Source organism: Parageobacillus sp. KH3-4 (assembly GCF_022846435.1).
In the GTDB taxonomy this organism is placed as follows: Bacteria; Bacillota; Bacilli; order Bacillales; family Anoxybacillaceae; genus Parageobacillus; species Parageobacillus thermoglucosidasius_A.
The window spans coordinates 184,245-299,587 of record NZ_AP025627.1 but is presented as its reverse complement, the minus strand read 5'-3'; the positions used below and the strand labels follow the sequence as shown (position 1 = coordinate 299,587).

Here is a 115,343-nt window from a genome sequence, read left to right as displayed (position 1 = left end):
CTTGCAGGAAACGTGAATGTCTTTTTCGCCATGCAGTTTTGCCAATCTCCTAATTTTGGCAAGCTGCTCCTCCGTCGGCGCTTCCGACAGCACTTTATCAATGACGGAATTAATTTTATCAGCCAATTCCTGATGAAACAATGGATTTGTTTTTAAGCGGTCGTCAAGAGAATGGAACCAGCTGGAATGGCGCACAATATAATTGCGCCACCGTTGCATAAATACTTGCGGATCAAATCGTTGTTCATTCCATTCAATGTCCCGCATATATGCTTCAAATGTACGAGTAATGGAACGGGTTATTCCAATTTTTACGGAACGAGGAAGATTTTTCAACATTAACTAAAAAACCTCCGTTGTTTTCTTTTGGGATCAACCTTTTTATCATATAAATAAAAATCAGGAAGAAATTATTTCCTTTTTCATAACCGCTACTATTATGAGAAAACTCCTGCATGTTTCTTCATTTGCAAAGGACATGGAAGATTCCATCATCTAGATGGAAAATGGTTCAGGCGGATTTGTTGCCTTGCCAAAATAATAAAGAATCGCCTGCACAATGCGCTTGGAAGCCTGACCGTCTCCGTATGGGTTCGAGGCTTTCGCCATTTTTTCATATTCGCTGCGGTTATTCAATAGCTCACGGGCCATGCTGTATATCGTTTCCTCATTCGTTCCCGCTAATTTCAGCGTCCCCGCTTCGATTCCTTCCGGCCGTTCCGTCGTGTCGCGCAGCACCAACACCGGCACGCCCAATGAAGGCGCTTCTTCCTGCACGCCACCGGAATCGGTCAAAATAAGGAACGCCCTCGCAGCGAGATTATGAAAGTCAAACACGCCTAAAGGTTCGATTAAATGAATGCGCGGATCGTTGCCAAGAATTTCATCGGCTACTTCGCGTACCGCCGGATTTAAATGAACAGGATAAACAACTTGCACATCTTCGTGCTCTTGGACAATGCGCTTGATCGCGCGGAACATGTTGCGCATCGATTCGCCAAGATTTTCCCGACGATGGGCGGTTAATAAAATCATGCGATCGTCGCCGATTTTCTCTAAAATATCATGCTTATAGCTGTCTGTCACGGTTGTTTTTAACGCGTCGATCGCCGTGTTTCCCGTAATAAAAATCGAGTCGGGCTTTTTATTTTCATTGATTAAGTTTTCATACGCTTTTTTCGTCGGCGCGAAATGAAGGTCGGCAATCACGCCGGTAAGCTGGCGGTTCATTTCTTCTGGAAACGGTGAATATTTGTTCCACGTGCGCAATCCGGCTTCGACGTGCCCGACAGCAATCTGATTGTAAAACGCAGCCAGGCTGGCGACAAACGTTGTCGTTGTGTCCCCGTGCACCAGCACCAAATCCGGCTTTACCTTTTTCATCACGTCGTCGAGCCCTTCTAAAGCACGGACGGTAATTTCTGTCAACGTTTGGCGGTCTTTCATAATATTTAAGTCATAATCCGGCTTTATATCGAAAATTTCCAGCACTTGATCCAGCATTTGCCGATGCTGCGCCGTGACAGTGACAATCGGTTCGATCAGCTCCGAATGTTTTTTTAGCTCCAATACAAGCGGTGCCATTTTAATGGCTTCGGGTCTTGTGCCAAAAATCGTCATTACTTTGATTTTATCAGCCATACTTTCACCTACAATGACAAAATGTTAGTCCTTACACAAACTTCCTTCCTTACATTATCATAACCTTTCCATTTCCTCAACCGCCAACATGCGCGTTCTCAGCAAACGCAAAAACTTCCAGCTCTTTGTTTGCCAGATGGCAGGGATCCGTGCAAAAAAGAATCCGCGGGGCTGCGCCACAAAAACGATGCTGATTTGACATGCAGGGAAGTTGAAAGACCGCCCATCAATGGCGTCGATAGCGATGAATAGCTCCCTAAAGCAAAGGGACAGCTTCGGAAGTTCCCGAGCCATCCCCGCATTTTGTTCATCATCCATTTTTTTAAGCAAAGCGTCCGAATTTAATATCGTTTTGCTCCCAAATAGCGTGCTTTCCAATAAGAATTATTCAAACTGCTGATCGTTACGCCAGTGGAAGAGCCGCTATGAATAAATTGCTGATTACCGATATATATGCCGGCATGGGACGGGCCGGACCCACTCGTTGCAAAAAAGACGATATCGCCAACCGAAGGGGCGGAAACCGGTGTGCCGACGTTCCAAATCGTCGCTACCGTGCGCGGCAAAGAAATGCCCTGCTTTTTAAACAAATAAACAATAAATCCGCTGCAATCAAAACCTACTTGCGGCGTTTCCCCGCCCCAAACATACGGCTTGCCGAGAAGTTCTGCGGCATCCGCGACAAGCGCAATGGCGTTCAGCTTCCGCTGCGGTGCCTGTCCCATCAAGCGCTCATACGTCTCCGCGTCGACAACGCCGGTCGCTTTAATGCCGGCGCTCTTCTGGAATTGTTTCACCGCTTCCGCCGTAATGGACCCATAATATCCTGTAATTTCCGGATGCGTAAAATAGCCGAGCTGTTTTAGCTTCGTTTGCACTTTTTTCACTTCCGAACCCGTTGATCCGATCGTTAAACGGATAGCCGCTTTTGGCGCAGACGGCTCCGGCTTGGAATCGGAGATCGCCTCGTTGATTTTCGCCAGTGTCTCGCCGTCAGCCTTGCCAGTAACCGGGAGACGATACCGCTTTTGAAATTGACGGACGGCATCCGCTGTAACCGTGCCATAATATCCTGTTATTTTCGGATAAGTAAAATAGCCGAGCTGTTTTAAATTTTGCTGTAATTTGCTTACTTCCGTCCCTTTCGAACCGATTGTCAATACAGTCGCTTGAGCGATTCTGGCAGGGCGCCGATTCACCTCGTTTTGGATAGACTGCACAGTGCGGGCGTCGGCGATTCCCGTCGCGGGAAGGCCGTGATTTTGCTGGAACCGCTTGACCGCGTCCCGCGTAATGGTCCCATAATAGCCAGTAATCTCCGGATATTTGAAATAGCCGAGCTGTTTTAAGTTTTGCTGCAACACTTTCACATTGTTTCCGCGCGAACCGATTTTCATTTCCGCAGTACTATAAACGGCAGCTTCTTTTAACTTAGCGTATGTAACGTCATCCACGACGCCCGTGACAGGCAAGCGGACGGACGCTTGAAACGCTTTGACCGCCTGCTCGGTTATCGTTCCGAAATATCCTGTGGCAGTCGGATATGTAAAAAATCCTTTTTCTTTTAACAGCTGCTGCAGTTCTTTCACTTGCGGAGAACTCATCCCCACTTTCCACTCCGCCGCTTTTCCATCATCTGGCATAAGAAACAGCGCAGAAGCGAAAGCGGACGTTAACACGATATGTCTTGGCTTCAAATTCACAAGTATCTCCCTCTCCCTTCTCTACTTTCACCTTTTGCACAACCATTGTAAACGTTTGATGCATCACCATATTTGCCGTTAATGGATAAATGTCTCCAGCTAAGGGATGAGGCAAACGAAAAACCACAAAAAATGGCAAAGACCCAAGTTTTCTACTAAACTTTTTTGTTTTCCCCGCCTATCCGACTCCGCACCTTTTCGCTTCTCTCCCATCGGCCGGACCGGCACTCGCAACAATGTCGAAAAAAGAAATCCATGACAAAACTGTTCGGGTCCAACATGAGACAGATTCCGTTTTTTCGACATGCGGAAAGGTGCGTAACAGCGATATATACCTTTCTTTTAGTATACTGAAACTTGCTTTCCCGCAAAAAGAGTATTTTGTATTATTTTTTGTTATATATAGTCCTAAAAAAATCAGCAACGTTTTTTTGTTATATATAGTCCTAAAAAAATCAGCAACGTTCGCTGCGGATCACCTCTGCATTATGATGTGCAATACCTCAATCCAATCAACTTGGATCATGCCGTTTGCTTTTTACACAAAATCCGGGGCTTCATCCCGTTGTGATCAAATCCCGGGCGAATCAGTTCCGGCGCGCCGCATGACATATTGTGACGCATTCGGCAAGTCTTGCCTGCCGATACGTCATGGGCGGCGCGCCCCGCTCGATCGAAACACCCAAAAACAGAGAGAAAATCGCAATAGGAAAAGAAAAAAGGGGGAACACACTCGAGGAAATGACGCAGCGATTACAGCTTGTAATTTCTTCTTGCTGGACACATAAACAAGTACGAGATCCGCTTGTTTTCAAAAATATAAAACGACTGCAAAATATAGTAAATAAGCTGTTTTTCTATTGTCAGCAGCTCGTTTGTACGAAGGCGGAGATATTTTTGTTGAAGCTGGTTCCATTCATAGAGGGAAATTTCAAATTTTCGCTTTTGCAAGTCGAGCTTCACGATAAACATATATAATTGATTGATAGATTTAAATACAAAATATAGCTGAGCATCGCCGTCGCACGTAACCGTCCGGAACCATATCTCTTCTCCTAAGGAACGACTATGTTTCTCCTCGCTTTTTAAAAACCGCAATGAATCGGTGAAATTCGTCGGTGCAATCGTTTTCAATCTAATTGAAAACGGATTTCGCGTTTCTTTTACAAATATCCTATATGTCCCCTTATTTCGCTTTAACCCTTTCCGCTCACTCACAATTAAATCCGCGAGATAAATATTCACCAGCATCCCTCTTTTTTCCTAATTATAGTAAATATTTATCCATTTTTTGCTTATTGTAGCATGATATAAAAGGAGTCGAACATTGACAAAAGAGAAAGTTTTGATCCTTTTTCGAACAAAAGAAAAAATGTTCATAAATAGAACACAAGTCTTCTCCACGCTCTTCTATCTTTAAGTTATTGATCGATTTATTGGAGCTGTGGTGAAGAAAATGATGAAATTAGGAGAAAAACTAAAATATTTGCGCAAGCAGCATAACTGGACGCAAGAACAGCTAGCGCAGCATCTCAATATATCGCGCTCGCAAATCAGCAAATGGGAAAACGGAGAATTGCTCCCGGACGTACAATCGCTGGAAAAATTGAGCAACCTCTACGAAGTGAGCATCGATTTCTTAATCGGGAAGCATACGACGAAAAAAGAGCTTCTGCGGGAAATGAACCTTTTGTATCAAACGGATCACATTGATGAGAAAATGCTCGACATCATTGACTACTTCAAACAAAATCCGAATATGGAAAAAACGATTTATTCGCTGACACAACTGCCGGCGAAAAAGCGGAAACATTTGGAAGCGATCATTGTTACGCTGGTGAATGAATTTTCCGATGCAATGAAATAATGAAGCGTCCCGATTCACGACTTTTTCGTTTCGCGCAACTATGCCAATTCGCGCAAGAACATCGCCATGTTCGCAGAAAAAAAGCGCTAACGTTTCTTGCTAGCGCAATCGTTGGGGGATGTTGCGAGGGAACACGCTCTCTTTCTCTTGGGGAAAATGTTGGAAAGGAAAAATGGGGAAGCATAGAGGAAAACTATGAATGTTCGATCCATTCGTGCGTTTTGCCGCCCATAAATCGCACGGATTCGGCTACCACTTCCGTCACAAACACCCGCTGTCCGTCTTTCTTTTCATAGCTTCTCGTTTGAATTCGCCCCATGACGCCAATAATCGAACCTTTCCGGCAATAATTCGCCGTGTTCTCCGCCACTTTTCGCCAGAGTGTGCATTGAACGAAATCGGTGTCAATTCCCCCTTCCGCATTGCGAAAATTTCTTGTCACCGCTAATGTGACGTTAGCGACCGCGGCTCCATCGGCGGTATATCGAAGTTCTGGATCTTTTGTCAGCCGGCCGACGAGCACGACTTGGTTGATCATGTTTCGACACATCCCTCCCTTCCGTTTCAGTGCATCTTCATCATAATGGACTTCCATTTCCCTCGTAAAATCGCCATTTTTTAATTTTTGCATGCCGTTCTTTCCAAACAATATCGCCAACATACGGCATCAACGGCGTAAAATCGACAGCAAAATTCAATTTTTATATATTCCCATAAAAATAAGACGACAGTTTACAACATCAATACAGTATGCAATTTCCTTATTTCGATAACGGACACGTTATACATTTCCCCTCGGTTATTAGAATGTGATATAATTTTCGTAAGACAATGTTGACGAGGTGATGGAATGAAAACCTTCAAGCTTGTGGGGCTCTCCGTCGTTCACGACGATTTGCATCGGCAAGAAATTCCATTCATTGACGGACTTATTATTAATAAGGAAGACGGACAAAACCACTGGCTGATCGAGACGTATTTAGATAAACAATACGAACCGATCTTTTCCGAGCTGCAAAAAAGAAACGATGAATTCCGTCTTCAAGTAACGATTACCAACCGAAGCAACGATCCCGCCAACATGATCGCGACCGTTCGTTCCATCACAAGAATGAACGACCATATTAGCGTGCTGATGGATGGCTTGTTAATTCGAAGCAAAACGGACTTAGCAGAAGTGGTGCTCGCGAACCTTGTCGAAAAAGGGCTGCAAGGAGAAGCGTTATTGAAGGAATTTAAACAGCAATTGAACGAGCGCCGCGGCTTCAAAAATAATGAAGAAAAAAACGCGAATTCCACTATAAAGGGCTAGAACGACGCGTCTAGCCCGTTTTCTTTATGGTGGAAACAAGCTGTGCAACAAGAACATAGCGCTGCTTCGCTTTGCCAATAAAGCGAAACGGATAACATGTCGTCACCGTTAATGTCGGACGCGGTTTTTCCACGAGAACAGTGCGATCGTTTTCATCGACGATGCGCACTTTTTTCACGCGATAAACAAACTGCTTTATCGCTGTTTCCACGATCAATTTGTCGCCAACGCCGATTTCCCCCAATTGCCAAAATACGGTATCGCGATGACCGGACAGCACCATGTTGTTTGGTTCCCCGGGCAAAGCGCTTTTCGGGTAGTGGCCGATTCCTTTCCGCAATTGTCCCTTTTCCGTGCCATGATAAATTGGTATGGAAATGCCGAGTTTTGGAATCAATAACGTTCCGATTTGTTCGCCAATCTTTGGCTTCGCGACGATGTTCGCCGTTTGCAAATCAGCCGTTCGCGGAGCAATCGGCGTTTTTCTTTCTTCTTTCCACGGTTTTACGGCATCGTACCCAAGCCAATATGAATATCCGTTCCAAACCGCCGCCATCAACCCTGCCACCATGCAAAAAACGGCGCCCCACGTTTTGTATGTTTCCCAGCTCCCTCCCATGTTTCTCACTCCGCCGCTTTGCTTTTTATCCGCCAAAACGCGTAAGCACCGAACAAAGCAAGCAGAAGGCCAAGCAACATATTGGCAAGGTACGGAGAAGCGGTATCCGGCATTTTATCGCCGCGCATTGTTTCTTCCATTTCGCTTGCTAGCATGCTGGCGTCGATAAATTTTTCGCCAGCCCGAAACACATATCCCGAAGTCAGTATCTCCTCCGATAACTGCACATCAGCAAGCAATTCTCCTTTTTGATTGTACAGCTCAATCAATAAATCGCGTCCGCCGAGCGTATTTAGCGACAAAAGCCGGTGATAAGATACTTCCTGTTTTTTTCCGTTTTCCTGCAAATAAAATCTCGGTTTTATTTGCAGCGCAGACAGCGCATCTTCCCAAATGGAAAACAATTGCCGCCGTTGCTGTTTCGTTAGTAGCGCCGCGTCTGCCACTTGCAGAAACGGTTCCATGCGCGCGTCCAACGCTTTCAGCTGCTGCGGCAAATTTTGGCGATGAAGCGAGGCGACATGCTCAAATAAACGATTCGCTTCCTTTTCCGTAAAGCCAATCGCTCCAAGCATATCGTTAATTTGCTGCATCTGCTCGTTATGGCGCAAATAAAAGGCGACAGCCGCATTCAAGTCCTCAATGAACGTATAATCTTGCACCGTTTCGCCAAACTGGCCAAGCAGCGCTTCCAATTCTTCTTGTGTCAATTGATAGCGCTTGAGTAACTGCTGGAAATTTTCTTCTGCAATCGGTGTGCCGAGCCATTGCTTTAGTTCGTCCATCGTCTGAAAATCCGCGATCGTCATATGATAATCGTCCAAATAGTTTAGTAAATCATTCATGGTCCAGCCGATGCTGCTGATGTATTGCTCGAGCTCCCGCTTTTCGATTTGCGCAAATGCGGGCGCGACGCCGTGGACGATGGCAAAAAAGAAACATGCGATGATGGCGAAGCAAAATCGGTTCATGCCGTTTTCTCCCTCCTAAAATTATATACATTGGTAGTATTTTCCGAACGTTTATGTCTTATGTATGAAATAGATGAAGTCTTGGAAATTGTGTAAAAAACGGGAAAAACGATGTTGTTTCCCGCTGTCTCCGGTTCGCCGGACAGAGAGCAACATTTTATACAAACAATTGAACTTTTCCTGAAAAAACATATAAAAAGAGGCGGACACGAAAGCGATAAACCGCTGTTCGTTCCGCCTCTTTATGTATTGTATTGCTTAAACTTCGTTTCCTACGACTGCCTCTTGAAAATACGCTTGGTAGAGCGCGCGCACCGCATCGACTACGACTTCTTCTTTTACGCCGAACATCATGCTTACTTCCGATGAACCTTGGTTGATCATTTCGAGGTTAATGTTTGCCTTCGCAAGCGCCGTAGTCGCCTTTGCCGCCATCCCGACAGTGCGCTCCATCCCTTCGCCAACGACCATGATGAGCGCAAGCCCGCGCTCAATATGAACTTCGTCGACTTTCAGCTCCGTTTGAATGCGGTCTAAAATGCGCTGCTCTTTTCCTCCTTCTAGCTGATTTGCCCGTAAAATAACGGACATGTTGTCAATTCCGGACGGAGTATGTTCATACGAAATTCCTTCATCCTCTAAAATTTGCAGCAGTTTACGTCCAAATCCGATTTCCCTGTTCATTAAATATTTGCTGATGTTAATGCTGCAAAATCCCGTATCGCTGGCGATGCCGGCAATCGGCTCGTCGAGATGGTTGCGTTTTGCGACAATCCAAGTGCCCGGAGCGGCGGGGTTATTCGTGTTTTTCACACAAACGGGAATGCCCGATTTATAAACTGGTTCCAGCGCTTCGTCATGAAACACGGAAAACCCTGAATAAGAAAGCTCGCGCATTTCCCGATATGTAATTTCTTTTAACTGGCGCGGATTTTCGACAATGGAAGGATTGACGCAATAAATCGAATCAACGTCCGTAAAGTTTTCATATACGTCCGCTTTCACCCCAGCTGCCACAATCGATCCAGTAATATCCGAACCGCCGCGCGGGAATGTGACAATATTCCCTTCTGGCGAGTAGCCAAAAAATCCTGGAATCACTAACACGCCGCGCCGTTTTCGCAAATGAAACAGCTTTTCATACGATTCCGGCAAAATTTGCGCATTTCCCGGTTCATCCGTAACGACAATTCCCGCTTCCCGCGGGTTGACGTAGCTTGCTTCCAGCCCTATCTCCTGTAAATAGAGCGCCATCAATCTAGCATTATGATCTTCCCCGCTCGCTTTGATCGCGTCCATCAAACGGCTAGGATTGTCTCGATATTCGCTCATTTTCCAGCGCAAATCGTTTTCCAATTCTGCCAAGAACTCGTCTGCCGGCAATTCGAGTTCCTTGGCGATTTCCGCATATCTCTTTACTACCGCTTGAACGATTTCGTCGCACGCTTTCCCATCCATGACGGCTTGCGCCAATTGAATAAGAATATCGGTTATTTTTATGTCATCTTTAAATCGCTTCCCGGGCGCTGACACGACAATAATGCGGCGCTCCACGTCAGAGCCGACAATATCAGCCACTTTTCGAAACTGCGTGGCGCTTGCGACCGAGCTTCCGCCAAATTTTGCTACTTTCATGTTCCATAACCCTTTCTGTCTGAAAAATCTCTTATATTTGTTTATCATACCACACTTTTTCATAGATGGAGCCATTATTTTTGCTGAATTCTGACAATAATAATCACTATGGGATGAAATTATAGGAATTTATGTAAAAAGATATTTGATTTTCCTAAAACCTAAATTCGCTGGACCGAGCACAAACCTTTACACAATAATCAGAACTTGACCGCGCTACAGCGCCAATTGCGCAAACCTCCTTCCTGCCAACGCCGTCCATCATCCTTCACTTTTTTGCGCGACGTTGCCGTTTTGCACATTCGCAATCCCTTCCTTGCATACGCCGTACGGAAGCCACGAACAGTTGGCGCATAAGTAGTCCAAATCATCCGGGCGCACCCTTTGCGCTGTCCGCCGCACCAATTCCGACTTTAAATAAACTCCGCCTTCTTCAATTCCTAAATGACGGATCACTTTTTGATCCATCGAAAGAACATGTTCGTTCGAATCCGGGGCCGCTTGGCATGCCGTTTCCCCGTGATGCGGACACGCCATGCACGCATCGTCGAGCGCGGCAACGACTTGAATCGGAAAATCTTGCTCTTCATCGCGAATTTTCGCCACTACTTCCCACATTTTTTCGACAAACGACGGGCTGTATCCCATCCCGCGAAATCCATGAACACATAATAAATGATGGCCTCGCAACCGCAGCGGCTTCATCGTTTCTCTCCTTCCCCTTTCTATTAGTTCCATCTTACTGAAAGAAACGCGATTGTACAACTCGAAAACAGGAACGAGCATTGACGGATCATAAACAGACGTGGCATTCTTAAATTACAACAACGTCAAGAAAGGAACTGTCGATGATGCAAATGACAAAAGAAGAAGTTGCCCGCGCATTGTCCGTGCTTTTTCATGAATTAACCGCTCATTGGACGAAAGAAAAAATTCACTCGGACGTGCTTGAAACGATTATGAAATTACGAATCGAAGCAGCCGACGTGGATGAATATATGCACGGATTGATTGCGAACGTGGCGTTCGCGACAGAATCATCGTACGCCTTGCAACAAGTGTTTGGAACAATGCTGCAAGAACGGTCCTTTCTTTCTCCAGCAGCGGTCGAGGAAATGATGAACGAAGCGCAAGCGCGAATTCGCGAACATATACCCGAACTCGTTTCCCGTTATAAAGCGCATTTCGAACAAATTCACGATGAAACAGAACGCAAAAAGCAGCTTGAACGTTCTTATTGTGCGCTTTTGATCGTCAATCGCATGAAAACAGATTTTCTATTTCAATTCATTCATGAAGACAATCAAAACGCCGCGAAGCAATTTTTTGCCGCGAATCCAAGCGATGTGCTCGAAGCGTTCCATCATTTAAGCAGCGTATATGCGAGCCGGTGGCTAGAAGGGCTTGAGCTGCATTACTAGATTCATCATTATTTTTATTTTTATATATTTTATATTTTTAAATAATTAAAAATTTTCTTTGACAAAATTCCCATATAATGATAATTTAATAATCGGGAGGAATTTTTCGCTCTATTTATGCATATGTACTTTTTTGTAAGCGTGTACAAAAACACAAAGGGGGAATTTGGATGATTTACGCTCAACCTGGGCAGCCTGGTTCGCTCATCACTTTCAAAAAACGCTATGAAAACTTCATTGGCGGCAAATGGGTCCCGCCGGTCGATGGCGAGTATTTTGAAAACATTTCTCCGGTCACTGGGAAACCTTATTGTGAAGTACCGCGTTCCAAAGCAGCGGACATCGAGTTAGCATTAGACGCTGCCCATGCCGCGAAAGACGCGTGGGGGCGCACTTCTCCTGCCGAACGCGCGCGCATCCTCAACAAAATCGCCGACCGCATGGAAGAAAACTTGGAAATGCTTGCCGTCGCGGAAACTTGGGAAAACGGCAAGCCGATTCGCGAAACGTTGAATGCGGACATTCCGCTTGCCATCGATCATTTCCGCTATTTCGCCGGCTGCATCCGCGCGGAAGAAGGCACATTAGCGGAAATCGACCATGATACAGTCGCCTATCATTTTAAGGAACCGCTTGGGGTTGTCGGACAAATCATCCCATGGAACTTCCCGCTTTTAATGGCGGCTTGGAAGCTCGCGCCGGCATTGGCCGCGGGAAACTGCGTTGTCCTAAAACCTGCAGAACAAACACCAACTTCGATCCTCGTGCTTATGGAACTCATTGAAGATTTGCTTCCTCCAGGTGTCGTCAACATCGTCAACGGATTCGGCTTGGAAGCCGGAAAACCACTCGCTTCAAGCAACCGCATCGCTAAAATTGCTTTCACCGGCGAAACGACAACAGGACGCTTAATTATGCAATACGCATCGCAAAACATTATTCCAGTAACATTAGAGCTTGGCGGAAAATCGCCAAACATTTTCTTCGAAGACGTAGCGGCAAAAGACGATGAATTTTTCGATAAAGCGCTCGAAGGCTTTACGCTGTTCGCGTTAAACCAAGGCGAAGTGTGTACGTGCCCTTCCCGCGCCCTCATCCAAGAATCGATTTACGATAAATTTATGGAGCGCGCGTTAGAGCGTGTAAAACAAATTAAACAAGGTAATCCGCTCGATACGGAAACAATGATTGGCGCGCAAGCATCTTCGGAACAATTGGAAAAAATATTATCGTACATTGATATCGGCAAACAAGAAGGCGCCGAATTGCTTATCGGCGGAGAACGCAACTACTTAGAAGGCGACTTAAGAGATGGCTACTACGTGAAACCGACGGTGTTCAAAGGTCATAATAAAATGCGCATTTTCCAAGAAGAAATTTTCGGACCGGTCGTCTCCGTCACAACCTTTAAAGACTTCGACGAAGCGTTGGAAATCGCCAACGAAACATTGTACGGCTTAGGCGCCGGCGTCTGGACGCGCGACATTAATACCGCTTATCGCGTCGGGCGCGGCATCCAGGCAGGACGCGTCTGGACAAACTGCTACCACGTGTATCCTGCGCACGCGGCATTCGGAGGCTATAAATTATCCGGATTCGGCCGTGAAACGCATAAAATGATGCTTGAACATTATCAACAAACGAAAAACTTGCTCGTCAGCTATTCGCCGAAAAAACTCGGGCTCTTCTAATATTTTTCAGGCAGCGTGTGTTTCACGCTGCCTTTCCTGCTCATCCATTTTTAGGAGGGATTTACGATGAGTGACCAGCCAAAAGTGATCGCGACTGAAGCCGCTTTGGAGCTGATTGAAAAGCTAAAGGCAAAATACGGGCCGCTCATGTTTCATCAATCGGGCGGGTGCTGTGATGGCAGCTCACCGATGTGCTACCCGCAAGGCGATCTAATCATCGGCGATTCCGACGTGCTGCTTGGAGAAATCGGCGGCTGCCCGTTTTACATTTCCAAAGCGCAATACGAATATTGGAAACATACGCAGCTTATTATTGACGTCGTTCCCGGGCGCGGCGGCATGTTTTCCTTAGAAGGTCCAGAAGGCGTCCGCTTTCTCACCCGCTCTAAAGTGTTTGACTAGCTGATTGTTTCCGTTCCGTTTAAAACATGACAGTTTGTTCTGTTGAATAAATAAAAAAACGCTCCAACAAATCGCAAGCCGCATTTTGTCCTTCTTTTGAAACACAGCCTCCTCAGCCCCGCTGACAGCCTCATTTACGAAAAAAACTGCCGCGGAGGCTCAGTTCTGCGGCAGTTCTTCGTTTTTGCCCATTTCTTGTAATGTCCGTTGTTTGTCGGATAGCTTGATTTTTTTCAACCCAAATACAAGCGCCGTTCCGCCGATGACAAAAATAAGCCCAAACAAAAATACGGAATGAAGCGAATCGACGAGCGACTGTTTTAAAATCGGCACAAATGTTTCCCGCATTTGCGGCGGTATTTTCTCTAGCGCTTCCGGGCTAAACAAAATCGAATAAAGCCCTTGCGGATCATCATGAATCATATGGGCAAATCGATCCACCATGCCTTTTGCCTGCGCAGGAAGCGACTGAAGCATTGGCATGAGCCGATCGTCAAGCAGCTGGCTCGAGCGATGGTTCATAATCGCTCCCAACACCGTCATACCAAACGTTCCGCCGATCGAGCGGAAAAATTGGCTTGAGGAAGTGACGACGCCAAGCTCAGACTTTGGAAAACTCTCTTGCAAAGCAAGCGTTAAAATCGGCATCACTAACCCCATTCCAAGCCCTAAAATGATCATATACAACGTGGCCGTCCATTTCGATGTATCCACGTCCATCGTGCTTAATAAACTGAACCCCGCTGCCATAATGACCATGCCAATGAATATCTGTGATTTTACGCCAATTTTATAAACAGTTCGGCCGCCAATGATGCTTCCGATAATCATTGTAATCATCATCGGCGTCATAATCGTGCCGGACTGGGTTGCGCTCACTCCGACAACTCCTTGCATAAAAAACGGAACGAACATAATCGCTCCAAACATGCCGACACTCATTAAAAAGCCAATTCCATTTAGCACGATAAACGTGCGGTGTCGAAATAAATGCATCGGCAAAATCGGTTCTTCTGCTTTCATCTCTGCGAATACAAACAGCGTTAAAAAGACAAGGGCCGCCGCAAACAGCGTCAGGATTTGCCATGATGTCCATTCGTACTTATCTCCGCCAAACGTTAACGCTAAAAGCAGGCTAACAACGCCGACAACCATCGTAAACATCCCGGCAAGATCAAATTTCACTGGCCCTTCGGCTTTATATTTGCTCAATCCCATCGCAATAAAAATCGTTGCCAAAATCCCGACAGGAAGATTAATATAAAATACCCAGCGCCAATTCAAATGGTCGACGATAAAGCCGCCGATTTGCGGACCTATTACGGAGGCAAGGCCGTATAACGCACCGAACACCCCTTGCCATTTCGCACGTTCTTTTCCGGTAAACACATCCCCGATGACGATCATTGCCATCGGCATCATAATTCCCCCGCCGACTCCTTGCAACCCGCGGTAAATGATGAGTTCCGTCATATTATCAGCCATGCCGCAAAGCACGGAGCCAATCATAAAAATGACGAGTCCTGTCACATAAATGACCCGTCTACCTAATAAATCCGCAAGCTTGCCGGCAATCGGCACGACCGTCGTCGAAGTGAGCATATAAGCGGTCGTCAGCCACGTCATCAAGCTCAACCCGCCAAGCTCCCCGACAATGCGCGGCATCGCCGTCCCGACGATCGTTCCGTCCAATGCCCCAAAAAGCATGGCAATGATAAGACCTGTAATTAATATATTCCGATGTCGAATGGTGCTCGATTGCATTGCTAATTCATTTCCTTTTTCCATTTTCTTCTCTCCCATCTATTCGTTGTCATATATTGTTGAACGACTTCTGTCAACGACGCTAAATCATCGGCTAGCGACGGAATATGCTGTTTTTCGATATATAATAAAATCCCTTGTACGACATATTCCCTAGGTGCCGACTCTTCATTCATTAACTCTGCTTCTAACGCATCAAGCGCGGCATAAATCTCGTGCTGTATCTTTTTATCGAGCGAAAGTGATAAAATCTTTTTTTGCATATGGGCAATGTGGGCGCTAATCTTTTCTTGCAATACACGCCACTCTTTTTCTTCCATTTCGATCAACGGCTTTAATATTTCTTTGTTTAAAATCGGCGCTTCATCATGGGAAAAACTCGCAACGATCGCATCCAAACGCCGCACGAGAAAACGCGCCAATTCTTCGGCATGCAGCTTATTTGCCTGCAAAAAGAAACAAAACATATATTGGCGAATCATACCGTTTAACATCGTCGCCACATCAAACACGTACCGCTCTATCTCTGTTCCGTATACTTCGATGAGGCGAGCGCAATACCACGAAAAAATGTAAGTTTGCTGCTTCAATAAATAAAGATGAATATCGCGGCTAATTTTTGGCAGCTGTTCAGTGATCATCATCTGCAAAAAGTCTTTATGCTCATGCATATTCGCAAAATGCGCAGCAATTTGCTGAATAAACCGCTCTTTTTCCGAACCGCTATCCTGCGGAATGGCGGTGATGCTTGCCAGCATTTTTTCAAAATGGTGCTGAATGATGGCGAGCATTAAGTCTTCTTTTGACGAAAAGTGATGATAAAACGCTCCTTTCGAAATTCCCCATGCATCGACAATATCTTGAATCGATGTAGAGTAATACCCTTTTTCCGCAAATAATTTCATAGCTGTTTCAATAAACTGGACTTTGCGTTCATCGGCCATCCCTTTTTCATCTCCTAGATAGAGGAAATTTCATGAACAGAAGGGCACTCGTTTTGTGGCGTATGCTTATATACAGACAACTGCGCACGCGGCTTGACGAGTTCAACGTGTACCCCATGTTTTCGCATCGCTTCCACTACATGTTCAAAGCGAATTTGTTTGTTGCGTTTGTCCATTGAAAAGCACCTCGATTCATATGCCGCAAATTTGACCTGATGGTCATTTCCACCATGAACATCATTATAAGCATCTTTTTATTTTTTATCAACAATTTTGTTCACAAAAATGACTATATAGTCAAATTTTTATTGACTTAATAGTCATGAAATAATAAAAAATTGTCCATTTGCTTTTTTACCCCTCTTCTTCGCCACTTCCTTTCCTGCCGATCCTTTAGACGATGAGGCAGGCTTCACCGCGGATGATGGCTCCACAAACCAAAGCCGCTTATTTATGAAGCCGCGATTTCTAATGGCTTAATAGAAAGCGTTTTTTAGCTGCCTATAAAACTGCTATTTTTTGAATGTATCCACTTTCATTTCTTTTCCGCTGTGTTGCGTTCTTTCCTTACAAGGTGCTGGAGCTGGTTTTTCACGTTGCCATTACAAATACCTCCGTGATAACAAATCACAGATTCGATATCCAAGTCCAAAAATTTTTCCAAAGAACGAAGCGCTGTATTCATATCTAGCGTTGTTTTCTGAACCGGTCCGTGCAAAGAGCCGTCTAAACATATCATTGCATCCCCAGCAACGAGGATTTTACTTTGTTTTAAATACAGACTAATATGCCCCGGAGTATGCCCAGGCGTAAAAATAACACGAATCCCCCCGCAATAAGGAAGCTCTTGACCGTCATCCACAGTCTTGTCAACTTTCACTTTCGGAGGATTCTGATATAAAATCCGCACTTCCTCTGGAAGAGACGCCCATTCTTCTTTACTCATGCGGTTGGGGTCTGTTTTGATAAGAGGCAAAGCCCCTTCAATATATGGTTTGTCAAGCTCGTGTGCGTACACTTCAATGCGGTTAGTGGATACTTTTCGTATTTCAGGAAGACCCCCTATGTGATCCAAATCCTGATGCGTCAGAATGACTGCTTTCAATTTATCAAAGGAGACGCCGACCTCACTCATGGCGGCACGTATTTGTTCTAATTGCCCAGGCATACCGGCATCAATTAAAACAGCAGTTTCATCATCCCAAATCAGCGTAGGATTTAAAACAAAACCTTGAACTTTTAATTCAAGCATTGCTACTCCATTCGAAATCTTCATTGAATCCTCTCCCTCAATGAATAAAATTAGTTTTAATGCTAAACATTACATATATTATTTACCACATCTCTAACCAAAATTTAAATTAATAAAATTTATATAATATCATAAAAAATAATATTTGTCAATATATGATGGCGTGATTTTATGCTTTTATATGTTCTAGCGTTGGATAAAACAAACAATCTGCTACTAACACCTATCCTGTGTCAATTATCCTTAACTGCCATTAACAAGCTGTTCCGCAATGGATGCGGTGCCATCAGAAGAATGGTTTTTCGCCTGATTATAATAAAAAACGACCGTTTTCGTTGCATTCTTTTCCGCAACGAACGGTCGTATTTCGTTTCCGATTACTCGTTAAGCGCTTGTTTCGCTAATGCAAGCGCACCGCAAATTCCAGCGTTATCCCCTAATCCAGGCAGAACGATATACTCATCAATTTTCTGTAAAATCGCCTCTTGTTGTATATAACCGTTAAGAAATTCCTTAACATTATGGCGAATGATCGGCAACAACTGCTCTTGCTTCATGACGCCGCCGCCGATAATCACTTTCTCCGGCGATAAAATTAAAATGTAGTTGGCAATTGCCTGTGCTAAGTAAAACGCTTCTAATTCCCATACTTCTGTGCGATCGGCCAGCTCCGCACCTTTTTTCCCCCAACGCTTTTCAATCGCTGGTCCAGACGCCATTCCTTCCAAGCAATCTCCATGATATGGACAGACGCCGGCAAATTCATCTTCAGGATGGCGGCGGACGAGAATATGCCCCATCTCCGGATGCATCAGGCCATGGAGCAAGCTGCCTTCAACAATCGCCCCGACGCCGATTCCTGTTCCAACCGTAATATAAATGCAGCTTTGCAGCCCTTTCGCGGCACCCCAGCGCCGTTCCCCGAGCGCAGCTGCATTGACATCGGTATCAAAGCCAATCGGCACGGAAAAGTGCCGTTTCATTTCTCCGACAAAGTTGAAATTCATCCATTTTTGTTTTGGCGTGCTCGTAATATAGCCATACGTCGCGCTGTCAGGGCGCAAATCAACCGGGCCGAATGAACCGATGCCGATCGCCTCTAATTCATATCGGCGGAAAAACTCGACGACATGGCGCATCGTTTCTTCCGGTTCCGTCGTTGGAAACGTCACTCTCTCTTTTATCTTTCCATTGCGATCCCCGACAGCGCATACAAATTTCGTTCCGCCCGCTTCAATCGCTCCAAGATACACGCACTTCTCCCCGCTTTCTTCTCTATGATTTCCGCTTTCATTGTATCATAATGCCTTGCAAAGTTAGATGTAGATATTCTAAAAATTTATCCACATAACCGGGAACTCTTTTTTCAATAATGATGTCAATGGTCGGTTTTACCGGAAAAGAAGGCTCCCCTTGTTTTTTCTGATTTATTTTCCATGAAATTGCATTAAATAAATTTATGATCTTGGACAAAATTCTTCCGCTTTTTCCCCATGTCTACTTGGATTCATCTTAAATGCTCTATCCTTTAAGCCGCTAAATCCATCCATTAGACCTTTCATCAAGCCTGCTCCTGTCTTCTCGGCTGGCCATCTCCCTGCCTGTGGCAGTCCGGCTGGAGCCTCCGCGCCCGGTTCACTCAAAGAAGCCGCATTCTACAGCCATGCGAAGCCATCTTAAGGAGGCTTCACCTCATCGATGTGTGGCAGAGGCAGCAAAAAACATTCATTTCTACACCGATATTGACAGTAAATAGATATGGTGATATGATTACGAACATAAAACATACTAATCCAATATGATTTATTTGTTTTGATTTGTGAGATCAACTAGTAGAAAGGAGCAAATGATATGAGCAAAGTAGTCATTATCAACGGAAATCCTTCTTTGACATCCAGACTTAACGGAATGATTCAATACGTAGAACAACGGCTATTACAAGCGGGCATTGAAATCGAACACATCCAAGTCGCGGAATTGCCCTCGGAAGATTTAATTAAAGCAAAATTCGATAGTGAAGCCATTCTGCGCGCTAACAAAAAAGTGGAAGAAGCAGACGGCATCATCGTCGCGAGTCCAGTGTATAAAGCGGCGTATACAGGAGTATTGAAGACATACCTTGATTTGCTTCCACAAAAAGGTTTGTTGGGGAAAATCATTCTTCCGCTGTTTATCGGAGGCACAATTGCTCACCTTTTGTCAATTGACTATGCATTGAAACCTGTGCTGTCCGCATTAGGAGGCAGATACATTCTTGGAGGAGTGTATGCGGTTGATACTTGGATAACCCGAAATGAACAAGAAGGTTATAGCCTATCAGAAGATCTGCTCCATAGATTGGATGAAGCAGTTGCAGAATTCATTGATTTAATCAATCGAAAAAACTGATTACCGATCGACAGAATCACATCAAGTTTACGTTAATCCTTTATTTAACTAATAAGAGGCGAATTTTTCGGAATTTATTTATATATTTTAATTTTTTATAAATAATTACTGCAATTGTGGTGAAACAGCTTTTCTTCCGCCCTTTTCAACCAGGCAACATGCGAAAGAAATGCATTACTCAGGAATGTTGACTCTTTTGTCTCCCATCAAAAATACAAGAAAGGAGAAACAATTTTGGGCATTGCAAGGGAAAAAACCCACCGTTCTTATTTATCTGATGAGTTATCAAGAAAGTTTGTACAAAATGAACGCCAAGAATTTCTTTTGCATCTGGCATCAGAGCTTGCTGAACAATTTCATGAAACAGCCGACACTATAGACCAAGAAGGAAGGTTTCCATTCGAAAATTTCCAAAAATTAAAAGACTATAATTACCAATCACTTACTGTCCCTAAGCAATATGGTGGAGAAGAAATTTCACTTTATGAATTTCTTCTTATGCAAGAGCGGTTAAGCCAGGGAGATGCTTCCACCGCTTTGTGCATCGGTTGGCATCTTGGGGTCATTTATGATCTAAGGGAAAGACAAACATGGGATAGCGAAAAATTTAAGTGGCTTTGTCATGAAATTGTACAAAATAAAGTGCTCATTAATCGCCTGGCAACAGAGAATGGAACAGGAAGTCCTACAAGAGGCGGAAAGCCTGAAACGGTAGCGATCAAAAGAAACGGCAAATGGGTGATTACGGGAAGAAAATCCTTTGCGTCTATGGCAATAGCTCTTGATTATTCATTAGTTACAGCCACCATTCAAGAATCAGGGAAAGTTGGCTCTTTTTTAGTTGACCATCGCCTTCATGGGGTTAAAGTCGAAGAAAATTGGGATATGATTGGAATGCGAGGCACGCGGAGTGATGATCTGGTGCTGGATCAAGTGGAGTTGCCAGAAGATGCGCTGGTGGAATTGGATCAATTAGAATCGCCGAAAGGCAATATGGGGAGGGCATGGTTGCTTCATGTTCCGGCCTGCTTTCTTGGGATTGCGATTGCCGCAAGAAATTATGCCATTTCCTTTGCTTCTGAATATCAACCGAATAGCCTGCCTAGCCCAATCAAAGATGTTCCAGAGGTGCAAAGAAAAATTGGCGAGATGGATTTAGAGCTATTAAAAGCAAGACATACTCTTTATTTCGTCGCACATCGGTGGGATACGCACCCAGAAAAGCGCATGGAAATGAGCGGAGAATTGGCGGCAGCCAAGCATATTGCCGTAAACAGCGCCAATAAAGTCGTTGATTTAGCGATGAGAATCGTAGGGGCTAGAAGCCTGCAAAAATCTAATCCTCTGCAACGATATTATAGAGATGTCAGAGCTGGAATCCATAATCCGCCAATGGATGATGCCGTTATTTCGTTACTAGCAGCACAAGCATTACAAAGTTTTCATTAAACCCATGTGCTCCACAAAGTTTCTCTTCCATAAGTTCTTAAGAATGGCCAAAACTCTGCAAACCGGGAGGGAAGAAGTGATGATCGAAATAAAAAATGTAACAAAAATCTACTCCACGAAAAAAAAGCAAGTGGTCGGCGTCGACAACGTATCGTTAACCATTCAAGACGGGGAAATCTTCGGCATCATCGGCTATAGCGGTGCCGGCAAAAGCACATTGTTGCGCTGCCTAAATCTTCTGGAACGTCCGACATCCGGCCAAGTCGTCATTGATGGTGTCGATTTAACGGCGTTGGACGACAAACAGCTGCGGCAAGCCCGCTTAAAAATCGGCATGATTTTTCAGCATTTTTACCTCGTCAGCTCCAAAACGGTGTTTGAGAATGTCGCCTTTGCCTTAAAAGCGGCCAAAAAGCCAAAAGACGAAATCAAAAAGCGAGTCCATGAACTTCTGGAAATGGTCGGGCTTTCTGATAAACGGGACGTATACCCTTCCCAGCTCAGCGGCGGGCAAAAGCAGCGGGTTGGCATTGCCCGGGCGCTTGCTAACGATCCGACTGTCCTTTTATGCGACGAAGCAACATCGGCGCTTGACCCAAGTACAACAAAATCGATTTTGGCGCTATTGAAAAAAATCAACCGTGAACTTGGCATTACGATCGTGCTGATTACCCATGAAATGGAAGTGGTCAAAGATATATGCGACCGCGTCGCCGTCATGCAAAACGGGAAAATCATCGAATTGGGAACCGTATATGATATTTTCACCAATCCGCAAGAAGAATTAACGAAATCTTTCATCAACAGTGTTTTGCGCTTTGAAATCCCGGATCATCTGCTGCGGAAGCGGACGGGAACGATGGTGAAAATTCACTTCAAAGGAGAGATCGCCGAGGAAGCGGTCATTTCCGATATGTTGCAAGCCTTTAAAGTGAAAGGAAATATTTTGCATGGAAAAATTGAGTACATTCAAGAAATACCGCTTGGCATTTTTGTCATGGAACTGATCGGCGAACCGGAAGAAATTCAGCGGGCCATTGACTACATTTCGCAACGAACGAACGCGCTGGAAGTGATTGCCCATGCTGCTTGATGCGCTGATCCGCTTAATTCCGGAACTGAACAAAGCGTTTTTAGAGACGATTTATATGGTGGCGATCTCCCTTTTTGTCGCGATTGTTGCCGGCCTTCCATTAGGAATTCTTCTATTCGTCACCGACCGCGGCCTGTTTTTGGAGAACACAGCAGTCAAATCCATCCTTGGTTTTATTGTCAATATGATACGCTCGATACCATTTATCATCTTGCTCGTCGGGCTGTTGCCGCTCACGAAACTGATTACTGGAACAACGATTGGCCCCACCGCTGCTTCTGTATCTTTATCGGTCGCTGCCGTTCCGTTTTTTGCAAGAATTGTAGAAACATCGTTGCGGGAAATCGAAAAAGGAGTGATCGAAGCAGCGGTTGCCGTCGGAGCGACACCGTGGATGATTATCAAAGATGTGCTTCTCCCTGAAACGCGTCCCGGCATTGTGCACGGAATTACGATTACAACAATCAGTTTAGTGGGATATTCGGCTATGGCCGGAATTGTCGGCGGCGGCGGCATCGGCGATTTGGCGATTCGCTTCGGATATTACCGCTATGACAACACCGTTATGATGACAACGATCGTTATTTTAATTTGTCTTGTCCAAATCATTCAGTTTATCGGCGACCGCATCGCCCGCTTGGTCGATAAACGATGAAAGAGTCCGGAATATAAAAAAACGACTGAGGTGAAGGATTGGTCAATGAAAGCACATAAAATGATATTTTCGTTCATTGTGCTAGTATTTCTTGTATTGTCAGGATGCTCAAGCTTGACTCAAAACACAAACAGCTCCGCAACGAAGACCATTAAACTTGGAGCGACAGCTGGACCATATAGCGATCAAATAAAGGAAGCAATAAAGCCTTATCTCGAGAAAAAAGGATATAAAGTGGAAGTAGTTGAATTCAACGATTATGTCCAACCTAATATCTCCTTAGACCAAGGTTCCATAGACGCAAATATATTTCAAAATGAAGTTTATATGAAGAATTTTGCAAAAACCCGGCATATGGAGCTTTATGAAGTCATTAAAATTCCTACTGCTCCTATTGGAATATACTCCAAAAAACATCAATCATTAGACGAGATCAAAGATGGAACGACAATCGCTTTGCCTAATGAACCGGTAAATCAGGCGCGGGCTCTTGCGATGCTTGAACAACTTGGATTGATCCAACTCAAAAAAGGAACCGATCCGACAAAAGTATCAGAAAAGGATATTGAAAAATATCATAAAAAAATTGTTCTAAAACCTTTGGAACCAGCACAGCTGCCACGATCTCTTGGGGATGTCGATTACTCTTTGATCAATGGAAATTTTGCTATCTCATCCGGATTAAAATTGAAAGATGCAGTCGCATTAGAAAAAACACCTTCCTACTATTTAAATGGGGTGACAGTACGAAAGAAAGATAAAAATGCCAAGTTTGTAAAAGATATCGTGGAAGCTTATCAATCAAAGGAATTTAGAAAGTTAATTAAAGAAGAGGAAGAATATCAAGGTTATGTATGGCCTGATTGGTTTAAATAAAAAACGTACTTGTATCCGTTTTTGCACTTACATTGTATTGATCACGATGATGAAAGAATGGGAGGGAACGCTGACGGCTGTCTGCGTTTGCAAAATCATTCTAAGTACTAAACGGACATAAATTCCATTAGTGATGAAACAAAGCTTCTTTACAAAATTCAATAGTGGATCATCCGTCGCATTCCCTCCTTTTCTAAGTCTTGATTGCGCCCAATGATTACGATGGTTCAAGAAACAACGCCTGCATCACGGATTCAACGAGCGATTCACGAACGGTAAAAATAGTCCCTTTTCCGCATGATTTTTGAAAAATAAAAGGAGGACGAGAGTGTGGCAAAACAAATTATTTTAAATGCGTTTGAAATGGCGAGTGCTATGCATAATTCACATGGATTATGGAAACATCCTGAAAGCAAAAGACAAAGAGGATATAAAGATATTGATTATTGGATTAAGATGGCAAAACTTTTGGAACATGGCAAGTTTGATGCCGTTTTTTTCGCGGACGTACTGGGGGTATATGATACATATCGCCAAAGCAAAGCTCCTTCGATACGTGATGGTCTTCAGTTCCCGGTTAATGATGCAGCATTGATTATTCCTATTATGGCGAGTGTTACGAAACATTTATCTTTTGCTTTAACAGTTAGTACTACTTATGAACATCCCTTTAGTACTGCAAGACGTTTTTCCACCCTTGACCATTTGACAAAGGGGCGAATTGCCTGGAATGTCGTCACTTCTTATTTACCAAATGCCGCACGGAACTTCGGGCTTCAAGAAATGATCAAACATGATCAGCGTTACAATATAGCAGACGAATTTCTGGAAGTCGCATATAAACTTTGGGAAGGCAGCTGGGAAGATGATGCATTCATGGAAGATAAACAGAACGGTATATTAATTAATCCAGACAAAGTACATGAAATCAATCATGTCGGAAAATTTTTCTCCGTCGAAGGCCCGCATCTTTGCGAACCATCCCCGCAACGTACACCAGTAATCTATCAAGCAGGCACTTCAGAAAGAGGCAGGGAATTTGCAGCTAAGCATGCTGAGTGTGTTTTCGTTGGAGGGCCTACGCCAGAACGAATTAAATACTATACAAATGACATAAAAAGACGCGCTGAAAAGTACGGACGTAATCCGGATAATATAAAAGTATTTGCTTTTTTAACGGTTATTGTTGGAAAGACAACGGAAGAAGCAGAACAAAAATTTGCAAAATTAAATCATTTATGGAGCCCAGACGCTTCCAAAGCTCAATTTAGCGGAGCAAGCGGCTATGATCTGGCAGAATATGAAAACAAAGATTTAAATGCCCCGTTTGAATTTAAAAATACAGAGCACGGTCATTATAAAGCGGCTTCTCTTACGAAAGATGCCTCTAAAAGGCTTTCGATAGGCGAAGCGCTTAGAAAGCTTGAACAATTAGACCGAGAGTCTATCATTGTCGGAAATCCAGAAGAAGTGGCAGATGCCATTCAATATCGATTTGAAGCGTCAGGTGTGGATGGATTTAATCTTAATCATCTGGTTACCCCTTCTAGCCTAGAGGATTTTATTGAATTGGTCATTCCGATACTCCAAAAAAGAGGTTTGTACAAGACGGAATACAAACAAGGAACGTTACGAGAAAAGCTATTTAATCATGGCAGTAGTTTATTACCAGAAGATCATCCGGGCAGTGCTTATCGCAGTAAATCATTTATTGTGTAAAGAAAGCTATACCGCGTCAAGCCTTCAAACAGCGAGGGGCAGAGAGGCACTGGCGATGTTAAGATTACCGGAGAATAGAGAAATGCATACCGCAGCCTCTTAGTGAAGAAAGCGGAATTTTTTCGGATCTTGCTGAATCATAGGGGACTCTCTTGTCCCCTGTTTACATTTTGTTTCACATTTACCTATTATTGAAGAAAAAATAATTGTAAATATTTAGATCGATCTCAATAAAAGCAGCAAAATCTTGACTAGGATACCTTTATCAACAAACTGACCGCTGAAAATCAGCGGTTTGTTTTTTTGCTGCTCCGTTTTTTCCATAGGCACGTAAACCCATTCCAATAGTGGCAGAAAAGAGCGGACGAACAAAGTTTGTTTCAATTTCTTGCAGGGCGAATGGCCCGATCAGAACGTTTCACGTCAAATAGTTTCAGTTCCTTATAGGTAAGATACAAACTTATAAAGGTACAGAATTGCATCAGCAATTTAAGAAAATGTTTCAATTCCTTATAGGTAAGATACAAACGGTGAGCTGAAGGAAAAAGAAAAGGCTATCCTAAACGGTTTCAATTCCTTATAGGTAAGATACAAACGTGCAGACATTTCTCTTCTTTTGAAAGCCCGCAGCATGGTTTCAATTCCTTATAGGTAAGATACAAACAGGGCTATCAGGATGTAGCAATGATCATCCAAAAAAGTTTCAATTCCTTATAGGTAAGATACAAACAAGCACGGAAACTCAACCGACAAGTGGGGCGATGGTTGTTTCAATTCCTTATAGGTAAGATACAAACACAAAACGAAGTGGACACCATGAAAAGTACGATCCAAGTTTCAATTCCTTATAGGTAAGATACAAACCGTGCTAACCCCTGAATGATGTTTTTGCCAATGGAAGTTTCAATTCCTTATAGGTAAGATACAAACCCCAAAAAATATTGATAAATCAATATTGTTTAGGGCAGGTTAAGTCCAGTATAAGCCATTTTGAAAATTCCGTCAATAGAGCGGATCGATGATGGCTGTAAGGATAAAGGGAAAAAAGAAATTGTCGTCGATCCCCCAGGATTTTTGCACGATTGGAGGTTGACGACAAACCGATTGCAGCATAGCCCCGTCAGCTATTAAAAAGGGAAAGGATTTTCTCCTACAACCATTTTACTTATGCCTTTGCTGGCATGCACCATTATCCCTTCACCGAACCGGCCAATAAACCGCGAACAAAGTATTTACCTAGAAAAATGTATATAAGCAAGGTCGGCAACGCAGCAAGCAGCGCTCCCGCCATTTGCACGTTCCATTGCACAATTTGGCTGCCCGATAAATTTTGCAGCGCGACCATAATCGGCTGCTGGGAAGAGGTGGTGATCGTGACAGCGAATAAAAATTCATTCCATATATTTGTAAACTGCCAAATTGCTACGACGACAAATCCGGTAATCGACAATGGAAGCATAATGTAGCGGAAAATCCGTAAAAACCCGGCCCCATCGATTTTTGCCGATTCAATCATTTCATCCGGGATCGCCGCGTAAAAATTTCTGAACATCAACGTCGTAATGGGAATCCCGTACACAACATGCACAAAAATGAGCCCCGGAATCGTATTATACAAGCCAATTTCCCGCAAAAACTGAATCAGCGGAATCAAAATGCTTTGGTACGGGATAAACATGCCGAACAAAATAAGCGTAAACAGTGTATCCGCTCCTTTGAATTTCCATTTTGACAATACATAGCCGTTTAATGCCCCTAATATCGCCGACAATAATGTCGCCGGAACGACTAAATAAACGGAATTCCAAAAATTCGGCGCCAATTTCGTAAACGCAGTTTGATAACTGCTCCAGTCAAAGGCGGACGGAAGCTTCCACATATCGGCGAGCGTCACTTCGTCCAAAGGTTTGACGCTTGTCACCAGCATCACATAGACCGGCATTAAGAAAAACAGGCTCATGAAAATACAAATGACATATAAAAACAACCTCGACCATGCCCGTTGTCTCATCACGATCCCCCCTTCCGGCTGGAAACCAAGTATGGAACAATAAAAATGGCGACAGAAAGCAGCATGATCATCGCGATCGCCGCTCCGTTTGCATAATAGTTGCCGCGGAACGTCGTCTCAAACATATATACCCCCGGCACATCGGTGACAAAGTTCGCCCCAGGGCCGGTCATCGCGTAAATCAGGTCAAAAATTTTCAGTGAAATGTGGGCCATAATGATAATGACACTGACTGTAATCGGCCGTAACATCGGAATAATAATTTTACGATAAATTTGAAACTCCGTGGCGCCATCCATTCGCGCCGCTTCCCTCACCTCTTCCGGAATCGCTCTTAATCCTGCCAAATACATGGCAACCGCAAATCCTGTCATTTGCCATACGGCGGCAATCACTACTGCAATCATCGCTACCGGTACGCCAAATTCCACTTTCCCTAAATGAAAACCTCCTAAAACCGTTGTATCTGTATACCACTTTGAGTCCAATCCAAATCTTTTTAAAAACAAGTTGACCCCTGTTGACGGGTTTAATAGCCATTGCCAGACTACTCCGGTCACCACAAACGATAACGCCATCGGGAAAAAGAAAATATTGCGGAAAATCGATTCACCGCGTAGCTTTTGATCCAACAAAATCGCCAACAACTGGCCAAGCACAATCACCACAGCGATAAACAAGACTGTAAAGACAAGCGTATTCCGCAAATCGGCTTGGAAGCGGAAATCGTGAAACAAATAGATATAGTTTTTCAATCCTGCAAACGACAAATCCGGTACAAGGGAATTCCAATTGCTGAGGGAAACATATCCCGTCCAGCCGATAAACCCATACACGAAAATCAAAATGAGCACAATCGACGGCGATAAAAACGCGACCGCAAGCCAATGGTCTACCGTCCATTTCCGCTTTTTTCGCGTCTCTGGCACGACTGTCACATTGCTTTCCGATACTGCCTTTGCTGTTTCCATCCTTCCATCCCTCCTGTCGTAACACGAAAAGGGGAAGAGAATGGTTCCCGTCCCCCTTTTCTTTCTTATTTCTTCAATTCTGCCGAAGCCGATACAAGTGTATCAATAAACGTTTTCGCATCTTTTTGTGTCACGAAAATATTGACCGCTTGGTTGACTTTTGTCACAAAACCTTCCGGCGCCGCGGATCCATGCGCTAAGCTTGGCGCAAGTTCTGCCGTTTTGAAATCTTGAATCGTTTGTTTTCCATATTCGTCATATTTGGACAGATCCGCATCAATCCGCGCTGGGATCGAGCCTTTCAGAGGGTTAAAGGCATCTTGCCCCTCCACAGAACCAAGCACCGATAAAAATTTCTTTACATCTTCTGGATTTTTCACGCCTTTTGGCAAACCAAACGTATCGGTGATGACCATGAATTTGCCTTCTGTATTTGGCGTCGGCACATAGCCGAAATCTTCATTCACTTTTAATTTCAAATCATTGACAAAATAGCCTTTGACCCAATCTCCCATAATGTTCATCGCCGCTTCGCCCTTGCCGACCAATTGAGCGGCATCTTGCCAGTTGCGGGAGCTGTGGTCTTCGTTTACATAATTCAACATTTTCTTAAATGTGTTTATTGCTTCTTTCACTTTCGGATCGTCAAACGACAATTCCCCTGTCCAAAGCTTTTTGTAATCTTCTGTACCGAGCTTGCCCAATAAAACGGTTTCAAAAACATGCGTTGCCGCCCACGGCTCCTTATCCCCCAACGCAAGCGGTGTAATGCCTTTCGCCTTCAGCTTTTCGGCAGCTTGGAAAAACTCATCAAACGTTTTTGGCGGCTCGAGGCCGTTTTCGGCAAAGATTTTTTTGTTATACCAAAGCACGTTGCCGCGGTGAATGTTGACAGGAACGGAATAAATTTTCCCGTCTTTGCTGACCATGTCGATCAATGATTTCGGAAACTTATCCATCCAGCCTTCTTTTTCGTACAAATCGTTAAGCGGCTCCATTTTGCCGGCGGCGACCCATCCTTCATTCAGCTCCGCGCCGCCGTGCACTTGGAATGTCGCAGGAGGATCGTTTCCTTGCATGCGGCTTGCTAACACTGCTTTTGCGTTCGTTCCGGCACCGCCTGCAACGGCTGCGTTTTCTACTGGTATATCTGGATATTTTTCTTGGAACAGCTTGAGCAGCGCTTTTAATCCATCTTCTTCTCCGGCACCCGTCCACCAGCTAAATATTTCTAGCTTCTCATGCCCTTTGCTTCCGCCCTGGTCCTCTTTATTGTTATTGTTGGATGCAGAATCGGAATTGCAGCCGGATAACGTTAAACCAAACAGTAACGCTAAAGACAGCCATAATCGTTTTTTCTTCACGCCATCCTCCCCCTTTGTTTTATATTTTTGAAAACCTTTTCAAAATGAATGTAACATGTTTTTTCATCGTTTCAGCCAACAAATCTCTGCACTTTTTTGCGATCGTCTTCACTTTTTTGCACATATAAAAAGCTCCTGATCACCATCATGTGGTGAAACGGAGCTTTTTCCGATACTCGGTAGGAGATATCCCGGTATGTTTTTTAAAAACGCGACTAAAATAGTTTGGATCATTGTAGCCGACAAGAAAGCAAATTTCTTTTAAACTTTTATTTGGATCACACATTTCCCTTTTCGCATGGGCCATCCGCACTTCGGTCACGTAATCAATAAACGTCATTCCAAACCGATCTTTAAATAGTTTACTAAAGTAATGCGGACTGATGCCAACATATTCCGCTACTTCCTCAAGGGTAAGCGGATGATGATAATGTTTGTCAATATAATCTTTTGCTTTTCCTAATTTCCCATTTGCCTGCTGATGCCGCCATGCTTGTATATGATGTACCATATGCCGAAGCTGCTCTGTTGCTATTCTTTTCAATTCCTCCAAAGAACCGCACGAATGAAACGTGGTTGCCCGCTCATACGAAATACCGAAATCGGTTAACATGCGCCCGAGCAAAATAAATGTTTCCTCCATCTTCTGTTTCACTACATGAAACGGATGATGAACGGCCATCTCTTCGATATAAGATAGACATTGGGTTAACGCTTGCTCGAAATCACCTTGGCGCACAAGATCAAACAATCGTTTTTCTCTTTCCGTTTGATCGATCGCCGCCGATGCAAACGCCGCTCTCTTCGGCAGAAAACCGCTCTTTGCCTTTTTTTGCGATGCATAATATTGTACTGCAGCAAGCGCTTCATAGTAGGAATGGCGCAAGCCCTCTAGCTGGGATGACGGGGAACCAAGGCCGATATAAAGCGTTTCTTCATATTGCTTTTCAAACTGCTGAACAAGGTCATATGCAAGCGATTGTATCATCGGCTTCCATGTTTGATTGGGAATATCGGTACAAAACAAAATCGGCATTTGCCCATCTATGATTTTTCCTATTACATAACGGGTCGTTACCTTTTCCAAAAGCGCCTGTTCTACCCACTGTTTCCAAACCTCTTTTTTTCCGCCGCTAGGAAATTGAATCACGATAAACATTCCTGACTCAATGGAAAAGGGAAGCATCGCCTCCCATTGTTTCCATTCCTCTGAAGAAACTTCTTCCAGCATCAGCACCGACAGCCACTCTTTTTCTACAAACTTTTGCAATTGGTGCACTCGTTGTTGCAATTCTTTATTTTCTTCTTCTTTCTTCCGCACCTCCATTAATTCGTCATACACCCGCCGCAATGCACTAATCACTTCTTCCTTTCGGCTCGGTTTTAATAAATATTCCTTTACTCCCTGTCTCATTGCTTGTTTTGCATAGTCAAACGTATCAAACGCGGATACGATAATAAACTTCATGTCCGGGTGCTTTCGGCGAATAAGCTCAATCGCTTCCAGCCCATCGATTCCAGGCATCTTAATATCGATTAGCATAACATCCGGCTTGCATTTGTTGGCAATTTCCACTGCCTCACGGCCATTGGCAGCTTCCGCAACTACTTCCATATTCGGGAGATAGTCGCGAATCATTTTTTGCAGCGCTTTCCGCTCCAGCGCTTCATCATCAACAATGGCAATTTTCATCATTTCCACCCCCTTTTGTCATTGGTAAAAGCAGACGAATCGTTGTTCCTTCTCCCACTGTGGACTCAATCTCCATCACATCTTGCATTCCATAAAAAAGCTGAAGCCGGCGAATGACGTTTCGTATACCAATGCTGGTGGAGTGTCCGCGCTTTTTTTCATGCGCAACGGAGACGTCTTCTTCTCCTCTTATAAAAGCCATTAATTTTTCTTTCGTTTCTTCACTCATCCCGACTCCATTGTCACTCACTTCGATGATGACGCACTCTTTTCTTTTTTCTACTTTTAATGAAATCTCCGCTCCTTTTTCATACGATTCAATACCATGAATAAACGCGTTTTCAATGAGCGGCTGCAACGTTAACGGCGGAATCGGCAGCGATAAACATGACTCCTCTACATCCATCGAAAATTTAATGCGGTCAAAAAAGCGGGTCTGCTGAATAAAAAAATATTCCCTCGCAATATGAACTTCATCTGCCAACGTTACCGTACGCTGTAAATCTCCCAAATTATATCGTAAAATAGCAGCAATTGCCTCAATAAGCCGCGACGTTTGGTTTGCCTCTTCTAAATACGCCATTTTCGAAACAACGTTTAACGTGTTAAACAAAAAGTGCGGGTTAATTTGACTTTGCAAACTTTTCAGCTCCAGCTCTTTGACAAGCCGGTCCAGCTCTGATTTTTGTTTCATTTCCTCGATCAGCCGCTTCAGGTTGCGGCGCATATCATTAAACGTATCGGTCAGCAGCTTCAATTCATCATTGGTTGTGCTGATAACATCAGGTCCATCCAACTTCCCGCTGGCAATTTCCCGTGCGGCATGCGAAAGGCGCGAGATCGGTTTTGTAATGCCTCCGGAAAACCATATTGCCAAAAGGATGCCAAGCAAAAACGTCGTCATAAACAATCCGATCCCCATGTGGCGAAAATAACGATTCCGCGTTTCCACTTCATTATAAAAATGTTGGTAGGTCGTTAACTCCTCGTCAATGAGGGAAAGGGTCGCCTCTTGAATAAACGAAGCGATCTTCATTGCTTCATGAAGATGGGAAGAATACAAGCTAATATTGCCTGCCTGAAAGTGGTAAACCGTCAGCGCTCCTTCCTCTAGCAAGCTTTCAATCATATGTTCATAGTTTTGGACTAAAAGCCGATTATTCCGGTTGGAAAGTGTTTCGCCTACCTGTTGGCGGTGTTGCTGCAGCCACCGGTATTGGCGCTCATACTCCCGAAAATAGCGTTCATCTTTTTCCGTCAAATAAGCGTTCAACTGTTCTACCAGCCGGTTTGTCCGCTGCGAAATTTCATTAAACAAAAGCAGCCGGCGCATGCTGTAGTCATAGTCAGTCACAATATCCTCGCTGCTTTGGTAGAAAAAGAAGACCGTGCCGTTTAGCAGCACAATGAAAATGCTAAAATAGAGCAATACTTTCGTACGGATTTTAATCATGTTTCACCTCGTAGTTGCGGGAAGGGCGCAACGGCAAATCTTGTTTGCGAATCACTTTCGTTTCCGTATTCGTTACTGATGGAACACCGTTTCCTTTCATAATATCGACCATCATTTTCACCGCGCGATACCCCATTTCATACGGCTCCTGCACCACGGTCGCATGAATCGTTCCTTTTTGCAAATAGCGAATTGTCTCCGGCAGTGTATCAAATCCGATAATATACGTTCCTTTTTCACGGTGAAACTGCTCGACGACCTTGGCGATGCCAATAGCATCAAGCGCGCTTGTCCCATAAAACGCATTGACTTCCGGATGCTTTTTTAAAATGTTGTACGCTTTTTCCGCTGCCTGCACGCGCGTTATATGCGACTCTTCAATGGCGACGATGCGAATTCTCTTTTCTTTCTTCACCGCATCTTTAAAACCTTGCACACGCAGCTGTTGGTGGGAGGCGGTAAGGCTGCCGGTAATAATCGCCACATTCGCCTTTCCGTGCATATCTTCGGCTAACGCCCGTCCGGCAATAAAGCCGGCATAATAGTTATCGGTCCCTATATAGGCCGTGCGTTTGCTTGTTGGGGCATCGGTGTCGATCGTCACTACCGGAATATTTTTTTCCACGATGTGATTGATGACCGGAGTAAACTCTTTTTCTGTCAGCCCTTGTGTCATAATTCCATCTACTTTGGAAGCGGCCGCTTTTTCAAGAATATGAATATGTTCATCAATGTTGGCCTGCCGCGGTCCGACATATTCAAGGCTTACCCCCAATTCCTTTGCGGCCGCTTTCGCTCCTTGTTCCACGAGCCGCCAATAATCGTTATCCAGTTCCTCGGGAACGAGGACAAAATGGTACGCATTCTCTTCCGCTTTCTCTGTTTTCCCTTCACCTGGCTGATGATAGGCATACACTTTCCACGCGCAATAGACCGTAAAGGAAGCGCTTGCAACAAACGCCGCGATGCTGCCGGCATATAGGATCCACTTCCACCATGTACAACGCATAGGTGACCTCCTGTGCGAATTCGAACCATTTGTCTAATACTATTGTACCTAATTTTTAGAGGCTGGGATAACAAAACTTTTCCGAGTTACAGATGTTTCACTTACTTTCAAGCTTTTACAAGTGGAAAAAGAAAGAGGGTTTATGAAAGGAGCCATCCTCCATAGCAACCAATGCCTCCATTTTACAAATCCTGCTTATATCAGACCGGTAACCAATATGGGACTTACGCAATCCATATCTCGCAGAGGCAACTGCTGGGACAATGCGTGTATCGAGAACTGCTTCGGACATCTCACATGTAAAATGCCATGTTTCTGTTCGCCACAGACCGTTGAAGAGGTTCGGCAAGCCGTTATGGACTACATCCACTATATAATGAAAAAAAGGATACAAACAAATATGGCACGAGCCCGGTTGAATACCGAACCCGCGCCTCATAAGGATCACTCTTTTCTACGTGTTTACTTCACAGGTACTAGTCCAACGCCATCGTATACCGTTCGAATGGGCAAATATGAAAAAAGGGACGGAATTTAACAATCATCTTCCTTCATGGTATTCGCAAAAAGGGATTTTCCTAAATACAACAACTTTAAAATATATAATTATGAGACATTGTAATACATTAACCATTGAGAAAACGGGACTTCCTAAAAAAGTGCAAACTCGCTATGAGCGCGTTTTTCGTGCCTTTCTTTTGGAGAGTTTTTTATTTCCAAATTAAGCAAGGAGGTTTAGTGATTAACACCTTATTAACAGTAGCTCTAGCCGCTTTTGTAGCGGCGGCAGGATTAGCATTTTTTCCGCATCACAAGCAGATGCAACATGTGTGGGTCCGAAAATATACTTAGAAAAATCGGGTACTAAAGCTCCAAGTGATAGCAAATCAGGCCAAGATGAGTTAGTAAAAGCCGCAAGACAAACCGAAAAAGGAGGAGAACGACGCACTTCACTCGCGTTCACCATATCGCCATTATTTGTTCCGACTATGAACGGTCGAAACATTTTTACACGAACATTCTCGGATTCCGCGTCATTCACGAACAGTATCGGGAGGAACGCCGCTCGTACAAATTGGATTTGCAAGTCGTCGAACATACGCAAATCGAGCTGTTTTCCTTTGAACACCCGCCGAAGCGGCAAGCTGTCCGGAAGCATGCGGTCTGCGCCATCTCGCTTTGGAAGTCGAAAATATCGAGGAAGCCATCGCCTATTTGCATACGCACGGCATTGAGACGGGGCCAATCCGCGTCGACCTGATTACAGGGAAGCGGTTTACGTTTTTCCGCGATCCGGATGAATTGCCGATTGAGCTGTATGAGCGGTAAAATAGGGTAGTTACCAAAACAAAGGAGGGACAAGCATGGTTCGTTTTGCTACGATCGGCACGAACTGGATTACAGAATCATTTATAGAAGCCGCAAAACAAATAGAAGAGTTCACCCTCGCCGCGGTATATTCGCGGACAGAGGAGAAAGCGCGGGAATTTGCGCAAAAAACAGGAGCAGCGCGCACGTTTACCGATCTAGAGGAACTGGCGAAAAGCAAAGACATCGATGCCGTCTATATCGCAAGCCCGAATTCGCTGCACGCCGAGCAGGCGATTTTGCTTATGGACCACGGCAAACATGTCCTATGTGAAAAGCCGATGGCGTCGAACACAAAAGAAGTCAAAGCGATGATCGATGCGGCGCGCCGAAATGGCGTCGTTTTGATGGAAGCGATGAAAACGACGCTGCTCCCGAACTTTCAGGCGATCCGCAAGCACTTACATAAAATTGGCAAAATCCGCCGCTATTTTGCGAGCTACTGCCAGTATTCGTCGCGCTATGACGCATATAAACAAGGAACAATTTTAAACGCGTTCAATCCTGCCTTTTCCAACGGCGCGTTAATGGATATCGGCGTCTATTGCATTTATCCGATGGTCGTCTTGTTTGGAAAACCAAACCGCTTGCAGGCCAGCAGCCTGAAGCTCGAATCGGGAGTTGACGGTGAAGGGGCGATTATCTTTACTTATGAGGATATGGATGCTATTGTCATGTACTCGAAAATTACGAACTCTTATCTGCCTGCGGAAATTCAAGGAGAAGACGGAAGCATTCTCATCGACGCGATCCATACGCCGACGAAAGTGGAAATCCGCTACCGCGATGGGCGTGTAGAAGACGTTACCGTTCCGCAAGAGAAGCATCCGATGTATTATGAAACGAAGGAATTTATCGAGCTGATCAAAACTGGAAAACGCGAATCCGAAGTCAATTCGCATGAGCATTCGTTGCTGACGATCGCTTTGATGGAAGAAGCCCGCAAACAAACGGGCATCGTATTTCCTGCAGACCAATAAAAAAACAGCTTCCTGCATGCTCGCAGGAAGCTTTCTCATTGCTTCTGCCACTCGGCGCTCCGCGCATCCGCCTGTTTGGCGGCAAACGTCATGCTTGTGATCACAAACATGACAAGCGATCAGACAAACATGCCAGCAATAAAAGAAACCATGAGCGGCTTTTCCTTTTCACGGAAACTCGTTATTCTCGCTTTTCTTTTCGGTCCAAAAGCATACTCGGGAGAGCCGGCAATTTGTTTTCTATTATGATACGTCCCGTTTCGCCGGATCATGCTTCTTTTTCTTCCAACGCATATAGAGAAAAACACCAATTAAGGCCAAGAGTGCTCCGCACGAATCGATCGCCACATCTTTCGGCGTAGCAGTGCGCCCCGGTTCAAACGACTGATGCCATTCGTCCGTCATCGCATACACTGTCGCAAACAGCCAGGCGCCGACATATGCCGCCCGCTTTGGCGACAGCGCCCGCCAGACAAGCACGGCTAAAATGCCAAACTCTATCAAATGCGCCAACTTCCGAACGATAAAATTCAATGGAGACGACGTGCCGTCCCCACCATGGCCAAACGGCACATACGTCAGCACTGCTTCTAATATGCGCTTTGTATTTTCACCGGTAAACAACGAAAATTCACTAAAGCAATAAATGACGATACACCATAAAACGACGAACCCCCAGCGTTGGATTTTTCCTTTCATTATGCATCACCTATTATTTACCTTAATATCTTTATGAAGTAGTATCAACAAATAAAAAATACCTTCTGCCCGTATATGGACAGAAGGTAAATCCACGGTTATTGATTTTCTGTTACTAACTCTAATGGAATAGGAATGAACTTATCTACTTTTTCTCCATTTAATACTTTCAACGCTGTTTTGACTGCATTCTCTCCAATAAGCTCAGGCTTTTGCGCAACGGTTGCCGCCATTTTTCCTTCTTTTACCGCCTTCACTGCGTCTTCCGTTGCGTCAAAGCCAACGACGAGCACATCTTTCATACCGCGTGCCTCTAAAGCTTCTAATGCACCTAACGCCATTTCATCATTATGGGCAAATACAGCTTGAATATCCTTATGGCTTTGCAAAATATTTTCCATGACCGATAACCCTTTAGCACGGTCAAAATCCGCTGCTTGCTTCGCTACGACTTTCACATTGGATGCTTTATCGATAACCTGATGAAATCCTTCACCGCGTTCCCGGGCTGCTGATGAACCTGGAATTCCCTCAAGCTCTACAATATTGCCGCCATTTTTTAATTGTTCAAGGAGGAATTCTCCTGCCATTTTTCCGCCTGCAACGTTATCCGAAGCGATGTGAGTGGCTACGTTTCCTCCATCTGCGCTACGGTCAACCGTGATCACAGGAATATTCGCGCTATTAGCCGACTCAATTGCCGATGTCACCGCACTGGAGTCAGTTGGATTCACTAAAATCAAATCAACATCTTGCTGAATCAAATCTTCAATATCATTAATCTGCTTTGCAGAATCGTTTTGCGCATCGACAACGATTAAATCTATCCCTTTTTCTTTTGCTGCTTTTTCAGCTCCTTCTTTTAATGTGACAAAGAATGGGTTATTTAATGTAGAAATAGAAAGTCCAATTTTTATATCTTTATCCTTTTTTGCATCTCCTTTTTTGCTTCCAGTTGCTCCATTATCTAGCGAACAACCCGCCAACATTCCTAAGACCAGCAAAAATGCCAACCACATGCCTGCCCACTTCTTTTTCATTGCTTTGTCCCCTTTCTTATATGTTTTTTATTTATCAAACTTCTTTGCGGCGATCCAGAAGAACCGCAAGAAGAATGACTAACCCTTTGATAACCTGTTGATAAAATGAGGACACATTTAATAAATTTAATCCATTATTCAACACACCGATAATAAGGGCGCCAACTAATGTTCCAAAAATCCAGCCGCGGCCGCCAGATAAACTGGTTCCTCCAAGAACAACAGCGGCAATCGCATCTAATTCATACGCTGTCCCCGCTGTTGGCTGTGCCGAGTTTAAGCGGGAGGTTAAAATAATTCCTGCTAATGCCGACAATCCTCCAGTTAAGGAATAAATCCAAATTTTCAGTCGATCGACGCGAATCCCGGATAAACGGCTCGCTTCTTCATTTCCGCCAATCGCATACGTATGGCGGCCAAACGTCGTTTTCTTTAACACAAAATATAGTGCCACATACACGACAATCATAAATACAACCGGAACAGGGATGCCGAGAAAATACCCGCGTCCCATCATTTGAAACAAAATATCGTCTGAGGCAAAACCAGTGATAGGGCGCCCATCTGTATAAACAAGGGTTAATCCGCGAAACATTGTCATCGTTGCTAGAGTGGCAATAAACGGAGCAACGCGTCCTTTCGTAATCACCACACCGTTTAATGCACCCATGAGAAAGCCGGCAAGCAATCCGATGATGATGGCAGTAAAGCCATTCGTCCCGCTTGCCATTATTCCCGCAGTAATCGCACTTGAGAGCGCTAACACGGAACCGACCGATAAATCAATGCCTCCCGTTAAAATGACGAATGTCATGCCAAACGCGATTAACGCGTTAATCGACACTTGACGCAAAACGTTCATCCAGTTATTGACCGTTAGGAAACTGTCACTCAATATCGACAGCACAATACATAACAAGAAGAAACCAATAAGCGGGCCAAGCTTTTTTACATCAAAATTCCATTTGTTTTCCATTATGCTTTTCCTCCTGTCGCCGCACGCATAATCGTTTCTTGATCGATTCCTTCATTCTCCAAAATAGCGCGGACCTTCCCTTCATGAACGACCATAATGCGGTCACTCATCCCAAGCACTTCCGGGAGCTCGGACGATACCATAATAATCGCAACCCCTTGTGCCGTCAGTTCATTCATAATTTCATAAATTTCTTTTTTGGCGCCAACATCAACCCCGCGTGTTGGTTCATCTAAAATAAGGATGCGCGGCTCCATCGCCAGCCATTTTCCGAATACGACTTTTTGCTGGTTCCCTCCGCTTAACGCTTTTACCTCTAATTCCGGAGACGCCGTTTTAATGTTTAGTTTCTTAATTAACGACGAAACTAACTCCTTCTCTTTCGCCGTTTGAATGACACCGACTGTCGCCAATTGTTCTGATTTTGGCAACGTTAAATTCTCCCGCACACTCATATTTAAAACAAGCCCTTTTTGTTTGCGGTCTTCTGTAATCATTGCGATGCCGTGCTCAATCGCATGTCGCGGCGATGGAATAGACACCGGCTGACCATCAATATAAATCGTTCCCGCGTCCGCCTTTCTCGCTCCAAAAACCGCCTCCATGATTTCGGTGCGTCCTGATCCCATCAATCCAGCCACACCGAGAATTTCACCGGCGCGCACCGAAAACGAAACATTTTCAAAAACCCCTTCCTGTGTCAAGCCTTCCACCCGCATCCGTTCTTCGCCAATGGTCCGCATTCGTTTTGGAAAGCGCTCTCCAATTTGCCGGCCGACCATCATGTGGACAATCTCATCAAAGTTTGTCTCGGCGATGCGCTTTGTGCCAATAAACTGTCCGTCCCGGAGCACAGAAATGCGATCGCAAATCGTGAAAATTTCCTCCATGCGATGTGAAATATAAACGATCGCAACCCCTTGCTGCTTTAAGGTGCGGATGACTTCGAACAACGTTTGAATTTCCCTCTCCGTCAAAGCGGCAGTTGGCTCATCCATAATTAAACATTTGGCATTGGTGGAAAGCGCCCTTGCAATCTCGACAATTTGCTGTTTTCCTACCGACAAATTGCCTGCCAATTCACTAGGGTCAATGTGGATCCCCAGTTTCTTCAAATAGACTTCTGCCTGCTTCTCCATTTCTTGATATCGAATAATACCTGTTCGACCAATTGTACTCTCCCGTCCAAGGAAAATGTTTTCTGCGACCGACAACGTAGGAATGATAGTAAGCTCCTGATGAATGACCGAAATCCCATCACGTTCCGCTTCCTTCGGATGACGATAATGCACTTCGCGGCCATCCACCAAGACCGTCCCAGCATCGCGCTCATAAATGCCAGTTAATACTTTCATTAACGTCGATTTTCCGGCGCCGTTTTCTCCCATGAGCGCGTGCACTTCACCGGCGCGCACTTCAAAATCGACATCGTTTAAGACAACATGCTGGTGGAACGCTTTTTTAATGCCCCGCATCTCAACAAACGGTTTCGTCATCGCTCTCCCTCCTTTTTTCAAACGAACGCTATGAAAAGTTCACGCCAGAGCGGAGAATAATATTAGCGTAAGGCGTCGCTTCCCCTGTACGAATGACTGCTTTTGCGGATTTTGTCATCTCTTTAAGCTGTTCGTGTGGAACAAATTGCATCGGTACATCGCTCAATCTTTGCCGGATGTTTTCATACATAATGGGATTTTCCTTTTTGATTTCTTCCGCTAATGTTAGCGCTTCCACTTCTAATTCTTCTAAAACCGCATCCAGCACGGATAAAAACGGCGGAAATCCCTTCACTAGCGATAAATCAATACGATCTGTCCCATTCGGAATCGGCAGACCGCAGTCTGCGATGACAATCGTATCGGTATGACCGAGAGAAGCCAATAGCATACTTAAGTCTTTATTGAGAATACCCCGTTTTTTCATGATGAACACCCTGCCTTTTCCTGCAAAAATTTCTTTACTTCCTCTTCCGTCGGCATTCCGCCTTGCGCGCCTAGTTTTGTCACCGATAGCGCCGCCGCAGCGTTGGCAAAGCGACATGCATCTTCCAAACTCATTCCTTTGCTTAACGCGACCGCCAGCGCACCGTTGAATGTATCTCCTGCTCCCGTCGTGTCCACGACCGGAACGCAAAAGCCTGGTATGAGCACCTGTTTTCCACCTTTCCGAATCGTTACGCCGCGTGCTCCCTCTGTGACAATCACTTTATCGGCAAACGCGTTCGCATCAACTTGCTCAAAAATAATCTCCCGCTCATGTTCATTTGGTGTAAGAAAATCGGCCTGCTCGATGAGTTTTTGTGGCAACGGCTGCGCTGGCGCTGGATTTAAAATGACACGCACATGATGTTTTTTCGCTAAAAAGACGGCTCTTTCTACAACGGAAAGCGGAATTTCCAGTTGCAGTACACATACATCGCTCTTGGCAATGATCTCTTCGCACCGGTCAATGTCTTCTGGGCGAAGCGCATGATTCGCTCCAGGCACAACGATAATCCGGTTATCTTGTTCCGAAATCGTAATCGAAGCAATGCCAGTACCTTTATGTGTAACCGGTTTCACATTATCGATATGAACACCTTCCCGCTCCAATGAGCGAAGAAGCTCGTTTCCAAATGGATCCGTTCCGACGGCCCCAATCATATGCACCTCCGCGCCAAGCCGCGCGGCAGCCACCGCTTGATTCGCGCCTTTTCCGCCAGGAATGAGATGAAACTCCTCTCCTAAAATTGTTTCTCCTTGCGATGGAAAACGAGAAGCGATCGTCACAAGATCCATGTTGATGCTTCCAACTACAGTAATCACCGGTTTCGTCATTTTCATTCCCCCCTACGCGTCGATTGTCGTACCACTAGTTCAACAGGAAGCACATAATGAAGTTTTTCCAGCGGTTTTCCCTCTATCTGTTTTATTAAAATCCTCGCCGCAATTGCCCCCATATCATAAATCGGCTGAGAAATCGTCGATAACTCTGGCGTCGTCATTTCCGTTAGAGGAATACCGTCGTATCCTATAATGGCTATATCTTTCGGAACACGGAACCCCATCTGTTGAACCGCTTTTAACGCCCCCACTGCCATTGCATCATTTCCAGCAAAAATGCCATCAATGTCATATTTATTCAACGCTTCGATTACCGCTTCTTTCGCCTTCTTCAACTGATAGTTTCCGAGTATAACAAGCCTCTCATCCCAAAGACCCAGTTCCATCATTTCATCACGATAACCATAAAAACGCTCCATCGCGTTCACAACATGAGAAGGCCCCTGGATATGGGCAATTTTGCGGCAGCCAATGTCATATAAATGTTTAGTTGCCAATCGAGCCCCGCCATAATTATCAGCAATGACCGAGGGATAGTTATGGCTTAGCGGTCGGTCTAGAACTACCATTGGAATATTCCATTCCGATACTTCCTCCAACTCCAATTGATTGGTCGTTAAGATAATGCCATCCACATATTTTTGCTTGAGCACTTCTATGTATTTTTTCTCTTTTTCTGTTTTCTCGTCAGAATTGCATAAAATGACAGTATAATCATAAATATTCATCACATCTTCCACTGCGCGAACAAGCTCTGGAAAAAACGGGTTCGTTATATCCGGCACGATTAACCCAATTGTCTTCGATGTTTTTTTAAACAATGCTCGCGCCACTTCACTCGGCTTATAATTTAACTCTTTCATCGCCTGTCTCACACGTTTTTCTGTTTCTTCATTCACATAACCATTTTGATTTAACACGCGAGAAACAGTCGCTACAGATACACCTGCCAACTTTGCCACATCTCTAATCGTCGCCATCATCGTTCGTCCCCATTTTTACATGTAACCGGTTACATATAGTATACTAAAATGCCCGAAAATTCACAAGTAGATAAATAAAAATGATTTTAACTTTCTGATGTTATTTTTGCATCCTTGAAATTGTGTAAAAATCCGATTTTATTTTCTGCACCATAATGAATGTTATCCCTATACCAGAACTATTTTCTATAAAAGTTGTAATTATTGACTATTTTCTTACTATTCAGTATAATAAATAAGAGAACATACATATTGCGAGCAACATTTATGAGTCCATCATAAATGCCCCTCGCAATAGCTGTATTCGGTTGGAGGATTAGCATGTTTGAGAATAATACTGTATATATCATCGGAGACGCGAAAGCGCCTTCAAACAATCCTATTACCCAGCAATATAAAGCATTTTTCATCGGATTAGTGGTCAATAAAGAAAACAGTATGATCGTTGATGCAGACTGTTCAGCGACGATTGAACTGACGAAGTCGTTTGTCAAAAGTTTACTTGTCGGCCGGTCGATATTGGATATTGACGCAGTAACCAAAGAAATTCAAACTCGTTACTTCGGCTCTTCGCAAAAAGCGTTAATCGTCGCTTTTAAAAACGCCAGCTTAAAATATCAAAATATCGTTTCATCGGCTGCTTCATCTGTACCATCATCACGCAGATGAAACCCAGCGAATAGAGCGATTGTTTCTCTCTATTTGCTGGGTTTTTATATTTTTATATCTCAAATAGGGAGGAGAAACAATGATTCAAGACGGTGTTGTTTATTTAAGTATTTTGCTTGCTTACGTCGCACTCATTGCTTTTGCAGAACAAAAGTCCAAATCCAAACTTTTTAAAGTCGTCCCTGGCATTATTTTTATTTATGTCGGAGGCGCACTGATGCAAACATTTGGAGTTTTCGGGAAAACGAATTCGATCGACAATACGTACAATACCGTTAGAAACGTACTGCTTCCTGCCATGCTCATTCTTATGCTTCTGCATTGCGATTTGCGAAAGATCATCAAAATGGGGCCAAAAATTCTTCTCACTTTTTTTGCAGCATCTTTCACGATTATTATCGGGTTTACCGTCACGTATCTGTTACTTAAAGAATTCTATGCGAAAGATACGTGGAAGGCTTTTGCTGCGCTCAGCTCCAGCTGGACAGGCGGATCGGCAAATATGGTCATTCTACAAAAAATTTTAGATGTTCCGGAAAACATTTTCGGCTACGCTTTAATCATGGACACCGTCAACTATTCTATTTGGGTTATGTTTATGTTTTGGCTTGTGCCGTTTGCCAGCCGATTCAATCACTGGACAAAAGCAAAAGCAATAGAAGTCCCGGTTGCTGCAGATGAAGTGGCAACAACAACCGAAAATCATCAAGGAAAAATGGGGTTTACCGAATTAATCGTCTTGCTTGGATTCAGCATTCTTTTATCGACGATTTGCACGGAAATCGGAAATGCTTTGCCCGAGTTGGGAGCCGTATTTAACGGAACAACGTGGACGATTGTATTCGCATCCGTTATCGGTTTATTACTGGCGATGACAAAGGCAGCGAAAATTCCTGGCGCCAACGACGTATCGAAAGTCATGCTTTATGTGATCATCGCGTTAATCGCATCGAAAGCAGACTTTTCTCAATTGTTCCAAGCTCCAATTTATATCATCTCTGGGTTCCTTATCCTTTTGATTCACGCATTATTAATGCTAATTATCGCAAAAGTATGCAAACTTGATTTATTTACAATGGGGGTAACCTCTTTGGCAAATATCGGCGGAGTAGCTTCGACTCCAATTCTTGCGGGCGCATATCATCAGTCGCTTATTCCTGTCGGCATATTGACAGCTTTGCTAGGCAATCTCCTTGGAACCTATTACGGGCTGCTCACCGCTCGTATTTTATCATCACTGTAACGGGAAGGATGTTTATTTATGAAAATAAAAGACGCAACGATCGCCGTACAATCTACCCCATTGATAAAACCTTTCAAAACGGCATTGCGGACAGCTACACAAATAGAAAGCATCGTCGTAAAAATCACGCTGGATAACGGAATGGAAGGCTATGGGGCCGCCGTCCCGACCGAAGCCATCACAGGAGAAACAAAACAAGGAATCATAGGTATTTTAGAAAATGTTCTCATCCCCAAAATCATCGGTAGAGAAATTGAAGAAATCAATAAAAACGATAAAGATATCCAAACAAGCTGCATTGGGAATACAAGCGCAAAAGCGGCATTAGAAATGGCTATGTACGATGCGCTTTGCAAACTGCTAAACATTCCGCTTTATCAATTATTCGGAGGAAAGATGAACCATCATGTCAACGATATGACCATTAGCGTAAATAATATAGAAGAAATGGTCAATGACGCAAAAAAAGTCACAGAGGAAGGTTTTTCGATTTTAAAAATTAAAGTAGGAAAAGAAGCCGAAAAAGATATCGAACGAATTGAACGAATTTATGATGAAGTAGGTCCAAACATTTCGCTTCGCATTGATGCCAATCAAGGATGGACAGCGAAAGATGCGGTGAAGATCATCCAATCGCTAGAACAACTTCATCTTCCGATTGAATTTATTGAACAGCCTGTTTCTAAACATGACATAAAAGGCCTCCAGTTTATCCGTGAACGAGTCAACGTACCGATTATGGCGGACGAAAGTGTATTCTCGGCGCGAGATGCACTAGAGCTGATCCGTCATCACGCTGTTGATTTAATCAATATTAAGCTGATGAAAACGGGCGGACTACGGGAAGCTTACAAGATTGCTAGTCTAGCGGAAGCGGCTGGTATCGAATGCATGATCGGAAGCATGATGGAGCCAACTCTTTCTGTATTGGCAGCAGCCCATTTAGCAATGGCCCATCCGAACATTACAAAAGTCGATTTAGATGCCCCTCTATGGATAAACGATGACAGCAGCCGTTCTTTCTTTCAAGGAAGTAAGATTAACGTTCCTGATTTACCAGGTATTGGTTATGTCCCTTCTATGCCCAATCATTGACCATAAGAAAGGAGATTAGCAATGAAAAAATGGAAATGGTACCTTACTGCATTCCTTTGCTTTTGCATGGTTTTTGGCTTTCTTTCACCAGCAAATGCCAAAACGGACAATGATGAAGCGGCTTATGTTGACGTCTCTGTCGCAACACTTTGGACAGAGCCGAACATTGCAAGAGACATTGACAACCCATCACTATCCAACCCGGTTGATATGTGGAAATGGACAAAAAGCATGACATACGAAGAAAAACTTTGGTTAGTAGGAAATCTCGAAACGCAAGCGTTATACGGCATGAAAGTCACGATACTAGAAAAACGGGGAGATTGGGCTAAAGTTGTCGTACATGGCCAGCCGACTCCGCGCCATCCGCTTGGATATCCCGGCTGGATGCCAATCCGCCAACTGACAAAAGGAAAGGTATTTGCACAATTTCAAGCGAAACCATTTGCCCAAGTCACTTCACCAACTGCATGGCTTTACAAAGATCCAAAAGGAAACCATAAATTTATGGAAATCAGCTTTAACACTCGCCTTCCTGTGGTTCACTCAACAAAAAATGCAGTCAAAGTGATGACACCGAGTGATGGTGCCAAATGGCTGAAAAAAGAGGATGTCCAAATTTTCCGGACGGAAGCAGACATTCCGGCACCAACTGGAGAAGACTTAGTAAATACCGCAAAACAGTTTTTAGGCTTGCCTTATTTATGGGCAGGAACATCCGGATTTGGGTTTGACTGCTCCGGTTTTACCCATACGATTTATAAAGCGCACGGCATCACCATTCCCCGCGATTCGTCCGTACAGGCCCAATTCGGTACACCTGTCCCGGAAAGCGAACTGCAACCTGGCGATCTTCTTTTCTTTGCGTACAATAACGGAACAGGACGCGTCCACCACGTCGGCATGTATATCGGCAACGGCAAAATGATTCACTCGCCAAACTCGAGCACAACCGTACGCATTGATGATTACCGCGCCCCAGGCTATGGCGAAGAGTTCGCCGGCGCAAGAAGATATATCCAAAAATAAGAAAAAACTCAAAAAGGAGACATGATGCTTTGACCCGCATGTGTCTCCTTTTCTTTTTCTCATTATCCCTATCGGCTTCCTGCTACATAATACAATGTCCAGCCCGAACAACCATCGTATGATGAAAACATACTGCAGCTCGTTCTCCCTACATCGCGCTCTTTTCCGTATCGAAGCTGGCAGAACGGGTTGGAATCCAGCTCACCACCACCGTGACAACGATATTCACAATCAATGCAATAATTCCGACATTCAGATCTTGCACGGCCTGCGGCAAGGAAGGGAACAACGTGCCGATGCTGCTGCCGGATAATGTAATATAAGCCACCGTCGCAACCCCAGCGATAATTCCGGCAAACGCTCCCTGTTTCGTTACAAAGTTGTTTTTCATCAAGCTGAGCACAAACGACGGGAACAGCTGCGTCACAAGGCTATACCCCATCAGAAGCAAGGCAACGATCGTGTTTCCGCCGCGGAACGTAAAATATAACGAAATGAAGGCAATGACAGGAACGAGATATTTTGCGAGTTTCGCAACCTGCTCGTCGGTAGCGGAAGAAGAAAACACTTTATAGACGTTTTTCGCAAGCAGCGTCGACGCCGTCATTAAAATCATCGAACCTGGGACCATCGCCGTCAACAACCCGGCTGCGCCGATTAGCCCGACGACCCAAGGGTCAAACGTCTGAATGGACAAGCGCAATAACGCCAAGTCGGCATCGGAACCTTCCAAATGCGGAATTTGCAAGATCGCCGCAAAGCCGACAAAAAAGACAAACAGCAGCACCAATTGATAAATAGGCAAAATTATCGCATTTTTCCGAAAAACATTGGCGTTTTTCGCCGAATAAATCGAACCGAACGTATGCGGCCACATGTAAAAGCCAAGCACCGTCAACAGTACGGTCGAAATAAACCAAGACACGCTCATGCCTTTGCCCGGCAAAGCGAGAAAGCCTGGTTTTGCTTGTTCAATCGCTTCAAACATCGGCTGAATCCCGCCGTAATAATGGAATGGAAGATAAAGTCCTAAAAAGATCGCGACAACAAGAATCATGATATCTTTCACTACCGCTGTCCACGCCGAGCCATGAATGCCCGAAATCGTCACATACACTGTAACGGCAAGAACGCCGATCCAAATCGCCGCCGTCGACGAAATCGTGCCATAGGAAGCTTGGGAAACGATAATGCCTAACCCCTTTAGCTGCAGCACCAGATACGGAATCAGCGCGACTACGCCAACTAAAGAAACAAGCACCCCTAACAGCGGGCTGTTGTACTTGCTGACGAAAAAGTCGGACTGGGACATCAGCTCATGTTCCTTCGCATATTTCCATACTTTCGGAAGCATCCAATACGACAGCACATACGCCAAGCAGCCGTACGCGATAATGTAAAACGTCGGTCCGCCTTTGCCGTAGGCCCAGCCGCTTCCGCCCAAAAAGGTAAATGTCGTATAAATTTCGCCGGCCATGAGGAGAAAGACAAAGATGGTGCCAAACCCGCGGCCGCCGACTGTCCACTGTTCCAAATTCATATCTTTGCCTTTACGCGCTTGCACCCCTAAGTAGAGGGAAAGCAAAAGGAAAGCGAAAATAATCACTAGCGCCGCATTCATGTACGCTCCTCCTCCCGCACTTCCGGATCAAAGCGGTAGACAACCGCCATGATGATCGAAGTAATGATCACCCAAGCAACAAGCCAAAAGAGAATAAACGGCATGCCAAGCACATATGGAGTTACTTTATTGGCAAACGGGATGCCGCCAAGTATGCCAAAAAACGGAATAACCATCAGCCAGCGAATTCCTTTCATCGTTATTTCCTCCCCCATGGAATAAAATAGGGAGCGGAAGCTTTTATGACGCTCCCGCCAATAATTTAAATGCCGCATGGACAAACAGGCGCACGCCGATTTCCAATGCATCTTCATCGATCGTAAAGCGTGGATGGTGATGCGGATAGACGATGCCTTTTTCTTTGTTTCCCGCGCCGACATAGAAGAAGCTTCCCGGCGCTTTTTGCTGGAATGCGGAAAAATCTTCGCCGCCCATATTCGGTTTTATGCGGTCAACCGCTTCTTCGCCAAGCACTTCGCGCACCGTTTCCTCAATCACGCGGGTAACCTCGTCGTTGTTAATGACCGGACGGTAGCCGTATTCAAATTCAAATTCGTATGTCGCGCCATGCGCTTCGGTAATGCCTTTAATAATCCGTTCCATTAATTTCGGCACGCTTTTCCTTAGTGTTTCATCGAAACTGCGCACCGTTCCTTGAATTTCGACGCTTCCCGGAATGACGTTATGCGTCGTTCCTGCGACAAATTGCGTTACCGACACGACCAACGGCTCGAGCGGATCGACATTGCGCGAAACGATATACTGCAAATTGGTTACCACTTGGGCGCCGATCGCAATCGCATCAATCGTTTGATGCGGCATCGCCGCGTGTCCGCCTTTGCCATGGATGCGGATGAAAAAGCGGTCTGGCGCCGCCATCATCGGACCGTAAACAATCCCAATCTTGCCAGCTTCCAACGGTGACCAAAGATGAGTGCCGATCACGACATCAACGCCATCCATCACGCCGGCCTGTACCATTTCTTCCGCGCCGCCTGGATGCAATTCTTCGGCGTGTTGGAAAAGAAAACGGATTTCCCCTTTGATTTGATCGCGTAGCTGGGAAAGAATTTTCGCCGTTCCTAAAAGCATCGCCGTATGTCCGTCATGCCCGCACGCATGCATCACTCCGGGATTTTTCGAGGCAAACTCAAACGTATTTTCCTCTTGAATCGGAAGCGCGTCCATATCGGCGCGAATCGCCACCACTCTCCCCGGCTGATGTCCGATCAGCCGCGCCATCACGCTTGTTTTGGTTGGCCGTGAAAGTTCCAGATTTCCAAACGATTGCAACGTCTCATAAACAAACTGCGCCGTTTTTTCTTCCTGAAAGGACAATTCTGGATTCGCATGCAAATGGCGGCGCCAAGCAATCACTTCCTCTTTCACTTCATCGACAAGCCGTTTGATTTCTTCATTGGTCATGCGTTCTTCCCCCTTTTTTCGTTTATTCTTTCGTCGCCAAATGCAACACCGTATGATACAAAACATTCGCTCCGGCCGCGCAGTCTTCCTTTGAACTCCATTCCTCCGGGCTATGGCTGACTCCGTCTTTCGAGCGAACAAAAATCATCCCAATCGGACAAAGCCCGGCAAGTTGCACTCCGTCATGAGAAGCGCCGCTCGGAAGGGTGAAAACATCAAAACCAAGCTGGCGGCATGCCTCTTTCGCTGCGTTTTGTACAAGTTCGGAACATAATACTGGAGGCATCTTTTGCAGCAGCTCGACAGCGACGCTCACGTTTCGCTCGTTGCCAATTTGTTGCGCTCGTTCGATAATTGACAGGAATACGCTATCGCGCACGGCCGCGTCCAAATCCCGCAAATCTAAGGAAAATTCGACCCGCTCCGGAATGACGTTAATTCCTCCTGGGAACACCTGCATTTGTCCAACAGTGCCAACGGTTGTTCCCGTTTTTCTCGCCTCTTGCTCGATCACTTGGATAATCTGCGCCGCGGCAACAAGCGGATCGCGGCGAATTGGCATTGGCGTCGCCCCAGCATGTTCCGCTTTTCCTTCGATCGTAAATTTCGCCCATACAAGCCCGGCGATCCCTGTGACAATTCCGACGGGAAGATTCGCTTGTTCCAGCACGCGCCCTTGTTCGATATGCAATTCGACATATGCTTTCGCCGATCCTTTGCGCCGCGCCGCCTTGGCGACTTCGCCAGGGTTAAGCCCTGCTTCTTTCATCGCAGCGGCAAGCGAAATTCCATGTTTGTCCCGATGAGCAAGTTCTTCCTCCGACAACGTTCCCGCCATCCCGCGGCTGCCGATCATTCCGTAACTAAAACGAGCCCCTTCTTCATCGGTAAAGGCAACGACTTCAATCGGGTGCTTCGTTTTCACTCCATGTTCGTTCATCGTCTGCAATACTTCTACAGCGGCAAGTACCCCGAGCGGACCGTCAAACATTCCCCCGTTATAAACCGAGTCAATGTGCGACCCAACGAGCACGACAGGCGCATCTTTTTCTTTTCCTTCTTTGCGTCCAATTAAATTGCCTACAGCATCTTCATATACAGCAAGCCCTGCTTCTTTCATGTAAGAAGCGACTTTCTCCTTTGCCGCGCGCTCTTCCTTTGTAAACGATAAGCGGGTAATCCCTCCGGAAGGCTGCTTCCCGATGTTTCCTAATTCCAACAAGCGATTCCAAAGCCGATCTTCATTAATCATTTCGCTCCTCCCTTCCTCATATGATTTACGGATGAATTTCGGTTATGACCTTAATTATAATACAATTATTTAAATTTTTAAACAATTATATTTATAAAAAAAATACAAAAAATATAACGGACAATTGTGCTTGTCCGCTATCTTCATCCTAAAAAAATACGATATACCTTTCTTGGGCGGCCTCGTGGATATGGATTCGTTTCACCAACCACTTCTGCTAATCCTTTTATCTCTAATTCGTGAAGGATTCGCCTTGCGCTTCTCGGCAAAATTTGCATATACGTTGCTAATTCATAAGCATTAATCTCGTTTTTCCCAAGCTTTCGCAATATGGCGCTTATTTTGCTTAAAGTCGCGACGCTCAAATTCGTTTTTTGGCTGATCGCTTGCAATTCCGCACAATCAAACGAATAACATATTTGTTCCGAACGGCCCAGCGGTCCGACAATCGTATCATCATCAAATACGACCATCCACGTGCCTCTTCCGTATTTCTTCGCATGAAGAAACGCTTTTCCAGCATAGATTTCGGCCTCATAAGCCGTTCTTCCCACTCCAATTCCGCATGCGACAATTTCGCGATCCATCTCTTCCAATTCTTTGATCGTCGGAATTATTTTGTAATGATCGGTAATATCCTTTAATGCTCCTCTTGTCGCAAAAATGACATACCGGCCGGGACCAGCGATTTTCAATGACCCTTGTATTTTTTTTGCGTATTTCAACAACTTTTCCGTTACCTTCATTTCCATTTTGTATATTTCATCTGTCGAAAACGTTTCATTGGATATCGCAAATAGCGAATCCACTTCAATCATCTGAACGGCAATTTGTGCGTCTTGAAAGCGCAGCATTTCACCCGTGCGAATAATCATTTGCACAATCGACTCTACTGCCGAACGGGCAGGCAGCACCCGATACACCGGCACGCCGAGCTTCTCTAATTCAAGATGTGCCGTCCGCAAACATGTCACCGCTGCTTTCGTTAACCCTTGCTTCCATAACTCATAATGATACTGTGCCAGCGCTGCCGCGGAAATCCCGCCCTGATAATGTTTCACATGCGGAACTTGTTCGCAAATCCCCACCTCATCCAGCAGCCGCTCGATTTCCGACGGATGGTACGTATCAAAGCTTAATTGCTGGATAGGAATTTGCCGCTCATAATAAATATGCAACAGCGTCCGGTACAAACTTGCCCCCGTGTGCGGAACATAAAACATTGGGCAATCGATTTCTCCCCATTCTTTTACAATGGAATAAGGAACTTGTCCTGAAAAAAGCCACATATCCACTTGATGCATATATGGATGAATTAAATCGATGATTTCTTCTTCGTCCCAATATACAACAGGTATGCAATGCAGTTCTTTATATCCATTCGCAATATTTTGAATAATGGCTAACGAGTCGTCTGCCCCTAATATTCCTAACCGTATGCGAATCGCTTGTCCCTCCCTTTTCAAGGCCGCAAAAGTCCTTCGCTGCCAGCGCAGCAATCAGCATATTATTCAATCCAGCAAATCAGCGATAATCTTTTTGGCGATGGCGCGAATTTCTTGATGATCGTATGTTTTGTTTTCCTCGACTTCAAAAAACTCACGCACCACTTCATTGACGAGATGATCTAACTCCTGTTGATTTCGCTCTTTTCCGAATATATACCCGGTTTTTACAAGTTTATCGAACATCGACTCTACAAGTTCTCTCATGGGATCCATCTCTTCTTCATCCCAAAACGCTTCATGCCATTCCTCGTCGAAATCAGCGAACTCATCGTCCCATTCTTCAGAAAAATATTCCTCATTTTCCATTTCCGATAGGAAACGATACGTGATATGATCCATCATATCGTTCACTTTTTTGGAAATGCTGCTTGCCGAAACACCGTAAAGACGCGCCAAATTCGTTTGCGTCACCGCCTCCCCGCGTAAAACCCGGCAAACGATATAATGCAAAGCAGCTGCGTGCAAAGGAACGCTGCGAATAACGGGCTGATACGTGTCACAATATTCCCGCCAAATCATTTTCGCGATATCCAATTCCGCGCCGTATGGCATTTTCTTTTCCAATTCTTGGGCGACTTCCGCGTAATTTGGGTGTTCCCATTCGAACGAATCCTCCACGAACAACATGATCGACTGAACTACCGCCATCCATACGCTCGGGAAGGACATCCGCAAAAACTCCCGCGCATTCATCATCCTATGCTCTTTCCACATTTCTCTTAGCGAATGGGCAATTTCACGGGCACTCATATTAGGAAACGAAAAAAACGTCGTAAAATACGTGTATGTTTCTCCTGCCGGCACAATAATTCCCATCAGTAAATCTCCTTTTTTCACATGCGGCGACGGTTCACTGTCAAAAATGCGCACGGCTCGCTTTTCCGATGTCAACACATCTTGAATGATGAATTTCCGCTCTTCTTGAATCTCTACCACTATATCAAAAGACGGAACCGCACCAACCCACGACGAAAGAATGGAACGAATGGAAGGACGCCACAATGAACTTCTTCTCCTCACATATCGTTCCACAATCGTTTCCCCTTTCGGCGTCACCGGAATGCAAAAAATCGCCCAATTCATCATAAAAAAGTTAATCGCCTCACCGATTTCCCCATGTCGCTCCCACTGTTTTGTGTCTCCGACTGCTTTCAACAACTCATCTGCGTATTCCCCGGTCGCATACCATAATAGATCATGCATGCATTCTGTTAATTGTTCGTCCATCACCGCCTGAAGCGAAACAACGTTGCCTTTTCCACAGCAATCTTTATATTTTTTCCCGCTTCCACAAGAGCATGGGGCGTTTCTTTCTCGTTTCATTCTATCTCACTCCTTTTTTTCTATGTTTTTATTCTATCAAAAAGGTGGAAAACCGCATCCGCAAAAAATAAAAAACTTTCTTTCTATTTATACCTCTGCATCAGTTAGTAGAAATTGCAACTTAAAGTAAGTAAATGTTTTATAAGGTAAAAAAAAGAGGGTGTCCCAAATTTGAGGAGGACACCCTTCTGTGCTACCGTATATACATCTATATATATGGTATTTCATTTGTGAGCAAACAACCTTTTGCGTCAGTCCCTTTTATAAAATATCGTCATCCCCGCCGTCGAACCAATCGCCTATATCGTCCATCACATCTCCTATGTCATGATCCAATGCGTCCTCAACGACATCCTCGAGCAATTCTTCCGCCGCCATGCCTGCAAGCATTCCTGCCGCAAATCCTCCGATTGCTCCCATCATGCCATGTCCGCCATGATGATGGGATACGTGCTGCGGAGGATAAGAGGAATATGAAACATACGATGTACCAACGTAAGAATGAGGCTGTTGGACCATTTCTTCTATAATCGCGCGCAATTTTCCTGCCATTTCTCCCACATCATCTATTTCCTCATTACTTAAGAATATTTCCCGTTTCAGTTCAGTTTCATGGAAACCACCAAAACCACTCCGTACATCCACTTCCAGATATAATAGTACTCCATTTTCTTCCATCCGCACTGCAAATTCTACTTCTTCAATAATTCCCATCCACTCTTTTGTCGGGAAAAACGCAAATTCTTGGCCATATGCAGTGATTTTCCCGGAAGAAGGTTTTTCACGGAATCCAATATTTCCCAACGCATGAAACAGTTTCTCCAGCGACAGCGGAGGAAGAATATCGATAGCGTCTTGGTCAAAAGCATCGACTCCGTCCGCAATATCTAAACGTGTTACAAATGTGTATCGCACGTGAGGACGAGTAATCGGTAAATGCAACGGAAGCACATACGAAAACGGTAATACCTTTCTTTCTCCCGGCTGAATCGTAAATGAAGAAGAAACCGGAATGACGGCAGCTGTTCGACGGTATGCTTTTCCATCAGCTTGAACGGTGAGCTGCAATTCCACTTCCAGCTTGCGAATTTGTTGTTCCACCGTCCCTCCTTCAATCAAAAATTCTCCTTCCAATGTTTCTCCCAGACGTACATGAGGACGATGCAGCACAAGGTCTACTTTCGCAGCTCCTACTCCAAGCTTAGACAAAAGCTTTTTCCACATTTGTTCATCTCTCCCTGCGGAAATATTGTTTCTACGAATAGTTACGAATATAACAGCCGAAAAGATTCAACATAATGAATCCTAAAGGCCGTCGCCTTTAGGATCATCTACAAAAATATTTTCGTAATTCCGAGGCAGATTAAAATCGTTCCAGGGATGACCGTCGCCTTCTTCATTGCCTTTGTCTTGGAGAGCAGATTTCCCGCTTTTAACCCTAAACCGATAAAAACGATATTTAATATGCATACAAGCAAAGCAAGAATCAATGGCGAATACCCCAAAAAGGAAGCGCTGATTCCCGCGCCAAACGCATCCATCGACAGCGCGAAACCAATCAACATCGCTTCTTTCATACCGATGCTTCCAGAGCGGTCCAAATCCCCTAACGTCGGGCGTTTTAGCACTTGAACGACGATGCCAAACCGCTCCGATTGAAACCTCCATACTTTCATGCGAGGCGGGGCTGCCGCCAACGGTTCAGACATTTCATACTTATCCTCTTCTTTTTTAACTACATTATAAATCGCCCAAATGCCAAGAGCAATTAATATAGCGGAAGCCAACCATCGTTCCACCTGAACCGGCAAAAACAACAAAAGAACGCTGCCGACATACATGGATAGCAATAACATCGCGCTGGACATACATGCGATAACCAGCTTGGAGCAAAGCGGAAATTGAATTTTCCTAATTCCGTATGTCACTCCAATGCTTAAACTGTCCATACTAACGGCAAAGGCCAACATGATCATCGATATATATTTCCACATTATCCGTTCCCCCTACGTTACTATATGCATGATGCACGCAGAGGGAACTTCTTTTGCTTATTCGACATATGTCGATTTCCGGGGAAATATTTCTGCTTCCATCGACACATTATTCCCTTAAATGATACGGTAACGTCGCAATAACAATATCCTTTTTCATAATCAAGAAAAAGCGCAAAATAATCGCCGTTTGATTATGCAAGAGCGCATGCCACCATTTTTTTACGATGAATTGCGGCATTAAGATCGTAATCGGTGAACCGTTGGCTTGTTTTTCCACCTCGTTAATATAGTCTAATATCGGCGAAAGAATGGTGCGATAAGGAGAATAAATCACCTGTAATGGAATATCGGGATAAAATTTTTCCCATTTTGCTCTTAATTTTTGTTCCTCCTCCTCATAGAAAATTACAGAGATTGCCGTAATATCGTTAGAAATACTACGTGCATACTGCACCGATTGCGCGACTAATTTACTTACCCCGGAAATCGGAATAATCACTTTCGGCTTTAACATTTTTTCGCGCCGCGCCCATTCCTGCTCGTCCAGCTTTAATTGTTCTCCTAACTTTTCATAATGGTCGCGAATACGGTAAAACATCCATACTAATAATGGAATGGCAACAATGACTAGCCATGCGCCTTGCGTAAATTTTGCAACGACCGTAATAATGGTGACTAGCCCCGTCACAATTGTTCCTGCCATGACGGTCATTAACGTCGTTATATTTCGCTTTTCTTTCTCTTTCCATATTTTCTTTAACAATCCGCTTTGGCCGATCGTAAACGAAAGAAACACGCCTACCGCATAAAGCGGAATAAGGGAATGCGTTTCACCGTGAAATGCAACGATCAGCACGATCGCCAATATGCTTAAAAGAATGATCCCATTGGAAAATACAAGACGGTCGCCGCGCGCCGACAAGCTTCTTGGCAAAAAACGGTCGTTGGCGATAATGGAAGCGAGCTGCGGAAACCCGGCAAAGCTCGTATTGGCAGCCAATACTAAAATGAACATCGTAATCATTTGAAACAGGTAAAAGAAGATGCTATTTCCGAACACATGATGGCCAATTTGCGAAATGACCGTCTTATGTTCCAATGGCGTCACGCCGAATCCCGCCGCCAAAACGGTAATCCCTAAAAACATCGTGCCTAATAAAAGAGACATCCATCCCATCGTAATCGCCGCGTTTTTCGAACTGTCCGGCTTGAATGCCGGAACACCATTGCTAATCGCTTCTACTCCTGTCATCGCCGAACATCCCGATGCAAACGCTCTTAATAAAATAAACACACTATAGCCTGAAGCAAAAAAATGTGCTGCAGAAGCATGCTCTTTGTAATTAAATCCATGCCACCCTTCATGCCATAACTGCCATCCCCCTGCGGCAATAAGCACTAACACGGAAATAATAAACAAGTACGTTGGATAGGCAAACACCGTTGCCGACTCGGTAATTCCACGCAAGTTTAGAATCATGAGCAGCAATACAAGCTCAACCGCGATTTCCACTTTCCACGGCAGCAATCCCGGAAAAGCGGAGGTCAATGCTGCTACGCCAGAGCTAATGCTGACTGCTACAGTAAGAACATAGTCAATCATTAATGCCGCGCCGGCAACAAGGCTAGTCGTCGTATTCAAATGATCTCTCGCGACCACATATGCTCCGCCGCCAGATGGAAAAGCGTAAATAATTTGGCGATAGGATAATGTAACAAGCAGCAACAATACTAAAATGGCAACCGCAATCGGCAGCGAATAAAAAAACACGCTCGTTCCTAACAACATTAATACTAATAAAATCTCTTCCGTCGCATACGCAACTGATGAAAGCGCATCGGATGAAAACACCGCTAAAGCTTTCCATTTTGGCAGCTTTTCGTGTTTTAACCGTTTTGTTTCCATCGGCGAACCAATAAGCAAACGCTTCAAAGAAGCCATCCGCTCTACCCCCTCTTTTGTCATCACTAACTAGTTTTCCTTGTTCATCCATGATCATTACAAAAAGAAAAAAACCGTTGAGGATGCACTCAACGGCCATATTAAGCAAATGTTTCCCTTTGCTTTACATCCCCCCAAAACGCTTGCGAGGTTAGCTGTCGGGTTAGGGCATGGAGAGGTAGCCCTTCCTCATCGGATTCACCCCAAGTAACGTACATGTACGTTACTAACATTGGTTCCCCCGCTCCATTAAGGATTCAGCGATTATTCTATATGATTGTTCAATCATAGCTGCTATGTTACTCTTCTTTTTCTTTCCTGTAAAGGAGCAACAAGAAGGGATTCAAGGGGATTTTGCTTATTTTACCGCTTTTTATTTTTTCTTTTTCTTTTTTTCTCATGTTTTTGCTTATTTTCTGCTTTCCGTTTAGCCAATCATAATTTTCCCTTTCGGATAACGGAACGGATCCGGCTTGCGATGCAATGTTACAGCGTAAGCGATCGTTAACGGCCCGACTCTTCCGGCAAACATCGTGCATATGATGATCACTTTTCCGAATGGAGACAGCTCCGGTGTCAATCCCATCGATAATCCCACCGTGCCAAACGCCGATGTCGCTTCAAATAAAATCATTAAAAAATCTTTTCCCTGTTCCGTAATAGTGAGCAACATCGTTACAAATATGACGATGAACAATCCGCTGATCGTTACGGTCAACGATTTATAAATCGTATCATACATAATCCGCTTTTCAAAAAAGACTACATCCTCTTTTCCCCTTATTTGCGACCAAACCGCTCCCAATAATGTCGCAAAAGTAGTTGTCTTGATGCCGCCGCCAGTTGAACCGGGAGAGGCGCCAACAAACATGAGAAATATGATCAAAAACAATGTCGGCTGCGTTAAATCAGGAATATTCAACGTGTTCGATCCGGCCGTTCTTGGTGTTACCGCTTGGTAAAGAGAAGCCAAAAACTTGCCAAGCGGCGATAATGGCTCAAGCGTTTTCGGATTGTGAAGCTCTAGTAAAAAAATAAGCAAAGTGCTGAACACTAACAATAGACCGCTTGTGGCAACCGCCACTTTTGTATGCAAAGAAAAGCGGCGCGTCTGCCGATATTCATATATTTCATTCATCACAATAAATCCGATTCCGCCCAACGTGATAAGAGCACATATAACAAGCGTGACAACCGGATCTTCCACATATCCTGTCAAACTGCGGAAATCCCCCATTAAATCAAAGCCTGCGTTATTAAAATTGGAGATTGCATGAAACATGCCAAAATAAAAAGCCTTTAACAACGGCATGTCAAATGAGAAACGAATCGCTAATAATAAACCGCCTATCAGCTCAATCACGACAGTAAAAATTAACACCCGCTTCACTAAACGAACAATTCCCTCTATGGACAAATTATTCATCGCTTCTTGAAGCAATAACCGTTCTTTTAAGGAAATGCGTTTTCCAAGCAGAAACGAAAAAAGCGTCGCAAACGTCATAAATCCAAGTCCGCCAACTTGAATAAGCACCAAAATCACAAGCTGCCCGAACAACGTAAACGTTGTTCCCGTATCAACAACCACCAACCCCGTTACGCATGTCGCCGACGTTGCCGTAAACAATGCGTCTAAAAAAGGAAGGCCTTTTCCATCATTTGTCGCAACTGGAAGCATTAACAGCGCTGTGCCGACCAAAATAATCGCGGCAAATCCAGCCACTAACACTTTCGGAGGGTCTAAATAATATTTTCTTGCCCTTTCCATCTCGGCATCCCTTCCTCGTTTTTTATCCGTTTTCCATAGTTCTTCATCAAGCATAGAAAAAATATACCAAAAAAGAAAGACGTTTTGTACACCGAATTTTTATCATAATGGACGATTCACTTAATAAAATGAGTAAAAGGCGCAGCCATCCATATATCCCCACATAAAAAATTTTTTTACATCCATTATGAAACTATTTATCTTTCTTTTTCGTCTATATACAACAGAGAGAAGTGCTTGTTCAAAAGAAGAGATAAGGAGAAGGAGGCCATCGACGGCGGGAAAAGGCAAAATTGAATGGAAATATGATAAAAACATTCCATTTGACTTTATATAAAATAATAGGTATTATGCTACTTGACGTAAGGATTTTTCAACGTAAAATGATGGTTTAACCGTTTTGCACGCTGCACTTTACTTGTGCAGCTGTTGTTCATATATTCGTAGTTACTTGCGTTAAACGCTTGAATAACGAATAAGGAGGCGAAGAGGACGTGAAGAGGATTGGCGAAAAGCTATTAGAAAAATATCGTTCTCTTTCTGACCAATATATTGGTTTTTTTATTTTTGCCGTATTTTTGTTTTGGATGAAAACATATATCGCTTATCAAGCTGAATTTCATTTAGGCATTAGCAATTCTATGCAGGAATTTCTATTATTCATTAACCCGATCAGTTCCGCGGTTTTCTCTTTTGGATTAGCGTTGTTGGCTAAAGGAAAGCGGGCATATATCTGGCTTATTATCATTAATTTCATTTTATCGTTTATTTTATACGCCAACATCGTATACTACCGATTTTTCAGCGATTTTATTACGTTGCCGACGCTAACGCAAACGAAAAACTTTGGAGATTTGGGCGGCAGCATTTGGGAATTAATCAAATGGTACGATATTTTCTACTTTTTAGATACGGTGATCTTAATTGCCATTGTCGCTTCCAAACGTTTTTCGCTGCCGGCGGTCCAAGTCGGTCGCTATAAAAAGGGCATCGTGTTCGCCATTGCCGCGCTCATTTTCAGCGTGAATCTTGCATTGGCGGAAATGGACCGTCCGCAATTGCTCACAAGAACGTTTGACCGCAATTATATTGTGAAATATTTAGGCGTTTACAACTATTTAATTTATGACGCCGTGCAAAGCATGAAATCGTCGACACAGCGCGCTTTTGCGAATAAAAGCGATATTACGACGGTTTTAAACCACGTGCAAGCAACATATGCGAAACCAAATCCGCAGTATTTCGGTGTCGCAAAAGGAATGAATGTGATTTACATTCATCTGGAATCGTTCCAAAACTTCTTGATTAACTATAAATTGCACGGCCAAGAGGTAACGCCATTTTTAAACTCGCTTGTGCATGATCCGAATACGTTTTATTTTGATAACTTTTTCCATCAAACCGGGCAAGGAAAAACGTCGGACGCTGAGTTTATGTTAGAAAACTCGTTGTTTGGATTGCCGCAAGGAGCGGTGTTTACGACAAAAGGGCAAAACACATACCATGCAGCGCCAGCTATTCTTCACCAGCACGGATATACGACGGCCGTATTCCACGGCAACTATAAAACGTTCTGGAATCGTGACGAAATTTATAAATCGTTCGGTTTCGACCATTTCTTTGACGCAAGCTACTACGATATGAACGATCGCGATGTGCTTAACTATGGATTAAAAGACAAACCGTTCTTTAGAGAGTCGATTCCGTTGTTGAAATCGTTAAAAGAGCCGTTCTATGTAAAATTTATCACGTTATCGAACCACTTCCCTTATCCAATTAGCGAAGAAGATGCCACGATCGAACCAGCGGATACAGGCGATGGCTCGGTAGACCGTTACTTCCAAACGGCTCGCTATTTGGATGAATCGTTAAAAGAGTTCTTTGATTATCTGAAAAAATCTGGTTTGTATGATCGTTCTGTCATCATTTTGTATGGCGACCATTACGGAATTTCTGAAAATCATAATAAAGCGATGTCACAAATATTAGGAAAAGAAATTACGCCGTTTGAACACGCGCAATTGCAGCGAGTGCCTTTATTTATCCGCGTCCCTGGCGTCAAAGGCGGAATCATGCATCAATACGGCGGGCAAATTGATTTATTGCCAACGGTCCTTCACTTATTGGGAATCGACACGAAAAACTATGTTCACTTCGGTACAGACTTGTTGTCGCCGGAACATCAAGAAATCGTACCGTTCCGTAACGGTGATTTTGTCACTCCGACCGTTACAGCAGTAAACGGAAAATATTATAATTCGAAAACGGGCGAACCAATTCCAGAAACTCCGGAAATCAAACAGCTGGAACAAATCGTCCGTACAAAACTTGACCTTTCGGATAAAGTCGTATATGGAGATTTGCTACGTTTTTACACACCAAAAGGATTCAAACCGGTCGATCCTACCAAATACGATTACAACAATCGCGAAGATGAAGAAAAGGGAAGCAAATAACAGCTTCCCTTTTCTATTTCGCCAACAGCTCAATCGCCCTTTTGGCGTTGACATATCCCGCTCCGTATATATTCGGATCCCGATCTTTCCATAAATCTGCACCTTCTTTTAATGCCCTTTTAACGTCATCTGGCGTTGCATCCGGCTTATATTGAAGCATTAACGCGGCAATACCGGCACAGATCGGCGTCGCCATCGATGTTCCCGACATGCTCATATAATATTGCCCAATGCGATTTTGTTTTTGATATTTATCAAGGAAAGACTTTGGCGCGCGCAAAGAAACAATATTGACCCCTGGAACAACAATATCCGGCTTGCTCACTCCGTAGTAAGTAGGGCCGCGGCTCGAAAAATCGGCAATTTCATCATCTTCTCTTGTTGCTGCCGTATCGCGGTCGTCTAGAGCGCCAACGGTAATGATTTTGTCGCTAATCCCCGGGCTTGAGATCGTTCGATATTCCGGCCCCGCGTTTCCAGCTGCCGCACAGACGACAATGCCGCTGTCCCATGCCTTTTCCACTGCTTGAACAAGCGGATCGTCATTTTCTGCTGGAAATGGCTGTGATTCCCCGCCTAATGATAATGAAATAATATCGATTTTTTCGTCTTTGTTTGTTTCATTGTATTGCATGCACCATTCAATGCCGCGAATAATCGCATCAAGCCTTCCTGCTCCCACTTTGTCGAGCACTTTCACCCCGACTACATTTGCCTCATAGGCGGGTCCCGCATACAATCCAGAAGAAGCCGAACCGTTCCCGGCGGCGTCCCCAGCGCAATGGGTGCCATGCCCATTATCATCATATGGCGCCGTACGGCCGTTGACAAAATCGACAAACTCGACGATCCGTCCTTCTAAATCAGGGTGTGGATAAATCCCTGTGTCAACAATCGCAATCGTAACGCCTTTTCCGCTTAATGTCGTGCCGTTAACGGTGACGTTTTTGGAGTTAGCGGACGGAACGGCGTTATTCAACAGCGCGCTTACTTCTCGGTTTAAGTATACTTTTTTCACATCGCGCCGTTGCAAAATTTGCTCCAATGCTTGCGGAGTCACTTCGGCACTGCATGAAGGGATATAGCGGAATTGATGATGAATTTTCATGCGGAAGTGCTGTTTTTCAATTTCTTTGAGGGCAAAAACGCCATTTTCTTCGTGAAAATGAATGATGACTGGAATTTTTTTCGTCTTTTTCATCCATCTTTCTAACTGTTTATGGATGACACACGGAGTATACAAAAAAGGTTTGCATATGCCTACCATAAAATGACGCAAAGGACGATCTAATTTATGTGCATAATTGCGCGCCAGTTGAACGATGGAATACTCAAACATTCGCTCTCCTCCTTTTAGCGAAACTCCGATATACTCTATGAAAAAGGAGGAACTTCGCAACGGTTTGTGCCTTGGGACAAACCAATTAAAAAAGCCTACCATACTCCATAAAGTATGATAGGCTTTCAGACTGTTGAAAAACGATTTTGTCAAACGACAAAATCGTTTTTTTATGATATATGTTGAGAAAACAACTGATTAGGAGAAACCAACTTATGTACTACTACCAATCGAACCTAGAGATTCAACAAAATCGTCAAGCTTATGAATCCATGTATGATCCTAACCATATCCTGGTTCAAATCGACAAATTGATGGATTGGAATCGTGTATATCAGTTACTGGAACCGTTTTATCCAAGTACCATTGGTCGCCCCACGATTGATCCATTGATTTTTGTAAAAATCCTCATGATTCAATATCTGGAAGGGTTTCGATCCGTTCGGTTTACCTGTAAACAAATCCAGCAACACGCCACGTATCGCTGGTTTTTAGGCATTTCCCTCACCGATAAAGTCCCTTGCCACTCCAGCGTTTCCAAGTTTCTTCGCCATCGGGTCGATCCCGGTGTATGGGAAGCGTTATTTGATCATGTCCTTCAACGGATTCAAGAAGATGGATTCTTATCTCCGGACACGTGGGCAGCGGATGAAACCGAGTGAAAAGCCAATGCCAATAAACGAAAACGCATCCAAGTGATTCAGACGATGGTGGAGAAAGAAGACGAAGACGTGTTACAACTGGTCAATGAAAAACGACGACAGCATGGAAAAAAACCGTTAGTTCCCAAAGCAGAGAAGCTGGTAACCAAAAAGAGGATATGTAGCACCACGGATCCAGATGCCGGGCTATCGGTCAAACATGATCCACGTGGTCTCTTTGCGTTCCACGATCATCGAATCGTTGACACCTTGCTTAATTTTATTTTGGATGCTTACGTGACTGCCGCCACCGTGCCTGGTCATCGTATTTTGATGGAGCGAATCGATCGTGTTCAACATCGAGTAGGATATTCTCCTAAAGAAATAGTGTTAGACGCTGGCTATTATAACGCCCGAATAGCAAGAGAATTAGAGAGAAAAGGGATTTCCGCGTATATGTCGCATCGACGCTTTCATCGAAAGGAACATCCCGATTGTCGTTCCGTGAAGTTCCAGCAAGTCACAGACGATGTGTATGCGTGTCCCTGTGGCGTAAAGTTCATGTATTCGACGTCCACCCGTTCTGGATATCATGAGTATAAACCAGCAGTGAAAGGAAGTTGTGTGGGATGTCCTGCCGCACAAGGCGCAAAGGATCGTGTATTTCGAGTTTCCGTTCATCAAGATATCTACGAACGAATGCGGAAACAACGGTTATCGATGAGAGGAAGAGTGTTGCGATCGGTACGTCCATCGACGATGGAGCGAAGTTTCGCCGAAAGCAAAGAACTCCACGGTCTTTGTTTCACACGATACCGTGGAGTCCAGCAAGTACAAATTCAGGTTTGGATCACCGCCATGATCCAAAACCTCAAAAAGTGGACCAAATTGCGATCACTCCAACAATATGGTCTATATCTAACCTGCCAATGGAAGAGAAAAAAAGAAAAGAAAAAGTTCACACTCCTCGTGAACTTTTTCTTGACGTCCGACTTTTTCAACACTTTGAAAGAGATGCCGATAAAGACGGCATCTCTTTTTCATTATTTACTCTTTTCGCTCTGCTTTCGCTTGTCGGATAAAGAACAGCTCATACATCACCGGAATGATGATGAGCGTGAGCAATGTAGACGAAGTGAGCCCACCGATGACCGTAATGGCCAGCCCTTTGGAAATTAACGTTCCTGATGCTTTCGTCAATGCAAGCGGAATGAGGGCAGCCACTGTCGCAAACGCCGTCATTAAAATCGGACGCAAGCGCGTTTTTCCTGCTTCAATGAGTGCATCGCGAATCGTCATTCCTTTTTGTTCGCGATTTTGCCTGATGCGGTCCACAAGGACAATCGCGTTTGTTGTGACAATGCCGATTAACATTAACAACCCGATCATCACACTCACCGACATCGGTTCGTTAGCGGCATACAACCCGAGAAGCGAACCAATCGGAACGAAAATGAGCGAGGATAAAATGATAAATGGAATTCGTGCCTTTCCAAATGTGATCAGCATGGTAACATATACCAGGCCGATGGCAACTACCATCGCCAAACCAAGTTGTTGGAACGTCTCAACCGTATCATCGCTTCCTCCGCCGCCTTCCAATGAAACTCCTTTTGGCAAATCAACGTCGTTTTCCAATTTCTCAATGACATCTTCGGTCACTTTTTGGATATTATCCCCGGCAATCTGCGCCGATACACGAGCGAATACTTTTCCATCCAGCTTTTGAATCGATGTATACGTTTCGACTTCCTTAACTGTTGCTAGTTTTGACACAGGAACAAGACCGCGTTTTGTGAAAATGAGCGTATTTTTTAACGCCTCAACAGCATCAACGCGTTTGTCGTATGCCAATTGAACTGTCCGTTCAACGCCATCAAGCGCCAGCGTTCCGACGTCAACCGGTTTCGTTTCATCCGCAATCGTTCCGAGAATTTGGAAGCTGGATACTCCATAAGCCGCTGCTTTTTCTGGATCAATATCGACAATGATTTGTTTTTGTTTATCCGCGAAATTGTTTGTTACATATTTTAAGTCTTTACGCTTCTTCAAGTATTCTTCTACTTGCTTCGCTGCCTTTTGTAAGGAAGCTAAATCGTTCGAATGTAAATCTATATTAATATTATTGTTAGAAGGTGGCCCTACCTGCAGTTCTTGCACGCCAAGCTTTGTGCCCGGCGCCTCTTTGTCAACAATCGTTTGCATGTTTTTTTCGAGCTTTTTTATAAAGGAAGCGACATTTACGCCTTCTTTTAAGCTAATGAAATAGTTTGCCTGATTTTGCCGCTTCAATCCGGTGCGAAAATCGCGGCTGCCAACTCCTGCGGTCACTTCTTTAATTTCCTTTTGCTTGTCAAACATCTTTTCGATTTTTAACGAAACATCGTTTGTTTTTTCAAGCGATGTCGAAGATGGGAGCTCGATGCTGGCGACTAGCGTCTTTTGTTCCTCATTTGGCAAAAACACGAACCCTAATTTGGGCACAAGCGCAAAAGAACTTACAAGCAACACAACCGATATCAATAAAATAACCGCTTTATGGTTTAATGCCCAAGCAATGACTCGTCCATAAACACGCTGCAACGCTCCTTCTTTTTCTTCAGGCGGAACTTTTTTGAAGGAGAATTTCGCTAAAATCGGCACAATGGTGACCGCAACAAGCAATGACATAAGTAACGAGAAAACAATCGTTAACGCAAATGGCAAGAAAAATTCACCGGTAATTCCGCCAACAAAGCCAAGCGGCAAAAAGACGACAACCGTTGTAATCGTTGATGAGGTAATCGCCTTTAAAATTTCTTTTGTCGAATCTTGAACAAGCTCATCTGTCATGCCGTGTTTCGACTTGCGGACCCGCCGGAAAATGTTTTCGATGACGACAATACTGTCATCAACGACGCGGCCAACCGCTACCGCCATTCCACCAAGTGTCATGACATTTAACGAAATATCGAGTTGATGTAGGAAAATCGACGCCACTAACAAGGATAATGGAATGGAAACAATAGCAATCACAGTCGCGCGCACGTTGCGCAAAAACACAAGCACGGCAATGGAAGCAAATAGAGCCCCTAATAGTCCTTCACGGATAAGCGATTCGACGGATTTTTTGATGGCTTCTGCAGTATCAAAGCCGATCGCATAATCAAATTCACCTTTGTGGGCATCTAATACTTTAATAACTTTGTCGGCCACTTCTACCGTATTGGCATCTTGTTTTTTCGTGATCGCCATGGAAAGGGAGTCTTTCAAATTGTAGCGTGTTATTTCTGGCTGCTCTGTCCTCGTTTCTATTTTCGCAATGTCTTTTAATTTTACCACTTGCGATGTTGGGGTAAGCGAGGACATTAACGGCATGTTCTTTAACGCTTCAACCGTTTCCAGTTTTTCTTGCACGCGCACAGGGATTTGCAATGTGTCGGTATTTACGCTTCCAGCAGGGAACGAAAGGAACTTTTCGTTAATCTGATCTTTAATTTGCGATAAACTTAACCCTGCCTGCAGCGCTTTTTGCTTATCAATCGTTATTTGCACCACATCATCTTTCATTCCGCCAACGGAGACAGAGTTAACGCCATTTATTTTATTTAATTCAGGAATCACATCTTGTTCTAATAACTTTTGCAAATCCACATCTTTTTTCGCAAATAAAGAGATGTTCAAAATGGGGGATGAACCAGTCGAAAAACGATTAATTTTTGTTTGAACATGATCAGGAAGTTTTGTATCTTTTATTAATGCATCGACTTGCCGTTCCATTTCATCCATATCGGTATGAAACGGAAACTCAAGGTTGATGATCGCAATGCTTTCAAACGAAGAGCTCTGCATTTTTTTCATTCCCTCAAGGGACTTAAACTTTTCCTCCAACTTCGAAGTGACCTGTTCATTTATGTCTTCAGGGGATGCTCCCGGGTAAACGACTTCAATCGATAGCTGTGGAAACTCAATATTCGGCTGCAAATCCATTTTCAAAGAGGAGAATGAATACAAACCTCCAAGAACAAGAAGAAAAGAAATAATAAATACGGCTACCGCATTTTTCAAGCTAAACTTCGTTAAAAAATTCATGCTTTTCCACCCTTTCCATTTGATTTGCGCCGCAATGCGATGAATGTGACAACAGCTCCCAAAACAGCAAGATAAACTGGCATATATTTCATCCATTTAAGCCAGACGGGGCGGTCAAATAAAAAATGCGCCGCAATGGCGATGATTTCTGATAGAACAATTCCGCCAATGAATCCAGTTATGAAGGCGATAATCATCGCCAAAAATATCTTCTTCACTCCGCTACCCCTCCCTCATTAGATCGGAAACGCCACTGTCCAGCCTGCTTCGCCACGATCCAAGAAATGGAAAATATGATGAGGGCAATGACAGGGTGAAGCGCCGCTGCACTTTTCATATTGGCGGTAAAGTACTGAGCAAAGATGAGCCCCAATAGCCCCGCGCTCTGCCAGCGCAACGTCTTTGGAAGCCGGCCGGCAAACGCAAAGATAAGCATGAGTATCGGCAATATCTCAAATAAATGCACAAAAACGATATGTTTCGTCCAATACATTGGATTAGAAAAGATGGCCATCCCCGCAAGGAACGTCTGGATCACAATGCAAGCAACAAGCCCCCATGCTAGGCCAGTGAAAATAAATCGGGAAACTCGAACACTTGTATTTACACGCTTTTCCTTATCCATTATCATCCCCTCCGTTCATTTCTCCATCTCCACTCCCCATATCTGTCAGCCATTCCGTTTACGCAGGAACAGCATGAGCGCGATTCCCGCACCGGCAACTGGCAACAAAAGAATGAGAGAGCCAAATGATACCCCAAACAATTGGAAGCTAGTATCGACAATGGCGATGGATAATACGAATCCACCAATCAATCCTCCAAGTAAAACCAACATCACCAAAATCGTTTTCTTCATTCCAATCATCCTTTCTTATGTTTTGGACGAACAGAATCGTTAGTCTGGAAAATTGCCCGATTTTGTCCCGACCCGGAACGGTGTCGTAACACCTTCATAGTTCACCATCATGCTCATCCCGGCAGCCGCGTGATTTAAATTGTGGCAATGCTCCATCCATAAACCCGGGTTATTCGCTTGAAAAGCGATTTCATAGACATCTCCCTGAAATAGCAAGACACTATCCGCGTAAATAGGGCTTCCTGATAAAGGCTTTCCGTTTTTCGTCAAAATCTTAAAAATATGCCCGTGTAAATGCATCGGATGCTCTGCACCTAATTTATGCTCAATGCGCACTTTGACCCATTCCCCCTCTTTCACGATGATCGGTGGAATGTCGTGAAACCTTTTTCCATTGATGTCGACAGGGCCTAGCACTAAATCGTACGTGCGGTCAAAATGCATATCAGGCGATATTCCATCTTCCTTTGGTGTGCCGTACGTAGTGAAATCGAAAATTTTTGCGTGTTTACTTAATTTTTTCGGTGCTCTTCCTTTCCCGAGAGAAATCGTCCAATCTTTCTGTTTTTTGCTGTATACCCGCACTTGACCGTTATCAGGCATGGTGAACAGGATATCATACCGTTGTCCACCCCCAATTGGTATCCATTCGTTTTGGATGACATCCGGCTCATTCAAATCATGCCCGTCAATCGAAACAACCTGAAAAGAAGCCCCGGCCACTCCCATCCACTGGACGCGGTTATAAGCGTTAATAAGGCGCAGGCGTACCGTTTCTCCCGGTGTTGCCTCCAGTTTCAGACCACCTTCTTGTCCGTTTGTCAAATATTCGTTTTCTCCTAATCTCTGTAAAATCACAGCATAGTCTCGGTCATAGTGGAACGTCTTCTCCTTCGGTTCGACAATCAAGCGGCCAATTAATCCACGCTTTACTTGCTCTGAACTTAGCTGATGGGAATGATACCAATAGGTTCCCGGATGTTTGGCGACAAACTCATACGTATATTGCTCGCCCGGCCGTACAACATCCTGTGTCACGCCGGGCACTCCATCCTGCGAACAAGGGAGGACGACGCCATGCCAATGAATGGTGACACCTTCTTCAATATTTTTGTTTGTCAGCTTGACGACCACCCGATCTCCTTCACGAACCCGCAACTCTGGTCCCGGCGTAGTTCCATTAAACGTCCATGCTTTTACCATTTTTCCGCTTTTTAATCTGACGAACGTTTTAGCTGCCGTTAAATCAAACGATTTCACGGGAGCATTCGAGGGCGGTTCCGTTAAATTCGAACAAGAGACAGCGTTTCCTCCTCCCATGGAATTCTCTTTTTGATGATGTGTGTGCTCCCATATTGATTTCATCTGGATATTTTCCACAAGCCCCCATGGTGCTTATGAAAATCAATAGCAATAGCGTCCTTGCCATGTTTCTAACTTGGATTAAGTTGCTTCTCATCCTCGTTCTTCCTTTCCCATATGGGCTTTGAGCCGCTACGGTCTCATCCTACCCTACCAAGACAATGTTGCAAACTTATGACGAACCTTTACGGGTTTGATGAATTTTTCCTAAATCGATGAAGATGGGGCTATAATGGAGAGAGAATGAGATGAAAGGAAGGAGGAAGAGGATGTCACATACATTGCTGTTGGTGGATGACGAGGAAAAAGTGCTCGAATTTATGGAGCCATTTCTGCGACAAGAAGGATTTGAAATCGTCACCGCTAAAACAGGAAAAGAAGCGCTACAAAAAGCAAAAGAAGTAAAGCCATCCCTTGTGGTGCTTGACTGGATGCTTCCAGAAATGAGCGGGATTGAAGTATGCCGCAAACTGCGAAAAACAAGCCGCGTCGGCATTATTATGGTAACGGCGAGAACAGACGAAACGGATAAAATTATCGGGTTGGAAGTCGGTGCCGATGATTATATAACCAAACCTTTTTCCTTACGGGAACTAGCAGCTCGCATCCGCTCGGTATTGCGGCGAATAGAGGGGCAAGAAAATCAGGAGGAAATGATGCAGCGGGGCGAATTGACGATTTCCGAAGCACAATGCCGCGTATGGAAACGAGGAAAAGAAATCCCCCTGACGCCAACCGAGTTTAAATTATTGCTGACCCTAGCCGCCAAACCAGGCGTTGTATATAGCCGCCTACAGTTATTGCAAAACGCCTTGGAAGATGACTTTTTAAATGATGAGCGGACCGTAGACGCCCATATTAGCCGCCTTCGCAAAAAAATTGAAGACGATCCTTCCAATCCTGTTTACATCCAAACAGTCTATGGATTTGGCTATCGGTTCGGTGAACGAGGATGAGCATCAGACGCAAGCTGTTTCTTTCCATGGCAGCCTTTATTATCGGAATGGGGGTCATATTTGCTTTATTGACCAAGGTTGTGGTCAAGGATATACTCGACGTTATGTTGCGTGTAGACAGAAGCAAAGAAATCGAGGAATTGTCCAGCGTTTTTGCCGATTACTATGAAAAACACTATCATTCTTGGAACGGTGTAAAGCGCATCCATATCGACACAGACATCGGAAAAAGACACGAAGAGGTCAGTTTCGTGCTCTTGTCGCCGGAGCGAAAACGGCTATATTCCGCGGGGGATACACGCCACGAATGGGTCATAGGATTAGGCATTCCAAGTAAAGTGCAAGTAAATGGAAAAACCGTCGCTTTTTTGTATTATTACGACCGCGAAGTCGGCAATATGTCGAAATTGCGGATGGGAATTACTAGTTCTGTCACTACGCTATTATTGTTTAGCGCCGTCGTTTTTGTGCTTCTTTCCCTTTTGGTCGCATTTTGGCTGTCGAAACGGCTCACTGCGCCGCTAGGCCTGCTTATTCCCGCGATCGACCGTTTAGGGAAAGGCGAATTCGGTGTCCAAGTGCCTGTCGTCACAAACGATGAATACGGAAAAGTCGCGCAAACGTTCAACGAGATGTCGAAGCAGCTGCAGCGCGCCGAAGAAGCTCGCAAACATTTAGTTGCCGACGTTGCGCATGAACTTCGGACACCATTAACAATCATTCGCGGCAAGCTTGATTGGATTCAACAAAGCGGCCGTTCGATTGAGCCAGAGAGTTTACTGCCTTTGCAAGATGAATTGATTCGGCTGACCCGTCTTGTGGACGATCTTCATCATCTATCGCTCGCTGAAGCGGGAAAGCTCCCGCTTGAACGCAAACCGACAGATATGTACACGCTTTTGCAACAGATGATCGAGCGAGTCACACCAAGCGCGGAGGAAAAAAACATCCATATCCATATGACTTGTTCTACGGACAAAACAACGATTCCCGTCGACCCGCACCGCATCACGCAAGTGTTTCTTAACTTGCTTGTCAATGCGATCCGCTATACCCCTGAAGGAGGAGCGGTGAAAGTAACGATCGATGAAGAAACAACCATATTGCGAATTGCGGTTGCGGATACAGGCATCGGCATCGCACCGGAGCACTTGCCGTTGTTGTTTAATCGCTTTTACCGCACCGATGAGGCAAGAACGCGCAATCGGGGCGGAACGGGACTGGGGCTGGCGATTGCCAAAGAATTCATATTGGCCCACGATGGTACGATCGATGTAGAAAGCACCCCTGGGCAAGGAACAACCTTTATCGTCAAGCTGCCTTACTAACCGTTACCCTGCCTTCTTGTGATATAATCAAACAGGAAAGCAAATTCCAAAGGAGGAAACGCATATGAGCCGCGCAAAACAATTTACGCAATATTTTTTGTCCCATCGCAATGTCACGGTCGAATTAATCAACAAAATCGAAGAAAAGCATTATGACTACAAACCGACACCAACATCGATGCCAGCAAAAGATTTAGCCACCCATATTCTTTTCAGCTTTTATAAATTTGCCAACACCGCCAAACATGGAGATCCGACGCTATTTACACAAAAAATCGAAGAGACAGAGACCAATTTGCAAAAACTTGCGGAAACATATACAGAAAAAACGAAGCAATTACTGGAATCCCTTACCGATGAAGATTTCGAGCGCGTTTTAGATCTCACGAACGTATTTGGCGCGAAAATCCCAGCAGCGCAATTTTTGCAAATGGCAATGGATCATGAAATCCACCATAAAGGCCAGCTGTTCGTATACGTCCGCGAAATGGGGCATACCGACTTGCCATTGTTTGTCCAACGCGGATAATGAAACAACCAGACGGTTTTCCGTCTGGTTGTTTTTTGTACGTTCGCCTATTGTATTTGGCAGCTGCCGTCTGTGCATTGTCCGCCTCCATCCGATGCCAGCGGCTGCAATGGCGAGTTAGCGTTTTCCTCTTCCCATACTTTTTTAAGCGCCTGCATAAACACTTCCGTCGGCTGCGCACCGGAAATCGCATATTTTCGATTCAGCACAAAGAACGGCACGCCGCGGACGCCAAAACGGGCGGCCTCCGCCTCATCCTTTCTCACTTCATCGCTATAGCGATCGCTTTCGAGAACTTGTTTCACTTCGTCTTGATCCAGCCCTACTTCGGTAGCCAGCTCGATGAGCACATCATGGTCGCTAATCCGTTTCGAATCGGTAAAATACGCTTGGAACAGCCGCTCCGTCATTTCTGGAAGTTTTCCCCGCTCTTTGGCATATTTGGCAAGGCGGTGGGCGTCAAACGTATTCGTCGGCTTCATCGTGTCAAAGCGGAACGTCAGCCCGACGGACTCTGCCTGTCTGCCAATATCGGCATTGGCCCTTTTCGCCTCTTCAACCGAAATGCCGTATTTTTTCGCGATGATTTCGTGGATCGTCATATCATAATGCTTTTTTGCGTTTGGGTCCAGCTCAAAGCTGCGGAATACAACTTCGACTTGGTCTTTATGCGGAAACTGCTCAAGCGCTTTTTCCAAGCGGCGCTTCCCTATATAGCAAAATGGGCAGACAAAATCGGACCAAACCTCTATTTTCATCGTATATGCACCTCGGTTTAGGCTCTCCGTTGCATAAACAACAAGAAAGCAAAATTTATGTTTCCGTCTTATTATAGCGAATCGAGATGCCGATATTCAAATAAATGAACTCGACATGCATAAAGGAAATGCTACTCATCGTCATTACTTTGTAATGCGAAACTTCTTATTGAGCATCCATGTCACAGCTAATACAAGCAATCCAAAAAGGATCCGAACCATTCCTCCCGCTTCGATACGGTAACCAAATTCAGGGACAAGCCTTTCCACTAGGACAAACATACCGATGACAATGCAAAAAACAAACGAGACAATCAAAAAATCCTTTACCTTGTTACCAAAGATACTCGAAACATCGCGGAAAACGTATTTTCTAACCGAGAGCATAACGAGAGCAACCACTAACAAAATAATAGCAAGGTCAATAACAAAAAGAACAAACGCTTTCCCGAGATAAACAGTATCATCCACATCTGTAAACAGCTCTGCTACCAGTTCTACTGCACCTGTCGCCAAGGCAATGAGAGCGAATAAGCGGATCATTAAATAACCAATAAAAGCATATATATTTCTCTTTTTTTCCTTTGGCAGCTGACAAATCAGTTCATCGCAATATGCCTTTGCATCTTTGCCAAATACATCTTCCGCGCTTTTGCCATGCTTCTGCGCCTCCAATAAATGGTCTAACAATTCCATTAGCAGCTCTTCGCTTTGCTGTTCCGATAACATTAAGTGGGAGCGGATATAAACAAGCATATTTTCATAGTAGTTTCGATTATGTTCATTCAACTGTTTACGCTTTTCATTATTAAGCGCAATCAAATCTTTCGCGTTCATTCCATGTTTCCCCCTCTCAAGATTTTCTCGACTGGATTGCGAATGCTCTCCCACTCGGTGATGAAGTCTTGCAGTGCTTCCTCCCCTTTTTCTGTCAGATGATAATACTTCCGCTTCGGTCCTGAGGGGGAATCGTGCATTTCCCCCTTAATCAACCCCGCTTTTTGCAGGCGAAGCAACAGCGGGTAAATGGAACCTTCGCTTACGTCATTAAGGCCAAATTCCTGCAACTTTACCGACAGTTCATAACCGTACACAGATTCCTTTTTGATAATGGCTAAAATACATCCTTCTAACACTCCTTTTAACAACTGGCTTCTTAGCGACATATTTCCAACTCCTTATATATCTTGCAATACAAGATAGTTAAAGAAAGAAAATGTATCTTGCAATGCAAGATACTTATGCATTCATTATATAGACATTTCCAACCGATTTCAACTAAAACAGGCAAACAGCTACTGATCCCGCTTCCTTCTTATCGTCCATGAGCTAGCAAGCTCCCACATTCCTTCATGACTGTTGTCCATTATAGAAAACATAAAAAACATCTTTTTATCAAAAAATGTCGAAAAAAGAGGAATTTTGCCGTATAATATTATATTAGGCATAAATGACTAGTCTATTATTCCTAACAAGAAAAGATAAATCATTTTCGTCATCAAAGTTAGGAGGAATGGCATGCCAGATGAAAATAGAATAGTTTTTACAGGAAGCTATACTTTTAGATGACATTATATGCAATAAAAGGTTTTATCACGTATTCCAGCCGGTTTACGCGCTAAAAGTAAAAGATTGGCGTGTATTCACATATGGTACTTTATTGCGCTGTGAGTTTTTTCGAATTCTGAGTTACTTTTTCAATTGGCCATGAAACAAAACAGGTTGTATGAATTAGATATTTTTTTGATTAATCACGCTTTAACTTCATTTCACATGCAATCTATCCCATTGTTTATCAACGTTTATCCTTCGACAATCGTTCATCCGGCATTTCCCGATTTTCTGCGGAAACTAAAGCCGATACGTTCTTCCCGCCAACATATTGTGCTGGAAATCAATGAACCGGAAAAAATATCCGACATCGGTTTACTAAAAAAAGCGATACGTTTTTTAAGAACTGGCGGTTTTTCCGTCGCTCTTGATGACATCGGCAAAGTGGAGTTTTCCCTACATACCGTAACAGAGCTTGAACCGGACTTTATGAAGCTAGACCGATATTATTCTGCCGAGTTATCCATTTTCGTAAAAAAAACAAAACGGATTCAAATGTTTTTAAACTTTTGCAAGCAAAAAAACATTTATTTAGTTCTAAAAGGAATAGAAGAGCCAAAAGATTTAGCAATGGCTAGAAAATTAGGCGTTCATTGAGGGTAAGGATATCTACTAGGAAAACCGTTGCCAATCAAGAATTTCTGACTACTATGTAAAGGAGAAAAATGAATAATGAGCTATAAGTTCATATATATATTTATTTTCGCATCGTTCATCACAACGTTAGTAATTAACTACTATTTTTCTTTCCCATCGCTATGGATGCTTCTTTTAATTCCTAGCGTCGCGATTATATTTTTATCGCCGACATGGAAAACAACGATCATTGTCGGGATATTAGGGATCATTCTTATCACGGTCTCCGAATTTTTGTTTTATCAAGGAAAAATGTTATATGAAGACGAAGTTTCCCTCATTATGACGGGAATATTAGAATGGATCATCTTTATGATTATCTCCTTTTTTCAAATAAAGACAGCAAAATTGATCATCAAACTGGGGAATTTTGCGTTAACCGATCCGCTTACTGGAATCTACAATCGCCGATATTTGGAATTATATATGGAAAAAATAATCCCTTTATCCCAGGAACAAGAACAAGCAATGACATTAATCATGTTTGACATCGATCATTTTAAAAAAATTAATGACACATACGGTCATCACGCGGGAGATATCGTGTTGAAAAAAATAGTTCGAGTGATAAAAGGGGTTATTCGCGACTCTGACGTATTTGTTAGAATGGGCGGCGAAGAGTTTATCATTCTTTTGCCGAACTGTTCATTAGAACATGGAATCAAATTCGCTGAACGGATCCGCACAACGGTGGAAAACACGAAATTTATTTATAAAGGAATCCGCATATTTGTAACGATCAGCATTGGCGTTACCGAATATACCGAAGGGCAAGATTTGAAGAAATTTTTAGACAAGGCGGATCAAGCGTTGTACAAAGCAAAAGAGACGGGCAGAAATAAGGTGGTAGGACTAAATAACTCGATAGCATTCCAAAACTAAAAAACAGTCCGATCACTTGAAAAATTGATGAAATGTCGCGTACCAGCAAGCTCATGTTGTATCACTGAAATATAAAAAGGAAGTAATAAATCTTCCCGCGCAGAAACATTTATTACTTCCTTTTCTTGCCGAAAAAATCAAAGCGAACGGCTCTTTCTCGTATTTCAATCCTTTTGTCGCTTCGCATATGTCCATTCCATAAAAAAGCAAGCCCCAAAATCCGGACTTGCGAACTTTGTCGTCATACTTGAAAAACCCGCAATTGTTCGGGCAGATTCTACAGCCGCTTACACTCCATGCTCCGCTTGCAGACGATATTGCGTTGAACTCCCCGTGGAAAAGTGCGTTTCTCATGTTTTTTCACCACCGCTTATAGTACAACCACTCATTGTGAAGAAGCCTTAACACGATTTTAAATCGTCTGCAAAGCCTGCCACACATCCGCTTTCAGGTCATCGATATGCTCGAGGCCAACCGAGAATCTCACGAAATTGGCCGGAATGCCAGCGGTCCGCATTTGCTCCTCGGTCATCACTCCTTCCCACATTGCTGCTGTATGTACCACAAGGGAATCGACTCCTCCCAGACTCACTGCATTAGGCGGCAGTTTTAACGCGGAAACAAACCGCTGAGTTTCTTCATAACCACCTTTGATGGCAAAGGCAATGACCGCCCCGAACCCTCGCATTTGCCGTTTTGCCAATTCGTGTTGTGGATGGCTAGGAAGGCCAGGATAATACACCCGCTCTACCTGCGGCTGCTCCTCCAAAAATTCAGCCAAAGCTAAAGCGTTGGCGTTAATGCGTTCCATTCGTATCGGAAGCGTACGCAGACCGCGCAATAATAACCATGCATCCATTGGCGAAAGGACCGAACCAATGGAAATATGCGTATGCCAAATACGCTCAGCTAGCTCCTCGCTCGTGCAGATGACACCGGCCGTCAAATCATGGTGTCCCCCCAAATATTTTGTTGCGCTGTGAATAACGATATCGACACCGAAATCGTGAGGACGCTGATTGATCGGCGACGCAAACGTGTTATCAGCCACAACGATAATTCCTTGCGGACGCGCCAATTCCACCACCGCAGCCAAATCCGTCAACACTAAAGTCGGATTGGCTGGCGTCTCCACCATGATGAGCTTTGTGTTAGGCCGTATCGCTTCCGCAAAAGCGTTGATGTCCGATTGTTCGACCAGAGTCACTTCCACTCCAAATCGCGGCAACATCTCATCCATGATCTTGGCGGTGCTCATATAGTGCCGAGTCTGTGCGATCACATGATCTCCTGCACTAACTAAAGCTAAAATGGTCGTAGCGATTGCCCCCATCCCGGAACCAGTGACAAGCGCGGTTTCAGTGCCTTCCAGCTCAGCCATAATCCTTGCGACACGCTCATATAATGGGTTCCCATAACGTGTGTAATACCGTGGATGCCGGGGGGTTCCCGCCATTTCCGCAAATTCGCGGGAATTATGCGCACGAAACGTGGCTGTGTAATAAATTGGCGGAGCCACCCCTCCATCGTCCGCTACCCAATCGTCTCCATGTACGACCAATGTTTCCGTTCGTAGCCCTTCAAGATTCCGCGCTTCGCGATGATCACGTCTATTCATCTACTCTCTCTCCTTTACTTTTCTGGATAAGGGATCTTGGTAAAAAATTAGTGCCGTCCATTAGGCTCGCATGGATCTTCCCATCAATTAACAGAACCTTAATTTATTTCAGAATTTAATACATATTATATAATTTTTCTCAAAAAAAAGTAAACCCATCGTTATAGATGGATTAAGACAGGGATTGGCGGTATATTTTCCCTTTCCCTGTTGTTTGCAAATGTGTTTCCCTGCCTGCAGCGCCATCTACTTAAGTAAAAGCTTATGGAGTTTGTGGCAATAGCAACAAAAGCAGGGAATTGCCCTGCTTTTGTTCACATTATTTTTTGTTTTTATCCGCAAAGACTGCCATAGCATCGCGCATAAACTTCGCTAATCCTTCCCCAAATTGGTCGATGTTTTTGGTGAAGCGTGCATCATCCACGTACATTTGCCCTAATCCTTTGAACGCTTCGAGCGAGTAATTGCCGAAGTTATTGTTCAAAAAATCATACCATTCTTTAATTGCCGCTTGCGCCTCTTCTGATTCAGGAGAGCCATGGCGAAGGGCCGCAAGTTTTTGATAGATCGAATTCATTGCTTTAACCATAGCTTCTTGTTCTTCTTTAGACATGTTCCTTAATTTGGCGTTCGCATTGTCGACAGCTTCATCTCCCCAGAGTTTACGGGCTTCTTGTTCGTATGGATTATGACGAAAATCAAAGCCTTCAAACTTCTCTTTGTTCGTCATTTGAATTTCTCCTTTCATATGCTGAATGGTCTTATCAATCGTAGCAATCATTTTATCGAGCCGCCTGCGTTTCTCCAGCAGCATTTTTCGCTGCAGCACCAACGCCTCATATCGATCAAACGAAGGACTATTGATAATTTCTTTGACTTTTTTTAAAGGGAAGCCAAGCTCTTTGAAAAATAAGATTTGTTGCAATTTCTCAAGGTCATCATCTGTATAAAGGCGATAACCGGACTCGGTTGTCTTCTCTGGGGTTAATAGCCCGATTTCATCATAATAATGCAGTGTGCGCACACTAATGCCAACTAAATCCGCCACTTCTTTCACTTTCATTGCCATCATTTCGGCCTCCCTTCAACATTCACTATAAAGTATCACGTGGCGTGAGAGTCAACATATGTTTTGAAAAATATTGCATTCGATGCACAAAATATGCATAACACCGTTCAGAGATCCGAACGGTGTTAACTAAACAAAGCCATCTGTAAACGCAAAATGACCTTATTTTTTTCCAATTAAAACATCTAGATCGATGGTTATTTCGGATAAATTCATGTTTAACAATGCCTCTATCTTTTCCGCTGTTGCAGACCATGATAAAGGAGTCATGCGAATCAACGGTGGAATCAGCGCTTTACTCAAAGAAACACTGTAACACAACCGAAACATGTCCACAGTTTCAAAGTTAGCATTAAATCTTCGAACTATCTTTTGATTAGAATAAGACTGCTTTTCTGGTTCATCAAAGAAAACTTCCCTTAGTTCTTTCAGATAATCACTTCGAGGAATCACTTTTATGACGATGCCGTTGTCATTCAGCAGTCTTTGGAATTCTTTATAGTTTGCTGGCGACAGGATGTTAAGGATTACGTCAAATGTGTTGCTCCTAAAAGGGCTGTGTGCAAGATCAGCGACGCACCAAATCATGTTTGAATGATGCTTAGCTGCTACCAAAATACCCTCTTTCGCTATATCAATCCCCACTCCCAATACTTCACCGGTGGAATGAGAACTGATTTTCTGCTTGATCCTGGATAAATGCGATCCCTCTCCGCATCCTGTGTCTAGTATTTTTACCGTTTCTTCCTCTAAACGCACTTCATTTTTTATCCATTCACTAACCATCTTGTATAACGGTTCAAAAAATCCACTTTCAGCAATAATCTTACGTGATTCAAATAATTCTTTATCGTACCTCGTTGCGAGAGAACGAGTCATCAAATTTACATATCCCTGCTTGGCGATATCAAAAGTATGGTTGTTAGAGCAAATTAAACTTTTCAAGTCCACGATTCCCATAGGAGACGAACAAATTGGACATTGGAAAATCTTTTCAAATTTATTTATCAGTTTGGCGCATATGATTTTTTTGCTCATTTTAACAATGCCCCCACCTTTTATAATAATTAGTTATTTTTGTGCTTTTTGGCTTTTGGCCAGTACGGACGTTGGACATACTGGACCATCGTATGGAAAACGATCCCCCACTGAATTTCATTCAGCAAACAAATGGCTATATTTCGGTTGACGCCGAGATTTCGAACCAAACGGGTTATTTGCGGAGGAGTAAACACTCCTTTCAACGCTTCGTACAATGGCAGTTGCGGATATTTCAAAGCATATTCAGCCAACCCTAAAAAACTGTCATGATATTTGTATGGAATGCTAGGTTTCTTTTTCCTCCGTATGATTAAGATGGCGGAATCTACCTTTGGTGGAGGGGAAAAGTTTTCACGAGAAATTTCTCTTACATATCCTAAATCAAACCACATTCGCCACTTTAAAATAAGCGGATTCGTAATGGGATAAGAAGTGAAACGCTTAGCTGCTCCTTTTTCCATCACTAACACGGCTCTTTGTAATGAATTAGCAGGTTGATGAAGAAGCATTTTCATAATTGGCGTCGTAATAGCATATGGGATGCCAGCTACGACAATAAAAGGTTCTTTAGGAAGACGAAGCTTTAAAATATCTTGTTGAATAACTTTAATATTAGGATAAGCTTCCGCTTTTTTCTTAAGAATCTCTACAAAGCGAGGGTCATACTCTACAGCGATAACCTTTCCTGCTTTTTCTGCCACCGGAAACGTCAGTGCTCCTTTTCCCGCTCCAAGATCCAATACGGTGTCATTAGAAGTCAAATTTGCCATTTGAATTAAGTCATTAATGATCCGCTTGTTATGCAAAAGATGTTGACCAGAAAAATTAGGCCACTCTATATATTTGCGAATCTTACGATTACGTTTATTTTGTTTTTTCATATAGATCCTCCATTACTTTGACAAAATAAAAAAACACAGGCGATCTGCCTGTGTTTCAGTAAAGGAATATGGACCTATCTAAGAAACCAAAAAGGATCAGTGATTTTCAGAAGAAAACGACGATTCTTTTCCCGGTCACAATTCTGGCCTTCCAATAAAGAATGGCATACTTAACTAAACCCTACCCACACGTCATGAAATTACAGCAAAAAAGGCAACCGAATTGCGATGTGGATAAGAATACCAAGAAACATTCCTTATCGAATATTTTTTAAAGAAAAACAAAAAAAGAGGGCAGATTCGCCCCCCTATTTTTCATATTATCATAAAACAACAGGTTTCCTTAAAAATAGGCAGACCAATCCCATTTACTCTACACACAGGCAGAGCCTTTGAACGTATTCAATTACCCGTTCAAAGCTTGGGATCGAAGTCTGATAAATGTCACAAGGAAACCCTCCATTTTCAAAATTCGATAAGTAGTATAACATAATCATTAACTTATAATCAACAGGAAAAAATTCATCCCATAAAACTGTTATTAAAGCAAAAAAGGCTCATCTTTCGAATTTTAAAATCTTTTGATTCTCTCTCTGCTTAGCGGGCTTCCGTGAAAAAATAACAGGGGAACGCATATTTGCATATCCGCTCTCCCCGTAATCCGTGAAGACTTTCATTATTGGCTCTATTACACAACCAAACACACTTATCGAGTGGATAACTGACTCCCATCTATCCAGCACTGTGAGATTGCTCTTCACGTAACCTTCATAAAAAACAAACCTGGAAGTACAGTGAAAAAATCCGTTTTTTATTTCATCATTTGTTTAATGAACTCCTGATTTTGTTTTTTAAAGATTTCGTTATGCGAAGAAACCATTCCAAATGGATCAGCCGCAGGCTCAATAAACCGTTTGGCGCTATTGACCGCATTTGCTGCGTCTTGAAAAGCACCGATGATTAAATTTAACTTTCCGTCATATTTCAAAATATCGCCAGCCGCATAGAGCCCGGGTACGGAGGACTCACAATTCGCGTTGCCTGCAATATAATCATTATCGGCCATTTTAATATCTAACTCACTATTTTCAAGTAATGACGTATCACGTTCATAACCGTGATTGACAATCACTTCATCCACCGGCAAATATATAACCTCTCCCGTTTCATGGTTTGTCAGCTCGACACGTTCAATGACTTCATGATTCGCACTGGCGATTAATTTGGTAATCGACGTATTAAAATAGCAAACAGCTGAACTATTCAATAATTGCGTTACCTGTGATTCATGACCTTTTAACGCTTCATTTCGATAGGTTAAATACACTTTTTTCGCAATCGGCACTAATTCATTCGCCCAATCTATAGCAGAGTTTCCGCCGCCAGAAATGATCACGGTTTTATCTTTAAAACGCTTTAACGATTCCACCGTATAATGTAAATTCGTTGCCTCAAATTTTTCTGCCCCTTCTATCTCTAGCTTTTTCGGCTTTAATATACCGCTTCCTACCGCCACAATCACTGTTTTCGAAAAATGCTGCTGTCCGGAAGCCGTCGATAACACAAAAATGCCATCATTCTGACGCTTAATGGACACTACCTTTTCATTTAATACGACCGTAGGATGAAACGTTAAACCTTGCTTTATTAACTGTTGCCTTAACTGTTCTCCTGTAATGGGCGCATGCCCTCCCACATCCCAAATTATTTTTTCTGGATAGACATGCAGTTTCCCGCCTAATTGCGGCTGATATTCAATCAGCTTTGTCTTCATCTTCCGCAGCCCGCTATAGAAAGCAGCGTAAAGTCCCGCTGGCCCTCCGCCAATGATCGTCACATCATACAGTTCTTCCCGTTCCATCGGCTTCACCTCACACAGCAATCATCAACGATTATCATTCTCAATAAAATATATCGCTTTTTCTGCTCATTTACAATATGATTATTGACAATCTGAACAAATTTCTTTACATTGTATAGTGTATTGCAATGATAATGATTATCGTTATTAACCGTTTTTTTCAAGGACAGGAGGTGAAATCCATGGTTCGCCTGTACACAAAGGACTTAAATATTGGCTATCATGAACATTTAATTGTGAAAAATTTAAACATCGAAATTCCCGATCAAAAAATCACAGCCATTATCGGACCGAATGGCTGCGGCAAGTCTACCCTCTTAAAAACATTGACGCGAATCATTGCGCCTCAATCAGGAACAGTCGTTTTAGATGGCAAACAAATCTTCAATGAAAATACAAAAGTCCTTGCAAGAAAGATGGCGATTCTTCCCCAAACACCGGAAAGTCCAGGCGGGCTGACGGTCGGAGAACTGGTCTCCTATGGCCGCTTTCCTTACCAAAAAGGATTCGGACACTTAACAAAAAAAGATTATGAAGTCATTGATTGGGCGCTTGAAGTAACAGGGACGATCGAGTTTAAATACCGCCCTGTCGACTCGCTGTCTGGCGGGCAACGCCAGCGTGTGTGGATCGCCATGGCTCTTGCTCAAGAAACGGACATTATTTTCCTTGACGAACCGACTACCTATTTAGATATGGCCCATCAACTAGAAGTATTGGAGCTATTGCAAAAACTGAACGTTGAACAAGGCCGGACGATCGTCATGGTTCTCCATGATTTAAACCAAGCAGCCCGTTTTGCAGATTATATTATCGCTTTAAAAGACGGAAAAATTGTGAAAGCCGGAAATGGCGATGAAGTGATGACCCGTGATGTGCTTAAACAAGTATTTCATATTGATGCCGAAATTGGGCGAGACCCTCGGACGAACAAACCAATATGCCTGACATATCACTTACTGAAAGGAGAATAAAGAAATGAAAAAACTATTGATCCCCTTCATCGTGCTGATGGTACTAGTGATGAGCGCTTGCAGCGGCAAGACAACAGAAAATAAAGACAATTCCGCCGCAAAAGAAAAGAAACCAGAAACGATTACGTATCAATCTGAAAACGGACCAATCGAGGTTCCTGCCCATCCGAAACGTGTGGTCGTGCTGTCGTCCTTCGCCGGCCATGTGATGGCCTTAGGCGTCAACATCGTTGGTGTTGATCAATGGTCAAAAATGAATCCTCGCTTTCAAGACAAGCTGAAAAATGCCGAGGTAGTGTCTGACGAAGATATCGAAAAAATTATAGAACTAAAGCCGGATTTAATTATTGGTTTGTCCAACACGAAGAACGTCGATAAATTAAGCAAAATTGCTCCTACTGTCACGTATACGTACGGAAAATTAGATTACTTAACGCAATTCTTAGAAATCGGCAAACTGTTAAACAAAGAAAAAGAAGCAAAAGCTTGGATCGATGACTTTAAAAAACGGGCGCAAAAAGCCGGAGAAGAGATTAGAGCGAAAATTGGCGAAAATGCCACTGTTTCTGTCATCGAAAACTTCGATAAACAACTTTATGTTTTTGGAAATAATTGGGGTCGAGGTACTGAAATTCTTTATCAAGAAATGAAGTTAAAAATGCCTAAAAAAGTGGAAGAAATGGCGTTAAAACAAGGTTATTATGCACTGTCATTAGAGGCTCTTCCTCAGTTTGCTGGCGACTATTTAATCATTAGCAAAAATCCAGATGGCGACAATTCATTCCAGCAAACGGAAACGTACAAAAACCTTCCGGCAGTAAAAAATCACCGGGTATTTGAGGCAAATGCGAAAGAGTTCTATTTTAACGACCCGATCACATTAGAATACCAACTCGATTTCTTTAAAAAGCACTTTCTAGGTAAGTAAAACGGAGAAGACGAGGAATTCTTACGTTTAAGAATTCCTCGTTTAAGTGTCGAAAAGAAAAAGAAAAGAGAGGATAAACATGACGGCAAAAACGGAACGGTCTATCCCGTTTATCTATAAGTTCATTGTTGCCCTCTTTGCACTTGTCGGGATGTTTTTGATCGCTATGGTGCTAGGCGCGGCAAATACAACCATAAAAGATGTCTGGCTTGCCCTCGCTTCCCATGTAAAAAATGAGCAAATTTTGATTATTCGTGAGCTTCGCCTCCCACGTGAAATTGCTGCGATTTTTGTTGGAGCAGCATTAGCCACTGCCGGTTCGATAATGCAAGGAATCACGAGAAACCCGCTTGCTGATCCTGGCCTGCTTGGATTAACGGCTGGTGCCAATGCGGCATTGGCCGTTACAATGGCCTTCATTCCCTCGGCCAATTATTTCTACATCACGATTGCTTGTTTTATCGGAGCAGCTGTCGGATCGATGATGGTTTTCGGCATTGGCGCAATGAAAAAAGGAGGCTTTTCTCCTCTTCGAATTGTACTGGCCGGCTCTGCCGTTTCCACATTCCTATACGCGGTCGCAGAAGGGGTCGGCATTTATTTTAAAATTTCAAAAGATGTGTCGATGTGGACGGCAGGAGGATTTATTGGAACTTCATGGCATCAGCTTCAAGTCATCGTTCCCTTTATTGCAATAGGCATGCTCATTTCCCTCTTTCTCTCAAGACAGCTGACCATTCTTAGCCTAAATGAGGAAGTGGCAGTTGGGTTAGGGCAAAAGACGATGCAAATAAAAACAATCCTGTTCCTTGCCATTGTCCTGCTCGCTGGCGCTTCTGTGGCGCTTGCCGGAAATATGACGTTCGTCGGTTTAATGGTGCCTCATATTGTTCGGACAATGGTGGGAACGGATTACCGTTTTATTATACCAATGTCAGCAATTTTAGGAGCGACTTTGATGCTTTTGGCTGATACACTTGGCCGGACGATCAACGCACCGTATGAAACACCAGTGGCGGCAATCGTTGCGATCATGGGCCTGCCTTTCTTCCTGTTTATCGTGCATAAAGGGGGGAAATCACTCTCATGATTCAATCGGCGTTAATCAAAAAACAGCGGCGGATTCTAGTTATTTTACTGGTATTGATCATAGCAACAATGGTGATGGGGATGGGAACAGGTTATTCCTCCCTATCTTATGACCGGCTGATTCCCGTCCTTTTCGGCCAAGGCACGTTTAAAGAAGAATTTATTTTATTTTCCATCCGCCTGCCGCGGATTGTGATTACGCTTCTGGCCGGAATGTCCCTCGCGTTGTCGGGCGCTATTTTGCAAGGAATCACTCGAAACGATTTAGCTGATCCCGGCATTTTAGGCATTAATTCTGGCGCCGGCGTCGGAGTGGCGATGTTCTTTTTGTTTTTCCCTGTACAGTCGGATTCTTTTGCTTACTTGATTCCGCTTATCGCTTTTATTAGCGCTTTATTCACGGCTTGTTTCATTTATTTGCTATCGTATAAACGAAACGCAGGCCTTCAACCAGTAAAATTAGTGCTCGTCGGAGTTGGATTTTCCATGGCGCTTTCTGGGGCCATGATTGTACTCATTTCATCTGCCGAACGGACAAAAGTAGATTTTATCGCAAAATGGTTGGCTGGGAATATTTGGGGAGATGATTGGCCGTTTATATTGGCCATTCTTCCATGGTTAATTGTGCTTATACCGTTTACATTATACAAAGCAAACCGGTTGAATATATTAGAATTAAGTGAACCGGTGGCAATCGGGGTCGGATTAGAAATTCAAAAAGAGCGCATTTTATTGATAATCACTGCTGTTGCTCTAGCCGCTTCCGCCGTTTCAGTCACCGGAGGAATTTCCTTTATCGGACTCATGGCTCCGCATATCGCAAAGGCGTTAATAGGACCAAGAAACCAACTATTTATCCCGATCGCCATTCTGATTGGCGGATGGCTCTTATTATTTGCTGACACAATCGGGCGCAATATAGCAGGCGGTATTCCAGCAGGTATCATGGTCTCCTTAATCGGCGCGCCATATTTCATCTATTTATTACTGAGAAAATGATTTTCTGTCCGGATTTTATTCATAATAATAGTAATAAGTTTGCGATTTTGTTCTCGCCCGACTGTCCACTCGCCACGTGGCCATATGAATTCACACCAGCATGAGATATGGAAATCTTTGCTGCAACTTATATAAGCTTAACTTGACATCATTCAGAAGGATGTAGCAATATTTTCGGCTGTCGGAGACGGTAACTTGTCTTTGTCACAAGAACGTTGGCAAACAACCGAACAACCATCCGCTTAATGGACAAATGAATGAACCTAGAAGCGGTGTTGTTCGGTCACCGACATCCGGGAAAAGGACTTAGACCCTTAATGGACGAAATACTAGATTTGTTTTTACAATAACTTGTTCTACAAAAATATCCCCTTATAGTAGACAGTATGTCTCTGTCGTTTTCTGTCCACATGTAAGGAGATAATATCATATGATAGTTCCTATCAATTATGATGCTTCCCAACTCTGCGATTCTAGAATTATATGATCGTCACCAAACCAATTATTATTTTCTTCTCGATGCAAACCGCAAGGCGCGGCTGACCAAAGCTGGCAATACCGATACGTGGCCTTCCCCCTCAAATTCCTCGAACTCCACATATACTCCGCGATGGGCAAGAGCGGACAGGCGCTCGGCAAGCTCCTTTGCGTTATTACTTATACGGCTTTTATGGCTTCTCTCTAATTCTCCGACTGCCAGCAAAATGTCAACATTTAGCGTTTCTCGTTCCAAACGGGACACGAATTGTTGCTCCGCTTCGAGAAGAAATCGTTTGTTCCAATGAATGGATGGGCTTCCCGCAATATACGTCCGGAAGGCAGTCGGCTTGGTGAAAAGCACATGCAGCGCAAAAAGCCCACCAAGTGAATGCCCAAAGAGCGCTTGCCTTTCTCTGTCAATTTCGAACTCACATTCTATCTCCGGCTTCAATTCCTCTTCAATAAATTTTAAGAATGCTTCTGCCCCTCCCATTTCCGGCCACGCGGTTCCGTCAGGTCTGGCAGGCAGTTCGTCAACAGATGCCGGCATTGTAAAATCATAAAAACGGGCAGGGGCAAACGGCATTTCTGTCGGATAGCCAATGCCGACGATCACGGTTGGAACGACTCCCGTCTTGTCGGATCGACTCGCTTGCACACGCATCGCCTCCACCATCGTTCCGAATACGGCATTGGCATCTAGCAAATAGATAACCGGAAATCCCGAAGGAGGCGGCTCTCCATCAGGTCTGGCCACAAAAATTCGATATTCTCGGTTCCCAGCGCGCGAATACATCACGCGCTGTTCAGTCCGCGGTATAGTGAACTCGCGGACAGTAGTGTTCTTGACCATCATCGAAGCCTGTTCCGTTTTCTTGTAGGCCACCGCTAATTCCTCCTCTACATCTTATTTATTTGTGCGTGATGATTGTTGGCGGACAACCAACATTCGTAGGCAGAACATTTAACTCTCTGTTTCGTTCGAATACAACCATTTCACCGCTTCAGGGAATCGTTTGGAAAAAAATATGCGGTCATGCGGTGCGCCTTCTTCCAGCACAAACTGCAATCTTTCTCTGGTCAATCCGTTATTCAATAATATGGTGTAGGCTTCTTTCGTTTTTAAAACCATTTCTTTCTGGATGCTCTGCTTCTCGATTCCCTCTACGCTTCCCACATCCATATAAATTTTCAGTCCGGGATCGACGTTTTTCGATTGCATAAAATCGATGAAACCTTCGTACCAAAACGATCCTGATATCGAACCGATTTTCCCAAACACATTGGGGTACAAATAAGCAGCATAAATGGAAATCAGTCCTCCGAGCGACGCTCCGATCATTCCCGTTTGTTGCCGGCGACTGTCCGTCTTGTATTCTCTATCAATATAAGGTTTTAATTCTTCCACAAGAAACGAAAGATAGCGGAAGCCCTGCCCGCCAAAATCGGCATATTTATCGGATAAAGCTTTAGCATACCACGGCGTATATTCATCCAATCGATTTTTCGGCTCAATGCCAACCAGTAAAAGCTCTCCAAGTTCACCGTGAGCAAACATGCGTTCCAATCGCACCAAGGAATGGTTCTGGCGAGGATCGAATAAGTATCCACCATCCTGAACATAAACAACCGGGAATTTCGCTCTACTTGTTTCATAGGAGGGAGGGAGATAGATGAGAGTTCCCTTCCTTCAAAGGACTCCATAACTAATGTGCCGTTCATATCGCTCTCCTTAGATCCAATCATCAGGCTTGATCGAAGACAGTGATCAAATGAGCGGCAGGAATTCTTGGTTGTGCAGATGGAATTTTAGCAGGATATCCGATGTGAAGATTACCTACCACCTTTTCCCCAGGCTGAATTCCCATTGTTTCCCGAAAGATGGATTCATGTAACCATCCGTATGTCTCCCACACCATTCCGATTCCCCTTTCCCATGCTAATAAACTAAAGTTGTGGATAACGCAACTAGTCGACGCATAATCTTCTTCCCTGACAATCAGATTGGGGTCTTCCTTCATCAGAACAGTCAAAATCATCGGAATGGACATGATTTTGTTATAAAATTTTTGCCCAACTTCTTTCTTTTTTCCCGGGTCGGGTTCCTTGCTCTCTTTGATTTTCCGTACAGCTTCGGCGATCTTCCTGCGTCCTTCACCATATGTGAGAATGAAACGCCACGGTTGAGTCAGACGATGATTGGGTACCCAAATGGCGGTTTCCAGTAGTTCCATCACAAGTTCGGGAGATACGGGACGATCTTGGAAAACATGAATCGAGCGACGTTCTCGCAACAATTGGCTAAGTTCCATAACCATCCTCCATTTCACCTTATGAATAAGGCACTTTCTTCCTACACTCTTGTTTTAAACAACAAATACACGAAATAAGGGATACCAATAATGGAAACGACAACCCCGACAGGCAGTTCGACCGGGGAAAAGACGGTTTTGGCAATAAAATCGGAAATGATGACTAAAAGCATACCGATAGTTCCGCATACGGGAATGGCTCGATAATGATGAATGCCAACTAAACGTTTGGCAATGTGGGGGGCAATCAAACCGACAAACCCAATATTTCCAGACACGGATACACACGCGCTCACGATGCCGATGCTGCTTAAGAGCAGTACATTTTTTTCTTTTTCCGTGGAAACTCCTAAGCCTTTCGCACTGTCTTCCCCCAATTGAAGCAAGTCAAGAATATACGATTTTCTGATGATAATAGGAACTAAAATGACAAGCCACGGCAACATCGAAGCGATATATTGCCAATTGGCGTTCCAAATGCTTCCTGTAAGCCATACCGTCGCCATCTCGAAGTCTTGCGGATTCATTTTTAGGGATAAGTATAAAGACAAGGCCCCGAGCCCGGAACCTGCTGCGATCCCGACCAAGATCAGACCCTGGGGATCCAACCTCCCGTTCCGCCTAGCAAAAAAGTAAATCAGAACAGCAGTTCCCAATCCACCAATCCATCCAAACAACGGCATCGCCAAAATGGGCAGCCATCCACTTCCCGTTATTCGTCCCTCAAAGAAAAACATAAAAATGACAATCGCGGCTCCCGCTCCCGCATTAATGCCCAAAATCCCAGGATCAGCAAGCCCGTTTCTGCTTATCCCCTGTATCGCGGCTCCCGCAACGCCGAGACCGAACCCGACGAGTGCGGCAACCACAATGCGAGGCAACCGAAAGTCGAAAATGACCAGATCATGATCCGGAACGGGATCGATTCGCAATAGGGTCTTCAGCACGTCTATGACCGTCATGTCAAATACGCCATTCGTCAGACTGATATAAATTGCAACTAGCACAATCCCGACATTTATGAGCAGCACTGCCCAATAGCGTCCCGCCGAATTTTTAAGCATGTTTCCCTCCCCCTCTCTTGTAAATTAAATAGAGGAAGAAAGGCACCCCAATCAAGGAAGTGACGACCCCGATCGGTGTCTCAAACGGATAGTTTAAGAACCTGCTGAGAATATCGGAAAGCGCCAGAAAAATGGCTCCGAGAACGCCTGCGCAAGGAATAATCCACCGATAATCCACCCCAACCAAAAACCGGGTGATATGGGGAATGATCAGGCCCACAAATCCGATATTACCAGCCAAAGCAACGGAAATGCCGGTCAAAATGGCGACGCTGGCGACAGCCATCGCCTTGACCAGCATCGTTCGCTGCCCCAAGCTCACGGACACTTCCTCGCCCAATGAGATAATCGTGATCGATTTAGAAATAAAGAGCGCTATTGCGACTCCGACCAGCGCAAAAGGCACTGCAAGTTTGATCAGGCCGGGATCCATCTGGTGCAGACGGGCATTGTACCAAAAACTGACGTTTTGAGATACTTGAAAATAAGAAGCCATGGCGGCTGAAACGCTGCTCAAAAACGTTCCGATGATGGTGCCGATGATCGCCATTCGAACTGGAGACATTCCATTCGGCAAGAGTGACGCTAACCCGAAGACAATGCCTACAGCGAACAGCGAGCCAATAAGTGAATACATGATCATATCCAAAGAAGAAGCTCCCGGCGCCAAAATCATACAAAGTGTAATGGCAAAAACTGAGCCGTCAGAAACCCCCATAATAGAAGGAGATGCAAGATAGTTTCTTGTCATTCCTTGCATGATGGCCCCCGATATGGCTAGAAATGCTCCGATCAGAAGCGCTCCAATCGCCCTTGGCAGCCGGGAATGCATCACAATTTGATGGTTCACATTGCCCGGATCAAAGTGGAAAAACGCATCCCAAACCGTCGCCCAATCTATATTTTTCGCTCCATATAGAACAGATGAAATGATGGTAAATACTATCACAATCGGGGAGAGCCATAGTATGAAAGCTGGCAAACAAATCTTTGAGCGCATATTATGCTACCGCCTTGTTTTATTCATTGCCCAGCTTCTCCACAGCAGCTTTCAAGAAATTGATTTTACTCCATGCTGTACCGCCTTGCGCAAGCGGATCAACAACATTCACAAACACATTGTTATTTTTGACCGCATTGATGCTTTGCCAAATCGGATTGTTTTGCAAGTTTTTGAGTGCATTAGGCTGATCCTTGTTCTCGTCCTCCGAGAACTGCACAAAGATATAATCTGGATTCATTTCACTAAATTTTTCTAGAGAGATCATTTCTTGCGTTTGTGCGTTTTTGATCTCTTGTGGTGCTGTCAGTCCCAAATCCATGTACAGCGAAGGGTTGAAAAATACATCTTCTCGATAAATCATAATATTGCCACCTCTAATGCGGATCACAACAACTTTTTTATCTTTTAGCCGATCGCCTAACTTCGCTTTTGCCGCCGCGACATCAGCCTTATACTTTTGCAATATTTTCTCAGCAAGTTCTTGCTTGCCTGTCACTTCCGCAAGAAGGCGCAGGTTTGCTTCCCAATTTGTTGATATATGGGAAACCGGAATCGTCGGAGCGATTTTCTCCAATTTTTTGATAACATCCGGCGGGAATTTCGTAGTAGCAAAGATGACATCTGGTTTCAATTTCAGTATGGTTTCTATATTAGGCTGCGCTTTTTCTCCAATGGATACGGTGGAACCTGTAATTTCCTTGAACATGTCCGGAAACTTGCCGCCGACCGTGATGCCGCCAAGCGGTTTAACTCCTAGCACAAGCGCATCTTCCATCGTTTCCATACTGCCGGCGATCACAATTCTTTCCGCTTTTGCGGGAACCGTATAATCTTTTCCAAGGTAATGGATGGTTCTTGTTTCATTTGCGTCAGCTTTCTTCTCTTGTTCTGCCGTGCCGCTGCTTGTCGAGTTCCCTTCCGCAGCTTTGTCCGGTGCAGATGATTGTTTCGCACCGCAAGCTGTCAATATTAGAATGAGTAAAGCAATAAAACTAAAATAAAGCCATTTTCTTTTCATAATAGTTCTAAAGTCCTCCCCTCGACTCCTGCTATTGATAATGATTATCATTTATGATTATAAAATAGGATCTTTTTTCTGACCATAGACGGTATCCGGAATTCATTTTGGACAATCTCCAGAAAAAAGCTTTAATGACTCATCAATGATCCGGTCATGTGCATATGCAGAATATTCTACCCATGGATCTGAAGGAATCAAATAAACTTTATTGTTCCGAACCGCCTTCAGTTCCTGCCATGGCACGGAATATTGTAATGTTTTCCAAAAATCTAATGTTTCCTCTTCTTGTCGGATCAACAGAAGAAGGCGATCAGCGTCAATTTGGGTCAGCTGGTCAAGCGTGGTCTGCCGATCGTAAACTAAACGATCACCACGATACGCAGGAACCATCTGCAAATCACGATAAAATACCTCAGACATGCTACGATTGCAGTGAACATATAAATTTTGTTTGGAGATCCGCACGATTAAGAAAGTGTCATCGCCCACCGCGCGTTTTAGCTGGTCTCTAGCAAGCTTTACTTTCCGTTCGTATGTTTTGAGCCAATGCTCTGCTTCTCTCGTTTCTCCTAAAAATTCAGCCGTCAGCAACAATTGCTCCCGCCAATCCTTCTCCATCCACGGAACGTAAAAGATAGGGGCAACCTGTTCAAGCATTTCTTTCTCCCTCTCCTCCAACTCATCCGTACTGATCACAATATCTGGACGAGCATGGAGAAGTGTTTTGATGTTGGACTCCCAATGTTGATTTTTGCGATAAGCGCTTAGAGGTACGGAAATATCCGCACGGTACATCTTATAGTAATAAGCGGTCCATTTCGGATGAAGCGGCGCAGCATAAGGAATGATCTTCAGAGCAAGCAATTGGCCAGTAATTGGAGATTTGTAGGCTGCAATTTTCCGGCGGCGGCTTTTCATATAAACGGTAGGCGTTACTCCTACTTTCTTCTTGAATTTGCGACTGAAATAAAATTCATCGTTGTAACCGACTTGATGAGCAATGTCCCGTAGTTTAGCATCAGATTGCGCCATGAGTTGCTTAGCCCTGTTGATGCGCAGTTCGGTCAAGTAGTCGATGGCACTGATCCCGTACGTTTTTTTAAACAAATCCACAAAATACTTAGGGCTAACGTTCGCTATGCGCGCTAGCTGTTCAATCGTCAAATTCTCATAAAAATAGCGCTCCATATATTCTTTCGCTAATTCGAGCGACGTTCGCGATTTCTCCGACAAAAGACGGCGGTTTTTCATAATGTAATAAAGCAATTCCTGAAAAGCGAGTTGACTGTGAAAGCGTTCCAGCCTATCTTCGCTGCGCCAGTGATGGTAAATCGTATCACACAAAGAACCAAGCTGGCCAGCAGGGGAAACTTGGATTTCTCCCTGCAACGGGAATAAACGCTCTTCTTTCATACGTTGTACGCGTTCATATCTTTGTTCCGTTACTTGAAATACATCAAACTTAAAAAGAAACATTTTTAGCTGACGCGTTTTTTCTACTTCGATCCCGTAAGTTTCTCCAGGAGCACACACATAAACGGTATCCGGCCGCAGCCGATACTCATCACTGTCCAGCGTTAAACGTCCTTGTCCGCTCTTTACCACGATAAGTACATGAGAAGCAGTAAGCTGTTGCTCAATTCGCCAATTGCTGTCTCCTTTCATAAACTGCATATCCCGCAACCTAAAAAACGATGCGTCCCACGAAAAATCGTCGACTTCCTGCTTAATCGTTTTGTGATGAATCATATACTTTCACCACCCTTGCTTCTACATTCTACCAATCTAATAAGTTTTTCACTTCCATGCAAAGGCTGTTTATGAGCATTTTATAACTATCAACAAAACCGATTTATTGATAATGATTATCATTATTATATAGTATATCAAATGGTTAAGTTATTCACAACAGCTCGGAATGCCAGTAAGCACCTCTCGGTCGCCTTCAGCAGAAAAGACATGAATCTTTTCTGCCAGCTAGTTTCGATTATTCATACCTTCACACTCTATGCTCCCCTCGTTCTTGATGTTGAGGAAAGAACACTTCACTAATATGTGTCTAAAGACTTTTGTTAAATATAGTAATCTTTCCAACCAAAACCTTCCTGCATGAGCACGCTCGCATCATATTGCTCAATTCTTTTTTGCGTTTTGCTGAAAATAGAGAGCGCGGCTACATAGTTTAAATCTAAGTTCAAATCATGCAGGATAATATTGTCTACACCATCTGGGCGACCGGTGAAAGCAAGCAGCCGCGGTGCTTGTTGCGGTCCAGATACTGCCACATTCAATGGCGGAATTTTCAGTCCCTCTCCTGCTGCTTTAAGAACCGCTTCCTTTCTTGTCCAGTAGGTTAAAAAACCTCTTATTCGATCATTTGACGACATTTGCAATATATGTACTATTTCCCTCTCCGTGAGTATCCCGTCTGCCATTTTGACGACATCCAAATCCCAAGTGGCATTCATCCATTCAACGTCGACACCGACTGGCGCATCCGTGGTAAAGGCAACTAGAATAACATCGCCAGAATGCGAAACAGACCATTGCAGCAAACCATGAGGCAATCGCGGCCGACCATGAGCTTTATGGCAAATTGGACAAGTGCGGTCAATAGGCACTTGATGTGGGGCCATATTCAATTGGGTTGCCAATACTAGTCTACTTAATGCACAACCGATAATGAACCGTGCTCTGTCTTGATCCTTTCGAAAAGATTGCGCCCTTTTCCTTTCTTCATCATTAAGCATCCGGACATGCCATGGTTGCATATCAGTCGTTTTAGATAGCCAAACTTGGCACGTATGATTCGACAGGTGTGGTATTGCATTGGCAACCTGCCATTCCATCATGGAAAGATCCCCCCTCTCTGCTAGCCATTATTTATCGACGAGAATATTCTTTTGACAAGCGTGTTGGTTCACCGATAAAAGCAAGTGGTGACAGATCGGCTGCTTTGTTGCCGAAGACGGCAAGCCTGCCGGACGGGCATGTGGTACACATTCTCCCTCTAAACGACAAACGCTCGGCTGGCAAAATGAATAGACCCGCTGGTGTTCTCGTTCAAAGATATAACAGAAAAGCTTGATGCTACTGTGATGTTATTCCATTTTTACAACAATAATAGATATAATAAATACTCGTGTCACATGAAAATAAAAGAGAGTTAAGCAGGCGTTCATGCAACCTCTGGCAAAGAGGCTCCATTTCATTCCTGCCCAACCCTTTATATCCAACCTTCTTATGACCGTTCTACATTGTTTAGACTATTTTTCACAAATGTTTTTAAGAGGGGGGCAGCTATAAAAATTGCCTCTGCTCCCCCTCTTCATTTTGTAAAAACTATTACTTTTTACACTTCCCATTGAATACACTTGAAGTCTCTTTATCGTTTGAAGTGCCATTTCACTCCTGAATAATTATTTTTTGCTTCGACTGTAATAGATCCTATCTTTTTATCTTTTTCAGACTATTAGGTTTCATATCTGTCCAATGAGAGTTCACATACTCTAGGCATGCTGAACGTGTATTTTCAGCAAAAGCGATATTCCAGCCGGACGGAATCGCGATAGAGGCCGGCCAGAGGGAATACTGGCCTTCATCATTGATTAATACAAGATAGGTGCCGTCTTTATTTTCAAAAGGATTGGTCATTTTGTACCTCTCCCTCCATTTATTGAAATTAAATTACTTTTTTCTTTTAATTTATCAGCAAGTATACGCCCGATTTCAGCTAACGGGCCAGGCTGGCACATATCTTTATGGCGGCAATGGATATCATACTGGATAATCTTTCCATCGATATATGGCAACCATGCTTCTGGCTCGATCGGATCAAACCATTCAGGTATGATGGTCGATTTAAAGAATAGGAGATCTCCCTTGTAGCGCCGCGGCACATATTCGCTTAAGATACGGACTGAATTTACATACGTATCCTTTAGATTTAATATCGTAGACTCTTCTAAACTAGCTAATGCACTCCCATCGCGCCGCAGCATATCAATCGTGTTTTCAAGATTGAGCGGTTTTCCATCCATGTTGTCTGGATCATAACCACCTAAAGCGAGCAACGCGATTAACGCTTCTTGCTCATCAGGCACTTTTGCAATAGGTAAGAAGTGGCTAGGGTATGCATCTAACATCACTAGAAGCGCAACCTCTTCTCCTTGTTGTTGAAGCTGTGTCGCCATGGCATGGGCGACATTTCCTCCCAGAGACCATCCCAACAAATAGTAAGACCCCTCTGGCTGAACCGTTTTCATTTGGTTAATATAATCGGCAGCCATTTCGTCTAACGTTTTCGGCAATTTCTCCGCTTTTGCTATACCGCGCGCCTGCAATCCATAAATCGGATAGTCTGTCCCGATTGATCTTATTAACCCTGCATAGCACCAGCTAAGCCCTCCCGCTGGATGTACACAAAATAAAGGAGGTTGGTTTCCAGAAGTTCTAAGGGGCAGCAAGATATCTAATGCACTTTGGCTGCTGCCCATTTCAAGTTTCTCAGCAAGACCAGCGACGGTAGGCGCTTCAAATAAATCTCCGATGCTCAACTCAACTCCAAATGTTTCACGAATACGTCTCATTAATTGAACAGCTAAAAGGGAGTGGCCTCCCAGTTCAAAGAATCCGTCATCAATACCTACACGCGGTAAACGGAGAACCTCCATAAACAGATCGCATAACATCTCTTCTTGAGGAGTTCTCGGTCCTCTATTGGCAATCTCTATAGTCACATCAGGGGCAGGCAGTGCTTTGCGATCAAGCTTGCCATTAGGAGTTAATGGCAGAGCCTCTATCATCACGAAAGCAGACGGTATCATATAATCCGGTAAGCTAGCAGCTACATATCGCCTTAGTTCGACGGACTCTAGAGAAACCCCCTTCGCAGGTACAACGTATGCGACAAGACGTTTATCACCCGGCTGATCTTCACGTACCACAACGGCAACTTGTGCAATATCAGGATGCTTAGCTAAAACAGCTTCAATTTCACCCAGTTCAATGCGGTATCCACGGATTTTCACTTGATGATCTGCTCGCCCAATATAATCTAATGTTCCGTCGGCACGCCATTTCGCTAAATCACCTGTGCGATACATTCTTGAACCCGGTAAGCCAAACGGATTAGCGACAAAGCGCTCCGCAGTCAAATCAGGCCTTCCTAAATAGCCGCGCGCCAATCCCGCTCCTGCCACATATATCTCTCCGATGACTCCCGGCAGAACCGGCTGCAGATTTGCATCTAATACATAAACCTCTAAATCAGGAATGTTTCGGCCTATTAAGCTGTTCCCTTTTACAGAAATGATATTTTTATTCAATTCCATGTAGCTGACATGAACGGTCGTTTCAGTAATGCCATACATATTGATAAGCTTTGGCATATCATCGGCATGCCGTTCGTACCAATCTTCCAAACGGCTAATCTCTAATGCTTCTCCTCCAAATATGATAAAGCGCAATGAAAGTTGTCTAGACAGTTCGATATTTTCTCTGTCAGCCTGCATAAGCTGATAAAAAGCGGATGGTGTTTGGTTGAGAACAGTCACTCTTTGTTCAACAAGCAATTGTAGAAATTCCTTTGGCGAACGGCTGACATTATGCGGAACAACAACCAGACGTCCTCCATACAAGAATGGCCCCCAAATCTCCCAAACAGAAAAATCAAACGCATAAGAGTGGAACAGCGTCCAAACATCATCTGACGTAAATTGAAACCAATGTTCAGTCGATTTGAACAGGCGGACCACATTTTGATGCGGAATCATCACGCCTTTTGGCCTGCCAGTTGAGCCTGAAGTGTAGATGATATAGGCTGTATGATACGGCGACAACGCTTCGATCCGGTTCGAATCATCTGGATTTGTTTCCGCATATGTTCCTAACACATCGGCTACATGAGCCTCATCAATAATAAGATGCTCAGCACCGCCAGCATGAGGAAGTTTTGAAGCCATTTCCTTATTTGTAATGACGTACATTGGCTGCGCATCTTCCATCATATAAGCGATACGGTCTTCTGGATAATCCGGATCTAAAGGTAAGTAAGTTCCTCCTGCTTTAAGCACAGCCAATATTCCTATGATCATTTCCAACGAACGCGGCAACGCTAGTGCCACCACTTTTTCTGGCCCGACTCCCTTCTCAATCAGGAAATGGGCGAGCTGGTTCGCTCTCTTGTTTAATTCAGCATAGCTCAGTTCTTGACCTTCAAAAGAGACCGCAATAGCATTAGGGTTTCTTTGAACTTGTCTTTCGAATAATGCTGGCAAGCATTCTTCAGACACAGAGCGGGCGTGATGATTCGTTTTCTCTAAGAGTTTCTTGAGTTCTTCCGGTAAAAGTATATCGATTTGGCCAATAGGACGATCAGGATTCATAACCACTTCCTTAAGCAGCTGACATAATCGCTTTGCAAACACTTCGACCGTAGTATGTTCGAATAAATCGCGGCTGTACTCGAATAAACCAATCAGTCCATCCGGAGATCCGTCTTCTGCACGGTGTTCACGAAGTTCAAGAGTTAGATCGAATTTAGCCGAACCGACGCTGCGAATTTCTAACTTACTTTCAAGACCATGTAATTCTAGTTTCGGTTCAGGTGTATTTTGAAATACAAACATCACTTGGAATAACGGGTGCTTGGCTCGAGATCTCACCGGATTAAGAACTTCCACCAGACGTTCAAACGGAAGATCTTGATTTTCGTAGGCAGATAGGTTCACTTCTCTGACTCTGCCAAGAAGTTCTCGGAAACTTGGATTACCTGATGTATCCATGCGAAGCACTAACGTATTAATGAATAATCCTACTAGATTCTCCAATGAATCGTCGTTTCTTCCAGCGATCGGGCTGCCGATTGGAATATCCGTTCCTGCTCCTAATCGAGTGAGGAGAGCAGCAAACCCGGCCTGAAGCACCATAAATAGGCTCGCTTTATTTTCACGAGCGAGATCCAGCAGACGCTTGTGAAGTTCCGCATCAATGCGAAAATCGACGATGCCTCCTTCATAGCTGGGCTCGGCAGGACGTGGGTAGTCTGTAGGCAGCTCCAGTTCCTCTGGCAAGTCAGCTAACGTTTTCTTCCAGTAATCGAGCTGTTTCGCTATTAAACTCGTAGGATTGTTCTCATCTCCTAAAAGTTCTTGCTGCCAAAGAGCATAATCAGCATATTTTACTGGTAAAGGAGGCCACTCTACTTTTTGATTATGGCAATGCGCGTTATAAGCTGCAGCTATGTCACGAGTTAATGGTGTTAGCGACCATCCATCGATAATCATATGATGCATTAAAAGCAGCAATACTTGTTTATTTGGACCAAGTACGAACAGCTGGGCGCGAATCGCTGGCTCTGCAGCTAAATCGAAACGGTAGCGTACCGCAGCATCTAATTCATCAGATAACTGGCTTTCGTTGATTTCTTTTACCATTAATTTAGGCCGTACTTGATGAGGTTCTAAGACAACCTGTCTTGACATCCCCGAACTTTCAGGGAAAATGGTCCGCAATGGTTCATGGCGCTCAATGACATCGTATAAAGCATTTTGCAGTGCATGATAATTGAGCTTTCCTGTTAAATGCACAACGACTGGTATGTTATAAGTAGGGCTTGGCCCTTCAAGTTGGTAAAGGAACCATAGACGACGTTGTACAAATGAAAGAGGAATATCCTCTTTGTGGACATATGTTTTGACAGGCGGCTTGATATTTTCTGCATCCTCAAAATGCTTAACAAGACTAGCAACAGTAGGCGATTCAAATAGTTTGCCAATCGTAAGCTCCACGCCTAACACATCTCGGATGCGGCTAATGAGACGGGCAGCAAGCAACGAATGTCCTCCCAATTCAAAGAAATTATCATCAATTCCAACTCCGGGCAGTTCCAACACCTCAGCAAAAAGTTCGCATAAAATTTCCTCCTGAGGAGTTCTAGGTTTACGTCCTTTCACCGTCATCGTAAAATCAGGGGCCGGCAATGCATTGCGATCAATCTTGCCGTTCGGAGTTAACGGAAATTCGTTAAGCACCATAAATGCGGACGGAACCATATAATCAGGCAATCTCTCGCTGACATAGCGGCGCAGCTCTGCAAGATCAAGGGCGTCTTTGCTTTGCTCACGAGGAATGACATAAGCAACCAACCGCTGATCCCCTGGCTGATCTTCACGAGCCACTACTAACGCCTGCTCTACAAGATCATATTGTGACAATACCGTCTCAATTTCACCTATCTCGATGCGAAAACCGCGCAGCTTGATTTGATGGTCGACGCGACCTATATAATCTAAAGAACCATCCATACGCCAGCGAACAAGATCTCCTGTCCGGTACATACGGCTTCCCGGTGGCCCATACGGATTGGCAACAAAACGCTCTGCTGTCAAATCTGGCCGTCTTAAATACCCTCGCGCAAGCCCTGTGCCTGCAATATATAACTCTCCGACCACTCCCGGCGGAACTGGCTGAAGTTGATCATCCAATACATACACTTGGGTATTCCAAATCGGACGGCCAATAGAAGGTGTCCGGGCATCGTCAGGATGAAGTGTCGACATCGTCGACCATATCGTTGTTTCTGTTGGTCCATACAAATTCGTAATCTCGCAATCTAGACTATGCAATGCCGATGCAAGACTGCTTGAGAGCGCCTCTCCCCCCACCAGCACTCGAAGTCCAGCGATGCAATCAGGATGATGGGTGACAAGCATATGCCAAAGCGTCGGCGTCGCCTGCATCATCGTAATTTCTTCATCGGAGATCACAGCTGCCAACGCTTGCGGATCATGAATCGTTTCCTTCTTCGCAACCACCAAACTCGCTCCGCTGATTAACGGAAGGAAAATTTCTAATGCAGAAATATCAAAAGCAATCGTTGTAACCGCGAGCAAACGGTCATGCTCCTTCAACGCAAATTTCTCCCGCATCGCTAATAAAAAGTTATTTAGACTATGGAATGGCACCACAACGCCTTTTGGCTTGCCCGTCGATCCTGACGTATAGATGACATAAGCTGGATGAAGCGGTGATTGCGTTTTAGAAACATTTGCATCAGGATAATTTTTGATTACCCTCTCTGTTTCTGGATGATCTAGTATAATCGTAGAACGAGAAGGAACATGCGGTAGTTTCGACTGCACAGACGAACTTGTTACAATGCAGACAGGCTTTGTATCTTCAAGCATAAAAGCAACTCGTTCTTCTGGATAATCGAGATCTAGAGGGAGATAGGCCGCTCCTGTTTTCAGCACCGCCAGCATGGCGATAACCATCTCTGCGGAGCGCGGAAGAGCTAAAGCGACGTATTGCTCCGGCCCCACTCCATATTCCATTAGGAAATGGGCAAGACGGTTTGCTTGCTTATTTAGTTCAGTATAACTAAGCGCCTGATCCTCACAAATTACAGCGATTGCTTCCGGAGTCTTTTCCACTTGTTTTTCAAAAATTTGTAAAAAATTTTCTTCCGGATGAGGATGTGCCGTTTCATTCCATTTCTCTAAAACTTGATAACGTTCTTCTTCAAGAAGAAGATCGATCTTTCCGATCAGCGCGTCTTCTTTCATCGACTCCATTGTTTCAAGCAATTTTAAAAAGCGAGCTTGATGAGTCGCAAGCTCATCCATGCTATAAATTTCCGGGTTAGCATCAAAATCAATTCTTAACCCGTTTCCGTCTGTTCTGTCGTATACATTAATAGCAAGATCGTCAATCGGCCCAGCGGCCAGATTGTGTGTAATGCCTTGATGACCGCCAAAATAAAGGGCATAATCAAATGGCATAATATTCACTTGCGGGCCAAATAATCGCTGATTTTCACCTAGCAGCTTAAGATCACGGCGCAGCTGCTCATGCCGATATTTTTGATGTTGCCTTACTTCTTGAATTTCTTGTCTAACTTGGCTTAATAACTCCGAAATCCTCATATCAGCATGCAAATGCAAACGGAGCGGCACAATATTCATGACCATTGCAGGCACATTCAAGGCTGAAGACCCTAAGCGGTTCATCATCGGCAAACCGAGAATGACATCATTTGCCCCTGTTAGCCGATGAATGTAAAGCGCCGCAGCGGCAATGAAAACTTCATGCCAACTCGCTTTCAAATGCCGGGCTGATTGTTTAAAACGTTCTGTACTAGATGGAGACATATACGCCGTCTTCCGAATAAACGTGTTGGACGTCCGAACTGCCCGATCAGAAAGACTAACCACCTCTGGCTGATCACGAAAACGCTCCATCCAAAACTCGCGGTCACGCTCATACTGTTTTGATGTACGGTAAGCTTGGTCTTCTTCGATCACTTGATGGAGCGAAGCGAATTTCTCATCGTCCATCGGCGCATGGTTCACCAATGCCGTATAGACTTTGGCCACTTTTTGCGCAATAAGCGAGAAGCCAAAACCATCAATGGCAATATGATGAATGCGCTGATACCAGAAAAACCGATTATCGGAAAGTTTAAATAAAGCCTCGGTAAAGAGCGGATCGCGTGTTAAATCAACCGGCTTGGATAAATCCTTCTTCATCCAAAGCATCGCTTCTTCTTGCGGATTTTCCGTTGCGCTCACATCCACAAAATAGAAAGGAAAATCCGGCGAAGGATCAATCGTTTGCCATGGCCCGTTCTCATCTTCACCAAATCGGGCATGCAATGATTCTGCTTCAACTAAGACTTGTCGCAGCGCCTTTTCAAAGAGAGCCGGATCAACCGGCCCATTAATCTCTATATATTCTCCGGTGTTATAGATGGGATTTTCAGGATCCAACTGTTGGGCAAACCAAATGCCTGCTTGTGCCCCAGATAAAGGCATGCGTATATCTTGGCGGTTGGACATGGATCTGGCCTCCTTTATTGCGAGTCTTGAGCAGATAGTACCTTTTCCGCTTGAGAAGACAACAAGTTCCACCAATCAAAGAGAGTAGGACGTGCAGCAAGGGACGCAAATGTAATCTCCGCTCCCGCTCTTCTCCATTTTTCAACTAAACTCATCATGCGAATGGAGTCCAATCCCCTGTTTACCAAATTCTCATGATCGGAAAGATCCGCTGGAGACTCTTGAATAAGCTCCGCTACTTGATTACGTACATCATGCAAACTCATTGGCAATGTGTTTTGGCAGTACGAAACATGTTCTTTTTTTAATGCTTCAATTAGATTTTGCGTGGACGTAACGAATGCACAACGGCTGGCCGCATAATTGAGAGCCATTTTATGATGCTCTAACGAAAAATCAGCGACAGCATCCGCAACAAAAAACACTTGTATATCCTGCATAAAGGCATCACTAGCGGTTAATAAGCATCCGATATGCGCATAAACACCGCAAATAATCAACTGATCTCGCCCATGTCCTTTTAATATTTCTAAAAGATTGGTTTTTTTGAATGCGCTGTATCTCCACTTTGTAAGAACGATATCCTTGGCATCAGGTGCTAATTCATCTATAATCCCCTTTTGATAAGGATCATCAGCGATTCCATTTCCCCAAAAATCCTGAAGCAATCCACGCTGTTCCAGCGTTTGTCCACCCGGTTGCGCAGAGTAAATGACAGGAATACCCATTTCTTTGCATACCTTTTTTAGCTGTTGAATATTCCCCACAAGTTCGACGAAAGGCGACGCATTAGGGATAAAAGCGTCAAGAAAATAATTTTGCATATCGTGAATAAGCAGTGCCGCACGTTTAGGATCGGGTGTCCACGATACTTTGTTTTTTGGCAGATCTGATGAAACAGGCATTGGATAAGCTGGAATAGCAGGGATAGCCATCTAAACACTTCCTTTCAATAGTTATTCTGTTGTTTTTCCAGCAGATTGCAGCTTTTCCGCAATGATTTGCCGCAATGCCCTCTTGTTAATCTTTCCTACTGCTGTCTTTGGAAATGAATCAACGAATTCGATGCGATCAGGTATTTTAAAACTTGCCACTCCACGTTCTCGCAAGAACGATTTCAGCTCAGCTGCTTCCAAGGAGTGATCACGCGGAATGATAAAAGCGCATGATCGTTCACCAAGGAATTCATCCGGCATCGAAACGACAGCCGCATCACGTACTGAAGGATGTGCTAAAAGATAATTTTCCACTTCCTCAGCCGCAATTTTTTCACCGCCTCGGTTAATCTGATCTTTCACACGCCCTTCGACAACCAAGTAGCCGGATGGAGTCATTCTTACCAAGTCTCCCGTCCGGTAAAAGCCATCCGAAGTAAAAGCTCTCGCATTATGCGCTTCCGCTTTGTAGTATCCGCGAATTGTATAAGGCCCTCTCGTTAACAGTTCGCCAACTTGGCCAGGCTCCACCTCTTTATCCTCTTCATCTACTATGCGGATTTCATCATATTTAGACATTGGCTTTCCTTGGGTATTTATAATCACTTCTTCAGGATCATCCAATCTCGTATAGTTGACTAATCCCTCAGCCATGCCATATACCTGCTGCAAGGTGCAACCAAAAACTGGTTTTACTCTTTTAGCTACTTCTGCGCTGAATTTCGCCCCGCCGACTTGCAAGACTTGAAGGCTGGATAAATCATACTTGCGAGAAGATGCTGCGTCTAACCATATCCAAACAAGCGGTGGCACGAGCGCAGTAATAGTGACTTTCTCTTGCTGAATAAGCGGAAACGCCTCGTCTGGACTAGGGCTGTCTGCAAGGACCACTTTTCCGCCGGCATATAACGTTCCCAGAACACCTGGTGAACTAAGCGGATAGTTATGGGCAATGGGAAGAACCGCAAGATAAATACTATCCTGATTAAGTTGGCAAATTTCCGCGCTAACTCGGAGACTGTAGATATAATCATCGTGAGTTCGCGGAATCATTTTTGGCAACCCCGTGCTTCCTCCTGACAGCTGAAAGAAAGCAACATCGCTTGAGTGAACGGCCGGAAGTTGGATAGGATCTATAAACAAATTTTCTAATGATTCAAACTCTCCCGCTTCTCCAATCACGATGACATGCTTTAAGGTTGGAACAGCAGCCTTTACCTGTTTGGCAAGGGAGCGGAAGTCAAATCCCGCATGCTGGTCTGGAATAATATAAGCTACCGCTTCACTGAATTCACAAAAATAACTGATTTCACTATATCGATGTGAAGGTAAGGCAAAGACAGGCAGCGCCCCCAAACGGAAGAGAGCAAAGCATACTTCAAAAAACTCAATTTGATTCGGCAATTGAATGACAACGCGATCCTTTGGCCGAATCCCCAATCGGTGGAGTCCTGAGGCAAGTTGATCCGCTCTTCTATCAAGCTCTTTATAGCTGATTTGCCTTTTTCTGGAAGTAACCGCAATGCGATCACCGTACTTTAACGCCCTCTCCCGTAGCATGTCACCAAAAGTCTCACCTGCCCAGCAGCCTTCCTTCCGGTAAAATTCTGCAAACTCCTCTGGCCATGTAGGGCATCCGCTTAACATAACCTTTCCCCCCAAATTTATTTAAAGATGTCGTTGTTCAACCCCATAGCTAGCAGCATCGTACGAAACTTAGCTGATGTTTCTGCTAATTCTTCCTCTGGTGTTGACCCTTCCACAATGCCAGCCCCTGCAAAAAGGCGAAGAGAATAGTCTTCCACTTCTGCACAACGAATTGTAACAATCCATTCTCCATCCCCTTCACTGTCGCACCAGCCAACCATTCCCGTAAAAAAGCCGCGTTCAAATGGCTCGATTTCTTGTATCGCTTTTTTCGCCAATGGCGTTGGCGTCCCGCAAACAGCTGGAGTTGGATGAAGAGCAAACGCCAGTTCAAGCGAAGTAATGGAAGGTGAAGATAGCTCTCCACTTACCACTGTTGATAGATGCCACATCGTTTCCGTATGAATAAGTGAGGGCTCTTCAGGGACATTCAATGTCTTGCAAAACGGTCTGAGCGCATTCGCTACTGCTTCGATGACTACAGCATGCTCATGGCGATTTTTCGCTGAAGAAAGAAGAGCATTAGCGCGACGTCGATCCTCTTCAGGATCTTCACTGCGGGGGGCTGAACCTGCAAGCGGATTCGCTATCACTTGCAGGCCCGATTTCGAAACGAGCAGCTCTGGACTTGCTCCCAGCAAAGTTCTGTTTTTCTTTGTTCCTGAATCTTTGTTCGCTTCACGATCCAGACGCTCCGGCAACGCTGCAGCAAATGTATAGCCATTTGGATTATGTACCGCCAATTTACGAAGCAGGTGAGGAATGTCTACCTTTTCTGACGAAGTCAAATGAAGAGATCTTGATAAAACGACTTTACGAAGGTCACCCGCTTTTATTCTTCTTAATCCTTGTTCCACTGCATTTTCATATTCCTGTGGCGACGGAACAGGGTTCACTTCATATTCATTGGTCACACTTTGTTCGATTTGGCTATTCAATTGGCCAAACGGCAATGGACCTGACCATTTCACCTCTGAAGGCACAATAAGCTGGGCTGGATACATATGGTCAAATGGTATGGCGCCAACAACAATCGGATTGTCGCTGATTCCACGCTGTTTCGCATCCTGTAAGACCGTTTTTACATGATCCAGTATTTGCATTCGCTTGTGCTCATAGCCTTCAGTCGGCACTGTTGCAAAAATTCCTTGAGCTAAAAGAGTTTTACGTGGAGAGGCCAAGAAAAAGGATGTTCCCTCTTTGTATTCAGCAAGAAGCTGTTCAGCTGTAACATGATGGATTGTTTTTGTTTTCATCATAATTGTTACCTCCATGGAATGTTATGCGTCTAACGTTGCACCGCCATCCACCCTTAAATCGTGCATCGTGATATGACGCGACCGTTCAGAAACGAGAAATAGAACAGCATCTGCAATATCTGAAGGCTGAGCCAGCTTTTTCAGAGGAATGCCGAGACGAAACTCTTCCATCGAACCAGCGATCACTTTATTTGCCCCATTTTCATCCGTCCACATTGCCCGCTGCATTTCCGTTTCAGTGGAACCGGGAGATACAACGTTGCAGCGAATATGATACCGAGCAAGTTCAAGCCCAAGACATTTCGTAAACATGGTTGCCGCTGCCTTCGAAGCTGCGTAAGCAGACATAAACATTCTTGGAACGGTTGCTGCATTCGAGCTAACTGTGACGATCGCACCTGAACGGCGAGGAATCATCCGCCTGCTAACCGAACGGGAAACATTAAAAACACCGGTTGTGTTCACTTTGAATACCTCTTCCCAATCTTCATCAGTAAAACTTTCGATTAAACCCGTCCGCAGAATCCCAGCAACATTTACCAAAATATCGATAGGACCCATTTTGTCCTCAATTTGCGCGACGATTTCATCAATTTCTGCACTATTAGCCACATCTGCACAAAAAGCATGCACATCGTAACCATTGCTCTGTAAATCAGAGACAAGTGCAGCCAATCGATCGCCATTTCGATCTAGTGCTGCAACAGACACGCCATGTTCGACGAAAGATCTTGTCACCGCTTCGCCAATTCCTTGGGCAGCGCCTGTGACAAGAGCTACTTTTCCTTTAATCCCCAAATGTTCCATCTCTGTCACCTTCTTTATTCGTAAGGATTTCATTAGCCGCTTAACATGTTCTCCTAAACATGTCGATACCAATAAAACCATTCATGAACCATATCTCCCCTGATTCTTTATGAAATCATCTGCTTTCACTCATTGTGATTTTTACAATACATCAGCTGCCGCTTTCATTGGCTTTTCTCGCCGAAGCCAGCAAGATTCTGCAGCTTGCAGACTAATCATAGCTTATCGCCATGCTATTACTTTCCAACACTTAAGCAACACTCATGATGTTCTGCTACTCTTTTTTGATAATGATTATCATTATCATTTATTCTTTAAACAATATATTATATAAATGGAATTAATATGTCAAATTCATTTTTTATCTTTGCAGATAAAACCATACATAGGTCCTAATCTCCAAAAGATTGATTCTATTTAAATTAGTTTATAAGTACTAGTTTCAACCCGATTCTATATCGCTGTTTTCTACGCAAACAAAAGACTAGATGATAATAATGAAGCATTACATGGCAACAAAACAAATAAATTTCTTTCGGCTGTTATCAAAAGCGCGAACGCTTCCCGGCTTTCATTGACCAACGGATAGATAGATTTGTCGGTAAGCGGCGTTGTCACCCCGCATGATCAGCCATAGGCTCGCCCCCGACAGCCATAAATTTATTAAACAGCCAAAAGTCGAATCTCCAATTAAACTTATAAAAATGATAATTATTCTCATTTAGAATTATATGTGATTCATTTTCTGCTGCACATGGATATATTCCTGATTTATAAATAGACAATTTCCCGATCACAACTACCCATGTACTCGTTTATGAGCAATAAGAATTGCATTATTGTGATTGTTTTTGAAAAAATTGAATTAAACGGTTTATTAGCATGAGGGAATTGACATTCATGTTAAGGAATAGGCGTTACATGACACCGGGTGTTCAGAAATTTTATGAAAAGGAATTGCGTGGGGATGTAAGGTTTAGAAAAGCAGAAGAAAGCGATTTTGGCAGGGGACGGAGACGGCGGGCAGGAAGTTGAAAACAATTGCCGGTGAATGGATTAGTATGAAATCACCAAGTGTGATACAGCCGCCTTATATATACTAACAAGCATGGACTATAAACAAGCTTTTATCTATAGTGACTTCATTCTTTCTTTTAGATTACTGTAGCCAAAGACTTTTGAAAATGCACGATATCCTCAAGTTGATGCTGTACTAGATACAGACATCGAACAAAATAAAAAAGCTTTAAAGGATTTATATAAATGGCTGTTTAAACGCAAGTGTAACTCGATATGAATTTGAAAAACGCGTTGGATGATCATGCACACGCTTCTTCGGCATTCCCATATGCGTTTCGCCGATGTCCAAAACCGTCCGATAGTGGCACTAGCGATCGACAGGCACAATCGCTTTTTCTGCCCGTCGATCGCATGTACGTCTTAAACTATTCATGGTATTTCCAAAACGCCCATCGGATCATGGCTAGGGAATAGTATTGTATAAAATTTTTTCTCGTTCAAATTTTAACGCCTTCCGAACGGAAATGCCCCAATCCCAATTATTGCTCAATCAGTTTTATAACATCAATTAGACGTTTTTCTGCCATCGATTTGAGTCGCAAATCATATTTTTCGAAGGCTAAAGACTCTGTGACTGGATTTGGCACAATGACACACTTTAACCCAGCAGCCAAAGCAGCTTGGAGCCCATTTAAGGAGTCTTCAAAGGCTAATGCTTCATTGGGATTGATATTTAAGGCATCAACTGCTTTTAAATACAAGTCTGGGGCTGGTTTTACTTTATCAACATCATCCCGTGTGATAATAACTTCAAAATAGTGTAACAGCCCAAGCTCATTTAAATAATGAGTTACCCACTCTTTGGTAGAACTTGAAGCAATGGCAATTTTGTATCCCAATTTCTTGGCTTCTTCTAAATAATCCTTTACACCTTCACGCGCCTGAGGAGTTTTCATCTTTATTTTGTACAAGCTTTTGGCTTTCGTTTCAATTTCTTCAATGTTACAACTTTCTCCCAATTGCTGTTTGAAAAACTCGTAAAGGGCAGTATTATCGGACCCGACGCATTCAACAAAACGTTCAAGAGGTAAATCGACCTTATATAAACTCATAGTTTCTTTATAAGCCTCAAACCAGGCCGTCTCTGTGTCTACAATTAAACCGTCAAAATCAAAAATAATTGCTTTTATCAATTTTTCTCCCCTTTCCAAAGGCTTCGTAGCATTCACAAAGCAAATATCCCTTAATAAAACGATATGCTTCACTAGTATAAAAAAGTTATCACTCTATATTTTAACAAACATCATGGCAGTCAACGACGGATGAATCCTTGTTCCACTACCCTTCTTTCATAACGAAGGAAGTTCACTTTGTTTAAGCATCATACCCGTCCGCTAAGCAAAACCTAACGACGGCCCAGTTTTTTTAAAGGCTTCTGTAAAAACGAATCGAGCAAGTTTATTGAATAAGGTTCTATATGGTAGAATTAAAAAATAGTAAAAAAGGGTTAAAATGGAATGAATAAATTTATATTTCAATATGTGTTAGCGTTTGTGCTTTTCGTTTTCTCTACATTAGCTTCATGGTATGAAGGAAGTGAATGAAGAGATATACATGGGAATGGCAATATTCTGCATTTTTCTCGAAAATGTTCAATGGTGAAGTAACGGAACATGCCGATATCTCACAATTGGATCACTTCATATATGCGGCCAATATTTCCCATATTGATGGTGTTTAGCTTTACTTACATTTTCATTTTAAGTGGTAAAATACAATACAAAAAAGCTAATGGTGTTTCATTTTTGTTTAGGCATAATGTTTCTTTTATTAGGGACGATGATTTTTCATTCTGCGACAGTAGGGGGTAAATATTTCTTTTCTCTTTTTATGATTACTTGCATGTTAAACCTTATTATTCGTTCTCTTCTCAAAATTACAAAAAGGAAATGTAACTAACGAGGGCGTTCATGAAAAAGGGCGTTTCGAAAATTGTGACATGCAATACACCTCAAAATAGCCCCTACAACTTCTAACAGGTTATGGGTGAAAATGATAATGAAAGGCGCTTAAAACAAATCGATTGGGGCTTTTATTTGCCGATGATATCTTAACATAGATAAACAAAAAATCAGAACTAGTTCAATAAAGCACTGAAAAAGGGGCAAAGACAAAGGACTTTTGCAAACGCAAAAAAGAGGGGGAGGTTTAACTTTCTTTCTTCACCTCTCCCTATCGCAGCCATTTGCAGAGACAACCGCTCTATCTACAAAACCATGCTTGTCATATTTTGCTTACGTTTCAATTTCCGGTATTTATAAAAAATGAGATTTTCTTATCAACCAACGGATCCATCAGCATTACAATAAAAATTCTACGCTTTCTATAACTGACACAGTTTCTCCACCTATTGTAAATGTTCCTGCTACAGTAATAACATACGTACGACCGCCATCAGTTAGTCGTGCTTCATACCCTGTTTGTTTCCAGCTTCCACCACTTGTTGCTTTCGAAGTTATAGATTTAACTCCCGCAAACATTTGTCTCATATGAATATAGTGTTTCAAAAGTTCCTGTAATACTTAACGTTTGAGTAGTTCCCCCAGCCTTAAAAGATTTTGTCTTCGCTTTTGAAACAATAGACTGAGGAGTAATGACACTGACACTTGGTTTCTGTGGTTTAACAACATTCTTTTAGTTTTGAGCCAATTCTAAAGAAGCCGCCGGTTGCCACTTCAACTATCCAAAACATCTATGCAATGCACAGGCTTTTCTGCAATTTCTCCAATACACATTGGACTAGTATCCGGACAAACATGTCGTGATGGTCTTGGATAACGCAAAAATTCATCATGCCAAAATTCTTCAGCCTTTTTTACATGAGTACGAAGAACGGTTGACTTGGTATTCCTACCCCCGTATTCGCCGAATTTAAATTTGGTCGAACGGATTTGGGGATGGCTGAAAGAGAGCGTGATTGCCAATTGGTTTCATGCCAATCGAAAAGAGTTGCGGGAATCGATTGTTTTTGTTCTTGGAGCATCTCGCTCAATTTCCAGAAAAAGTGCTCCAACGCATTGGACAGATAGTTATGTCGGAAAATTAATCTGAATCTATATATTTGTTCATTATTTAAGCAACTTTTTAATGGAGCACTTCTAATACCTGCACCTTTCAACTACGATGTTAACCAAATTAACCGACATACGAAGAAATATTTAATCTAGTCGAGTTCCTAGCTTTAGGTGAAAATTCTTTGTTCACATTTGTTCTCAGAAGTTTTTACTTTCCATGAAGTTTTTCCTGCCAGGAATAAATTGCTTAATAAGGCTAAAACAATTGTTCCAACTGTCAAGAATACTACACCATGCCAACCGAAAACATCCCATAATATTCCGGGAATCCATGCTCCGAGACTTCCTCCTAAATAGAAGAATACCAAATACAGAGATGATGCACTTCCCCGTGATGTTGTCGCCACATCCGTTACATAAGATGTTGTTGCTGATTGTGAAGCGAAATTTCCAAACGCTAATAAGGATGAACCGCTAATAAGTGCCGGTATCGTTGGCCATAGTGTTATAAGTATACCCAATCCTCCAATAATATGCCCTATGCACATTGTCCAACGTCGGCCAATTTTATCAGATACTATACCGGCAATAGGAGCCGAGAAAATTCCAAGCGCATAAGTAGCATAGAGTAATGAAATTTGGGTGTTATTTAAGTTAAATGGAGGCTGATCTACATAAAAAGGAATATAGGTGAAAAAACCGATGAATGCAAAAAATTGTGAGAAACCTATAGCAAATGTTCCGATAAGGGCAGGATTTTTAAAATGAATGATAAAACTCTTTTTCTTCCTTTCTCTTTGAAAAGTGGATTTGGGTAAATACTTCCAAACTAAAAAAGCAACCAATATAGAAAACAAAGCAATAACCAAAAATACTGTTCTCCAAGATAATGTGTCAGCTATAGGTCCTGAAATGACTCGTCCAACCAACCCTCCTGCTACATTGGCACTTACATATACACCCATTACCCGGCCTTTTTGATTCGGAGGAAATTCTTCGGAAATATATGCCATCATCATAGCCAAGATACCCGGTATGATGAAACCATAAATACATCTCCAAAATAGTATAAATGAAAAAGATTCACTAAGAAAAATCATTACACTTGGAATAATTAACAAGATACTTGCCGAAAGAATCACTTTTTTCCGGTTCCATTGATCCAATAATTGTGCAAATAAAAATGACGCTATTGATAATGAAATGATGGTCAATGATATAGCTAAACTGGCTGTTGCAATCGATACATCAAATTCTTGAGTCCATAAAGGAAGTAGAGGTTGTGGTGCATAAAGAACAATAAACGCATTTGAAGTAGCAACAAAAATGATGAATAGACGTAGCATGATAATGCTCCTCTACTATATAAATTATGAAATAGGTAGCCTTCCCGTATAGATTGTACTAGGATAAATTAACCGTTTATCCATAGCATCTATAAAATGAGCACACCAACCAACAACTCTACTAACTGCAAACGTAGGTGTATACAATAGTTTTTCAAAATTTATAGCTTTCATTACAGCAGCAGCATAAAACTCTACATTTGTATAGATCTTTAAATTGGGCTTATATTCTTTTAGCAACCGAATAGCTGTCTCTTCAACATATGTAGCTAAATCAAACCACGGTGTATCTTTGGAAAATTCTGAAACTATTTGACCTAGAACAACAGAACGAGGATCCTTTGTTTTATAAATTCTATGTCCGAACCCCATCAATCTATCCCCTCTTTCTATTGCATTTCTAAGCCAAGTTTCTGCATTTTCTTTTGTTCCAATTTCCTCTAACATTTCAGTAACCTTTGATGGTGCCCCTCCATGTAAAGGCCCCTTCAATGCACTAATAGCAGCAGTCACAGCAGAAATCAAGTCTGAACGAGTAGATGCAACAATTCGACCTGCAAAAGTAGATGGGTTCATTCCGTGCTCTTGTGTTAAAATTAAATATGTTTCTAGTGCTTTTATTTCAAAATCTTTTGGTTGTGAGCCTTTTAACATATAAAGATAATTAACAGTATGGCTTAGTGATAAATCTGGTTCAATTGGCTCTTTATTTTGCAATTGTCGATAACGATAAGCAATTATTGTTGGTATTTTGGCAGTAATGGAAATCGCCATATCTAGATTGAACGGCCAATTATAATTTGACTCGCCCAGGGCTGATAAAGCTATTCTTAATACACTCATCATATTCACTTCGTTTGGAATAATGTCTATTATTCTTTTAATAAATAGAGGTATTTCTCTTTGTAAGGCAAGTTTTTCAGTGAAATGGGCTAATTTTTCTTTATCTGGAAGTTCTCCATACCATAAAAGATATGCTACTTCTTCAAATGAATAATTTTTTGCC

The 115,343-nt window shown here is 43.7% G+C and carries 95 protein-coding genes, 3 pseudogenes, 1 CRISPR repeat array and 1 riboswitch (2 of these 100 cut by a window edge); of the genes and pseudogenes, 30 read left to right on the top strand and 68 right to left on the bottom strand.

What is annotated here, in order from left to right:
* The 4 genes from MWM02_RS01530 to MWM02_RS01515 all read right to left on the bottom strand — a co-directional run.
* Nucleotides 1–339: the 5' portion of a hypothetical protein gene (locus tag MWM02_RS01530; protein ID WP_064552246.1), read on the bottom strand. 69 nt of this gene lie to the left of the window's left edge; only the first 339 of its 408 coding nucleotides appear in the window; the start codon lies at nt 337–339; the stop codon falls past the left edge of the window.
* Between the two features lie 156 nt (nt 340–495).
* Nucleotides 496–1,641, bottom strand: a complete 1,146-nt coding sequence (gene wecB / locus MWM02_RS01525) for a non-hydrolyzing UDP-N-acetylglucosamine 2-epimerase (protein WP_244402796.1) — start codon at nt 1,639–1,641, stop codon at nt 496–498.
* A 341-nt stretch (nt 1,642–1,982) separates the two neighbouring features.
* Nucleotides 1,983–3,344: a C40 family peptidase gene (locus MWM02_RS01520; protein WP_244402795.1), complete on the bottom strand. Its 1,362-nt coding sequence runs from the start codon at nt 3,342–3,344 to the stop codon at nt 1,983–1,985.
* 753 nt (nt 3,345–4,097) lie between these two features.
* Nucleotides 4,098–4,595 carry a hypothetical protein gene (locus tag MWM02_RS01515; RefSeq protein ID WP_064552250.1) on the bottom strand — a complete coding sequence of 166 codons (498 nt, stop codon included), beginning with the start codon at nt 4,593–4,595 and terminating at the stop codon, nt 4,098–4,100.
* Nucleotides 4,596–4,800: 205 nt separating this feature from the next.
* On the opposite strand from MWM02_RS01515, the gene MWM02_RS01510 reads away from it, so the two are divergent.
* Nucleotides 4,801–5,211, top strand: a complete 411-nt coding sequence (locus tag MWM02_RS01510) for a helix-turn-helix domain-containing protein (protein WP_064552251.1) — start codon at nt 4,801–4,803, stop codon at nt 5,209–5,211.
* 193 nt (nt 5,212–5,404) lie between these two features.
* Here the strand turns inward: MWM02_RS01510 and ssb are convergent, their stop codons facing one another.
* Entirely contained in the window at nt 5,405–5,749 is a 345-nt protein-coding gene (gene ssb, locus MWM02_RS01505; RefSeq protein ID WP_244403583.1) for a single-stranded DNA-binding protein, read from the bottom strand.
* 312 nt (nt 5,750–6,061) lie between these two features.
* Here ssb and MWM02_RS01500 point away from each other — a divergent pair, with 312 nt between their 5' ends.
* Nucleotides 6,062–6,523: a YwpF-like family protein gene (locus tag MWM02_RS01500; protein ID WP_064552252.1), complete on the top strand. Its 462-nt coding sequence runs from the start codon at nt 6,062–6,064 to the stop codon at nt 6,521–6,523.
* A 10-nt stretch (nt 6,524–6,533) separates the two neighbouring features.
* On the opposite strand, the gene MWM02_RS01495 is transcribed toward MWM02_RS01500, so the two are convergent.
* The 4 genes from MWM02_RS01495 to MWM02_RS01480 all read right to left on the bottom strand — a co-directional run bounded on the left by MWM02_RS01495 (nt 6,534) and on the right by MWM02_RS01480 (nt 10,453).
* Nucleotides 6,534–7,142 carry a class D sortase gene (locus MWM02_RS01495; protein WP_064552253.1) on the bottom strand — a complete coding sequence of 203 codons (609 nt, stop codon included), beginning with the start codon at nt 7,140–7,142 and terminating at the stop codon, nt 6,534–6,536.
* A 5-nt stretch (nt 7,143–7,147) separates the two neighbouring features.
* Nucleotides 7,148–8,113 carry a processed acidic surface protein gene (locus tag MWM02_RS01490; RefSeq protein WP_244402794.1) on the bottom strand — a complete coding sequence of 322 codons (966 nt, stop codon included), beginning with the start codon at nt 8,111–8,113 and terminating at the stop codon, nt 7,148–7,150.
* Between the two features lie 258 nt (nt 8,114–8,371).
* Nucleotides 8,372–9,748 (bottom strand): aspartate kinase, encoded by a 1,377-nt coding sequence (locus tag MWM02_RS01485; protein ID WP_244402793.1) that lies wholly within the window; start codon nt 9,746–9,748, stop codon nt 8,372–8,374.
* A 261-nt stretch (nt 9,749–10,009) separates the two neighbouring features.
* On the bottom strand, nt 10,010–10,453 hold the full coding sequence (locus tag MWM02_RS01480) for a DUF1284 domain-containing protein (RefSeq protein ID WP_064552256.1): 444 nt from the start codon (nt 10,451–10,453) through the stop codon (nt 10,010–10,012).
* A 146-nt stretch (nt 10,454–10,599) separates the two neighbouring features.
* On the opposite strand from MWM02_RS01480, the gene MWM02_RS01475 reads away from it, so the two are divergent.
* The 3 genes from MWM02_RS01475 to MWM02_RS01465 all read left to right on the top strand — a co-directional run bounded on the left by MWM02_RS01475 (nt 10,600) and on the right by MWM02_RS01465 (nt 13,262).
* On the top strand, nt 10,600–11,169 hold the full coding sequence (locus MWM02_RS01475) for a hypothetical protein (RefSeq protein ID WP_064552257.1): 570 nt from the start codon (nt 10,600–10,602) through the stop codon (nt 11,167–11,169).
* A gap of 170 nt (nt 11,170–11,339) precedes the next feature.
* A complete protein-coding gene (gene adh, locus MWM02_RS01470) occupies nt 11,340–12,860 on the top strand; it encodes an aldehyde dehydrogenase (RefSeq protein ID WP_244402792.1) in 1,521 nt (506 codons plus the stop codon).
* 66 nt (nt 12,861–12,926) lie between these two features.
* Nucleotides 12,927–13,262, top strand: a complete 336-nt coding sequence (locus MWM02_RS01465; protein ID WP_244402791.1) for a DUF779 domain-containing protein — start codon at nt 12,927–12,929, stop codon at nt 13,260–13,262.
* A gap of 159 nt (nt 13,263–13,421) precedes the next feature.
* On the opposite strand, the gene MWM02_RS01460 is transcribed toward MWM02_RS01465, so the two are convergent.
* From MWM02_RS01460 to MWM02_RS01440, 5 genes are all read right to left on the bottom strand, one after another.
* Complete coding sequence (locus MWM02_RS01460; RefSeq protein ID WP_064552258.1) at nt 13,422–15,050, bottom strand: MDR family MFS transporter; 1,629 nt, start codon at nt 15,048–15,050, stop codon at nt 13,422–13,424.
* A complete protein-coding gene (locus MWM02_RS01455; RefSeq protein WP_064552259.1) occupies nt 15,029–15,970 on the bottom strand; it encodes a TetR/AcrR family transcriptional regulator in 942 nt (313 codons plus the stop codon). Before MWM02_RS01455 ends, MWM02_RS01460 begins: the two co-directional genes overlap by 22 nt.
* Before the next feature lie 14 nt (nt 15,971–15,984).
* Entirely contained in the window at nt 15,985–16,146 is a 162-nt protein-coding gene (locus MWM02_RS01450) for a hypothetical protein (RefSeq protein WP_157778183.1), read from the bottom strand.
* Between the two features lie 359 nt (nt 16,147–16,505).
* Entirely contained in the window at nt 16,506–17,246 is a 741-nt protein-coding gene (locus MWM02_RS01445; protein WP_244402790.1) for an MBL fold metallo-hydrolase, read from the bottom strand.
* A gap of 353 nt (nt 17,247–17,599) precedes the next feature.
* Complete coding sequence (locus tag MWM02_RS01440; protein WP_064552261.1) at nt 17,600–18,475, bottom strand: ROK family protein; 876 nt, start codon at nt 18,473–18,475, stop codon at nt 17,600–17,602.
* 598 nt (nt 18,476–19,073) lie between these two features.
* Between MWM02_RS01440 and ssuE the strand changes: the two genes are divergently transcribed.
* The 6 genes from ssuE to MWM02_RS01410 all read left to right on the top strand — a co-directional run bounded on the left by ssuE (nt 19,074) and on the right by MWM02_RS01410 (nt 25,402).
* On the top strand, nt 19,074–19,610 hold the full coding sequence (ssuE, locus tag MWM02_RS01435; RefSeq protein ID WP_064552264.1) for an NADPH-dependent FMN reductase: 537 nt from the start codon (nt 19,074–19,076) through the stop codon (nt 19,608–19,610).
* Between the two features lie 234 nt (nt 19,611–19,844).
* Entirely contained in the window at nt 19,845–21,059 is a 1,215-nt protein-coding gene (locus tag MWM02_RS01430; protein WP_481861692.1) for an acyl-CoA dehydrogenase family protein, read from the top strand.
* A gap of 79 nt (nt 21,060–21,138) precedes the next feature.
* Nucleotides 21,139–22,152 (top strand): methionine ABC transporter ATP-binding protein, encoded by a 1,014-nt coding sequence (locus tag MWM02_RS01425; RefSeq protein ID WP_064552266.1) that lies wholly within the window; start codon nt 21,139–21,141, stop codon nt 22,150–22,152.
* Nucleotides 22,142–22,807, top strand: coding sequence for a methionine ABC transporter permease (locus MWM02_RS01420; protein WP_064552267.1), 666 nt, complete (start codon nt 22,142–22,144; stop codon nt 22,805–22,807). The genes MWM02_RS01425 and MWM02_RS01420 overlap by 11 nt, the downstream gene beginning before the upstream one ends.
* 45 nt (nt 22,808–22,852) lie before the next feature.
* Nucleotides 22,853–23,683, top strand: coding sequence for a MetQ/NlpA family ABC transporter substrate-binding protein (locus MWM02_RS01415; RefSeq protein ID WP_244402789.1), 831 nt, complete (start codon nt 22,853–22,855; stop codon nt 23,681–23,683).
* 330 nt (nt 23,684–24,013) lie between these two features.
* Nucleotides 24,014–25,402, top strand: coding sequence for an LLM class flavin-dependent oxidoreductase (locus MWM02_RS01410; RefSeq protein ID WP_244402788.1), 1,389 nt, complete (start codon nt 24,014–24,016; stop codon nt 25,400–25,402).
* A gap of 430 nt (nt 25,403–25,832) precedes the next feature.
* A CRISPR array of direct repeats spans nt 25,833–26,332; the repeat unit is 30 nt; unit sequence GTTTCAATTCCTTATAGGTAAGATACAAAC.
* Nucleotides 26,333–26,591: 259 nt separating this feature from the next.
* Here MWM02_RS01410 and MWM02_RS01405 read toward each other — a convergent pair.
* The 6 genes from MWM02_RS01405 to MWM02_RS01380 form a co-directional block, all read right to left on the bottom strand.
* Nucleotides 26,592–27,413: a carbohydrate ABC transporter permease gene (locus tag MWM02_RS01405; protein WP_244402787.1), complete on the bottom strand. Its 822-nt coding sequence runs from the start codon at nt 27,411–27,413 to the stop codon at nt 26,592–26,594.
* The gene (locus MWM02_RS01400; RefSeq protein ID WP_244402786.1) at nt 27,413–28,384 is read right to left on the bottom strand and encodes a carbohydrate ABC transporter permease; all 972 of its coding nucleotides are present in this window, start codon (nt 28,382–28,384) and stop codon (nt 27,413–27,415) included. Before MWM02_RS01400 ends, MWM02_RS01405 begins: the two co-directional genes overlap by 1 nt.
* 65 nt (nt 28,385–28,449) lie before the next feature.
* The gene (locus tag MWM02_RS01395; protein ID WP_244402785.1) at nt 28,450–29,748 is read right to left on the bottom strand and encodes an ABC transporter substrate-binding protein; all 1,299 of its coding nucleotides are present in this window, start codon (nt 29,746–29,748) and stop codon (nt 28,450–28,452) included.
* Nucleotides 29,749–29,893: 145 nt separating this feature from the next.
* Nucleotides 29,894–31,441 carry a response regulator transcription factor gene (locus MWM02_RS01390; protein ID WP_244402784.1) on the bottom strand — a complete coding sequence of 516 codons (1,548 nt, stop codon included), beginning with the start codon at nt 31,439–31,441 and terminating at the stop codon, nt 29,894–29,896.
* Entirely contained in the window at nt 31,422–32,894 is a 1,473-nt protein-coding gene (locus MWM02_RS01385; RefSeq protein ID WP_081260389.1) for a sensor histidine kinase, read from the bottom strand. The genes MWM02_RS01390 and MWM02_RS01385 overlap by 20 nt, the downstream gene beginning before the upstream one ends.
* The gene (locus MWM02_RS01380; protein ID WP_244402783.1) at nt 32,887–33,903 is read right to left on the bottom strand and encodes a sugar-binding protein; all 1,017 of its coding nucleotides are present in this window, start codon (nt 33,901–33,903) and stop codon (nt 32,887–32,889) included. Before MWM02_RS01380 ends, MWM02_RS01385 begins: the two co-directional genes overlap by 8 nt.
* A 967-nt stretch (nt 33,904–34,870) precedes the next feature.
* Here MWM02_RS01380 and gloA2 point away from each other — a divergent pair.
* Nucleotides 34,871–35,232, top strand: a pseudogene (gene gloA2 / locus MWM02_RS01375) (SMU1112c/YaeR family gloxylase I-like metalloprotein).
* Between the two features lie 35 nt (nt 35,233–35,267).
* Nucleotides 35,268–36,251 (top strand): Gfo/Idh/MocA family protein, encoded by a 984-nt coding sequence (locus tag MWM02_RS01370; protein WP_244402782.1) that lies wholly within the window; start codon nt 35,268–35,270, stop codon nt 36,249–36,251.
* A 243-nt stretch (nt 36,252–36,494) separates the two neighbouring features.
* Here the strand turns inward: MWM02_RS01370 and MWM02_RS01365 are convergent, their stop codons facing one another.
* The 7 genes from MWM02_RS01365 to MWM02_RS01335 form a co-directional block, all read right to left on the bottom strand.
* A complete protein-coding gene (locus MWM02_RS01365; protein ID WP_244402781.1) occupies nt 36,495–36,950 on the bottom strand; it encodes a VanZ family protein in 456 nt (151 codons plus the stop codon).
* A 98-nt stretch (nt 36,951–37,048) separates the two neighbouring features.
* The gene (gene rbsB / locus MWM02_RS01360; protein ID WP_244402780.1) at nt 37,049–37,990 is read right to left on the bottom strand and encodes a ribose ABC transporter substrate-binding protein RbsB; all 942 of its coding nucleotides are present in this window, start codon (nt 37,988–37,990) and stop codon (nt 37,049–37,051) included.
* Nucleotides 37,991–38,024: 34 nt separating this feature from the next.
* On the bottom strand, nt 38,025–38,966 hold the full coding sequence (gene rbsC / locus MWM02_RS01355; RefSeq protein WP_244402779.1) for a ribose ABC transporter permease: 942 nt from the start codon (nt 38,964–38,966) through the stop codon (nt 38,025–38,027).
* Nucleotides 38,966–40,462 carry a sugar ABC transporter ATP-binding protein gene (locus MWM02_RS01350; RefSeq protein ID WP_244402778.1) on the bottom strand — a complete coding sequence of 499 codons (1,497 nt, stop codon included), beginning with the start codon at nt 40,460–40,462 and terminating at the stop codon, nt 38,966–38,968. Before MWM02_RS01350 ends, rbsC begins: the two co-directional genes overlap by 1 nt.
* A gap of 28 nt (nt 40,463–40,490) precedes the next feature.
* Nucleotides 40,491–40,889 carry a D-ribose pyranase gene (gene rbsD, locus MWM02_RS01345; RefSeq protein ID WP_064552281.1) on the bottom strand — a complete coding sequence of 133 codons (399 nt, stop codon included), beginning with the start codon at nt 40,887–40,889 and terminating at the stop codon, nt 40,491–40,493.
* On the bottom strand, nt 40,886–41,782 hold the full coding sequence (rbsK, locus tag MWM02_RS01340; protein WP_064552282.1) for a ribokinase: 897 nt from the start codon (nt 41,780–41,782) through the stop codon (nt 40,886–40,888). The genes rbsD and rbsK overlap by 4 nt, the downstream gene beginning before the upstream one ends.
* Nucleotides 41,783–41,784: 2 nt before the next feature.
* Complete coding sequence (locus MWM02_RS01335) at nt 41,785–42,768, bottom strand: LacI family DNA-binding transcriptional regulator (protein ID WP_244402777.1); 984 nt, start codon at nt 42,766–42,768, stop codon at nt 41,785–41,787.
* Between the two features lie 324 nt (nt 42,769–43,092).
* On the opposite strand from MWM02_RS01335, the gene MWM02_RS01330 reads away from it, so the two are divergent.
* From MWM02_RS01330 to MWM02_RS01315, 4 genes are all read left to right on the top strand, one after another.
* Nucleotides 43,093–43,440 carry a DUF3870 domain-containing protein gene (locus MWM02_RS01330; protein ID WP_244402776.1) on the top strand — a complete coding sequence of 116 codons (348 nt, stop codon included), beginning with the start codon at nt 43,093–43,095 and terminating at the stop codon, nt 43,438–43,440.
* A gap of 79 nt (nt 43,441–43,519) precedes the next feature.
* Nucleotides 43,520–44,683, top strand: coding sequence for a DUF819 family protein (locus tag MWM02_RS01325; RefSeq protein ID WP_244402775.1), 1,164 nt, complete (start codon nt 43,520–43,522; stop codon nt 44,681–44,683).
* An 18-nt stretch (nt 44,684–44,701) separates the two neighbouring features.
* Nucleotides 44,702–45,778: a dipeptide epimerase gene (locus MWM02_RS01320; RefSeq protein WP_244402774.1), complete on the top strand. Its 1,077-nt coding sequence runs from the start codon at nt 44,702–44,704 to the stop codon at nt 45,776–45,778.
* Between the two features lie 21 nt (nt 45,779–45,799).
* Entirely contained in the window at nt 45,800–46,807 is a 1,008-nt protein-coding gene (locus MWM02_RS01315; protein ID WP_244402773.1) for a C40 family peptidase, read from the top strand.
* A gap of 148 nt (nt 46,808–46,955) precedes the next feature.
* On the opposite strand, the gene MWM02_RS01310 is transcribed toward MWM02_RS01315, so the two are convergent.
* From MWM02_RS01310 to MWM02_RS01265, 10 genes and pseudogenes are all read right to left on the bottom strand, one after another.
* Nucleotides 46,956–48,428 (bottom strand): sodium:solute symporter family protein, encoded by a 1,473-nt coding sequence (locus MWM02_RS01310; RefSeq protein WP_244402772.1) that lies wholly within the window; start codon nt 48,426–48,428, stop codon nt 46,956–46,958.
* Complete coding sequence (locus tag MWM02_RS01305) at nt 48,425–48,625, bottom strand: DUF3311 domain-containing protein (protein WP_064552288.1); 201 nt, start codon at nt 48,623–48,625, stop codon at nt 48,425–48,427. The genes MWM02_RS01310 and MWM02_RS01305 overlap by 4 nt, the downstream gene beginning before the upstream one ends.
* Before the next feature lie 43 nt (nt 48,626–48,668).
* Entirely contained in the window at nt 48,669–49,853 is a 1,185-nt protein-coding gene (locus tag MWM02_RS01300) for a M20 family metallopeptidase (RefSeq protein ID WP_064552289.1), read from the bottom strand.
* Nucleotides 49,854–49,875: 22 nt separating this feature from the next.
* On the bottom strand, nt 49,876–51,105 hold the full coding sequence (locus MWM02_RS01295) for a Zn-dependent hydrolase (RefSeq protein ID WP_244402771.1): 1,230 nt from the start codon (nt 51,103–51,105) through the stop codon (nt 49,876–49,878).
* 143 nt (nt 51,106–51,248) lie between these two features.
* Nucleotides 51,249–52,550, bottom strand: coding sequence for an ArsR family transcriptional regulator (locus tag MWM02_RS01290; RefSeq protein ID WP_244403581.1), 1,302 nt, complete (start codon nt 52,548–52,550; stop codon nt 51,249–51,251).
* A gap of 66 nt (nt 52,551–52,616) precedes the next feature.
* Nucleotides 52,617–53,936 carry a YecA family protein gene (locus tag MWM02_RS01285; RefSeq protein ID WP_244402770.1) on the bottom strand — a complete coding sequence of 440 codons (1,320 nt, stop codon included), beginning with the start codon at nt 53,934–53,936 and terminating at the stop codon, nt 52,617–52,619.
* Between the two features lie 261 nt (nt 53,937–54,197).
* Nucleotides 54,198–55,160, bottom strand: coding sequence for a sporulation protein (locus MWM02_RS01280; RefSeq protein WP_244402769.1), 963 nt, complete (start codon nt 55,158–55,160; stop codon nt 54,198–54,200).
* 107 nt (nt 55,161–55,267) lie between these two features.
* Nucleotides 55,268–55,930 (bottom strand): sporulation membrane protein YtaF, encoded by a 663-nt coding sequence (ytaF, locus tag MWM02_RS01275; protein WP_244402768.1) that lies wholly within the window; start codon nt 55,928–55,930, stop codon nt 55,268–55,270.
* A 109-nt stretch (nt 55,931–56,039) separates the two neighbouring features.
* A complete protein-coding gene (locus MWM02_RS01270; protein ID WP_244402767.1) occupies nt 56,040–57,875 on the bottom strand; it encodes an APC family permease in 1,836 nt (611 codons plus the stop codon).
* A gap of 125 nt (nt 57,876–58,000) precedes the next feature.
* Nucleotides 58,001–58,148: riboswitch (cyclic di-AMP (ydaO/yuaA leader) on the bottom strand.
* Between the two features lie 154 nt (nt 58,149–58,302).
* Nucleotides 58,303–59,715, bottom strand: a pseudogene (locus tag MWM02_RS01265) (TrkH family potassium uptake protein); the annotation flags it as partial.
* A 422-nt stretch (nt 59,716–60,137) separates the two neighbouring features.
* Here MWM02_RS01265 and ltaS point away from each other — a divergent pair.
* Nucleotides 60,138–62,099, top strand: coding sequence for a lipoteichoic acid synthase (gene ltaS, locus MWM02_RS01260; protein WP_064552295.1), 1,962 nt, complete (start codon nt 60,138–60,140; stop codon nt 62,097–62,099).
* A 13-nt stretch (nt 62,100–62,112) separates the two neighbouring features.
* Here the strand turns inward: ltaS and MWM02_RS01255 are convergent, their stop codons facing one another.
* Nucleotides 62,113–63,438, bottom strand: coding sequence for a S8 family peptidase (locus MWM02_RS01255; protein WP_244402765.1), 1,326 nt, complete (start codon nt 63,436–63,438; stop codon nt 62,113–62,115).
* Between the two features lie 215 nt (nt 63,439–63,653).
* Here MWM02_RS01255 and MWM02_RS19535 point away from each other — a divergent pair.
* Nucleotides 63,654–65,052, top strand: a pseudogene (locus MWM02_RS19535) (IS1182 family transposase).
* Between the two features lie 74 nt (nt 65,053–65,126).
* Here MWM02_RS19535 and MWM02_RS01240 read toward each other — a convergent pair.
* From MWM02_RS01240 to MWM02_RS01220, 5 genes are read right to left on the bottom strand one after another with little or no spacing between them, the layout of a single operon-like run.
* Nucleotides 65,127–68,150, bottom strand: a complete 3,024-nt coding sequence (locus MWM02_RS01240; protein ID WP_244402763.1) for an efflux RND transporter permease subunit — start codon at nt 68,148–68,150, stop codon at nt 65,127–65,129.
* Nucleotides 68,147–68,368 carry a DUF5957 family protein gene (locus MWM02_RS01235; RefSeq protein ID WP_064552298.1) on the bottom strand — a complete coding sequence of 74 codons (222 nt, stop codon included), beginning with the start codon at nt 68,366–68,368 and terminating at the stop codon, nt 68,147–68,149. Before MWM02_RS01235 ends, MWM02_RS01240 begins: the two co-directional genes overlap by 4 nt.
* Nucleotides 68,365–68,775, bottom strand: coding sequence for a DUF6220 domain-containing protein (locus MWM02_RS01230; RefSeq protein WP_064552299.1), 411 nt, complete (start codon nt 68,773–68,775; stop codon nt 68,365–68,367). Before MWM02_RS01230 ends, MWM02_RS01235 begins: the two co-directional genes overlap by 4 nt.
* Nucleotides 68,776–68,820: 45 nt before the next feature.
* The gene (locus tag MWM02_RS01225) at nt 68,821–69,009 is read right to left on the bottom strand and encodes a hypothetical protein (RefSeq protein ID WP_064552300.1); all 189 of its coding nucleotides are present in this window, start codon (nt 69,007–69,009) and stop codon (nt 68,821–68,823) included.
* A 39-nt stretch (nt 69,010–69,048) separates the two neighbouring features.
* Nucleotides 69,049–70,374, bottom strand: coding sequence for a multicopper oxidase family protein (locus MWM02_RS01220; protein WP_244402762.1), 1,326 nt, complete (start codon nt 70,372–70,374; stop codon nt 69,049–69,051).
* 266 nt (nt 70,375–70,640) lie between these two features.
* Between MWM02_RS01220 and MWM02_RS01215 the strand changes: the two genes are divergently transcribed.
* From MWM02_RS01215 to MWM02_RS01205, 3 genes are all read left to right on the top strand, one after another.
* The gene (locus MWM02_RS01215) at nt 70,641–71,327 is read left to right on the top strand and encodes a response regulator (protein WP_064552302.1); all 687 of its coding nucleotides are present in this window, start codon (nt 70,641–70,643) and stop codon (nt 71,325–71,327) included.
* Nucleotides 71,324–72,655, top strand: a complete 1,332-nt coding sequence (locus MWM02_RS01210) for a HAMP domain-containing sensor histidine kinase (protein ID WP_244402761.1) — start codon at nt 71,324–71,326, stop codon at nt 72,653–72,655. Before MWM02_RS01215 ends, MWM02_RS01210 begins: the two co-directional genes overlap by 4 nt.
* Nucleotides 72,656–72,719: 64 nt before the next feature.
* On the top strand, nt 72,720–73,184 hold the full coding sequence (locus MWM02_RS01205) for a DinB family protein (protein ID WP_064552304.1): 465 nt from the start codon (nt 72,720–72,722) through the stop codon (nt 73,182–73,184).
* A 47-nt stretch (nt 73,185–73,231) separates the two neighbouring features.
* Here MWM02_RS01205 and MWM02_RS01200 read toward each other — a convergent pair whose 3' ends face one another.
* The 3 genes from MWM02_RS01200 to MWM02_RS01190 all read right to left on the bottom strand — a co-directional run bounded on the left by MWM02_RS01200 (nt 73,232) and on the right by MWM02_RS01190 (nt 75,108).
* Nucleotides 73,232–73,942: a DsbA family oxidoreductase gene (locus MWM02_RS01200; RefSeq protein ID WP_064552305.1), complete on the bottom strand. Its 711-nt coding sequence runs from the start codon at nt 73,940–73,942 to the stop codon at nt 73,232–73,234.
* Nucleotides 73,943–74,086: 144 nt separating this feature from the next.
* Complete coding sequence (locus MWM02_RS01195; protein WP_244402760.1) at nt 74,087–74,779, bottom strand: DUF1129 family protein; 693 nt, start codon at nt 74,777–74,779, stop codon at nt 74,087–74,089.
* Nucleotides 74,776–75,108 (bottom strand): PadR family transcriptional regulator, encoded by a 333-nt coding sequence (locus tag MWM02_RS01190; protein WP_064552307.1) that lies wholly within the window; start codon nt 75,106–75,108, stop codon nt 74,776–74,778. The genes MWM02_RS01195 and MWM02_RS01190 overlap by 4 nt, the downstream gene beginning before the upstream one ends.
* Before the next feature lie 535 nt (nt 75,109–75,643).
* On the opposite strand from MWM02_RS01190, the gene MWM02_RS01185 reads away from it, so the two are divergent.
* Both MWM02_RS01185 and MWM02_RS01180 read left to right on the top strand, forming a co-directional pair.
* Nucleotides 75,644–76,150 carry an EAL domain-containing protein gene (locus MWM02_RS01185; protein WP_256462201.1) on the top strand — a complete coding sequence of 169 codons (507 nt, stop codon included), beginning with the start codon at nt 75,644–75,646 and terminating at the stop codon, nt 76,148–76,150.
* Between the two features lie 75 nt (nt 76,151–76,225).
* Nucleotides 76,226–77,071 (top strand): GGDEF domain-containing protein, encoded by an 846-nt coding sequence (locus tag MWM02_RS01180; protein ID WP_244402759.1) that lies wholly within the window; start codon nt 76,226–76,228, stop codon nt 77,069–77,071.
* Between the two features lie 412 nt (nt 77,072–77,483).
* Here MWM02_RS01180 and MWM02_RS01175 read toward each other — a convergent pair whose 3' ends face one another.
* The 5 genes from MWM02_RS01175 to MWM02_RS01155 all read right to left on the bottom strand — a co-directional run bounded on the left by MWM02_RS01175 (nt 77,484) and on the right by MWM02_RS01155 (nt 83,541).
* A complete protein-coding gene (locus MWM02_RS01175) occupies nt 77,484–78,689 on the bottom strand; it encodes a trans-sulfuration enzyme family protein (RefSeq protein WP_244402758.1) in 1,206 nt (401 codons plus the stop codon).
* Nucleotides 78,690–79,008: 319 nt separating this feature from the next.
* The gene (locus MWM02_RS01170; RefSeq protein ID WP_244402757.1) at nt 79,009–79,758 is read right to left on the bottom strand and encodes a MerR family transcriptional regulator; all 750 of its coding nucleotides are present in this window, start codon (nt 79,756–79,758) and stop codon (nt 79,009–79,011) included.
* Nucleotides 79,759–79,920: 162 nt separating this feature from the next.
* A complete protein-coding gene (locus MWM02_RS01165; RefSeq protein ID WP_244402756.1) occupies nt 79,921–80,796 on the bottom strand; it encodes a putative RNA methyltransferase in 876 nt (291 codons plus the stop codon).
* A gap of 29 nt (nt 80,797–80,825) precedes the next feature.
* Complete coding sequence (erm, locus tag MWM02_RS01160) at nt 80,826–81,680, bottom strand: 23S ribosomal RNA methyltransferase Erm (RefSeq protein ID WP_244402755.1); 855 nt, start codon at nt 81,678–81,680, stop codon at nt 80,826–80,828.
* An 811-nt stretch (nt 81,681–82,491) separates the two neighbouring features.
* Nucleotides 82,492–83,541: an NAD(P)/FAD-dependent oxidoreductase gene (locus MWM02_RS01155; protein ID WP_244402754.1), complete on the bottom strand. Its 1,050-nt coding sequence runs from the start codon at nt 83,539–83,541 to the stop codon at nt 82,492–82,494.
* A 182-nt stretch (nt 83,542–83,723) separates the two neighbouring features.
* Between MWM02_RS01155 and MWM02_RS01150 the strand changes: the two genes are divergently transcribed.
* From MWM02_RS01150 to MWM02_RS01135, 4 genes are all read left to right on the top strand, one after another.
* Nucleotides 83,724–84,515: an ABC transporter ATP-binding protein gene (locus tag MWM02_RS01150; protein WP_244402753.1), complete on the top strand. Its 792-nt coding sequence runs from the start codon at nt 83,724–83,726 to the stop codon at nt 84,513–84,515.
* Nucleotides 84,516–84,519: 4 nt separating this feature from the next.
* A complete protein-coding gene (locus tag MWM02_RS01145; RefSeq protein ID WP_244402752.1) occupies nt 84,520–85,443 on the top strand; it encodes an iron-hydroxamate ABC transporter substrate-binding protein in 924 nt (307 codons plus the stop codon).
* Nucleotides 85,444–85,522: 79 nt separating this feature from the next.
* Nucleotides 85,523–86,533 carry a FecCD family ABC transporter permease gene (locus MWM02_RS01140; RefSeq protein WP_064552318.1) on the top strand — a complete coding sequence of 337 codons (1,011 nt, stop codon included), beginning with the start codon at nt 85,523–85,525 and terminating at the stop codon, nt 86,531–86,533.
* Nucleotides 86,530–87,531, top strand: coding sequence for a FecCD family ABC transporter permease (locus MWM02_RS01135; RefSeq protein ID WP_244402751.1), 1,002 nt, complete (start codon nt 86,530–86,532; stop codon nt 87,529–87,531). The genes MWM02_RS01140 and MWM02_RS01135 overlap by 4 nt, the downstream gene beginning before the upstream one ends.
* 505 nt (nt 87,532–88,036) lie before the next feature.
* Here the strand turns inward: MWM02_RS01135 and MWM02_RS01130 are convergent.
* From MWM02_RS01130 to MWM02_RS01060, 15 genes are all read right to left on the bottom strand, one after another.
* Entirely contained in the window at nt 88,037–88,897 is an 861-nt protein-coding gene (locus tag MWM02_RS01130; RefSeq protein ID WP_275973743.1) for an alpha/beta hydrolase, read from the bottom strand.
* 78 nt (nt 88,898–88,975) lie between these two features.
* On the bottom strand, nt 88,976–89,686 hold the full coding sequence (locus MWM02_RS01125) for an alpha/beta hydrolase (RefSeq protein ID WP_244403578.1): 711 nt from the start codon (nt 89,684–89,686) through the stop codon (nt 88,976–88,978).
* 70 nt (nt 89,687–89,756) lie between these two features.
* Nucleotides 89,757–90,323, bottom strand: a complete 567-nt coding sequence (locus MWM02_RS01120) for a nitroreductase family protein (protein WP_064552322.1) — start codon at nt 90,321–90,323, stop codon at nt 89,757–89,759.
* A gap of 41 nt (nt 90,324–90,364) precedes the next feature.
* The gene (locus tag MWM02_RS01115; protein ID WP_244402750.1) at nt 90,365–91,387 is read right to left on the bottom strand and encodes a FecCD family ABC transporter permease; all 1,023 of its coding nucleotides are present in this window, start codon (nt 91,385–91,387) and stop codon (nt 90,365–90,367) included.
* A complete protein-coding gene (locus MWM02_RS01110; RefSeq protein ID WP_064552324.1) occupies nt 91,380–92,387 on the bottom strand; it encodes a FecCD family ABC transporter permease in 1,008 nt (335 codons plus the stop codon). Before MWM02_RS01110 ends, MWM02_RS01115 begins: the two co-directional genes overlap by 8 nt.
* A 19-nt stretch (nt 92,388–92,406) precedes the next feature.
* A complete protein-coding gene (locus tag MWM02_RS01105; RefSeq protein ID WP_244402749.1) occupies nt 92,407–93,408 on the bottom strand; it encodes an ABC transporter substrate-binding protein in 1,002 nt (333 codons plus the stop codon).
* 102 nt (nt 93,409–93,510) lie between these two features.
* The gene (locus MWM02_RS01100) at nt 93,511–95,160 is read right to left on the bottom strand and encodes an AraC family transcriptional regulator (RefSeq protein ID WP_244402748.1); all 1,650 of its coding nucleotides are present in this window, start codon (nt 95,158–95,160) and stop codon (nt 93,511–93,513) included.
* A 323-nt stretch (nt 95,161–95,483) separates the two neighbouring features.
* Nucleotides 95,484–96,263, bottom strand: coding sequence for a 4'-phosphopantetheinyl transferase family protein (locus MWM02_RS01095; protein WP_244402747.1), 780 nt, complete (start codon nt 96,261–96,263; stop codon nt 95,484–95,486).
* 595 nt (nt 96,264–96,858) lie between these two features.
* A complete protein-coding gene (locus MWM02_RS01090) occupies nt 96,859–97,065 on the bottom strand; it encodes an MbtH family protein (RefSeq protein ID WP_064552328.1) in 207 nt (68 codons plus the stop codon).
* Entirely contained in the window at nt 97,062–104,249 is a 7,188-nt protein-coding gene (locus tag MWM02_RS01085) for an amino acid adenylation domain-containing protein (RefSeq protein ID WP_244402746.1), read from the bottom strand. Before MWM02_RS01085 ends, MWM02_RS01090 begins: the two co-directional genes overlap by 4 nt.
* A 14-nt stretch (nt 104,250–104,263) precedes the next feature.
* Entirely contained in the window at nt 104,264–105,184 is a 921-nt protein-coding gene (locus tag MWM02_RS01080) for an isochorismatase (protein ID WP_064552330.1), read from the bottom strand.
* Nucleotides 105,185–105,205: 21 nt separating this feature from the next.
* Nucleotides 105,206–106,831, bottom strand: a complete 1,626-nt coding sequence (locus MWM02_RS01075; RefSeq protein WP_064552331.1) for a (2,3-dihydroxybenzoyl)adenylate synthase — start codon at nt 106,829–106,831, stop codon at nt 105,206–105,208.
* 17 nt (nt 106,832–106,848) lie between these two features.
* Nucleotides 106,849–108,090 (bottom strand): isochorismate synthase DhbC, encoded by a 1,242-nt coding sequence (dhbC, locus tag MWM02_RS01070; RefSeq protein ID WP_064552332.1) that lies wholly within the window; start codon nt 108,088–108,090, stop codon nt 106,849–106,851.
* A gap of 21 nt (nt 108,091–108,111) precedes the next feature.
* The gene (locus tag MWM02_RS01065) at nt 108,112–108,897 is read right to left on the bottom strand and encodes a 2,3-dihydro-2,3-dihydroxybenzoate dehydrogenase (protein ID WP_064552333.1); all 786 of its coding nucleotides are present in this window, start codon (nt 108,895–108,897) and stop codon (nt 108,112–108,114) included.
* 1,559 nt (nt 108,898–110,456) lie between these two features.
* Nucleotides 110,457–111,107 (bottom strand): HAD family hydrolase, encoded by a 651-nt coding sequence (locus MWM02_RS01060; RefSeq protein ID WP_244403577.1) that lies wholly within the window; start codon nt 111,105–111,107, stop codon nt 110,457–110,459.
* A gap of 410 nt (nt 111,108–111,517) precedes the next feature.
* On the opposite strand from MWM02_RS01060, the gene MWM02_RS19530 reads away from it, so the two are divergent.
* Both MWM02_RS19530 and MWM02_RS19525 read left to right on the top strand, forming a co-directional pair.
* Entirely contained in the window at nt 111,518–111,658 is a 141-nt protein-coding gene (locus tag MWM02_RS19530) for a DUF4306 domain-containing protein (RefSeq protein WP_481861680.1), read from the top strand.
* A 1,160-nt stretch (nt 111,659–112,818) separates the two neighbouring features.
* A complete protein-coding gene (locus MWM02_RS19525; protein ID WP_481861678.1) occupies nt 112,819–113,028 on the top strand; it encodes a transposase in 210 nt (69 codons plus the stop codon).
* A 130-nt stretch (nt 113,029–113,158) separates the two neighbouring features.
* Here MWM02_RS19525 and MWM02_RS01050 read toward each other — a convergent pair whose 3' ends face one another.
* Both MWM02_RS01050 and MWM02_RS01045 read right to left on the bottom strand, forming a co-directional pair.
* Nucleotides 113,159–114,337, bottom strand: a complete 1,179-nt coding sequence (locus tag MWM02_RS01050; protein WP_064552335.1) for an MFS transporter — start codon at nt 114,335–114,337, stop codon at nt 113,159–113,161.
* A gap of 24 nt (nt 114,338–114,361) precedes the next feature.
* Nucleotides 114,362–115,343 carry the 3' portion of a citrate synthase/methylcitrate synthase gene (locus MWM02_RS01045; protein ID WP_256462200.1) on the bottom strand. Its footprint extends 110 nt past the window's final position, so only the last 982 of its 1,092 coding nucleotides appear in the window; its start codon lies beyond the right edge, outside the window; the stop codon is at nt 114,362–114,364.

Bases quoted from the DNA above. Each gene is read 5' to 3' on its own strand.
- erm (WP_244402755.1), bottom strand. From the start codon at position 81,680: ATGAAAAAACAAAATAAACGTAATCGTAAGATTCGCAAATATATAGAG.
- MWM02_RS01105 (WP_244402749.1), bottom strand. From the start codon at position 93,408: ATGAAAAGAAAATGGCTTTATTTTAGTTTTATTGCTTTACTCATTCTA.
- MWM02_RS01270 (WP_244402767.1), bottom strand. From the start codon at position 57,875: ATGGCTTCTTTGAAGCGTTTGCTTATTGGTTCGCCGATGGAAACAAAA.
- MWM02_RS01365 (WP_244402781.1), bottom strand. From the start codon at position 36,950: ATGAAAGGAAAAATCCAACGCTGGGGGTTCGTCGTTTTATGGTGTATC.
- MWM02_RS01095 (WP_244402747.1), bottom strand. From the start codon at position 96,263: ATGATGGAATGGCAGGTTGCCAATGCAATACCACACCTGTCGAATCAT.
- MWM02_RS01080 (WP_064552330.1), bottom strand. From the start codon at position 105,184: ATGGCTATCCCTGCTATTCCAGCTTATCCAATGCCTGTTTCATCAGAT.
- MWM02_RS01140 (WP_064552318.1), top strand. From the start codon at position 85,523: ATGACGGCAAAAACGGAACGGTCTATCCCGTTTATCTATAAGTTCATT.
- MWM02_RS01445 (WP_244402790.1), bottom strand. From the start codon at position 17,246: ATGAAGATTTCGAATGGAGTAGCAATGCTTGAATTAAAAGTTCAAGGT.
- MWM02_RS01210 (WP_244402761.1), top strand. From the start codon at position 71,324: ATGAGCATCAGACGCAAGCTGTTTCTTTCCATGGCAGCCTTTATTATC.
- MWM02_RS01310 (WP_244402772.1), bottom strand. From the start codon at position 48,428: ATGAATGCGGCGCTAGTGATTATTTTCGCTTTCCTTTTGCTTTCCCTC.
- MWM02_RS01405 (WP_244402787.1), bottom strand. From the start codon at position 27,413: ATGAGACAACGGGCATGGTCGAGGTTGTTTTTATATGTCATTTGTATT.
- MWM02_RS01065 (WP_064552333.1), bottom strand. From the start codon at position 108,897: ATGGAACATTTGGGGATTAAAGGAAAAGTAGCTCTTGTCACAGGCGCT.
- MWM02_RS01050 (WP_064552335.1), bottom strand. From the start codon at position 114,337: ATGCTACGTCTATTCATCATTTTTGTTGCTACTTCAAATGCGTTTATT.
- MWM02_RS19530 (WP_481861680.1), top strand. From the start codon at position 111,518: ATGAAGAGATATACATGGGAATGGCAATATTCTGCATTTTTCTCGAAA.
- MWM02_RS01300 (WP_064552289.1), bottom strand. From the start codon at position 49,853: ATGACCAATGAAGAAATCAAACGGCTTGTCGATGAAGTGAAAGAGGAA.
- MWM02_RS01295 (WP_244402771.1), bottom strand. From the start codon at position 51,105: ATGATTAATGAAGATCGGCTTTGGAATCGCTTGTTGGAATTAGGAAAC.
- MWM02_RS01315 (WP_244402773.1), top strand. From the start codon at position 45,800: ATGAAAAAATGGAAATGGTACCTTACTGCATTCCTTTGCTTTTGCATG.
- MWM02_RS01350 (WP_244402778.1), bottom strand. From the start codon at position 40,462: ATGACGAAACCGTTTGTTGAGATGCGGGGCATTAAAAAAGCGTTCCAC.
- MWM02_RS01370 (WP_244402782.1), top strand. From the start codon at position 35,268: ATGGTTCGTTTTGCTACGATCGGCACGAACTGGATTACAGAATCATTT.
- MWM02_RS01120 (WP_064552322.1), bottom strand. From the start codon at position 90,323: ATGGAACTTAGCCAATTGTTGCGAGAACGTCGCTCGATTCATGTTTTC.
- ssuE (WP_064552264.1), top strand. From the start codon at position 19,074: ATGAGCAAAGTAGTCATTATCAACGGAAATCCTTCTTTGACATCCAGA.
- MWM02_RS01175 (WP_244402758.1), bottom strand. From the start codon at position 78,689: ATGAATAGACGTGATCATCGCGAAGCGCGGAATCTTGAAGGGCTACGA.
- rbsK (WP_064552282.1), bottom strand. From the start codon at position 41,782: ATGACGAAACCGGTGATTACTGTAGTTGGAAGCATCAACATGGATCTT.
- MWM02_RS01180 (WP_244402759.1), top strand. From the start codon at position 76,226: ATGAGCTATAAGTTCATATATATATTTATTTTCGCATCGTTCATCACA.
- MWM02_RS01145 (WP_244402752.1), top strand. From the start codon at position 84,520: ATGAAAAAACTATTGATCCCCTTCATCGTGCTGATGGTACTAGTGATG.
- MWM02_RS01425 (WP_064552266.1), top strand. From the start codon at position 21,139: ATGATCGAAATAAAAAATGTAACAAAAATCTACTCCACGAAAAAAAAG.
- MWM02_RS01115 (WP_244402750.1), bottom strand. From the start codon at position 91,387: ATGCTTAAAAATTCGGCGGGACGCTATTGGGCAGTGCTGCTCATAAAT.
- MWM02_RS01480 (WP_064552256.1), bottom strand. From the start codon at position 10,453: ATGAAGCCGCTGCGGTTGCGAGGCCATCATTTATTATGTGTTCATGGA.
- MWM02_RS01100 (WP_244402748.1), bottom strand. From the start codon at position 95,160: ATGATTCATCACAAAACGATTAAGCAGGAAGTCGACGATTTTTCGTGG.
- MWM02_RS01490 (WP_244402794.1), bottom strand. From the start codon at position 8,113: ATGAACCGATTTTGCTTCGCCATCATCGCATGTTTCTTTTTTGCCATC.
- MWM02_RS01240 (WP_244402763.1), bottom strand. From the start codon at position 68,150: ATGAATTTTTTAACGAAGTTTAGCTTGAAAAATGCGGTAGCCGTATTT.
- MWM02_RS01325 (WP_244402775.1), top strand. From the start codon at position 43,520: ATGATTCAAGACGGTGTTGTTTATTTAAGTATTTTGCTTGCTTACGTC.
- MWM02_RS01330 (WP_244402776.1), top strand. From the start codon at position 43,093: ATGTTTGAGAATAATACTGTATATATCATCGGAGACGCGAAAGCGCCT.
- MWM02_RS01280 (WP_244402769.1), bottom strand. From the start codon at position 55,160: ATGTGGAAAAAGCTTTTGTCTAAGCTTGGAGTAGGAGCTGCGAAAGTA.
- MWM02_RS01510 (WP_064552251.1), top strand. From the start codon at position 4,801: ATGATGAAATTAGGAGAAAAACTAAAATATTTGCGCAAGCAGCATAAC.
- MWM02_RS01500 (WP_064552252.1), top strand. From the start codon at position 6,062: ATGAAAACCTTCAAGCTTGTGGGGCTCTCCGTCGTTCACGACGATTTG.
- MWM02_RS01485 (WP_244402793.1), bottom strand. From the start codon at position 9,748: ATGAAAGTAGCAAAATTTGGCGGAAGCTCGGTCGCAAGCGCCACGCAG.
- MWM02_RS01255 (WP_244402765.1), bottom strand. From the start codon at position 63,438: ATGTTTGAGTATTCCATCGTTCAACTGGCGCGCAATTATGCACATAAA.
- rbsD (WP_064552281.1), bottom strand. From the start codon at position 40,889: ATGAAAAAACGGGGTATTCTCAATAAAGACTTAAGTATGCTATTGGCT.
- MWM02_RS01515 (WP_064552250.1), bottom strand. From the start codon at position 4,595: ATGCTGGTGAATATTTATCTCGCGGATTTAATTGTGAGTGAGCGGAAA.
- MWM02_RS01155 (WP_244402754.1), bottom strand. From the start codon at position 83,541: ATGGAACGGGAAGAACTGTATGATGTGACGATCATTGGCGGAGGGCCA.
- MWM02_RS01085 (WP_244402746.1), bottom strand. From the start codon at position 104,249: ATGTCCAACCGCCAAGATATACGCATGCCTTTATCTGGGGCACAAGCA.
- MWM02_RS01090 (WP_064552328.1), bottom strand. From the start codon at position 97,065: ATGACCAATCCTTTTGAAAATAAAGACGGCACCTATCTTGTATTAATC.
- MWM02_RS01110 (WP_064552324.1), bottom strand. From the start codon at position 92,387: ATGCGCTCAAAGATTTGTTTGCCAGCTTTCATACTATGGCTCTCCCCG.
- ssb (WP_244403583.1), bottom strand. From the start codon at position 5,749: ATGATCAACCAAGTCGTGCTCGTCGGCCGGCTGACAAAAGATCCAGAA.
- dhbC (WP_064552332.1), bottom strand. From the start codon at position 108,090: ATGATGAAAACAAAAACAATCCATCATGTTACAGCTGAACAGCTTCTT.
- MWM02_RS01420 (WP_064552267.1), top strand. From the start codon at position 22,142: ATGCTGCTTGATGCGCTGATCCGCTTAATTCCGGAACTGAACAAAGCG.
- MWM02_RS01455 (WP_064552259.1), bottom strand. From the start codon at position 15,970: ATGGCCGATGAACGCAAAGTCCAGTTTATTGAAACAGCTATGAAATTA.
- MWM02_RS01465 (WP_244402791.1), top strand. From the start codon at position 12,927: ATGAGTGACCAGCCAAAAGTGATCGCGACTGAAGCCGCTTTGGAGCTG.
- MWM02_RS01230 (WP_064552299.1), bottom strand. From the start codon at position 68,775: ATGGATAAGGAAAAGCGTGTAAATACAAGTGTTCGAGTTTCCCGATTT.
- MWM02_RS01220 (WP_244402762.1), bottom strand. From the start codon at position 70,374: ATGAAATCAATATGGGAGCACACACATCATCAAAAAGAGAATTCCATG.
- MWM02_RS01305 (WP_064552288.1), bottom strand. From the start codon at position 48,625: ATGAAAGGAATTCGCTGGCTGATGGTTATTCCGTTTTTTGGCATACTT.
- MWM02_RS01225 (WP_064552300.1), bottom strand. From the start codon at position 69,009: ATGAAGAAAACGATTTTGGTGATGTTGGTTTTACTTGGAGGATTGATT.
- MWM02_RS01390 (WP_244402784.1), bottom strand. From the start codon at position 31,441: ATGAAAATTGCCATTGTTGATGATGAAGCGCTGGAGCGGAAAGCGCTG.
- rbsB (WP_244402780.1), bottom strand. From the start codon at position 37,990: ATGAAAAAGAAGTGGGCAGGCATGTGGTTGGCATTTTTGCTGGTCTTA.
- MWM02_RS01460 (WP_064552258.1), bottom strand. From the start codon at position 15,050: ATGGAAAAAGGAAATGAATTAGCAATGCAATCGAGCACCATTCGACAT.
- MWM02_RS01475 (WP_064552257.1), top strand. From the start codon at position 10,600: ATGCAAATGACAAAAGAAGAAGTTGCCCGCGCATTGTCCGTGCTTTTT.
- MWM02_RS01415 (WP_244402789.1), top strand. From the start codon at position 22,853: ATGAAAGCACATAAAATGATATTTTCGTTCATTGTGCTAGTATTTCTT.
- rbsC (WP_244402779.1), bottom strand. From the start codon at position 38,966: ATGGAAAACAAATGGAATTTTGATGTAAAAAAGCTTGGCCCGCTTATT.
- MWM02_RS01400 (WP_244402786.1), bottom strand. From the start codon at position 28,384: ATGGAAACAGCAAAGGCAGTATCGGAAAGCAATGTGACAGTCGTGCCA.
- wecB (WP_244402796.1), bottom strand. From the start codon at position 1,641: ATGGCTGATAAAATCAAAGTAATGACGATTTTTGGCACAAGACCCGAA.
- MWM02_RS01450 (WP_157778183.1), bottom strand. From the start codon at position 16,146: ATGGACAAACGCAACAAACAAATTCGCTTTGAACATGTAGTGGAAGCG.
- MWM02_RS01215 (WP_064552302.1), top strand. From the start codon at position 70,641: ATGTCACATACATTGCTGTTGGTGGATGACGAGGAAAAAGTGCTCGAA.
- MWM02_RS01190 (WP_064552307.1), bottom strand. From the start codon at position 75,108: ATGTCGCTAAGAAGCCAGTTGTTAAAAGGAGTGTTAGAAGGATGTATT.
- MWM02_RS01385 (WP_081260389.1), bottom strand. From the start codon at position 32,894: ATGATTAAAATCCGTACGAAAGTATTGCTCTATTTTAGCATTTTCATT.
- MWM02_RS01135 (WP_244402751.1), top strand. From the start codon at position 86,530: ATGATTCAATCGGCGTTAATCAAAAAACAGCGGCGGATTCTAGTTATT.
- MWM02_RS01495 (WP_064552253.1), bottom strand. From the start codon at position 7,142: ATGGGAGGGAGCTGGGAAACATACAAAACGTGGGGCGCCGTTTTTTGC.
- ytaF (WP_244402768.1), bottom strand. From the start codon at position 55,930: ATGTGGAAATATATATCGATGATCATGTTGGCCTTTGCCGTTAGTATG.
- MWM02_RS01150 (WP_244402753.1), top strand. From the start codon at position 83,724: ATGGTTCGCCTGTACACAAAGGACTTAAATATTGGCTATCATGAACAT.
- MWM02_RS01285 (WP_244402770.1), bottom strand. From the start codon at position 53,936: ATGAAACGAGAAAGAAACGCCCCATGCTCTTGTGGAAGCGGGAAAAAA.
- MWM02_RS01170 (WP_244402757.1), bottom strand. From the start codon at position 79,758: ATGGCAATGAAAGTGAAAGAAGTGGCGGATTTAGTTGGCATTAGTGTG.
- MWM02_RS01165 (WP_244402756.1), bottom strand. From the start codon at position 80,796: ATGAGCAAAAAAATCATATGCGCCAAACTGATAAATAAATTTGAAAAG.
- adh (WP_244402792.1), top strand. From the start codon at position 11,340: ATGATTTACGCTCAACCTGGGCAGCCTGGTTCGCTCATCACTTTCAAA.
- MWM02_RS01320 (WP_244402774.1), top strand. From the start codon at position 44,702: ATGAAAATAAAAGACGCAACGATCGCCGTACAATCTACCCCATTGATA.
- MWM02_RS01205 (WP_064552304.1), top strand. From the start codon at position 72,720: ATGAGCCGCGCAAAACAATTTACGCAATATTTTTTGTCCCATCGCAAT.
- MWM02_RS01335 (WP_244402777.1), bottom strand. From the start codon at position 42,768: ATGGCGACGATTAGAGATGTGGCAAAGTTGGCAGGTGTATCTGTAGCG.
- MWM02_RS01200 (WP_064552305.1), bottom strand. From the start codon at position 73,942: ATGAAAATAGAGGTTTGGTCCGATTTTGTCTGCCCATTTTGCTATATA.
- MWM02_RS01380 (WP_244402783.1), bottom strand. From the start codon at position 33,903: ATGCGTTGTACATGGTGGAAGTGGATCCTATATGCCGGCAGCATCGCG.
- MWM02_RS01195 (WP_244402760.1), bottom strand. From the start codon at position 74,779: ATGAACGCGAAAGATTTGATTGCGCTTAATAATGAAAAGCGTAAACAG.
- MWM02_RS01075 (WP_064552331.1), bottom strand. From the start codon at position 106,831: ATGTTAAGCGGATGCCCTACATGGCCAGAGGAGTTTGCAGAATTTTAC.